The sequence below is a fragment of the Methylobacterium sp. Leaf361 genome, from assembly GCF_001424445.1.
GTDB lineage: Bacteria > Pseudomonadota > Alphaproteobacteria > Rhizobiales > Beijerinckiaceae > Methylobacterium.
In genome coordinates this window covers 276,250-388,323 of the sequence record NZ_LMPY01000045.1, presented here as the reverse complement: position 1 = coordinate 388,323, position 112,074 = coordinate 276,250, and the positions used below count along the sequence as shown (strand labels likewise).

102 protein-coding genes and 1 pseudogene (1 of these 103 only partly in view) are annotated in these 112,074 nt (G+C 71.7%); 54 read left to right on the top strand and 49 right to left on the bottom strand.

All coding sequences use genetic code 11. From position 1 onward, the window contains the following. A protein-coding gene (locus ASG32_RS25585) for a peptide chain release factor 3 (protein WP_056531911.1) crosses the window boundary here: on the bottom strand, positions 1–460 show its beginning. 1,154 nt of this gene lie to the left of the window's left edge; 460 of the gene's 1,614 nt are visible here — the first part of the coding sequence; the start codon lies at positions 458–460; the stop codon falls past the left edge of the window. 185 nt (positions 461–645) lie between these two features. Between ASG32_RS25585 and ASG32_RS25580 the strand changes: the two genes are divergently transcribed. Then, positions 646–2,175 (top strand): DUF1800 domain-containing protein, encoded by a 1,530-nt coding sequence (locus tag ASG32_RS25580; protein WP_056531908.1) that lies wholly within the window; start codon positions 646–648, stop codon positions 2,173–2,175. Continuing rightward, positions 2,172–3,359, top strand: a complete 1,188-nt coding sequence (locus ASG32_RS25575) for a DUF1501 domain-containing protein (RefSeq protein WP_056531906.1) — start codon at positions 2,172–2,174, stop codon at positions 3,357–3,359. The genes ASG32_RS25580 and ASG32_RS25575 overlap by 4 nt, the downstream gene beginning before the upstream one ends. A gap of 259 nt (positions 3,360–3,618) precedes the next feature. On the opposite strand, the gene ASG32_RS25570 is transcribed toward ASG32_RS25575, so the two are convergent. Further along, positions 3,619–4,665: a low specificity L-threonine aldolase gene (locus ASG32_RS25570; RefSeq protein ID WP_056531904.1), complete on the bottom strand. Its 1,047-nt coding sequence runs from the start codon at positions 4,663–4,665 to the stop codon at positions 3,619–3,621. A gap of 222 nt (positions 4,666–4,887) precedes the next feature. On the opposite strand from ASG32_RS25570, the gene rpsU reads away from it, so the two are divergent. Next, positions 4,888–5,223, top strand: coding sequence for a 30S ribosomal protein S21 (gene rpsU / locus ASG32_RS25565; RefSeq protein ID WP_012322424.1), 336 nt, complete (start codon positions 4,888–4,890; stop codon positions 5,221–5,223). Between the two features lie 284 nt (positions 5,224–5,507). Here the strand turns inward: rpsU and ASG32_RS25560 are convergent, their stop codons facing one another. Further along, positions 5,508–5,900: a response regulator gene (locus tag ASG32_RS25560; protein ID WP_026604893.1), complete on the bottom strand. Its 393-nt coding sequence runs from the start codon at positions 5,898–5,900 to the stop codon at positions 5,508–5,510. Positions 5,901–6,220: 320 nt separating this feature from the next. Between ASG32_RS25560 and ASG32_RS25555 the strand changes: the two genes are divergently transcribed. Next, the gene (locus ASG32_RS25555; RefSeq protein WP_056531902.1) at positions 6,221–7,006 is read left to right on the top strand and encodes a class II glutamine amidotransferase; all 786 of its coding nucleotides are present in this window, start codon (positions 6,221–6,223) and stop codon (positions 7,004–7,006) included. A 101-nt stretch (positions 7,007–7,107) separates the two neighbouring features. Then, positions 7,108–8,541, top strand: coding sequence for an NAD-dependent succinate-semialdehyde dehydrogenase (locus ASG32_RS25550; protein WP_056531900.1), 1,434 nt, complete (start codon positions 7,108–7,110; stop codon positions 8,539–8,541). A 39-nt stretch (positions 8,542–8,580) separates the two neighbouring features. Here the strand turns inward: ASG32_RS25550 and ASG32_RS25545 are convergent, their stop codons facing one another. Continuing rightward, the gene (locus ASG32_RS25545; protein WP_020092944.1) at positions 8,581–8,787 is read right to left on the bottom strand and encodes a SlyX family protein; all 207 of its coding nucleotides are present in this window, start codon (positions 8,785–8,787) and stop codon (positions 8,581–8,583) included. A 372-nt stretch (positions 8,788–9,159) separates the two neighbouring features. Between ASG32_RS25545 and ASG32_RS25540 the strand changes: the two genes are divergently transcribed. Next, complete coding sequence (locus ASG32_RS25540; RefSeq protein ID WP_056531898.1) at positions 9,160–10,635, top strand: PAS domain-containing methyl-accepting chemotaxis protein; 1,476 nt, start codon at positions 9,160–9,162, stop codon at positions 10,633–10,635. Positions 10,636–10,652: 17 nt separating this feature from the next. Here the strand turns inward: ASG32_RS25540 and ASG32_RS25535 are convergent, their stop codons facing one another. From ASG32_RS25535 to ASG32_RS25525, 3 genes are all read right to left on the bottom strand, one after another. Then, positions 10,653–11,807 (bottom strand): GGDEF domain-containing protein, encoded by a 1,155-nt coding sequence (locus ASG32_RS25535; RefSeq protein ID WP_056531896.1) that lies wholly within the window; start codon positions 11,805–11,807, stop codon positions 10,653–10,655. A 294-nt stretch (positions 11,808–12,101) separates the two neighbouring features. Then, positions 12,102–16,172 carry a Pls/PosA family non-ribosomal peptide synthetase gene (locus ASG32_RS25530; protein WP_056531894.1) on the bottom strand — a complete coding sequence of 1,357 codons (4,071 nt, stop codon included), beginning with the start codon at positions 16,170–16,172 and terminating at the stop codon, positions 12,102–12,104. 111 nt (positions 16,173–16,283) lie between these two features. Continuing rightward, on the bottom strand, positions 16,284–16,871 hold the full coding sequence (locus tag ASG32_RS25525) for a histidine phosphatase family protein (RefSeq protein ID WP_020092948.1): 588 nt from the start codon (positions 16,869–16,871) through the stop codon (positions 16,284–16,286). A 96-nt stretch (positions 16,872–16,967) separates the two neighbouring features. Here ASG32_RS25525 and ASG32_RS25520 point away from each other — a divergent pair, with 96 nt between their 5' ends. Beyond that, positions 16,968–17,960, top strand: a complete 993-nt coding sequence (locus ASG32_RS25520; RefSeq protein WP_056531892.1) for a polyphosphate kinase 2 family protein — start codon at positions 16,968–16,970, stop codon at positions 17,958–17,960. Between the two features lie 16 nt (positions 17,961–17,976). After that, the gene (locus ASG32_RS25515; protein ID WP_056531890.1) at positions 17,977–19,131 is read left to right on the top strand and encodes an AAA family ATPase; all 1,155 of its coding nucleotides are present in this window, start codon (positions 17,977–17,979) and stop codon (positions 19,129–19,131) included. Positions 19,132–19,186: 55 nt separating this feature from the next. On the opposite strand, the gene fabI is transcribed toward ASG32_RS25515, so the two are convergent. Next, on the bottom strand, positions 19,187–20,011 hold the full coding sequence (gene fabI, locus ASG32_RS25510; protein ID WP_020092951.1) for an enoyl-ACP reductase FabI: 825 nt from the start codon (positions 20,009–20,011) through the stop codon (positions 19,187–19,189). A gap of 127 nt (positions 20,012–20,138) precedes the next feature. Next, the gene (locus tag ASG32_RS25505; protein ID WP_056531888.1) at positions 20,139–21,059 is read right to left on the bottom strand and encodes a J domain-containing protein; all 921 of its coding nucleotides are present in this window, start codon (positions 21,057–21,059) and stop codon (positions 20,139–20,141) included. A gap of 231 nt (positions 21,060–21,290) precedes the next feature. Here ASG32_RS25505 and ASG32_RS25500 point away from each other — a divergent pair, with 231 nt between their 5' ends. The 4 genes from ASG32_RS25500 to ASG32_RS25485 are packed head-to-tail and all read left to right on the top strand — an operon-like array spanning position 21,291 to position 24,560. Further along, positions 21,291–21,674, top strand: coding sequence for a VOC family protein (locus ASG32_RS25500; protein ID WP_056531886.1), 384 nt, complete (start codon positions 21,291–21,293; stop codon positions 21,672–21,674). Next, complete coding sequence (locus ASG32_RS25495) at positions 21,674–22,738, top strand: iron ABC transporter substrate-binding protein (protein ID WP_056531884.1); 1,065 nt, start codon at positions 21,674–21,676, stop codon at positions 22,736–22,738. The genes ASG32_RS25500 and ASG32_RS25495 overlap by 1 nt, the downstream gene beginning before the upstream one ends. Next, positions 22,735–23,787 carry an iron ABC transporter permease gene (locus ASG32_RS25490; RefSeq protein WP_056531882.1) on the top strand — a complete coding sequence of 351 codons (1,053 nt, stop codon included), beginning with the start codon at positions 22,735–22,737 and terminating at the stop codon, positions 23,785–23,787. The genes ASG32_RS25495 and ASG32_RS25490 overlap by 4 nt, the downstream gene beginning before the upstream one ends. After that, positions 23,787–24,560: an ABC transporter ATP-binding protein gene (locus ASG32_RS25485; protein ID WP_056531880.1), complete on the top strand. Its 774-nt coding sequence runs from the start codon at positions 23,787–23,789 to the stop codon at positions 24,558–24,560. The genes ASG32_RS25490 and ASG32_RS25485 overlap by 1 nt, the downstream gene beginning before the upstream one ends. A gap of 28 nt (positions 24,561–24,588) precedes the next feature. On the opposite strand, the gene ASG32_RS25480 is transcribed toward ASG32_RS25485, so the two are convergent. Both ASG32_RS25480 and ASG32_RS25475 read right to left on the bottom strand, forming a co-directional pair. Further along, complete coding sequence (locus ASG32_RS25480) at positions 24,589–25,362, bottom strand: Crp/Fnr family transcriptional regulator (RefSeq protein ID WP_056531878.1); 774 nt, start codon at positions 25,360–25,362, stop codon at positions 24,589–24,591. Between the two features lie 134 nt (positions 25,363–25,496). Further along, complete coding sequence (locus tag ASG32_RS25475; RefSeq protein WP_020092958.1) at positions 25,497–26,381, bottom strand: GH25 family lysozyme; 885 nt, start codon at positions 26,379–26,381, stop codon at positions 25,497–25,499. Positions 26,382–26,583: 202 nt separating this feature from the next. Here ASG32_RS25475 and ASG32_RS25470 point away from each other — a divergent pair, with 202 nt between their 5' ends. Further along, positions 26,584–27,027, top strand: a complete 444-nt coding sequence (locus ASG32_RS25470) for a DUF488 domain-containing protein (RefSeq protein WP_020092959.1) — start codon at positions 26,584–26,586, stop codon at positions 27,025–27,027. A gap of 6 nt (positions 27,028–27,033) precedes the next feature. On the opposite strand, the gene ASG32_RS25465 is transcribed toward ASG32_RS25470, so the two are convergent. The 4 genes from ASG32_RS25465 to ASG32_RS25450 all read right to left on the bottom strand — a co-directional run bounded on the left by ASG32_RS25465 (position 27,034) and on the right by ASG32_RS25450 (position 32,132). Then, positions 27,034–27,420, bottom strand: a complete 387-nt coding sequence (locus tag ASG32_RS25465; RefSeq protein WP_056531876.1) for a hypothetical protein — start codon at positions 27,418–27,420, stop codon at positions 27,034–27,036. A gap of 47 nt (positions 27,421–27,467) precedes the next feature. Next, positions 27,468–27,704: a hypothetical protein gene (locus ASG32_RS25460; protein WP_082558045.1), complete on the bottom strand. Its 237-nt coding sequence runs from the start codon at positions 27,702–27,704 to the stop codon at positions 27,468–27,470. Positions 27,705–27,847: 143 nt separating this feature from the next. After that, a complete protein-coding gene (locus ASG32_RS25455; protein WP_056531874.1) occupies positions 27,848–28,765 on the bottom strand; it encodes a DNA-binding response regulator in 918 nt (305 codons plus the stop codon). After that, positions 28,758–32,132 carry an ATP-binding protein gene (locus ASG32_RS25450; protein ID WP_056531872.1) on the bottom strand — a complete coding sequence of 1,125 codons (3,375 nt, stop codon included), beginning with the start codon at positions 32,130–32,132 and terminating at the stop codon, positions 28,758–28,760. Before ASG32_RS25450 ends, ASG32_RS25455 begins: the two co-directional genes overlap by 8 nt. A 283-nt stretch (positions 32,133–32,415) precedes the next feature. On the opposite strand from ASG32_RS25450, the pseudogene ASG32_RS35375 reads away from it, so the two are divergent. The 10 genes and pseudogenes from ASG32_RS35375 to ASG32_RS25405 form a co-directional block, all read left to right on the top strand. Then, a pseudogene (locus tag ASG32_RS35375) lies at positions 32,416–32,890 on the top strand (transporter substrate-binding protein); the annotation flags it as partial. A 1-nt stretch (position 32,891) separates the two neighbouring features. After that, positions 32,892–33,659 (top strand): transporter substrate-binding protein (locus tag ASG32_RS35370; RefSeq protein ID WP_244492188.1); only part of this gene is annotated, 768 nt, incomplete at its 5' end. Between the two features lie 195 nt (positions 33,660–33,854). Beyond that, positions 33,855–34,781: an urea ABC transporter permease subunit UrtB gene (gene urtB / locus ASG32_RS25440; protein WP_012322399.1), complete on the top strand. Its 927-nt coding sequence runs from the start codon at positions 33,855–33,857 to the stop codon at positions 34,779–34,781. A 12-nt stretch (positions 34,782–34,793) separates the two neighbouring features. Continuing rightward, positions 34,794–35,966, top strand: coding sequence for an urea ABC transporter permease subunit UrtC (gene urtC / locus ASG32_RS25435; RefSeq protein ID WP_056531870.1), 1,173 nt, complete (start codon positions 34,794–34,796; stop codon positions 35,964–35,966). Positions 35,967–35,973: 7 nt separating this feature from the next. Beyond that, positions 35,974–36,759 carry an urea ABC transporter ATP-binding protein UrtD gene (urtD, locus tag ASG32_RS25430; RefSeq protein ID WP_056531868.1) on the top strand — a complete coding sequence of 262 codons (786 nt, stop codon included), beginning with the start codon at positions 35,974–35,976 and terminating at the stop codon, positions 36,757–36,759. A gap of 2 nt (positions 36,760–36,761) precedes the next feature. After that, positions 36,762–37,526: an urea ABC transporter ATP-binding subunit UrtE gene (urtE, locus tag ASG32_RS25425; protein WP_244492187.1), complete on the top strand. Its 765-nt coding sequence runs from the start codon at positions 36,762–36,764 to the stop codon at positions 37,524–37,526. A 156-nt stretch (positions 37,527–37,682) separates the two neighbouring features. Beyond that, on the top strand, positions 37,683–38,912 hold the full coding sequence (gene fmdA / locus ASG32_RS25420) for a formamidase (RefSeq protein WP_012322394.1): 1,230 nt from the start codon (positions 37,683–37,685) through the stop codon (positions 38,910–38,912). A gap of 118 nt (positions 38,913–39,030) precedes the next feature. Further along, entirely contained in the window at positions 39,031–39,348 is a 318-nt protein-coding gene (locus tag ASG32_RS25415) for a zinc ribbon domain-containing protein (protein ID WP_056531865.1), read from the top strand. Between the two features lie 47 nt (positions 39,349–39,395). After that, complete coding sequence (locus ASG32_RS25410; protein WP_020090552.1) at positions 39,396–40,451, top strand: aliphatic amidase; 1,056 nt, start codon at positions 39,396–39,398, stop codon at positions 40,449–40,451. A gap of 31 nt (positions 40,452–40,482) precedes the next feature. Then, entirely contained in the window at positions 40,483–41,052 is a 570-nt protein-coding gene (locus ASG32_RS25405; RefSeq protein ID WP_056531864.1) for a hypothetical protein, read from the top strand. A gap of 189 nt (positions 41,053–41,241) precedes the next feature. Here the strand turns inward: ASG32_RS25405 and ASG32_RS25400 are convergent, their stop codons facing one another. Both ASG32_RS25400 and ASG32_RS25395 read right to left on the bottom strand, forming a co-directional pair. Then, positions 41,242–43,212: a hypothetical protein gene (locus tag ASG32_RS25400; protein WP_056531862.1), complete on the bottom strand. Its 1,971-nt coding sequence runs from the start codon at positions 43,210–43,212 to the stop codon at positions 41,242–41,244. 134 nt (positions 43,213–43,346) lie between these two features. Next, positions 43,347–44,099, bottom strand: a complete 753-nt coding sequence (locus tag ASG32_RS25395) for an SDR family oxidoreductase (RefSeq protein ID WP_056531860.1) — start codon at positions 44,097–44,099, stop codon at positions 43,347–43,349. A 111-nt stretch (positions 44,100–44,210) separates the two neighbouring features. On the opposite strand from ASG32_RS25395, the gene ASG32_RS25390 reads away from it, so the two are divergent. Beyond that, positions 44,211–45,104, top strand: a complete 894-nt coding sequence (locus tag ASG32_RS25390; RefSeq protein WP_056531858.1) for a LysR substrate-binding domain-containing protein — start codon at positions 44,211–44,213, stop codon at positions 45,102–45,104. A gap of 10 nt (positions 45,105–45,114) precedes the next feature. On the opposite strand, the gene ASG32_RS25385 is transcribed toward ASG32_RS25390, so the two are convergent. Beyond that, positions 45,115–46,056, bottom strand: a complete 942-nt coding sequence (locus ASG32_RS25385) for a glyoxylate/hydroxypyruvate reductase A (protein WP_056531856.1) — start codon at positions 46,054–46,056, stop codon at positions 45,115–45,117. Positions 46,057–46,160: 104 nt separating this feature from the next. Continuing rightward, positions 46,161–46,448 (bottom strand): hypothetical protein, encoded by a 288-nt coding sequence (locus ASG32_RS25380; RefSeq protein WP_244492186.1) that lies wholly within the window; start codon positions 46,446–46,448, stop codon positions 46,161–46,163. Positions 46,449–46,608: 160 nt separating this feature from the next. Between ASG32_RS25380 and ASG32_RS25375 the strand changes: the two genes are divergently transcribed. Continuing rightward, complete coding sequence (locus ASG32_RS25375) at positions 46,609–48,081, top strand: MFS transporter (protein ID WP_056531854.1); 1,473 nt, start codon at positions 46,609–46,611, stop codon at positions 48,079–48,081. Positions 48,082–48,166: 85 nt separating this feature from the next. Here ASG32_RS25375 and ASG32_RS25370 read toward each other — a convergent pair whose 3' ends face one another. The 3 genes from ASG32_RS25370 to otsB form a co-directional block, all read right to left on the bottom strand. Beyond that, positions 48,167–49,168 carry a glucokinase gene (locus tag ASG32_RS25370; protein ID WP_056531852.1) on the bottom strand — a complete coding sequence of 334 codons (1,002 nt, stop codon included), beginning with the start codon at positions 49,166–49,168 and terminating at the stop codon, positions 48,167–48,169. Positions 49,169–49,285: 117 nt separating this feature from the next. Beyond that, positions 49,286–49,690 carry a DUF4260 domain-containing protein gene (locus tag ASG32_RS25365; protein WP_056531849.1) on the bottom strand — a complete coding sequence of 135 codons (405 nt, stop codon included), beginning with the start codon at positions 49,688–49,690 and terminating at the stop codon, positions 49,286–49,288. 28 nt (positions 49,691–49,718) lie between these two features. Beyond that, positions 49,719–50,462 carry a trehalose-phosphatase gene (gene otsB, locus ASG32_RS25360; RefSeq protein WP_056531846.1) on the bottom strand — a complete coding sequence of 248 codons (744 nt, stop codon included), beginning with the start codon at positions 50,460–50,462 and terminating at the stop codon, positions 49,719–49,721. Between the two features lie 122 nt (positions 50,463–50,584). Between otsB and ASG32_RS25355 the strand changes: the two genes are divergently transcribed. After that, the gene (locus tag ASG32_RS25355; RefSeq protein WP_056531844.1) at positions 50,585–51,085 is read left to right on the top strand and encodes a DUF427 domain-containing protein; all 501 of its coding nucleotides are present in this window, start codon (positions 50,585–50,587) and stop codon (positions 51,083–51,085) included. A gap of 52 nt (positions 51,086–51,137) precedes the next feature. After that, positions 51,138–52,361 (top strand): serine hydrolase domain-containing protein, encoded by a 1,224-nt coding sequence (locus ASG32_RS25350; protein WP_056531842.1) that lies wholly within the window; start codon positions 51,138–51,140, stop codon positions 52,359–52,361. A gap of 28 nt (positions 52,362–52,389) precedes the next feature. Here ASG32_RS25350 and ASG32_RS25345 read toward each other — a convergent pair whose 3' ends face one another. The 5 genes from ASG32_RS25345 to ASG32_RS25325 form a co-directional block, all read right to left on the bottom strand. Beyond that, positions 52,390–53,001, bottom strand: a complete 612-nt coding sequence (locus tag ASG32_RS25345) for a DUF2147 domain-containing protein (RefSeq protein ID WP_020090565.1) — start codon at positions 52,999–53,001, stop codon at positions 52,390–52,392. 237 nt (positions 53,002–53,238) lie between these two features. Continuing rightward, positions 53,239–53,769, bottom strand: a complete 531-nt coding sequence (locus ASG32_RS25340) for a GNAT family N-acetyltransferase (RefSeq protein ID WP_020090566.1) — start codon at positions 53,767–53,769, stop codon at positions 53,239–53,241. Positions 53,770–53,910: 141 nt separating this feature from the next. Beyond that, complete coding sequence (locus ASG32_RS25335; protein ID WP_020090567.1) at positions 53,911–54,120, bottom strand: hypothetical protein; 210 nt, start codon at positions 54,118–54,120, stop codon at positions 53,911–53,913. Between the two features lie 395 nt (positions 54,121–54,515). Beyond that, on the bottom strand, positions 54,516–54,716 hold the full coding sequence (locus ASG32_RS25330; RefSeq protein ID WP_012322375.1) for a hypothetical protein: 201 nt from the start codon (positions 54,714–54,716) through the stop codon (positions 54,516–54,518). A gap of 98 nt (positions 54,717–54,814) precedes the next feature. Beyond that, positions 54,815–55,918: a helix-turn-helix transcriptional regulator gene (locus ASG32_RS25325; RefSeq protein WP_056531840.1), complete on the bottom strand. Its 1,104-nt coding sequence runs from the start codon at positions 55,916–55,918 to the stop codon at positions 54,815–54,817. 458 nt (positions 55,919–56,376) lie between these two features. Between ASG32_RS25325 and ASG32_RS25320 the strand changes: the two genes are divergently transcribed. The 5 genes from ASG32_RS25320 to ASG32_RS25300 are packed head-to-tail and all read left to right on the top strand — an operon-like array spanning position 56,377 to position 62,237. Further along, the gene (locus tag ASG32_RS25320) at positions 56,377–57,531 is read left to right on the top strand and encodes a polysaccharide biosynthesis/export family protein (RefSeq protein WP_056531839.1); all 1,155 of its coding nucleotides are present in this window, start codon (positions 56,377–56,379) and stop codon (positions 57,529–57,531) included. Next, positions 57,528–59,060 (top strand): Wzz/FepE/Etk N-terminal domain-containing protein, encoded by a 1,533-nt coding sequence (locus ASG32_RS25315; RefSeq protein WP_056531837.1) that lies wholly within the window; start codon positions 57,528–57,530, stop codon positions 59,058–59,060. Before ASG32_RS25320 ends, ASG32_RS25315 begins: the two co-directional genes overlap by 4 nt. Further along, the gene (locus ASG32_RS25310; protein ID WP_020090571.1) at positions 59,057–59,698 is read left to right on the top strand and encodes a CpsD/CapB family tyrosine-protein kinase; all 642 of its coding nucleotides are present in this window, start codon (positions 59,057–59,059) and stop codon (positions 59,696–59,698) included. Before ASG32_RS25315 ends, ASG32_RS25310 begins: the two co-directional genes overlap by 4 nt. Further along, on the top strand, positions 59,695–61,299 hold the full coding sequence (locus tag ASG32_RS25305) for an O-antigen ligase family protein (RefSeq protein WP_056531835.1): 1,605 nt from the start codon (positions 59,695–59,697) through the stop codon (positions 61,297–61,299). The genes ASG32_RS25310 and ASG32_RS25305 overlap by 4 nt, the downstream gene beginning before the upstream one ends. Further along, positions 61,296–62,237, top strand: coding sequence for a glycosyltransferase family 2 protein (locus tag ASG32_RS25300; RefSeq protein ID WP_056531833.1), 942 nt, complete (start codon positions 61,296–61,298; stop codon positions 62,235–62,237). Before ASG32_RS25305 ends, ASG32_RS25300 begins: the two co-directional genes overlap by 4 nt. A 4-nt stretch (positions 62,238–62,241) precedes the next feature. On the opposite strand, the gene ASG32_RS25295 is transcribed toward ASG32_RS25300, so the two are convergent. Continuing rightward, entirely contained in the window at positions 62,242–62,979 is a 738-nt protein-coding gene (locus ASG32_RS25295; protein ID WP_056531831.1) for a class I SAM-dependent methyltransferase, read from the bottom strand. Between the two features lie 39 nt (positions 62,980–63,018). Between ASG32_RS25295 and ASG32_RS25290 the strand changes: the two genes are divergently transcribed. Beyond that, positions 63,019–64,194 (top strand): DUF1972 domain-containing protein, encoded by a 1,176-nt coding sequence (locus ASG32_RS25290; RefSeq protein ID WP_056531829.1) that lies wholly within the window; start codon positions 63,019–63,021, stop codon positions 64,192–64,194. A gap of 28 nt (positions 64,195–64,222) precedes the next feature. Here the strand turns inward: ASG32_RS25290 and ASG32_RS25285 are convergent, their stop codons facing one another. Continuing rightward, the gene (locus tag ASG32_RS25285; RefSeq protein WP_056531827.1) at positions 64,223–64,813 is read right to left on the bottom strand and encodes a hypothetical protein; all 591 of its coding nucleotides are present in this window, start codon (positions 64,811–64,813) and stop codon (positions 64,223–64,225) included. An 8-nt stretch (positions 64,814–64,821) separates the two neighbouring features. Then, complete coding sequence (locus ASG32_RS25280; RefSeq protein WP_244492182.1) at positions 64,822–65,343, bottom strand: serine acetyltransferase; 522 nt, start codon at positions 65,341–65,343, stop codon at positions 64,822–64,824. A gap of 209 nt (positions 65,344–65,552) precedes the next feature. On the opposite strand from ASG32_RS25280, the gene ASG32_RS25275 reads away from it, so the two are divergent. From ASG32_RS25275 to ASG32_RS25260, 4 genes are read left to right on the top strand one after another with little or no spacing between them, the layout of a single operon-like run. Next, positions 65,553–67,031 carry an oligosaccharide flippase family protein gene (locus ASG32_RS25275; RefSeq protein ID WP_056531823.1) on the top strand — a complete coding sequence of 493 codons (1,479 nt, stop codon included), beginning with the start codon at positions 65,553–65,555 and terminating at the stop codon, positions 67,029–67,031. Continuing rightward, positions 67,028–67,969, top strand: a complete 942-nt coding sequence (locus ASG32_RS25270) for a glycosyltransferase (protein WP_026604531.1) — start codon at positions 67,028–67,030, stop codon at positions 67,967–67,969. The genes ASG32_RS25275 and ASG32_RS25270 overlap by 4 nt, the downstream gene beginning before the upstream one ends. After that, positions 67,966–69,348: a right-handed parallel beta-helix repeat-containing protein gene (locus ASG32_RS25265; RefSeq protein ID WP_056531821.1), complete on the top strand. Its 1,383-nt coding sequence runs from the start codon at positions 67,966–67,968 to the stop codon at positions 69,346–69,348. Before ASG32_RS25270 ends, ASG32_RS25265 begins: the two co-directional genes overlap by 4 nt. Position 69,349: 1 nt before the next feature. Then, a complete protein-coding gene (locus ASG32_RS25260; RefSeq protein ID WP_020090581.1) occupies positions 69,350–70,477 on the top strand; it encodes a glycosyltransferase family 1 protein in 1,128 nt (375 codons plus the stop codon). 37 nt (positions 70,478–70,514) lie between these two features. Here ASG32_RS25260 and ASG32_RS25255 read toward each other — a convergent pair whose 3' ends face one another. After that, positions 70,515–71,828: an MFS transporter gene (locus ASG32_RS25255; RefSeq protein WP_056531819.1), complete on the bottom strand. Its 1,314-nt coding sequence runs from the start codon at positions 71,826–71,828 to the stop codon at positions 70,515–70,517. A 179-nt stretch (positions 71,829–72,007) separates the two neighbouring features. Here ASG32_RS25255 and ASG32_RS25250 point away from each other — a divergent pair, with 179 nt between their 5' ends. Then, positions 72,008–73,159: a hypothetical protein gene (locus ASG32_RS25250; RefSeq protein ID WP_056531817.1), complete on the top strand. Its 1,152-nt coding sequence runs from the start codon at positions 72,008–72,010 to the stop codon at positions 73,157–73,159. A gap of 42 nt (positions 73,160–73,201) precedes the next feature. Here ASG32_RS25250 and lptB read toward each other — a convergent pair whose 3' ends face one another. From lptB to ASG32_RS25205, 9 genes are all read right to left on the bottom strand, one after another. Beyond that, entirely contained in the window at positions 73,202–73,999 is a 798-nt protein-coding gene (gene lptB, locus ASG32_RS25245; protein WP_234082960.1) for an LPS export ABC transporter ATP-binding protein, read from the bottom strand. Between the two features lie 62 nt (positions 74,000–74,061). Continuing rightward, positions 74,062–74,733 (bottom strand): LptA/OstA family protein, encoded by a 672-nt coding sequence (locus ASG32_RS25240; RefSeq protein ID WP_056531813.1) that lies wholly within the window; start codon positions 74,731–74,733, stop codon positions 74,062–74,064. Next, positions 74,730–75,449: an LPS export ABC transporter periplasmic protein LptC gene (gene lptC, locus ASG32_RS25235; RefSeq protein ID WP_042671243.1), complete on the bottom strand. Its 720-nt coding sequence runs from the start codon at positions 75,447–75,449 to the stop codon at positions 74,730–74,732. Before lptC ends, ASG32_RS25240 begins: the two co-directional genes overlap by 4 nt. Positions 75,450–75,678: 229 nt before the next feature. Further along, positions 75,679–77,511: a molecular chaperone HtpG gene (gene htpG, locus ASG32_RS25230; RefSeq protein WP_056531811.1), complete on the bottom strand. Its 1,833-nt coding sequence runs from the start codon at positions 77,509–77,511 to the stop codon at positions 75,679–75,681. A 131-nt stretch (positions 77,512–77,642) separates the two neighbouring features. Then, positions 77,643–79,454 (bottom strand): KUP/HAK/KT family potassium transporter, encoded by a 1,812-nt coding sequence (locus ASG32_RS25225; protein WP_244492203.1) that lies wholly within the window; start codon positions 79,452–79,454, stop codon positions 77,643–77,645. A 279-nt stretch (positions 79,455–79,733) separates the two neighbouring features. Beyond that, positions 79,734–80,606: a carboxylating nicotinate-nucleotide diphosphorylase gene (gene nadC / locus ASG32_RS25220; protein WP_042671249.1), complete on the bottom strand. Its 873-nt coding sequence runs from the start codon at positions 80,604–80,606 to the stop codon at positions 79,734–79,736. Further along, entirely contained in the window at positions 80,603–82,117 is a 1,515-nt protein-coding gene (locus ASG32_RS25215) for an L-aspartate oxidase (RefSeq protein ID WP_056531806.1), read from the bottom strand. Before ASG32_RS25215 ends, nadC begins: the two co-directional genes overlap by 4 nt. Next, positions 82,114–83,130, bottom strand: a complete 1,017-nt coding sequence (gene nadA, locus ASG32_RS25210; RefSeq protein WP_056532082.1) for a quinolinate synthase NadA — start codon at positions 83,128–83,130, stop codon at positions 82,114–82,116. Before nadA ends, ASG32_RS25215 begins: the two co-directional genes overlap by 4 nt. A gap of 138 nt (positions 83,131–83,268) precedes the next feature. Continuing rightward, positions 83,269–84,093 (bottom strand): aldo/keto reductase, encoded by an 825-nt coding sequence (locus tag ASG32_RS25205; protein ID WP_056531804.1) that lies wholly within the window; start codon positions 84,091–84,093, stop codon positions 83,269–83,271. Between the two features lie 259 nt (positions 84,094–84,352). On the opposite strand from ASG32_RS25205, the gene paoA reads away from it, so the two are divergent. The 4 genes from paoA (at position 84,353) to ASG32_RS25185 (ending at position 89,888) form a co-directional block, all read left to right on the top strand. Continuing rightward, entirely contained in the window at positions 84,353–85,009 is a 657-nt protein-coding gene (gene paoA / locus ASG32_RS25200) for an aldehyde dehydrogenase iron-sulfur subunit PaoA (protein WP_056531802.1), read from the top strand. Between the two features lie 10 nt (positions 85,010–85,019). Continuing rightward, positions 85,020–85,994, top strand: coding sequence for a xanthine dehydrogenase family protein subunit M (locus tag ASG32_RS25195; RefSeq protein ID WP_056531800.1), 975 nt, complete (start codon positions 85,020–85,022; stop codon positions 85,992–85,994). Between the two features lie 21 nt (positions 85,995–86,015). Then, complete coding sequence (locus ASG32_RS25190) at positions 86,016–88,238, top strand: xanthine dehydrogenase family protein molybdopterin-binding subunit (RefSeq protein ID WP_056531798.1); 2,223 nt, start codon at positions 86,016–86,018, stop codon at positions 88,236–88,238. A 108-nt stretch (positions 88,239–88,346) separates the two neighbouring features. Next, positions 88,347–89,888 carry an AMP-binding protein gene (locus ASG32_RS25185; protein ID WP_056531796.1) on the top strand — a complete coding sequence of 514 codons (1,542 nt, stop codon included), beginning with the start codon at positions 88,347–88,349 and terminating at the stop codon, positions 89,886–89,888. A gap of 15 nt (positions 89,889–89,903) precedes the next feature. Here ASG32_RS25185 and mgtE read toward each other — a convergent pair whose 3' ends face one another. Continuing rightward, positions 89,904–91,274, bottom strand: coding sequence for a magnesium transporter (gene mgtE, locus ASG32_RS25180; RefSeq protein WP_020090596.1), 1,371 nt, complete (start codon positions 91,272–91,274; stop codon positions 89,904–89,906). Between the two features lie 435 nt (positions 91,275–91,709). On the opposite strand from mgtE, the gene pqqA (ASG32_RS25175) reads away from it, so the two are divergent. From pqqA (ASG32_RS25175) to ASG32_RS25165, 3 genes are all read left to right on the top strand, one after another. Further along, positions 91,710–91,799, top strand: a complete 90-nt coding sequence (pqqA, locus tag ASG32_RS25175; protein WP_007559223.1) for a pyrroloquinoline quinone precursor peptide PqqA — start codon at positions 91,710–91,712, stop codon at positions 91,797–91,799. Between the two features lie 80 nt (positions 91,800–91,879). Then, positions 91,880–91,969, top strand: a complete 90-nt coding sequence (gene pqqA / locus ASG32_RS25170) for a pyrroloquinoline quinone precursor peptide PqqA (protein WP_020090597.1) — start codon at positions 91,880–91,882, stop codon at positions 91,967–91,969. Positions 91,970–92,128: 159 nt separating this feature from the next. Next, positions 92,129–93,082, top strand: a complete 954-nt coding sequence (locus ASG32_RS25165; protein ID WP_020090598.1) for a class I SAM-dependent methyltransferase — start codon at positions 92,129–92,131, stop codon at positions 93,080–93,082. A 4-nt stretch (positions 93,083–93,086) separates the two neighbouring features. Here the strand turns inward: ASG32_RS25165 and ASG32_RS25160 are convergent, their stop codons facing one another. Next, positions 93,087–94,334, bottom strand: a complete 1,248-nt coding sequence (locus ASG32_RS25160; protein WP_020090599.1) for a nucleoside transporter C-terminal domain-containing protein — start codon at positions 94,332–94,334, stop codon at positions 93,087–93,089. Positions 94,335–94,391: 57 nt separating this feature from the next. Next, a complete protein-coding gene (locus tag ASG32_RS25155) occupies positions 94,392–95,081 on the bottom strand; it encodes a TetR/AcrR family transcriptional regulator (protein WP_234082083.1) in 690 nt (229 codons plus the stop codon). 74 nt (positions 95,082–95,155) lie between these two features. On the opposite strand from ASG32_RS25155, the gene ASG32_RS25150 reads away from it, so the two are divergent. The 3 genes from ASG32_RS25150 to ASG32_RS25140 are packed head-to-tail and all read left to right on the top strand — an operon-like array spanning position 95,156 to position 98,368. Next, complete coding sequence (locus ASG32_RS25150) at positions 95,156–96,001, top strand: SDR family oxidoreductase (protein WP_056531794.1); 846 nt, start codon at positions 95,156–95,158, stop codon at positions 95,999–96,001. Position 96,002: 1 nt separating this feature from the next. Beyond that, complete coding sequence (locus tag ASG32_RS25145) at positions 96,003–96,905, top strand: alpha/beta hydrolase (protein ID WP_056531793.1); 903 nt, start codon at positions 96,003–96,005, stop codon at positions 96,903–96,905. Then, positions 96,902–98,368, top strand: coding sequence for an NAD(P)/FAD-dependent oxidoreductase (locus ASG32_RS25140; RefSeq protein ID WP_056531791.1), 1,467 nt, complete (start codon positions 96,902–96,904; stop codon positions 98,366–98,368). The genes ASG32_RS25145 and ASG32_RS25140 overlap by 4 nt, the downstream gene beginning before the upstream one ends. A 68-nt stretch (positions 98,369–98,436) precedes the next feature. On the opposite strand, the gene ASG32_RS25135 is transcribed toward ASG32_RS25140, so the two are convergent. Continuing rightward, the gene (locus ASG32_RS25135; RefSeq protein WP_056531789.1) at positions 98,437–99,090 is read right to left on the bottom strand and encodes a protein-L-isoaspartate O-methyltransferase; all 654 of its coding nucleotides are present in this window, start codon (positions 99,088–99,090) and stop codon (positions 98,437–98,439) included. Positions 99,091–99,407: 317 nt separating this feature from the next. On the opposite strand from ASG32_RS25135, the gene ASG32_RS25130 reads away from it, so the two are divergent. Next, the gene (locus ASG32_RS25130; protein WP_199866159.1) at positions 99,408–100,682 is read left to right on the top strand and encodes a PQQ-dependent sugar dehydrogenase; all 1,275 of its coding nucleotides are present in this window, start codon (positions 99,408–99,410) and stop codon (positions 100,680–100,682) included. Continuing rightward, the gene (locus ASG32_RS25125) at positions 100,682–101,272 is read left to right on the top strand and encodes a c-type cytochrome (RefSeq protein WP_056531787.1); all 591 of its coding nucleotides are present in this window, start codon (positions 100,682–100,684) and stop codon (positions 101,270–101,272) included. The genes ASG32_RS25130 and ASG32_RS25125 overlap by 1 nt, the downstream gene beginning before the upstream one ends. A gap of 144 nt (positions 101,273–101,416) precedes the next feature. Here ASG32_RS25125 and ASG32_RS25120 read toward each other — a convergent pair whose 3' ends face one another. Next, positions 101,417–102,187 carry an MOSC N-terminal beta barrel domain-containing protein gene (locus ASG32_RS25120; protein ID WP_056531785.1) on the bottom strand — a complete coding sequence of 257 codons (771 nt, stop codon included), beginning with the start codon at positions 102,185–102,187 and terminating at the stop codon, positions 101,417–101,419. A 198-nt stretch (positions 102,188–102,385) separates the two neighbouring features. Between ASG32_RS25120 and clpB the strand changes: the two genes are divergently transcribed. From clpB to ASG32_RS25100, 4 genes are all read left to right on the top strand, one after another. Then, positions 102,386–105,010: an ATP-dependent chaperone ClpB gene (gene clpB, locus ASG32_RS25115; protein WP_056531783.1), complete on the top strand. Its 2,625-nt coding sequence runs from the start codon at positions 102,386–102,388 to the stop codon at positions 105,008–105,010. Positions 105,011–105,193: 183 nt separating this feature from the next. Then, complete coding sequence (locus ASG32_RS25110) at positions 105,194–105,643, top strand: hypothetical protein (RefSeq protein ID WP_056531781.1); 450 nt, start codon at positions 105,194–105,196, stop codon at positions 105,641–105,643. A 335-nt stretch (positions 105,644–105,978) separates the two neighbouring features. Then, entirely contained in the window at positions 105,979–106,440 is a 462-nt protein-coding gene (locus ASG32_RS25105; protein ID WP_056531779.1) for a hypothetical protein, read from the top strand. A gap of 258 nt (positions 106,441–106,698) precedes the next feature. Continuing rightward, a complete protein-coding gene (locus ASG32_RS25100; RefSeq protein ID WP_244492179.1) occupies positions 106,699–108,648 on the top strand; it encodes a DUF4139 domain-containing protein in 1,950 nt (649 codons plus the stop codon). Between the two features lie 94 nt (positions 108,649–108,742). Here ASG32_RS25100 and ASG32_RS25095 read toward each other — a convergent pair whose 3' ends face one another. The 4 genes from ASG32_RS25095 to ASG32_RS25080 all read right to left on the bottom strand — a co-directional run bounded on the left by ASG32_RS25095 (position 108,743) and on the right by ASG32_RS25080 (position 111,980). Then, on the bottom strand, positions 108,743–109,639 hold the full coding sequence (locus tag ASG32_RS25095; protein WP_056531775.1) for an inositol monophosphatase family protein: 897 nt from the start codon (positions 109,637–109,639) through the stop codon (positions 108,743–108,745). Next, a complete protein-coding gene (locus ASG32_RS25090) occupies positions 109,636–110,211 on the bottom strand; it encodes an NUDIX hydrolase (RefSeq protein ID WP_082558041.1) in 576 nt (191 codons plus the stop codon). Before ASG32_RS25090 ends, ASG32_RS25095 begins: the two co-directional genes overlap by 4 nt. A 7-nt stretch (positions 110,212–110,218) precedes the next feature. Continuing rightward, entirely contained in the window at positions 110,219–110,926 is a 708-nt protein-coding gene (locus ASG32_RS25085; RefSeq protein ID WP_056531773.1) for a glutathione binding-like protein, read from the bottom strand. A 115-nt stretch (positions 110,927–111,041) separates the two neighbouring features. Further along, a complete protein-coding gene (locus tag ASG32_RS25080) occupies positions 111,042–111,980 on the bottom strand; it encodes an SMP-30/gluconolactonase/LRE family protein (protein WP_056531771.1) in 939 nt (312 codons plus the stop codon). Between the last annotated feature and the right edge of the window lie 94 nt (positions 111,981–112,074).

Genomic DNA, 112,074 nt, shown 5'->3' with positions numbered 1-112,074 from the left:
GCGCCTCGCGGTCGAGCTTGTTGACGAACGTGACGATCGGGATGTCGCGCAGGCGGCAGACCTCGAACAGCTTGCGCGTGCGCGCCTCGATGCCCTTCGCGGCGTCGATCACCATAACGGCCGAATCGACCGCCGTCAGCGTCCGGTAGGTGTCCTCCGAGAAGTCCTCGTGGCCTGGCGTGTCGAGGAGGTTGAAGACGCAGTCGCCGTACTCGAAGGTCATCACCGAGGTGACCACCGAGATGCCGCGCTCCTTCTCGATGCCCATCCAGTCGGAGCGAGTCGAGACCCGGTTGCGCTTGGCCTTCACCTCGCCGGCGAGCTGGATCGCGCCCCCGAACAGCAGCAGCTTCTCGGTGAGCGTGGTCTTGCCCGCGTCCGGGTGCGAGATGATCGCGAAGGTGCGCCGCCGCGACACCGGATCGGCCGGCCTCGCCTCGGTCTTGGTCTGCATCAGCATGGAGCGAACGCTCTGGGTCGGCGGAACGTGGTGGTACGCGGCGCGGCACTCGCGCGGTCTCGGGATCGTGTAGCGGCAAGCCCCGATATTGGCAAAGACGGCGGCAGAATGGGGCCTCCTTTCAGGCACCGTACAGGGGCGCGACACCACGCTTCCCCGGTCGATCCACGCTTCGCGAGGCCCCGATGTCGCGCGCCGCAGCACGCTGCTGTCTGGTCACCGCTCTGCTGTTCGCCTCCGCGGGCCCCGGCCCCCGCGCGGCCGAGGCGCCGCAGCGCGCCGCAGCGGCCGACGCCGCCTTCCTCGATGCCCTGACCTGGGGCGCCACGCCCTCGGCCTTCGCGCAGCTCACCGCGGAGGGGCGGACGCGCTGGCTACACGATCAGCTTCACCCGCCCGCCGAAATGCGCCTGCCCCCCGACGCCCAGGCGCAGGTCGACGCGCTGACCCCGCCGGGCAGCCTGTTCGAGCGGGCCCAGGCCCTGGACGCGCAGGCCAAGGCGGCGAAGGAAATCGCCGATCCCGAGGCCAGGACGGTTGCGCAGCAGGCTTTCCAGGCGACGCTCAACACGGCCGCGCGGAACGCCGCCTCCGTCTGGGTACTGCGGGCGCTCTACAGCCCCGACCAGCTGCGCGAGCGCCTGACGTGGTTCTGGTTCAACCGGCTCAACGTCCACCAGGGAAAGTCGACGCTGCGCGCCGCCGTGGGCGACTACGTCGAGACGGCGATCCGCCCGCACGTGCTCGGGCGCTTCCGTGACCTGCTGATGGCGAGCCTGCGCCACCCGGCGATGCTGCGCTACCTCGACAACGACGCCAACGCCGCCGGTCGCCCGAACGAGAACTACGCCCGGGAGATCATGGAGCTGCACACGATGGGTGTCGGATCCGGCTACACGCAGGGCGACGTCGAGGCCCTGGCGCGGATCCTGAGCGGGGTCGGCATCGACCTGAAGCCCGAGAACCCGAAGCTCCGCCCCGAGCGCGCCGCCGACTTCCGCCGGGACGGCCTGTTCGAGTTCAACCCGAACCGGCACGATTACGGCGACAAGGTCTTCCTCGGCACGCGCATCCGGGGCCGCGGCTGGCCCGAGGTCGAGGAGGCGGTCGACCTGATCGCCCGCAACCCCGCCACCGCGACCAACGTCTCCCGGGCGCTGGCGACCTACTTCCTCGGGCAGGCACCCGACAACGCCCTCGTCGCCCGGCTCGCCGCCGTCTTCACGCGGACCGACGGCGACATCGCCGCGGTGATGGAGGCGCTGGTGCGCGAGCCGGCCTTTACGGCCGAGCGCGGCGGCGCCTTCAAGGACCCGGTGCGCTACGTCTTCTCGGCCCTGCGCATGGCCTACGACGGGCGCGTGATCCGCAACGCCGGCCCGGTGCTCGGCTGGCTGAACCGCCTCGGCGAGGGCCTGTTCAACCGCTCGACGCCGGACGGCTACCCCCTCGACGCGGCCGCCTGGAACGGGCCCGGGCAGCTCGCGACGCGGTTCGAGATCGCCCGGCAAATCGGGTCCGGCTCGGCCGGCCTGTTCAAGCCGGCGCTGCCCGATCAGGCCGAGGAGCCGGCCTTCCCGGTGCTCGCCAACGGGCTCTACTTCGCGGCTTTGTCCGGTACCCTGTCGGCGGCGACGCGCGCGGCCCTCGCCCAGGCGGTCTCGCCGCAGGACTGGAACACCCTCTACCTCGCCTCGCCGGAGTTCATGCGATGAACCGTCGCGACCTGATCCGCGCCTCGGCGGCGCTCGGCCTGTCCACGGTGGCCGGCCGCGTCTGGGCCGCCCCGAAGGCCGACGCGCGCCTCCTCGTGGTGTTCCTGCGCGGCGCCTACGACGCCGCCAACGTGGTGATCCCGACCGGCAGCGATTTCTATTACCGGTCGCGGCCAAACCTCGCGATCCCGAAGCCCGACGCGTCGGACCCGAAGGCGGCGCTGGCGCTCGACGTCGACTGGAGCCTGCACCCGGCTTTGCGCCACACGCTCCTGCCGCTCTACGCCAAGGGTCAGGCCGCTTTCGTGCCGTTCGCCGGCACCGACGACCTGACCCGGAGCCATTTCGAGACCCAGGACACGATCGAGATGGGCCAGACGGTCGGCGCGGCCCGCGACTACAATTCCGGCTTCATGGCCCGGCTCGCCGCGGAACTGACCCGGGTCCGGCCGATCGCCTTCACCGACCAGATGCCGCTCATCTTCCGGGGCGGCGAGACGGTGCCCAACATCGCCATCAACGGGGTCGGCAAGCCCGGCATCGACGACCGACAGGCCCGCCTCATCGCGGCGATGTACAGCGACACCAAGCTGGCCGCCGCCGTGACCGAGGGGTTCCGGGTGCGCGACGCGGTCTACCACACGATCTCCGATCATGCCGGGCAGGCCGACCGCGGGGCGGTCTCGCCCAAGGGCTTCGAGCTGTCGGCCCGGCGCATCGGCCGCCTGATGCGCGAGAACTTCAACCTCGGCTTTGTCGATGTCGGCGGCTGGGACACGCACGTGAACCAGGGCGCGGGCACCGGCTACCTCGCCGACCGACTCGGCGAGCTGGGGCGCGGACTCTCGGGCTTCGTCGAGGAGATCGGGCCGGGCTGGTCCGACACGGTGGTGGTGGTGCTGTCGGAGTTCGGGCGCACCTTCCGGGAGAACGGGAGCTGCGGCACCGATCACGGCCACGGCAGCGTCTACTGGATCCTCGGCGGCGGCGTCCGGGGCGGCCGGATCGCGGGACCGCAGGTGCGGGCCGACGAGGCGCACCTGTTCCAGAACCGGGACTATCCGGTGCTCACCGACTATCGCGGCCTGCTGGGCGGCCTGTTCTGTCGGCTCTACGGGCTCGACCAGGCGAGCCTGCGGCGGATCTTCCCCAGCGCGGACCCGGCGGATCTCGCGCTGCTGTAGGGAGCGGGCCGTCGCAGCGTCGCGCCGTCCCAGCACTCGCGAGCCTGGGCTCTCAGCCCCTCCGTCATCGCGAGCGCAGCGAAGCGACCCAGGGCCGCACGAGTTCGGCAGGCGTCGCGCGACACTGGATTGCTTCGCTGCGCTCGCAAGGACGACCAAGCGCATGTCGTGCCGACGTATCGATGCTCCTCAGCGGATCTCGACATCAGCGCGCGAAACACCTTCAACGGGTTGGCTCCGCGCCCCTCTGTCCGCGCGCTCAGGCCGCGGCGGCCGCCAGGGCGCGCAGGTCGCCGACCAGCTCGTCGACCCGCTCCGTCCGGGCATCCCAGGCGAACATGAAGCGCGCCCCGCCGCCGATGAAAGTGTAGAACCGCCAGCCCCGGGCGCGCAGGCCCTCCATCGTGGCCGCCGGCATCGTCAAGAAGACCGCGTTCGCCTCGACGGGAAACAGCGCTCGCACCCCCGGCAGCCCGCCGACCGCCTCGGCGAAGCGGCGGGCGCAGGCGTTGCCGTGGGCCGCGTTCCGCAGCCACGCGCCGCTCTCCAGCATGCCGACCCAGGGGGCCGCGAGGAAGCGCATCTTCGAGGCGAGCTGGCCGGCCTGCTTGCAGCGGTAGCCGAAATCCTCCGCGAGCTTGGCGTCGAAGAACACCACCGCCTCGCCGGCATGCATGCCGTTCTTGGTGCCGCCGAAGCACAGGACGTCGATGCCCGAGCGCCACGTCATGTCGGCGGGGCTGCACCCGAGGCTCGCGCAGGCATTGGCGAAGCGCGACCCGTCCATGTGCAGGGCGAGGCCCAGCTCGCGGCAGGTCGCCGACACGGCCCGCAGCTCGGCGAGGCTGTAGACCTGCCCGGTCTCGGTGGGCTGCGTGATCGTCACCACGCGCGGCCGCGGGAAGTGGATGTCGCTGCGGTTCTGCGCCAGCCCGCGGATCGCCTCCGGCGTCAGCTTGCCGCCCTCGGTCCGGACGGTCAGCAGCTTCGAGCCGTTCGAGAAGAATTCCGGCGCGCCGCACTCGTCGGTCTCGACATGGGCCGAGTCGGCGCAGATCACGCTGTGGTAGGACTGGCACAGCGCGGCCAGCGCCAGCGCGTTGGCGGCCGTGCCGTTGAAGGCGAAGAACACCTCGCACGGGGTCTCGAACAGGTTCCGGAAGGCGTCGGCCGCTCGGGCGGTCCAGGCGTCCTCGCCGTAGGCCGGGGCGTGGCCGCGATTGGCCGCCTCCATCGCAGCCCAGGCCTCCGGGCAGATGCCGGAATAGTTGTCGCTGGCGAATTGCTGCGAGTCGTCGTGTCTCATCCGCGCAACCTAGCACGGCGCAGGCGCGGATGGATCGCGCGGACAGGTTGGAACTGGTGCGCGCTTGGTGTAATAGCCCCGTCAAGGCGTGAGCTCCACGCCGATTCGGAAACCGACGTTCCCGTCCCTCCCGGGTTCAAACCGGGCGAGGGACGTTGCCGGTTTCCAGATCGGCGGCGGGCCGCGTGAACCCAGAACTTCAGGTCCAGAGGATCAAGTCCGTTGCAGGTACTCGTTCGCGACAACAACGTCGATCAAGCGCTCCGCGTCCTCAAGAAGAAGATGCAGCGCGAGGGCATCTTCCGCGAGATGAAGCAGCGCAAGGCTTATGAAAAGCCGTCCGTGCGCAAGGCTCGCGAGAAGGCCGAGGCCGTCCGCCGCGCCCGCAAGCAGGCCCGCAAGACCGCGATCCGCGAGGGCCTGATCGCCGCGCCGAAGCCGAAGCCCCGCTTCCCCGCCGGCGGCCGTCGTCCCGGCTTCCCGTCGCCGTCCGCCGCGCAGGGCCAGGGCGGCAACGCCGCCGGTCAGACCCCGGTCAGCCCGGCTCCCGCCGCCTGACCGACACCACGTCAGTCATGAGAGAGCCCGGCCTGCGCGCGCAGGCCGGGCTTTTTCTTTGCGTCGCGTCCGGATGAAGGCGCCCGGGCACGCGAGCCGCACGTGGCGCGGGTCCCCTCTCCACCCGCGTCGAACTTGCCCCGAGCCGGGCTTCTCGGGACGGATCTCGGGCAGGCCCGAGATCCGTCTGGAGAGGGGGAAGGTCGCGCCTGTAGCGACGAGCCGGGGCTCTGCGCTCGCGATGACGTGAAGAGCTTTGAGCGCTGGGCGCTCAGGCCGCCAGCTCAGGCCGCCTTGGCGGCCATGGTGGCGTGCTCGGCCTGGACCAGCACGTCGAGGGCCCGCCAGGGCTTCTGCATGTAGACTGCCTGATCGGGGAGCCGCGCGTCCCGGCTCGCGCCCGAGGTGACGACCACGCGCACGTCCGGCCACCGCCGCTTGACCGCCTGCGCCAGCGACACGCCGTCCATGGCGCCCGGCAGGCGCACGTCCGCGAAGAGCAGCGCCACGGTCACGTCGGACCGCTCCAGCACCGAGAGGGCCGCCTCGGCGCTCTCGCAGGCGATCACGCCGAGATCGGTCTCCTCGAGCACCGCCGTCGCGAGATCGCGCACAGCCGCATCGTCCTCCACGACGAGCGCCACGGGGGCGGAACTATCGGGCGTTGCGCGATCCATCAAAGTCTCCTGCTGCCGGTGCCTTGCCCCGCGTCGGGTGGCCGCCTGTACGGCGAGCTTCTGATTCCCCGATTCGGCCATGCTGATCCTTCATGAGGCGGCTCACAAGAGTCGCATCGCTCCGGAGGCGAATGCCTGCCCTGCGGACAGGCGGCACCATTTTCATGCGGAACGCACGAAAATAGCGCAGTTTCCGGGCGGTTAAGAAACTGTTCACCGGAGTGGACCGACTGTTAACGTCCTGCGGCGGAACGTCTCCACCCGCGCGGGGCGTTTCGCGGGATCGTACGCGGCTCAGAGCTGAAGGATCATCGTTCGACATGTGCCGTTTCCTCGCCTACAGCGGTGAGCCGGTCTTCCTCTCCGACCTCGTCTGCGCGCCGACCCACTCGCTGGTGCACCAGTCGCTGCACGCCGACGAGGGGAAGACCGAGACCAACGGCGACGGTTTCGGCATCGGCTGGTACGCCGAGCGGCCCGAGCCAGGTGTCTACCGCGACATCTCCCCGGCGTGGTCGGACGAGAACCTCGTGAACCTGTGCGGGCAGGTGCGGGCGCGGACGTTCTTCGCGCACGTGCGCGCCTCGACCGGGACGGCCACCGCCCGGGCCAACTGCCACCCCTTCGTGTTCGGCCGCCACCTGTTCATGCACAACGGCCAGATCGGCGGCTACCACCGGATCAAGCGGCGCCTCGAGGCGCTGATCCCGGATTCCTACTACGACCATCGCCGCGGCAGCACCGACTCGGAGGCGATCTTCCTCCTGGCGCTCGCCAACGGCCTCGAGGCGGACCCCGTCGGCGCGATGGCGCGGACGTTGAAGACTGTCCGCGAGTTGATGGAGTCGGCGAATGTCTGCGAGCCGCTGCGCTTCACCGCGCTGCTCACGGACGGCGAGACGCTGACCGCCTATCGCTGGGCCTGCGACGGCCGGCCGCCGAGCCTGTACTATCGCGAGGGACCGGGCGGCATCGTCGTCGTCTCGGAGCCCATCGACGGCTGCCGCGAGGGCTGGCGGGTGGTTCCGAAGGGCGCGACCCTGCGCGCCCGCCACGGGAGCGCGACGCTCGTCGAGGCGCCGGAGCCCGCGCGCGCCGCCGCCTGAATACAGACGGCCCCAGCCATGCCGCCGCGGGGATTGCCGGGGCGCGCCACATCGCCACATTCCGCCTGCGGCCGATGGTGCGGCCGAGCGGGAATCGACCGATGTATCCGGATACCGAGCTTCACATCGCCGGGCGCTGGCGCGCGGGTGCCGACCGGGACACCCTGGGGGTCCTGAACCCCGCCACGGGCGAGACGATCGGCCAGTGCGCGGTCGCCACCACGGCGGATCTCGACGAGGCCCTGGCGGCCGCCGCCCGCGCCTTCCCGGCCTGGCGCAAAGTCGCGCCCTTCGAGCGCGCCAAGGTGATGCGCAAGGCGGCCGACCTGCTGCGCGCCCGGGTCGACGAGATTGCCCGGATCATGACGCTGGAGCAGGGCAAGCCGCTCGCCGAGTCGCGGGTCGAGACCCTGGCGGCGGCCGACATCATCGACTGGTTCGCCGAGGAGGGTAAGCGCGCCTACGGCCGCGTCATCCCGGGCCGCGCCGACGGCGTGCTGCAGGCGGTGATCCGCGAGCCGGTCGGGCCGGTGGCCTGCTTCACGCCCTGGAATTTCCCGATCAATCAGGCGGTCCGCAAGATCTCGGCGGCGCTCTGCACCGGCTGCACGGTGATCCTGAAGGGCCCAGAGGACACGCCGGCGAGCTGCGCCGCCCTGGTCCGCGCCTTCCTGGATGCGGGTGTCCCGGGCGACGCGCTCTCGCTGGTCTACGGCGATCCCGAAGCCATCTCGGCCTACCTGATCCCGCACCCGGTCATCCGGAAGATCTCGTTCACCGGCTCGACCGTGGTCGGCAAGAAGCTCGCGGCGCTCGCGGGCGAGCACATGAAGCGCGCCACGATGGAACTCGGCGGCCACGCCCCCGCGATCGTGTTCGGCGACGCCGACGTGGAGAAGGCGGTGGCCGTCCTGGCCCCCTCGAAGTTCCGCAATGCCGGCCAGGTCTGCGTCTCGCCGACCCGCTTCCTCGTGCACGATTCGGTCTTCGACCGCTTTGTCGAGGGCTTCACGACCTTCGCCAAGTCGGTGAAGGTCGGCGACGGGCTCGATCCCGAGACCAAGATGGGACCGCTGGTCCACGGGCGGCGCCTCGACGCCGTCACGGCGCTGGCGGCGGACGCCGAGTCCAGCGGCGCGACGCTGCGGGCGGGCGGCAAGCGCCTCGGCAACCAGGGCAATTTCTTCGAGCCGACGGTCTTCACCGAGGTGCCGCTGACCGCCCGGATCATGAACGAGGAGCCCTTCGGCCCCCTGGCGATGATCAACCGGTTCTCCGACGACGAGGAGGCGCTCACCGAGGCCAACCGCCTGCCCTACGGGCTCGCGGCCTACGCCTACACCCGCTCCGCCGAGCGCGCGGCGCGGGTGTCGAACGCGGTCGAGAGCGGCATGATCTCGATCAACCACCACGGCCTCGCCCTGCCCGAGACGCCGTTCGGCGGCGTCAAGGATTCGGGCTACGGCAGCGAGGGCGGCCCGGAGGCCCTCGACGCCTACCTGGTCACCAAGTTCGTCACGCAGGCGAATTTCTGACGCACCGGCCGGCGCGCCGCGGCGCGCCGGCCCCTCCCCTCAGTAATGCGGCGGCGGCGGTTCCGGCCCGCGCGGCGCCGCGCGGGCGGCCGCCTCCTCCACCTGCTCCCGCAGCGCGTCGAGTTGCCGGACGAGCCGGTCGATCACCCGCCACTGCTCGGTCACGGTCCGGTTCAGATCCTCGATCGTCGCGTCCTGCTCGGTCAGGCGCATCTCCAGGCGGTCGATCCGTGTGGCCTCGTCCATGTCGGGTCTCCAGGCAGTGCCGTGTCGCGAGCTGTCCCCGCCCCGATCGTCTCGGACCGCCGGCGTTCTACGCTCCTCCTAACGCAGGCCGCGCGCCGAACAACCCGACGGACCGCCTCCAGCCATGACCAGTCGAGAACGTCCATCAGTCGATGTATAGGCTCGAAGACCGATAATGGCGCGAAAGTGATTTATAGCTCGGTTATCTTTGTCGTTTGTATAAATGCATTTTGCGACGATCAACTGCTCTACTACAATTTTCTCGCGCTCTCATTGAGCCCGTTTCATGACGAGAGCACGCCATTGACGGTTTTTTAAGCGCGTCTCCTCATGATCGTCCGCACTTTACAGATCAGGCGGGCACGGGCTCCGATGGTGATGTTTGGTTCACGCGACGACGCCCTCCTCGCGGCGATCGACCGGACGATGGCGCGGGTGGAATTCGACCTCGACGGCACCGTCACCGACGCGAACGCCGTATTCCTCGACCTCGTCGGCTACACGCTCGACGAAGTCCGGGGCCAGCATCACAGAATGTTCGTGCCTGAGGCCGACAGGTCCGGTCCGAACTACAGCGCCTTCTGGGACCGGCTGCGCGCCGGTCAGCACGAGGCGCGTGCCTTTCCGCGGGTGACGAAAGCCGGCCACACCGTGTGGATCCAGGGCTCCTACAACCCGATCCTCGACCGCCGCGGCAAGCCCACCAAGGTCGTCAAGCTCGCCACCGACATCACCGCGGAACGCGCCCGCAACGCGCTCCACGCCGGTCAGGTCGAAGCGCTCAACCGTTCGCAGGCGGTGATCTGCTTCGCCCTTGACGGGACGATCACGGACGCGAACAGCAACTTCCTGTCCACGATGGGCTACACGCTGGAGGAGATCCGCGGGCGGCATCACCGCATGTTCATGGCGCCGGCGGAGGCGGCCAGCCCGGACTACACGGCATTCTGGGCCGCGCTCGGCAACGGCCAGTACCAGGCCGGCGAGTTCCGGCGCGTCGGGAAGGACGGCCGCACCGTCTGGATCTTCGGCGCGTACAATCCGATCCTCGACGCCGACGGCAAGCCCTGCGCGGTGGTGAAGTTCGCCACCGACGTGACCCGGCAGGTCGAAGACCGCCAGCGCCGGGCCGAGGGGCAGCGCGCGATCGACGCCGACATCGCGGCGATCCGCGATTCGATGAGCCGGGTGGTCCGGCAGGCGGACGAGACCGCGGAGGCCTCGAGCCGCACAAGCCGCAACGTCGATGCGGTCGCTGCGGGTTCGGAGGAGTTCGCTGCCTCGATCGAGGAACTCAGCCGTCACGCGATGCAGGCGAAATCCTCCGTCGATCTGGTCGTTTCCCGCGCCGAGGAAGCGGGGGCGATCGTCGTGGGGCTGACCGGCGCCGCGGACCGGATCGGAGCGGCGGTCAGCCTGATCCGGTCCATCGCCGACCAGACGAACCTGCTGGCGCTGAACGCCACGATCGAGGCCGCCCGGGCCGGAGCGGCCGGCAAGGGCTTCGCGGTCGTCGCCGCCGAGGTGAAGGCGCTCGCCGAGCAGACCGCCAAGGCCACCGGTGAGATCGGAACCCAGATCGCCGCCGTGCAGGCCGAGACCTCCCGGGCCGTCTCGGCGATCGACGGGATCGGCGCCACGATCGAGCAACTCAGCGCGATCTCGCTCAGCGTCTCGTCGGCCGTGACCGAGCAGGCCGCGGTGACCCGCGACATGACCGAGAACATGCAGTCGGCGGCGCAGGGCGTCGCGGCGATCCACACCGCCATGGCGGAGATCGCCTCCTCGGCGAGCGTCGTCGACGCCTCGGTGCGCAAGGTCTCGGAGGCGGCGCGCGCCCTCGCGTGAGCCGGCCCGGCAGGGCCTCAGGCCGCGCGGGTGGCGACCGGATCGGCCACGGAGATCCGGTCCCGTCCGCCATTCTTGGCGGCGTAGAGCGCGGCGTCGGCCCGCTGCATCAGCAGGTCGAACGCGATGCCGGGGCGCGCCTGCGCGATACCGATACTGACGCTGACGCGCAGGGCCGGAAGCTCGGGAACCGCGAGTTGCGCGAAGGTCTGGCGCAGCTCCTCGGCCCGGGCCAGGGCCTCGGCGGGCGAGACGTCCGGCAGGAGGCACGCGAACTCCTCACCGCCGAGGCGGCCCAGCAGGGCCTCCCGCGGCAGCAGGGTCGACGCCATGGTGCAGAAGCCGACGAGGACCGCGTCGCCGACCCCGTGGCCGAAGCGGTCGTTGACGGCCTTGAACCGGTCGAGGTCGAACAGCAGCAGGGCGGCGTCGCCGTGCCGCGCCATCGCGTCCGCGGCGGCCCCGGCGAAGGCCCGGCGGTTGCGCACGCCCGTCAGCGCGTCGGTGGAGGCGGCGATGCGCTGCTCCCGCTCCGCCCGCTCCTTGACCAGCGCCATGAAGGTGAAGGCCGAGGCGATCGAGAACATCAGGGTGACGAAGCACAGGATCGCCACCCAGGGCGACGCGAGCGGGCTGAGACCCGGCTGCGGGGGCGCCACCAGCGTCGCGGGGATCCGCACGATGTAGAAGCTGCCGTGCAGTCCCAGGATGGTGGCGGCGGCGATCCGCGAGGCGAGCCGCTCGGCGCGACCGCGCCAGATCTCCGCGGCCGCGGCGCAGCAATAGAGCGCCGCGGTCCCCGAGGCGTAGATGATGCGGGCCTCGATCGACGCGTAGAAGGTCGGGATCAGGCACAGGACGCACCAGCCGAGGGCGCCGGCCATGGCGATGCCCACCCGCGGCTCCCGATGCTCGAAGGAGCGGACGCCGCTCCAGATGAGGCCGTAGGCGGCGAGCACCACGGCATTGGCCAAGCCCACCGAGATCAGGTCGGGGATCTGGTTGCGCAGCGCGAGGCCGGCCGATCCGGCCGCGCCCACGAGATGCGCCGCGCCCCAGTAGGCAAGCACCCGGGATTCGGGCGCCTGCCGCCACGAGGCCATGAAGAGCGTGCCGACCAGGAAGGTCGTCGCCGCGCTGACGACCAGCAGGGTGGCGGGATCGAGTTGCACGGACGCCTGTCTATCCTCGACCCGGACGTTAGCCGCCCCCGCGTCGCGCCGCACTACGGCCGAGCAACGATACGAGCCGGCGGAGTATATCGCTCTATCTTGCCGGAAGCCACTGTAAGCTAGATTAGAACGACCAACCGGGACGAGGGTGCTAGTACACCGGCATATTCGTCCCGGAGCCTGCCGGGTCTCTCGTGCTGAGTGCCGCAGAGGCGCCGACTCTGACCTCGGCGCGGGCCCGCCCCCGCACGGTCCCGGGACGCCGGGGCCGGCACGCGCGGTGCGACCCGCCCGTCAGGCGCGGTGGATTACCGGGACCGCGGGCGCGCCCTCCCACTCGGTGTTGGCGGGGATCGACTCGCCCTTCATGACGATGGTGAGCGGGCGCAGCCGGGCGAAATCGCCCACCTTGGTGTCGTAGAGCACGGTCGAGAACGCACCCACCGAGACACCGCGCCCGACGACGACGCGGCCGATCTTCATGATCCGGTCCTCGTAGAGGTGCGTCTGCAGTGCCGAGACGCGGTTGATGGTGGCGTAGTCGCCGATGGTGACGCAGTCGAACTCGGTGATGTCGGTGGTGAGCATGCAGACGCCCTTGCCGACCTTCACGCCGAACAGCCGGAGCACCCAGGGCAGGAAGGGCGTGCCCTGGAGGTGCTCGAGCAGCACCTTGCCGGCGAGCCCCCAGTAGGCCACCGCGATCGCCTCGGTGCGCATCGCCCACCACGACCACATCGGCTGCATGCCGGGCTTGTAGACGCCCATCAGCAGCCACTTCATCGCGATGACCGCCGAGGACTGGATCAGCGCGATGGCGACGCTCGCACCGACGAAGCTGTAAGCCAGACCCCACCAGTCCTGCTCCAGGATGGCCGGGTAGAAGTACCAGTCGATCGCCGTGATCGCGAGGGTGATGTAGAGCATCGGCGAGAACGAGGTCGCGAAGGCCTCGAAGACGCCGCGCCGGATCTTCGGCCACGCGCCGGGCTCGTAGGTCTGGGCGGTCGAGCCGAGATCGACCTTCTGGCGGGCCGGCAGCCGGATCGGCGGCGAGCCGAACCACGTCTCGCCGGGGCTCATCGCGGCGTTCTCGGGCGGCTTCGACTTGATGCCGATGAGCACGTCGTCGGGGATGACGGCGCCCGGCGGCACCACGGCATCGTTGCCGACGAAGACCCGGGCACCGGTGCGCACCGGCTCGAGGTGCATCCAGCCGCGCCGGATCTCCTCTTCGCCGTACACCACTTCGTCGGCGATGAAGTTCTTCGCGCCGACCTCGGCGAGGTCGTAGCGGCCCGCGAGGTTGGTCGAGATCTCGGCGCCGTGGCCCATATTGGCGCCCATCAGCCGGTACCAGGCCCGCATGTAGACGGTCGCGAACAGCGACGAGAGCGTCTCCAGGGTGACCTCGACGGCGAGCGCCAGCGACCATTTCCGCAGGTAGAACAGCGAGTGGACCGAGTAGGTGCCGGAGCGGGTCCGCGGCAGCACCACCCAGCGGATGCCGGCGATCAGCAGCACCGTGCCGGCGGTCATCAGCATGGCGGTCGGCCAGGTGAGGATCGGCAGGTACCAGTGGTAGTCGATGTCGGTGATGTCGGAGAGCGAGTCCGAGATCTGGTCGAAGATGAAGAAGGCCGGGAAGATCGGCAGCAGACCCACCGCGGGGATCGCGCCGAGCAGCACCACGTAGGCCGCCATGAACGCCGCGCGGCGCGCGAAGGAGGCCTCGGCGGGTTCGGGCAGCTCCGTGGGGTCGGCCATCCCGACCTTGCGGCCGGGCGAGCCGTCCCACCGCTCGGCCGCGCCCACCCGCGAGCCCGTGGGGATCGTGGTGAGGTCGGCGATCTCCGCCTGCGGCCCGATCACCGCGTCGTGGCTGATCACGCAGGAGGTGCCCACCGCCGCGTCCGCGCCGATCTCGACCCTGCCGATGACCAGCTCGTTGCCGACGATCTCCGCGTTGGCGATGACGAGGCGGCCGCCCAGGGACGCGCCGTCCCCGATGGTCAGGAGGTCGGCCGCGCCGATCTCGATGTCGGAGATGAGCGTGTCGCGTCCGACCTTCGCACCCATCAGCCGGAGGTAGACGGCGATCGCGGGCGAGCCCTGGAGCCACTTCACGTGGACGAGGGGCGCCAGCCGCTGCGCGAGCCACCAGCGATAATAGTAGGTGCCCCAGAGCGGGTACCGGCCCGGCCTGGTCCGGCCGAGGATCAGCCACTTGCCGGCGACCGCCGCGACCGCGGTCACGCCGTTGATCGCCACGTAGACGAGGAGCAGCACGCCGAGTTCGGCGAAGAAGCTCAGGCCTCCGCCGGTGAGCAGCAGGTAGGTCACGAACATGCCGAGCCACTGCGCGGTGGCCAGCGCGATCACGAAGGGCAGCGCGACGAGCTGCCCGAGGCCGCACAGCGCCCGGCGCAGCAGCGGCGGCGGCGCGAAGCTCAGGTCGCGGGTCGCGGCCCCGGCGCCCATGCCGCCCGTCCGGGCGATGAGCGCGTCGGCCATCGCCCGCACGGTGCGCAGGGCGTAGACGTCCGGCAGCGTGATCCCGGCCAGCGGCGGGTTCTCGCGCACCGCCGAGACGAAGCGCGCGGCGAGCAGCGAATGGCCGCCGAGATCGGCGAAGAAGTCGCCCTCGAGGACGATCGGCTGGTTGCCGAAGATCTGCTTGGCCGCGGCGACCAGGGCCGCCTCGGTCTCGTTGGCGGGCGTCTCCTGCTCGCCGTCGGCGGCGACCACCGTGAGCGGGGCGACCTTGAGCGCCTTGCGGTCGACCTTGCCGGACGTGAGCCGGGGCAAAGTCTCGGCCACCTCGAAATGGCCGGGCACCATGTAGGGCGGCATCTGCCCGGCGAGGGTCCGGCGGAGGGCGGCGGCGTCGATGGACCGGCCGCGCTCCGGGATCAGGAAGGCGACGAGGCGGTCGACGCCGTCGTCGTTCCGCAGCACGACGGCGGCTTGGTTGACGTCGGGCACCGCTCGGATCCGGGACTCGATCTCGCCGAGTTCCACGCGGAAGCCGCGGATCTTCACCTGGTCGTCGATCCGGCCGTGGAACACGATCCGGCCGGCGGCGTCGAGGGAGACCGCGTCGCCCGAGCGGTAGAGCACCGGGTCGGTCCCGTCCGACGCGAACGGGTTAGCGATGAACTTCTCCGCCGTCAGCTCGGGACGGGCGAGGTAGCCCCGCGCCACGCCGGGACCGCCGATCAGCAGCTCGCCCTGCTGGTCTCGGCCGAGCAGGGTCAGATCCTCGCCGGCGACGTAGACGGAGTAGTTCGGGATCGGGCCGCCGATGGTCACCGGCTCGCCGGGCCGCATCTCGGCCGCGGTGGCCACCACGGTGGCCTCCGTCGGGCCGTAGGTGTTGAACAGTTGGCGGCCGCCGGTCGCCCAGCGGGCGATCAGCGGCTCGGGCAGCGCCTCGCCGCCGAGCAGGACGAGGCGCACCCGCGGCAGGTCGCCGGAGATCATCGCCAGGAGCGTCGGGACGGTGTCGAGCACCGTGATCCCCTCGGCCTCCAAGATGCCGGGGAGCGATTCCAGGTCGCCCATCATGGCGGGGCTCGCCACGAACAGGGTCGCGCCCACGAGATACGGCACCCAGATCTCCTCCATCGAGAGATCGAAGGCCACCGAGGCGCCCTGGAAGACCACGTCGTCGGCGCGCATCCCGTAGAGGGCGTTCCCGGACCGCAGGAAGTGGCAGATGTTGGCGTGGCTGATGACGATGCCCTTGGGCACGCCGGTCGAGCCCGAGGTGTAGATCAGGTAGGCGGGGTGCTCGGGCGTCAGCCCGGCCGCGCGCGGATCGGGCAGCGGCGCGCCGGCGGGCGTCCCGGAGTCGAGATCGGCGGGCGTCAGGGCCGGGGCGGCGTCGGGCGCCGCCGCGGCGAGCGCCGGGGAGACCAGCAGCGCCTTCGCGCCCGCGTCGGCGAGGCACACGCCCACCCGGTCCGCCGGCGCCTCGGCGTCGAAGGGCAGCCAGGCCGCGCCCGCCATCGTGATGCCGATCTGCGCCACGAGGAGGTCCGGGCCACGGGCCATCCAGAGGCCGACGATGTCACCCGGCCCGATGCCGCGATGGGCGAGGCCGGCGGCGATCCGGCCGGCCCGGGCGGCGACCTCCGCGTAGGTCAGGTGCGGGTGGACGCCCCCGGCGCCGACGCCGGCGCCGTCGACCAGGCAGGGATGATCGGGCCGGGTCTCGGCCGCGTGCAGGAAGATCTCGGCCAGGACCTCGTCGCGGATGAGGTCGGGCCGGTGGTCGCCGCGCAGGATCGCCGCCGCGGCTCCGAGAGGCGCGGGCTCCCCGGCCGTCGGTCCGGGCCGGGTCTTCTCGGCGACGTCGCTCATCCGCTGCTCCGCTGGCCGCCCGCTCGGGCCGGCGCCTGTCCTGGCCGCCGCCCTATAGCCTGCCGATCATGCCGTTATCGAGGCGGCTTTGCACTGCGCCGGCGCACGGGATCAAGCCCAGCGCCAGCCACCGGGCTCGAGGATCAGGACCTCGCCCTGGCGGATGCCCAGGCGGGGCGCCGCGTAGACGTCGAGGTGGCCGAGGGCGACCAGCGCGGCCCGCGCGACGCCGCCATGGGCGACGATGACCGTGTCCCGCTCCAGCCCCGCGATCATCGGCCCGACGCGCTCGACGAGGCCGGCATAGCTCTCCGCGCCGAGGCCGGGCGGGCGGTAGTGCCAGCGGTCCCGGTCGCGGCCGGCGGCCCCGGCCGGGTCGCGGCGGCGGATCTCCGCCCAGGTGGAGCCTTCCCAGCTGCCGAAACCGATCTCCCGCAGGCGCGGGTCGACGCGGTACGCCTCGGGCGGCAGGCCGAGGGCTCCCCGCAGGATCTCCATGGTGCGCCGGGTGCGCTTGAGCGGGCTCGCGACGAAATCGGCCTCTGCCAGGGCCGGCCCCGCCGCGGCGGCGAGGCGCTCTGCCACGGCCGCGGCCTGTGCCTCCCCCTGGGCATTGAGGTCGGTGTCGCGCCCGCCCTGGAGGCGCCCCTCGGCGTTCCAGGCGGTCTGGCCGTGCCGGATGAAGTAGATCGTACCCAACCGTCTCAACCCCGTCCTGCACAGGCGTCCGGAACAGCCTGGACTACCGGCCGTTCTCGCCGGCGGTCGGCAATATCCGGAACTAGGTCCTGCCCCATGTCCAAGAAGCACGGCAAGCATCATCGCGGCCACAAACGCGGTGACGGCATGACAGGTGAGGCTGATCTGCATGGCGCCACCGTGGATCACCGCCCGTCGACGGCCCGCTGGGCCGGCAGCGTCGACAGCGTGGCCGAATCCGTCCCGGCGGCGCTCGGCCGGCACGGGCCCGTACCGATCCGCCCGGCGCCCGGCATCGTGGCGGTCGAACCGGCGGCGCCCTTCGATCTCGGCACGGTCGATCCCGACGACGTCGGCGGTCTCGACAAGGACTGGGCCAAGGACGCCCTCGCCCAGGAGCGGGCGCGCATCGTCGCCCTCCAGGAGCGCCTCTACGCGGAGCGCGCCCGGAGCCTCCTGCTGGTGTTCCAGGCGATCGACACGGGCGGCAAGGACGGCACGATCCGGTCGGTGCTCAAGGGGGTGAACCCCCAGGGCTGCGCGGTGGCCTCGTTCAAGGTGCCCTCGAGCGAGGAGCTCGATCACGACTTCCTGTGGCGCTACCACGCCCGGGTGCCGGGGCGCGGCATGATCGGTGTGTTCAACCGCAGCCACTACGAGGACGTGCTCGTCGTGCGGGTGAAAGGCCTCGTGCCGGACGCGGTCTGGCAGAGCCGCTACGGCCGGATAAACGATTTCGAGCGCCTGCTCACCGAGTCGGGCACGACGGTCGTGAAGTTCTTCCTGCACATCTCCAAGGCGGAGCAGAAGCGACGCCTGGAGGCCCGGATCGCCGACCCCGAGAAGCACTGGAAGTTCGACCCGGCCGACCTGGTCGAGCGGAAATCCTGGGACGCCTACCAGCAGGCCTTCGCGGACGCCCTCGGCCGCTGCTCGACGCCCGAGGCGCCCTGGCTGGTGGTGCCGGCCAACCACAAGTGGTTCCGCAACTACGTGATTGCCCGGACCGTAGCGGATACGCTGGAGGCCATGGACCCGCGATTCCCCGAGGCCGCCAAAGGCATCGCGGATCTGACGGTCCCCGACTGACGCGGGAGAATCCGGGATGCTGGTGGTTCGAGAGGTCGCGGTCTCGGGCTACCGCTCGCTGCGGCGGATCGGCTTCCCGGTCGACGCGCTGTCGGTCTTCGTCGGCGGCAACGGCACCGGCAAGACCAACCTCTACCGGGCCCTGGAGCTGCTGCAGGCCGCCGCCCGGGGCACCCTCACCCGCGACCTCGCCGCCGAGGGCGGCATGGACTCCGCCCTCTGGGCCGGCCGCCGGCGGCAGGGCGAGGCCGCACGGATCCGCCTGTCGGCCACCCTGCGCCACGACACGATCGGGCAGGAATTCGTCTACGCCGTCGAGATCGGGCTGGTGCAGCAGGTCGGCGGGACGACCTTCGGTGCCGCCTTCCGGAAGGAGCCGCAGGTCAAGGCCGAGCGCCTGACGGTCCGCACCCGCGGCCGCGCGGCCGTGATCCTCGATCGCGACGGACGGAGCGGCTTCGTCCGGGACGCGGAGGGCCGCAAGCGCACCCTCGACGGTGACCTGCTGCCGACCGAGACCGCCCTCGGCAGCCTCCTCGACGCCACCGGCCATCCCGAGATCGCCGTGGTCCGCCTCGCTCTGGCGGGGTGGCGCTTCCACCACGATTTCCGGACGGACGCCGAGTCGCCCCTGCGCCGGCCCTGCCTCGCGGTGACGACGCCGACCCTCGCGTCCGACGGCGCGGACCTCGCCGCCGTCTTCGCCACCCTGGCGCATATCCGGGAGGACACGACCGAGATCGACGAGGCCGTCGACGGCGCCTTCCCGGGCGCGGCGCTCGTGCTGCCGGAGCCGGGCCGTCACGCGCGCTTCGGCCTGCGCTTCCCCGACTTCCCGGGCCGGACCTTCGATCCGCCGGAACTGTCGGACGGCACCCTGCGCTACCTCGCCCTGGCCGGCGCGCTGCTCGGCTACCGGCTTCCGCCGTTCATCGCGCTGAACGAGCCCGAAACCAGCCTGCATCCCGATCTCATGGATCCGCTGGCGCGGCTGATCGCGCGGGCCGCGGAGCGCACGCAGGTCTGGCTCGTCACGCACTCGGAGCGGCTGGCGGCCGGCATCGCGGAGCACGGGAAGGTCCGGCCGCGCACCGTCATCAAGCGCGACGGCGAGACCTGGATCGACGGGCTCACGCTCTCGGGAGAGTTCGACGAGGCGGAGGACGCGTGAGCCACGCCGGGCCGCTCACGCCTCAGGTCCGGGCCGCCGCGACGACCGACCCGTCTCAGTCCTTGTCGAGGGTGAGATCCGGCGCCTCGGGATTCTTCATGCCGACGACGTGGTAGCCGGCATCCACGTGGAGGATCTCGCCGGTCATGCCGGCCGCCATGTCGGAGACGAGGTAGGACGCGGTCTCCCCGACCTCCCCGATCGTCACGGTCCGACGCAGGGGCGCGTTGTACTCGTTCCACTTCAGGATGTAGCGGAAATCGCCGATCCCGGAGGCCGCGAGGGTCTTGATCGGGCCGGCCGAGATGGCGTTGACCCGGATGTTCTTCGGGCCGAGATCGGCCGCGAGGTAGCGCACCGACGCCTCCAGGGCCGCCTTGGCGACGCCCATCACGTTGTAGTGGGGCATCCACTTCTCGGCGCCGTAATAGGTCAGCGTCACCAGCGAGCCGCCCGGGCGCATGATCTTCTCGGCGCGCTGGGCCACGGCGGTGAACGAGTAGCAGGAGACCAAAAGCGACTTGGTGAAATTGTCCTCGGAGGTCTCGATGTAGCGGCCGGTCAGTTCGTCCTTGTCGGAGAAGGCGACGCAGTGGACGACGAAGTCGATGCCGTCCGGGAAGACCCTGGCGGCCTCCGCGAAGACCGCGTCGATCGTGGCCGCCTCAGTGACGTCGCAGTGCCCGATCACGTGGGCGTCGAGTTCCTTGGCCAGGGGCTCGACACGCTTGCGCAGGGCGTCGCCCTGGTAGGTGAAGGCCAGTTCGGCCCCGTGGGCGCGGGCGCTGCGGGCGATGCCCCAGGCGATCGAGCGGTTGTTGGCGACCCCGAGGACGATCCCCCGCTTGCCCGCCAGAAGGCCCTGCCCGTGTTCCGCCATGATCGATCCCGAAGCCGCGCGACCCCTCTCGGGGCCGGGGGGCCTCCTTAGCGGAGGCGGCCCGGCGACGGAAGTCCGGGACGCCGCCGAGCACCTTCATGCGCGCCCCGGTGGCTACGCCGGCGCGTCAGGCCGCGTTGGCCGCCCGGCGGCCGCGGGCGAATTCGGTCAGTGCCGCGTCCTCGCCCTCCGGCAGGACGATCGCCGTCGTGGCGAACAGGTCGCCGCGGGTGCCGTCCTTCTTCGGAAGCCCCTTGCCGCGCAGGCGGAAGGTGCGGCCGGAACTCGTCATCGCCGGGATCTTCATCTCGACGGCGCCGGTGAGCGTCGGCACGCGGATCGTGCCGCCGAGCACGGCATCCTCCAGCGGAACGTCGACGCTGGTGCGCAGGTCGGCCCCCTCGACGGTGAAGCGCGGGTGCGGCCGGATCCGGATGGTGAGGAGGGCGTCGCCCGGCTCGGCCCGGAGGCCGCCACTCTGGCCGAGGCCGCGAAGCCGGATGGTCTGGCCGTCGACCACGCCGCGGGGAATCACGACGTCGACCTCACGGCCCGTGGGCAGGGCGAGGCGCAGCTTCTCCTCGCTGGCGACCTGCTCCAGCGTCACCAGCAGCTCCGCGGCGACATCCTCGCCCCTGGCCGCCTGGCGCTGGCCGCCCGGACCGGCCCCGCCGGCGCGGAAGGCCTCCCCGAAAATGTGCGAGAAGATATCCTCGCCCATCCCGCCACCGCCGCCGCGCTGCGCGCGCGCCATGTTCTCGAAATCGAAATTGCCCCCGCGCCCGCCGCCGAAGCCGCCGAACCCCTCGAAGCCGGTCGCGCGCGGCTTGCCCTCGGCGTCGATCTCGCCGCGGTCGAACTGCTTGCGCTTCTCGGAATCGCCCAGGATCTCGTAGGCCGAATTCGCCTCGGCGAACCGGTCCTTGGCCTTGGCGTCGTTCTTGTTGCGATCGGGGTGGAAGTCCTTGGCGAGCTTGCGATAGGCCTTCTTGATCTCGGCCTCGCTCGCCCCCTTGGCCACGCCCAGCACGTCGTAGGGATTGCGCATGGATCTCTTGGCTGTGCGGTTGGCTGTGCGATGTGGGTTCGCAACCGGGATGTGGGATGGATGTTGCATCCCTGCAACGGTTCTGGCGGCGAAAGTCTGCGGGTTCGGGCCGAACGTCAAGCGGCCGATCTCGCCGCGGCTCCGCGCCGGCCCTATCGTCGGACACGGCGCAAAACGGCGCCTCCGGGCCGAGGGCCGCGCCCGTCTGAATCAACTGAAACCGGAGAGCCGATGCACTACGCCTGCGACCACCTCCACCTGCGCAGCCGCGACGCTGTCGCGGCCGCATCCTTCTACGTCGAGACCTTCGGGGCCCGGGAGGTGAAGCGCGTCGGCGCGGACCCGGTGCAGCGCGTCGTGCTCGACCTCGGCGGCCTCGCCGTCTTCATCGAGCAGGCCCCGGACGAGATCGCGCCGGCGACCGCCACGCCCTGCCTCGGGATCGAGCATTTCGGGCTGCGCGTCGCCGACATCGAGGCCGCGATGGCCGATCTCACCGCCCGGGGCGTGCCCGTGCGGACTGGCGTCACGGAGCGCGGCCCCGGCCTGCGGATCGCCTTCGTAGAGGGCCCCGACGGGGCGCTGATCGAGATCCTGGAGCGGAAATCCGCCTGATGGCGCCGCGACCCGCGCGCCGCCGCGCCCTCACCGCGGCGCTGATCCTGCTGCTGGCGGCGTCCAGCGGGGCGGCGGCGCGCCCGTTCACGGACGCGGCCGGCCGCACGGTCGAACTCCCCGAACGGGTCGGGCGGGTGCTCGCCGCGGGACCGCCGGCCGCGGTGCTCCTCTACACGCTGGCGCCCGACCTCATGGCCGGCTGGGTGAGCGCCCCGCATCCCGAGGCGCTGCCCTTCCTCGCGCCCCGGACCCGGGCCCTCCCCGCCTACGGCCGCCTGACCGGGCGCGGCGGCACGGCGAACGTCGAGGCGGTGCTGGCCGCCAAACCGGACCTGATCGTGGATTCGGGCAGCCTCGGGCCGACCTACGCTTCGCTCGCCGACCGGGTCCAGGCGCAGACCGGGATCCCCTACATCCTGCTCGACGGCAGCTTCGCGAAGACCCCGGAGGCGTATCGGCAGCTCGGCGCGGCCCTGGGCCGTCAGTCCGACGCGGACGCCCTGGCGGCGGAGGCCCAGAGCCTCGCCGACACGGTGGACCGCGCCGTCGCGACGGTCCCGGAGGACAAGCGGCCGCGGGTCTACTACGCGCGCGGGCCGCGCGGGCTGGAGACGGGGTTCGCCGGCTCGATCAACACCGAGCTGGTCGAGGCCGCCGGCGGCCGCAACGTCGCGCAGGACGGGGGCGGCCGCCTCGGCAACGTCTCGCCCGAGCAGGTGCTCGCCTGGAACCCCGACGTGATCGTCACCCTCGACCCGGCCTTCGCGGCCGGGCTGCGCGCCGACCCGCTGTGGCGGGACGTCCGGGCCGTGCAGACCGGGCGGGTCTACGTGGCGCCGCTCCAGCCTTTCCCGTGGTTCGACGCCCCGCCGGGGGTCAACCGGCTGATCGGCCTGCGCTGGCTGGCGGCCCGACTTCATCCGGACCTGTTCCCGCAACCGATGCCCGAGGTGGTGCGCGCCTTCTACGGCCGCTTCTACCATGTCGACCTCGATGCCGGTCAGGCCGACGCCCTCCTCGCCCCGACGCCACCGGGCGCGTCCCCGGGCCCGGCGCGGTGAATCGCGTCCCGGCCGCCGCCGAGACGATCCGGGCGCGCAGCCGCCTCCGCCTGCCCGCGGCGCTGCTGGCCGGGCTCGCCCTGCTGACGCTGACCGCCGTGGCGCTGGCGGTCGGCAAGTACCCGGTCGCGCCCGCCGACCTCGCCGCGATCCTCGGCCACCGCCTGCTCGGGCTGCCCCTCCGGGTTCCGGCGACGGCGGAGACGGTCGTGATGCAGGTGCGCCTGCCCCGGGTGATCGCCGCGCTGGTCGTCGGCGCGGCCCTGTCGGCCGCGGGGGCGACCTACCAGGGCCTGTTCCGCAACCCGCTGGTCTCGCCCGACATCCTCGGCGTCTCAGCCGGCGCCGGGCTCGGCGCCGTGCTGGGGATCTATCTCGGCCTGCCGGTGGCACCGATCCAGGCCCTGGCCTTCCTGGGCGGGCTCGGCGCTGTCGCGGCGGTGTACGGCGTCGGCCTCGCCGTGCGGCGGCACGACCCGGTCCTGACGCTGGTCCTCGCCGGGGTCGCGGTCGGCGCGGTGCTCGGGGCGGGCATCTCGCTCCTCAAGGTGCTGGCCGATCCCTACAACCAGCTGCCGGCGATCACCTTCTGGCTCCTCGGCAGCCTGTCCTCGGTCACCCTCGGCGACGTCGCCGCCACCCTGCCGATGCTGCTTCTCGGCCTCGTGCCGCTGGTGCTGCTGCGCTGGCGCATGAACCTGATGAGCCTCGGCGACGCGGAGGCGCGGGCCCTCGGCGTGGAGACGCGGGTGCTGCGCCCCGTCCTGATCGCCGGCGCGACCCTGATCACGGCGGCGGCCGTGGCGATGACCGGGGTCATCGGCTGGATCGGGCTGATCGTGCCGCACGTCGCCCGGCTGCTGGTCGGGCCGGACTACCGCCGCCTGCTGCCCGCCTCGCTGGTCCTCGGGGCGGGCTACCTCGTGCTGGTCGACCTGATCGCCCGCAATCTGGGCACCGTCGAGGTACCCCTCGGCATCCTGACAGCCCTTGTCGGGGCGCCGTTCTTCCTCTGGCTGCTGGCGTCCGGGCGCCGGGGCTTCAGCTGATGCTGCTCCGGGTCCGGGACCTCGCCTTCGGCTACGGCAGCCGGATCGTCGGCCACGACGTGTCGTTCGACCTCGCCGCCGGCGAGGTGCTGTGCCTCGTCGGGCCGAACGGCGGCGGCAAGACCACGCTGTTCCAGACGCTGCTCGGCCTGCTGCCCGCCCGCGCCGGGCGGGTGATCCTCGACGGCACCGACCTGTCGCGCCTGTCGCGGAAAGCCGTCGCCCGCACCATCGCCGCCGTGCCGCAGGCGCACGCGGCGTACTTCCCGTTCACGGTGCGCGAGGTCGTCGTGATGGGCCGGGCGAGCCGGCTCGGCCCGTTCGCCGCCCCCGGGCCGTCGGACGTCGCGGCCGCCGAGCGGGCGCTGGCCGCGCTCGGGATCGGGCATCTCGCCGATCAGGTCTACACCGAGATCAGCGGCGGCGAGCGCCAGCTCGCGCTGATCGCGCGGGCGCTCAGCGGCGAGCCGCGGCTCCTCGTCATGGACGAGCCGACCGCGAGCCTCGATTTCGGCAACCAGGCCCGCGTCCTCGGGCAGGTCCGCCGCCTCGCCCAGGCCGGCATCGCCGTGCTGTTCTCGACGCACGATCCCGGGCACACCCTGCTCTGCGCCGACCGCCTCATCGCCCTGCACGCGGGCCGCCTCGTCGCCGACGGGCCCGCCGCCGCGACGGTCACGCCGGAATTGCTGCGGCTGATCTACGGGATCGACGTGGTGGTGGCGCCGGTGCCGGGCCTCGCGGCGCCGGTCTGCGTGCCGGTCGTTGCCTGACGTGGTCGACGGATCGCGGGCCGGTCCCTCACCCGGCGCGCGACAGCGTCTCGACCGGCTCGGTCCGGCTGGGCTCCTCGGCCCGGAAGACCGCGCCGAGCACCGCCTCGCACTGCATCCGCACGCGGGCGTGGCATTCGCAGGCGGCGTTCGAGACCGCCCGGCGGTCGAGGATCGTGATGCGCCCGCGGCCGACCCGGATGAGGCCCTGCTCCTGCAGCACCCGCAGGATCCGCGTGAGGTAGGTCCGCTGAACCCCCAGCATGGAGGCCAGGACCTCGTGCGTGATCGGGAGGGTGTCGCCGCCCGTCCGGTCCTGCAGCGACAGCAGCCAGCGCAGGCAGCGCTGCTCGATCGGGTGCAGGGCGTTGCAGGCCGCGATCTGGAACAGCTGAGCCAGGAAGCAGTCGGCGTAGCGCGCGAACAGGTCGCGGAGCGTCGATGACTCGAGCTCGGCCTGCCGGAGCCGCGCCGCGTCGAGGCGCAAAGCCGCCCCGCCGATCTGCGCCAGCCCGCTGACCGCGGGCGGCAGCCGCCCCTCGCCGATGATCCCGCCGATCGCGCCCTCGTGCCCGACGCTCGCGATCTCGGCCGTCCGGCCGTCCCGCGTGGCGACGATCAGCGCCACGACGGTCTGGTCGCGGGGGAAGATGACGTGGCTCGCCGCGGCGCCCGCCGCCAGCGCCGTATCCCCCTTGGCGAAGGTCACCGGCTCCAGGTGGGGGGCGATCAGGGCGCGATCCGAACCCGGCAGCGCGTCGAGGAGCAGGTTGCCGGTGGAGGCGGCAGAGTCGATCGGCATGGGGGACGGAGAGGTGCGGGAGGAGAGTCTCCCGTCAGGATCCTCTCGGGCTCGCCCGCCGGTGCGCGGGCCCGTCAGCCATACCCCGCGCTCTACGTCCTTGAACTAACCTAGGTTTCGCCGACGCCTTTCATCTACTTGTCCGTGCAGAGCCCCTGCTCGGAGAGCCGCTTGTGCTCGCGCGGGTCGCAGTCGGTCGTCAGGAACGAGGCCCATTCGGACGGGGTGCCGTAGAAGGCGTTGCGGTCGACGTCGCCGCGCACGCCCGGAACCCGGCCCGTGGACGTGAACTGCCACAGCATCCACTTGCGGTTGACGAAGCGCTGCTCCGGCTCGGCCGCGGTGGAGCGCAGCCAGTGCGGGTAATCGGGGAGCTCGCCCTCCAGGACGTCCTTGTGGAACGTGATGTCGGTGTAGATGATCGGGCGCTTGCCGGTGTAGCGCTCCATCTCCTCCAGCATCTCGGTGACCATCGCCAGGGCCTGGGCCTTGGGCAGCTTCTTCGGGCAGGTCTGCGAGTGGCCGTTCCACTCGACGTCGAGGACCGGCGGCAGGGCGGTGGGGTCGTTGGGGACGTTCTTCTTGAACCAGTCCATCTGCTCCCGGGCGGAGCGGCACCAGAACACGAAGTGGTAGGCCCCGCGCGGCACGCCGGCCCGGGCCGCGCCGTCCCAGTTGGTCCGGAAGCGCTCGTCGACGTGGTCGCCGCCCTCGGTGGCCTTGATGAAGGCGAACTGGGTGCCGGCGGCGCGGACCGAGGCCCAGTCGACGTTGCCCTGCCACTTCGAGATATCGATGCCCTGGATCGGGTGAAGCTTGGCCTTGGCCACGCCCGGATGGGGCTTGGCGTCGCCCTTCGTCGGATAGAAGTCGTTGTTCGACGCGCAGGCGGCGAGGCCGGCCAGGATCGCGGCGGCGGCGAAGCGCCCGGCGAGACGCCGGGCCGGCTTGAGGCGACTGATCAGGCCCCGAGCGAGATCTTCGATCGGTGACCGCGAAGGCGTGTAGATCCGCGACATCAGTGTTTAGCCCGCCACCGAAGATGCGCCACAGACAGGCGTATTCGATGGCCCTGGCGCGGTTAACGGAGCTTTGCGATCATTGCGGCGGAATTCCGGGACGCGTTGCATCCCCGCGACATACGGCGTCGATCCCCGGCTGGTTCACAGGGCTGCATACGGCTAAGTCGCGGTCCCGCAACGCGAGTCCGGACGGGGCACCGTGAGTAAGCAACTCTTTACCATAGGCTACGAAGGCCTCGACTCGGAGCGCCTCGTCGGCGTCCTGCGCTCGGCCGGGGTCGCGGTGCTGGCGGATGTCCGGGCGGTGGCGAACTCGCGCAAGCGCGGCTTCTCGAAGGGCGCGCTCGGCACCTCCCTGCGCGAGGCCGGGCTCGGCTACGCGCATCTGCGCAGCCTCGGCACCCCGAAATCCGGCCGGCAGGCGGCGCGGGCCGGGGACGCGGCGCTAATGCGCCGGATCTACTGCGAGGAAGTGCTGGACACCGCTGCCGGGATCGCGGCGCTCGACGAACTCGCCGCGCTCGCCGAGGCGTCGCCGATCTGCCTGCTCTGCTTCGAGCGCGATCCGGCCGGCTGCCACCGGCGCGTGCTGGCCGAGCGCCTCGCGCCGCGGGGCTTCGTGGTCAGCGATCTCTACGGCTGAAGCGTCTCAGCGCCCGGGCAGCGGTCGCGGCTGCGGCTGCGCGCGCATGCCCAGCGCGCCGGCGAGGCGCCGGACCGGGCCGAGGGCGGCCGTCAGTCCCCGCGGCGCGGCCCCGCGGGGCGCGCGTGGCCGGCGCCGGTCGGCGTCGGGCACCGGCTCGACCGGCAGGTACAGCGTGTCGAAGAAGGACATCTCGAGCAGCACGGCGCCGTCGTCGTCGGTGATCACCATCGCGGCCTCCATGAGGCGCGGGTCGCCGCCGTGCTGACGCATCAGCCCCTGCACGATCGTGCGCGCGGTCGACCGGGCGGCCTCGACATCCTCGACCCACTGGGCCGCCGAGGCCGGGAGCGAGGCGTTGCCGAGGCGGATGGTGAAGTGCGCGCGGACCATGGAGCGCTCCTGGGAGGGGACCGGCGGGGCGCCGCCGGCAACGGGTGTCAGGCGGCCTGGGCGTCGTCGACCGCTTCGGCGACGCTCGCGCTGTCGGCCTCGGATCTCTCGGCCGCGGATTTCGGATCGAAGGCGTCCGCGAGCAGGCCGAGGCGCCGCGCCATGTCCCGCACCTCGTTGAGGGCGATCGACTTCTGGCCTTCCTTCACCGCCCGCGTGATGTCGCTGACCTGGGTGGTGGCGATCCGCTTCAGTTCGTCGGCGAGCTGCTGGCTGGTCATCATCGCATCCGGACTCGGCTTGTCGGGCTGAGCCGGGACCGTGGGGCGGCGGGGCTTACCAAGGCGTTTCGCCGAGGATCGACGCCTGTGGACAAGCTTGGGGATCCGCGGCCGGCGCAACCCTGCCGACCGGCTTCCGCGCGGGCTCAATCCTGCAGGTGCCGCGCCGCGATGATCGAGGCGGCCGTGCGGTTCTCCACGCCGAGCTTCGCGTAGATGCTCTCGAGGTGCTTCGTCACGGTCCGGTGGCTGAGCCCGAGGATCTCGCCGATGTCGCGGCTCGACTTGCCCCGGGACAGCCAGAGGAGGACCTCCGCCTCGCGTCCGGTGACCGGCAGGCGCACCCGCAGCCGCTCGACCCCCGCCGACAGCGCGTCGCGCGACAGGCGGAGCAGGATCTCGTCCGGGGTGCGGCCGATGAAGCTCAGGGCGTAGGCGACGCCGTCGCGATCGGTCAGCGCGAGGGGCTGGGCGGCGCCGGCGAGGCAACCGCGCAGCCACTCGCGGGCGCCTGCGGGCAGCGCGGGGGCGCCGGAAGGTACCGCGCCGAGCCCGGCGAGCAGGCGTCCGGCCTGCGGGGTCGACCACAGGATCGTGCCGTCCTCGGCGACCGCGAACAGGGTCCGCCCGGCCGTGTCGAGGGCGGTCCGGGCGCTCTGCGCGGCGCGGGCGCTCGCGAGATGCACGCGGATCCGGGCCAGGATCTCGTCGGGGGCGATGGGCTTCGTGACGTAGTCGATCCCGCCGGCGGAGAGCCCCTTCACGATGTGCTCGGTCTCGCTCAGCCCGGTCATGAAGATCACCGGCACGCCGGCGAGCTGCGGCTTGGCCTTGAGCCGCCGGCAGGTCTCGAACCCGTCGAGGCCCGGCATCACCGCGTCGAGGAGGATCACGTCGGGGGTGATCTCGTCCACCAGGGTCAGGGCGAGGTCGCCGCCGACCGCGACCAGCACGGTGGCGCCGGACCGCTCGATCGCCTCGGTGAGGAAGCTCAGCGTGTCGGGCGAATCGTCGATCACCAGGACGATGTCCCGGTGCGGCTGGACCTTCGGCGCCTCAGTCATGGCGGGCGAGTTCCTGCAGGACCGCGAGGTAGCGGCGAAGGTCGTATCCCTCGACGAGCCCGCGCATCCGGGCGACGAAAGCGGGCGGCACGGTCGCGTCCTGCTCCATCTGGGTCAGCTTGGCCTCTATGGCGCGGATATGCCCGATCCGGCCGAGGCGCAGGAGCTCGCCGACATGCTCGGGCCCCGGCCCCGGGACGTCCGCCGCGGCCGCGGCCGCCCCGGACCGCCCCGGCGCGGCGCCCTCGGTCCATTCGAGGTGCAGGAGCTTGCCGATCCGCTCCATCACGTCGCGCAGGTCGAAGGGCTTGGCGAAGATCGCGTCGTGCGGGGCGTCGTCGCCCCGGGTCGGGCTGATCTCGTGGACGTTGGCGGACATCATGGCGATCGGGCCGGTATGCCCGGCCTGCCGCAGGGCCGCCGCCGCCGCCCAGCCGCTCATCCCGGGCATCGCGATGTCGAGGAGGATCAGGTCGATGCCGCCCTGCGCGACCGTCGCGAGGCACTCGGATCCGGAGCCGGCCTCCCGCACGGAGATGCCCTGCGGCTCCAGGATCGCCCGCATCAGCGCGCGGTGAGCGCTGTCGTCGTCGGCGACCAGAACGGTGCGGCGCGCGCCCGCGTAGGCCCGCTCCGGGGGTGCGGCCGGCGCGGCCGGGGCGATCGGCGCGGGCTGGGCCACGGAGGCCAGCATCAGGCGCAGCCGCGCCTGCGTGCCGCCGCCGGGGGCGGCGGTGACGGTGATCTCACCGCCCAGCAGCTGCGCCAGCAGGTTGGCGATGGTGAGCCCGAGCCCGGTCCCCGGCGTGCTGCGGGCGCCCGGGGTCGAGCCGCGCTCGAACGGCTCGAAGATCCGCGCGAGGTCCGCCTCCGGGATGCCCGGCCCGGTGTCGCGGATCGTGAACACCGCGATCTGGCTCCGGTAGCTGAGGTCCAGCGAGACGGTGCCGGCTTCCGTGAACTTGATGGCGTTCGACAGGAGATTGAGCAGCACCTGCCGCAGGCGCTTCTCGTCGGTGGCGACCACCGCCGGCAGGATCTCGGGCCTTGAGAACCGGAACTCCAGTCCGGCCTCCCGCGCCTGGAGGCGGACCATGTCGACCAGCTGGTCGAGGAAGTCGGTCAGCCGGACCTCGTCGCGGTGGATCTGGAGGCGCCCGGCCTCCATGCGCGAGATGTCGAGGAGGCCGTCGATCAGGCCCGACAGGTGCTGGGCGCTGCGCCGGATCACCCGCAGGCCGTTGACGCGGTGGGCCGGGATCGCGGGGTCGGATTCGAGCAGCTGGGCGTAGCCGAGCACCGTGGAGAGCGGCGTTCGCAGCTCGTGGCTGATCCCGACCACGTAGCGGCTCTTGGCCTGGTTGGCGGCCTCGGCCCGCTCCTTGGCCTCCTGCAACTTGGCGTCGGTGACCTTATGGGCGGCGATCTCGGCCTGGTAGAGCGCGGTCTGGCGCATCGTCTCGGCCTGGGCGACGCGCCGGCTCTCCTGGGCGAGCACGAACAGCCACGCCACGACGCCGAGGATCACCACCAGGGTGAAGAACACGCTGGTCAGCGCCGTGCGCAGGAACTCGCGATTCTCCGGGTGGGCGATCGTCGCGCCCGCGTGCACGATGCCGAGGATCAGGCCGATCACCGCGCAGAGCGTCAGCATCACCGCGAGGTAGCGGCCCAGTGGCGCGCCGATCCAGGCAGCGGTGCGGCCCGGCAGGATCCGCGCGACGGCGGCCTGCGCCTGCACCTCCAGGCGCCCGTGGGGCTTGCACAGGTCACCGCAGCGGGCGTCGAGCGAGCAGCAGAGGGAGCAGATCGGGGCGTCGTAGGCCGGGCAATGGGCCATGTCCTCGCCCTCGAAGGGCAATTCGCAGACCCGGCAGACCACCTCGGCCGCGCCCCAATCCCGCTTCGGGACCCGCGCCAGGTACCAGCGCCCCGCCGTCGCCCAGGCGATCGCCGGCGCGGCGCAGAACGCGATCGCCAGGGTCAGCAATGGCGCGAAGGGCTGCAGGGTCGCGCCGAGCCAGCCGACATAGGCCGCGCCCCCGGCCGCGAGGGATAGCGCCATGGCGCCGGTCCCCACGGGATTCACCGCGTAGAGATGGGCGCGCTTGAACTCGATGCCCGGGGGCGAGAGTCCGAGCGGCTTGTTGACCGCGAGGTCGGCGGCGAGCGCGCCGACCCAGGCCGAGACCACGGAGGCGTAGAGTGGCAGGGTGCTCTCGATGGTCTTGTCGATGCCGAGCTCCATCAGGAGCACCGCGATGGCGACGTTGAACACGAGCCAGACCACCCGTCCCGGATGGCTGTGGGTCAGGCGCGAGAAGAAGTTCGACCACGCGATCGAGCCGGCATAGGCGTTGGTCAGGTTGATCTTGAGCTGCGACACGAGGACGAACAGCCCGGTGAGCAGCAGCGCCGCCCGGCTCCCCTCCCCCGTCAGGTAGCCGAAGGCCACCGCGTACATGCGGGTCGGCTCGGCGGCGTGCTCGGCGGGGACGCCGTGCCCCAGCGCAAGGACCGCCAGCGCGGCGCCGAGCAGGATCTTCAGCATCCCGGGCAGGATCCAGCCAGCGCCGCCCGAGAGGACGGCGAGCCACCAGCGGCGGTCGCGCGGGCCCCGCGGCTCCGGCACGAAGCGCAGGAAGTCGACCTGCTCGCCGACCTGGGCGAGCAGCGCCAGCAGGACCCCGGTGGCGAGACCGAAGCGCGCGAGGTCGAAGCCGCCCCCGGCGCCGTCGAGGCCCGGGTAGCCGGCGAGCGCCCGCAGCGGCCCCGCGCCCTGCGCCGCCACGAAGATCAGCGGCAGCAGGCTCAACCCGATCCAGATCGGCTGCGTCCAGATCTGGAACCGGCTGATCAGCCGGATCCCGTAGACGACGAGGGGAATCACCGCCCCGGCGCAGAGCAGGTAGCCGACGCCGAGCGGCAGCCCGAAGCAGAGCTGCAGCGCCAGCGCCATGATCGCCGCCTCGATGGCGAAGAACAGGAAGGTGAAGCTCGCGTAGATCAGCGAGGTGACGGTCGAGCCGAGATAGCCGAAGCCGGCGCCCCGGGTGAGCAGGTCCATGTCGACGCCGTAGCGGGCGGCGTAGACCGTGATCGGCGCCGCCGTGGCGAAGATGATCAGGCCGACGACCAGCACGGCCGCCACCGTGTTGGGAAATCCCGCTGTGAGCGCCAGCGTCCCGCCGATCGCCTCCAGCGCGAGGAAAGAGATCGAGCCGAGGGCCGTCTGCGCCACCTCGAGGCTCGACCAGCGCCGCGCCTTCTTAGCGGTGAAGCGGAGGGCGTAATCCTCCAGCGTCTCGTCGGCGACGAAGCGGTTGTAGTCCCGGCGGATGGGGATGATGCGCTGCGGACCGCTCATCGGGCCCCGGCCGGGACGATCAGCCCGTCGTGCCCGGGCAGCGTCGCGCACGGGCGGCCGCGCGACGCGCGCGCGCGCGAAAGACCGGGCACCGGAGCGGTGCTCCCACTATTCGCGCTCTCAGCCACCCCGACCTCAAAGTATTCCGCCGCGATGGTGCGGCGCATGCAAGACCACGGCCATACGCAAAATCGCGTATAGGCCGCACTGCAACCCAGGACCTAGCCTGCGCTCGTCGATCCGGGCCGCCTCTCAAGGCCCGGACGCGAACAGGGTCAGGCACATGGCAGACGACACCGAGACCGGCGCCGATCACGGCTTGCGCTCCCCGCTGCGGCGCAGGCTGCTCATGGGATTGGCCGGCGCCCCGGCGCTGGCGCTGTTGCCGCGCACCGCCTGGGCGGCGCCGCCGACCGCGGCGGTCAACACCACGGGCCTCGCGGTTACCGACAGCGAGGTGACGGTCGGCATCCTGCACTCGGTAACCGGCACGATGGCGATCTCGGAGACGGGCGCGCAGGAAGCGGAGAAGCTGGCGATCCAGCAGATCAACGACGCCGGCGGCGTGCTCGGCCGCAAGATCAAGATCATCCAGGAGGACGGCGCCTCCGACTGGCCGACCTTCGCCGAGAAGGCCAAGAAGCTCCTCGTCAACGACCACTGCGCCGCCGTGWTSGGCTGCTTCACCTCGGCCTCGCGCAAGGCGGTGCTGCCGGTCTTCGAGCAGTACAACGGCCTGCTGTACTATCCGACCTTCTNGTCTTCTACACCGGCCAGGAGGCCACGCAGCAGATCCTCGCCGGCCTCGACTGGGTCCACAAGGAGAAGGGCGGCGACAGCTTCTACTTCATCGGCTCCGACTACATCTGGCCGCGCACCTCCAACAAGATCGCCCGCAAGCACGTGGAGAACGTGCTCAAGGGCAAGGTCGTCGGCGAGGAGTACTTCCCCCTCGGCCACACGCAGTTCAACTCGGTCATCAACAAGATCAAGCTCACCAAGCCCAAGGTGATCTTCGCCGACGTGGTCGGCGGCTCGAACGTGGCGTTTTACAAACAGCTCAAGGCGGCGGGCATCGACCTGTCGAAGCAGGTGCTGATGACGATCTCGGTCACCGAGGACGAGATCGACGGCATCGGCGGCGAGAACATCGCCGGGGCCTACGCCTGCATGAAGTACTTCGAGTCGATCCAGAACGAGAACAACAAGGCGTTTGTGGCCGCGTTCAAGAAGATGTGGGGCGAGAAGACGGTCATCGGCGACGTGACCCAGGCGGCCTATCTCGGCCCGTTCCTGTGGAAGATGGCCTGCGAGAAGGCCGGCTCGTTCGACGTCGACAAGGTCGTGGCGGCCTCGCCCGGGATCGAGTTCAAGGGCGCGCCGGAAGGCTACGTCAAGATCGACGAGAACCACCACCTCTGGTCGAAGACGCGGGTCGGCCGGGCCAAGCCCGACGGCCAGTTCGAGATCGTCTACACCAGCCCCGAGCTGATCAAGCCCGACCCGTTCCCGAAGGGCTATCAGTAGTCACCTCGTTCGGAGGGGCGAATTCGACCCTCCCCAGCGTCATCGCGAGCGCAGCGAAGCGACCCAGGGCAGCGGGACTTCCCGGCACGAAGCGCGTCCCTGGATTGCTTCGCTCCGCTCGCAAAGACGGCCCGGTTCGCCCGGAGGCCGTGACGAGTCGGCAGAAGACGCACTCCTTTTGCGGAAGACCAAGTCATGCTCGGCGACTACTCCCTCGGCGACCTCGGCGCGATCTTCGCCATGCAGGGCTTCGCCGGCCTGATCCTGTTCTCCGTCTACCTGCTGATGGCGCTGGGACTCGCGATCATCTTCGGCCAGATGGGCGTGATCAACATGGCCCACGGGGAGTTCATGATCCTCGGCGCCTACGTCACCTATCTCTGCTCGACCTTCTTCCAGACCTACCTCCCGGCGCTGTTCCCGATCTACTTCTTCATCGCGATGGGCTTGGCGTTCCTCGCCTCCGGGGCTCTGGGCATGCTGGTGGAATGGGGCCTGATCCGGTTCCTCTACAAGCGCCCGCTCGACACGCTGCTCGCCACCTGGGGCCTGTCGCTGATCCTCCAGCAGGCCTACCGGTCGATCTTCGGCGCACGCGAGGTCGGCGTCGAGCTGCCGTCCTGGCTGATCGGCTCGGTGCAGGTCACCGACACGATCGAGATCCCGATCAACGGCCTGTTCGTCATGGCCGTCACCATCCTGATCACCGTCAGCGTCGCGCTGCTGATCTTCCGCTCGCGCTTCGGCCAGCAGGTCCGCGCCGTGATGTCGAACCGCGCCATGGCGGGGGCGGTCGGCATCGATACCGAGAAGGTCGACCGCTACACGTTCGGCCTCGGCTGCGGCATCGCGGGCATCGCCGGCTCCGCCTTCACGATGATCGGCTCGACCGGGCCGACCTCCGGCCAGCTCTACATCGTCGACACCTTCCTGATCGTCGTGTTCGGCGGGGCCGCGAGCCTGCTCGGCACCATCGCGTCGGCCTTCTCGATCTCCCAGACGCAGTCGACCCTCGAGTTCTTCCTCTCCGGCTCGATGGCCAAGGTCATCACCCTGCTCGCGGTGGTCGGCATCCTGATGCTGAGGCCGCAGGGCCTCTTCACCCTCAAGGTCCGGCGCTGAGGATTTTCGACCATGACGAACCCGGTCCAGACCCTCACCAAATCCGTCACCGTCAACGACAACCCGTTCATGAAGCCGGTGGAGTGGCTGAGCCTGCTCCTCCTGGCCGGGGTGATCCTGGTCGTCCTGCCGCTGGTGCTCGACAGCTTCCGCCTCAACCTCGTCGGCAAGTACCTCACCTACGCCTTCGTCGCCCTCGGGCTGGTGATTTGCTGGGGCTACGCGGGTATCCTCTCCCTCGGCCAGGGCGTCTTTTTCGGATTGGGCGGCTACTGCATGGCGATGTACTTGAAGCTGGAAGCTTCGAGCATCGAGAATACGAAAATCCAGTCGACTCCCGGCATCCCGGACTTCATGGACTGGAACCAGATCACCGCCCTCCCCTGGTTCTGGCAGCCGTTCAAGAGCCTGCCGCTGACGCTGATCCTGACGGTCGCAGTCCCGGTCCTGTTCGCGATGCTGATCTCCTTCGCGATGTTCAAGCGCCGGGTCGGCGGCACCTACTTCGCCATCATCACCCAGGCGATCGCCGCGATCCTGACCATCCTGATCGTCGGCCAGCAGGGCTATACCGGCGGCATCAACGGCATCACCGACCTGCGCACCCTCCACGGCTGGGACATCCGCACCGACTCGGCGAAGTTCATCCTGTACTTCGTCAACGGCGGCCTGCTGATCGCCTGCATCCTGGCGGCGCAGTACGTGAAGAAGTCGAAGCTCGGCCGCATCCTCGTCGCCATGCGCGACAAGGAGGACCGGGTCCGGTTCTCCGGCTACTCGGTGGCGGGGTTCAAGGTCTTCGCCTTCTGCTTCGCCGCCGGGTTGGCGGCGATCGGCGGCGCGATGTTCACCCTGCAGGTTGGGTTCATGTCGCCCTCCTTCGTGGGCATCGTCCCCTCGATCGAGATGGTGATCTACGCCGCGGTCGGCGGGCGCCTGTCGCTGTTCGGCGCGGTCTGGGGCACGTTGCTCGTCAACTGGGCCAAGACCAGCTTCTCCGAGAGTTTTCCGGATCTCTGGCTGTTCGGCCTCGGCGCCCTGTTCATCGCGGTGGTGCTGGCCTTCCCGAACGGCCTCGCCGGCATCTGGCGCGAGCATATCGAGCCCCGCCTCACCCGCCGGGTGAAGGCGCTGCGCGCCCCGCCGCCCGCCATCGTCCCGCCCCACGGCACTCCGGCCGAGTGAGCAAGCCATGAACGCCGCGATCCTCTCCTCCCCCGTGGTCGGCGCCGAGGCCGCCCCGCCCGACTACCTCCTCGCCGTCGAGGCGCTCACGGTCTCGTTCGACGGGTTCAAGGCGGTGAACGACGTATCGTTCTACGTCGATCCGGACGAGATCCGGGTCATCATCGGCCCGAACGGCGCCGGCAAGACCACCGTTCTCGACCTGATCTGCGGCCGCACCCGGGCCAGCACCGGCTCGATCAAGTACAAGGGCCAGGAGCTGACCAAGCTCTCGGAGAGCGCGATCGTGCAGGCCGGCGTCGGCCGCAAGTTCCAGACGCCGTCGATCTACGACGACCTGACCGTGTTCGAGAACCTGGAGATCTCGTTCCCCCGCGGCCGCTCGGTCTTCGGTGCGCTGACGTTCAAGCGCGATGCGGAGGTCCGCGACCGCATCCACGCCATCGCCGAGACCATTTTCCTGAAGGATCAGCTCAGGGAGCGGGCCGAATTCCTGAGCCACGGCCAGAAGCAGTGGCTGGAGATCGGCATGCTGCTGATCCAGGACCCGGAGTTGCTGATGCTCGACGAGCCGGTGGCCGGGATGAGCGTCGGCGAGCGGATCAAGACCGCCGAGCTGCTCAACCAGATCATCAAGGGCCGCTCGGTGCTGGTGATCGAGCACGACATGAAGTTCGTCGAGGACATCGCCCACCGGGTGACCGTCCTGCACCAGGGCAAGGTGCTCTCCGAAGGCTCGATGGAACGGGTCAAGAACGACCCGAAGGTCATCGAAGTGTACCTGGGACATTGACGATGGCGTCGCTCCAGACTGCGCACATCCCCGGCGTCCAGGCGCCCCCACTGGCCGCGGCCCCGGCCGCGACGCCGGCCCTCGCCGTCGAGGACCTGCACGCCGCCTACGGCCAGAGCGAGGTCCTGCACGGGCTCACCTTCTCGGTGGCGCCCGGCGAGATCGTCGCCGTGATGGGCCGCAACGGCATGGGCAAGACCACGCTGATGAAGACCCTGATGGGCCTCGTGCCGGTCAGGGCCGGCTCGATCCAGGTCGAGGGCGCGGACGTCGCCGGGCTCAAGAGCCACGCCCGGGTCGCCAAGGGCCTCGCCTACGTGCCGCAGGGCCGCATGATCTTCTCGACCATGACGGTCCAGGAGAACATCGAGACCGGCCTGACGGTCACCGGCACCCGCAAGGTGCCGCAGGACCTCTACGACATGTTCCCGGTGCTCCTGGAGATGAAGGGACGGCGCGGCGGCAACCTCTCGGGCGGGCAGCAGCAGCAGCTCGCCATCGCCCGGGCCCTGGCGAGCCGCCCGAAGGTCCTGCTCCTCGACGAGCCGACCGAGGGCATCCAGCCCTCGATCATCCGCGAGATGGGCCGGACCCTGAAGGCGATCCGCGACGCGCGCGGCCTCTCCATCGTCGTGTCCGAGCAGGTCCTGAGCTTCGCCCTCGACGTCGCCGACCGGGTGATCGTGCTGGAGAACGGCGCCATTGTCCACGAGGCCCCGCGCGACGGCATCGACGAGGCCGCGGTGGCCCGGTTCCTCTCCGTCTAGCCGTCGACGGCCCCGCGCGATCCGTCATCGCGAGCGCAGCGAAGCGACCCAGGGCAACGCGAGGCCTCAGAACGGTGCGCCGCTGGATCGCTGCGCTCGCGAAGACGGCGGCGCCAAAGATTTGACCATCGTAATCGCAGCAGGGAGTCGAAAAGAATGCCCGAGACGCTGATCAAGGTCGATCTCACGCAATCGGCCTATGACAACGACATGGTGCACAACCGCTGGCACCCCGACATCCCGATGGTCGCCTACGTGAAGCCCGGCGCGGACTTCATCGTCGAGACCTACGACTGGACCGGCGGCTTCATCAAGAACAACGATTCCGCCGACGACGTGCGCGACATCGACCTGTCGATCGTGCACTTCCTCTCGGGACCCATCGGTGTCGAGGGCGCCGAGCCCGGCGACCTGCTGGTGGTCGACCTCCTCGACATCGGCGCCAAGCCCGAGAGCCAGTGGGGCTTCAACGGCTTCTTCTCGAAGAAGAACGGCGGCGGCTTCCTCACCGAGCACTTCCCGCAGGCCCAGAAGTCGATCTGGGACTTCGAGGGCATGTTCACGAAATCCCGCCACGTCCCGGGCGTGCGCTTCCCCGGCCTGATCCATCCCGGCCTGATCGGCTGCCTGCCCGATCCCAAGATGCTGGAGACCTGGAACACCCGCGAGAAGGCGCTCTACGACACCGATCCGGAGCGGGTGCCGGCGCTCGCCACCCTGCCCTTCGGCCCGACCGCCCATATGGGCCGCCTGAAGGGCGACGCGAAGGACGCGGCCGCCGCCACCGGCGCCCGCACGGTCCCGCCGCGCGAGCACGGCGGCAATTGCGACATCAAGGACCTGTCGCGCGGCTCGAAGATCTACTTCCCGGTCTACGTCCCCGGCGCCGGCCTCTCGATGGGCGACCTGCATTTCAGCCAGGGCGACGGCGAGATCACCTTCTGCGGCGCCATCGAGATGGCCGGCTGGGTGCATCTCAAGGTCGAGCTGATCAAGGACGGCATGGCCAAGTACGGGATCAAGAACCCGATCTTCAAGCCGTCGCCGATCACGCCGAAATACGACGATCATCTGATCTTCGAGGGCATCTCGGTCGACGAGAGCGGCGGCCAGCACTACCTCGACGTCCACATCGCCTACCGGCAGGCCTGCCTGAACGCGATCGAGTATCTCAAGAAGTTCGGCTACTCGGGTGCGCAGGCCTACTCGATCCTCGGCACGGCGCCGGTCCAGGGCCACATCTCGGGCGTCGTCGACATCCCGAACGCCTGCGCGACGCTCTGGATCCCGACCAAGATCTTCGAGTTCGACATCAACCCGGGCGCCGACGGACCGACCAAGTTCCTCGACGGCTCGATCCAGATGCCGCTCTCGCCGGATCTGTGATGGTTCGTTTCCCTGCCGGTCGCGGCTGACGCGACAGGCCTCCTCTCCCGTGCGGGAGAGGGGGCCCGCGATCCTTCGGCACCGTTCGTACCTCTCAAGTTCATTCCGGGAGCCTCCCATGCCCGTCTACGACTACGCCTGCGAGGCCTGCGGGCCCTTCACGGTGATGCGGCCGATGGCGGAGTTCCGCGAGCCGCATGCCTGCCCGGATTGCGGCGGCGCGAGCCAGCGCGCCTTCCTCACCGCGCCGCGCATCGCCGGCATGGATGCGGGCCTCAGGACCGCCCACGCCACCAACGAGCGCAGCCGCCACGCGCCCAGGAGCTCCGGCAGTCACGGGGCCGGGTGCGGCTGCTGCTCACCCAAGAAAGCGAGCGCCGCTCCGGCCGCCGCCAAGAGCTTCCCGAAGGCGCGGCCCTGGATGATCAGCCACTGAGCCGCCTTCAACCGGGGGGACGATCAAGGTCAGGAGGACATCACGCCATGATGCACGGAGACATCTCGTCCAGCCAGGACAGCGTCGGCGTCGCCGTCGTGAACTACAAGATGCCGCGCCTGCACACCCGCGCCGAGGTGCTGGAGAACGCCAAGGCGATCGGCAAGATGATCGTCGGCATGAAGACCGGCCTGCCAGGCCTCGACCTCGTGATCTTCCCCGAATACTCGACCCACGGCATCATGTACGACGCCGCCGAGATGTACGAGACCGCCTCGACGGTCCCGGGCGCGGAGACCGAGGTATTCGCCGCCGCCTGCCGGGAGGCCAAGGTCTGGGGCGTGTTCTCGCTCACCGGCGAGCGCCACGAGGAGCACCCGCACAAGGCGCCCTACAACACCCTGATCCTGATGAACGACCAGGGCGAGATCGTGCAGAAGTACCGCAAGATCATGCCCTGGACCCCGATCGAGGGCTGGTATCCGGGCGACCGCACCTACGTGTCGGACGGGCCGAAGGGGCTGAAGATCAGCCTGATCATCTGCGACGACGGCAACTATCCCGAGATCTGGCGCGACTGCGCCATGCGGGGCGCCGAGCTGATCATCCGCTGCCAGGGCTACATGTACCCGGCCAAGGAGCAGCAGGTCGTCATCTCGAAGGCGATGGCCTTCGCCAACAACACCTACGTGGCGGTGGCCAACGCGGCCGGCTTCGACGGCGTCTACACCTATTTCGGCCACTCCGCGATCATCGGCTTCGACGGCCGCACGCTCGGCGAGTGCGGCGAGGAGGAGATGGGCATCCAGTACGCCGCCCTGTCGAAGTTCCTGATCCGGGACTTCCGCGCCCACGGCCAGTCGGAGAACCACCTCTTCAAGCTGCTGCATCGCGGCTACACGGGCATGATCAACTCGAAGGAGAACCGGCACGGGATGTCGGAATGCCCCTACGATTTCTACCGGCGCTGGATCGAGGATCCCGACGGGACCCGCGACGCCGTCCGGGCCATTACCCGTCAGAGCGTCGGCACGGAGGAATGCCCGATCGAGGGCATCCCCTTCGTGGGCAAGGGCGCGGGCGCGCCCGACCCGGCGCGCTGACCAGCCGGCCGGTCGCGCGACCAGGAGGACCATGGACACGACTCCCCTCGGCCCCACCGCCTTCCGGGCCCCGGCCGTCCTGCTCTCCGGACCGGTCGACTACGACATGTACAAGGACTTCCGCCGCCAGCTCGACGCGGCGGGGGACCGCGACCTCGTCGTCGTCGAGCTGACGACGCTCGGCGGCGACCCGGAGGTCGCCCGGATGATGGGCGAGGACATCCGCTTCAACAGCGCGATGGATCCGAACCGGCGGTTCGTCTTCCTCGGCAAGGCCGCGATCTACTCGGCCGGCACGACCTTCATGAGCTTTTTCGCCCGGCCCAACCGCTATCTCACCTGCGGGACGCGGCTGATGATCCACGAGCGCAAGATGAACAAGCAGCTCCAGGTCGAAGGACCGCTCACCACCTGCATCGCCTCCGTGAAGGCGACGCTCAACGAGATCCTGTGCTCGATCGAGATCCAGAACGAGGGCTTCGCCAACCTGATCCAGGGCTCTGACGTCACCCTCGACGAGGTACTCGAGAAGGCGCCGGCCAACTGGTACCTCGAGGCCGAGGAGGCCAAGCGGCGCGGCCTGATCGAGGCGGTGATCTGAGCCGCGTCTTTGCGAACGCAGTGAAGCAACCCAGGGCAGCGCGACATCGGCGCGCGCGGCGCTGCTGGATCGCTTCGCCCCGCCCGCGAGGACGATGAGATTTCACAGCGCCGGGTAACAGGGCCCGAGGCTGACCAAGACCGGGGTGAGGGTCCGCGACATGGGAGATCCGGCTCGCGGGCGGCGCGGTCAGGGCGTCGCGGCCGGCTCCGTCAGGCGATCGACCGAGAGCAGGTACGCGATCAGCGCCGTCTGCTCTTCGCGCGAGACGCCCGAGCCGGCATCCGCCCAGTAGGCGTGCCCCTTGCCGGTCACGCGGGCGATCCGCGCCGTGTCCGAGGCCGCGTTGGCGGCGATCACCTTCGCCCGGAGATCCCGGTCGACCAGGGCGCGCAGGCTGTTGGCGGGATCGGGGGCGACACCCCGGTACAGCGTGCCCGGGACGCCGAGCTGCGATCCCGCGTCGGAACCGACAGCGACGCCGGAATCGTGCAGGTACGGCGCCGTCCAGGCGAGGCCCACGAGGTTCGGCACCTTGTAGCCGCCCTCCGTGCCCCCCTGCCCCCAAGCGAGCTGCACCTGGGCGAGGGCGTCGCCCGCGAGCGGCACCGGGACGATGACCGGGTCGGCCGGGGTCGGGAACGGCGTGTCGGCGGCGAACATCGCCGGCGCCGAAAGGCGCGCCTCCATCTTGGCGCCCGCCCGCGCCCGGGTCGGCTCGGTGCCGATCTCGGCCTCCGGGACGACCCGGTGATTGGTGAGCGCCGGGCCGGAATGGCAGCTGCCGCAGCCGGCCTTCTCGAACACCGCGCGGCCCGCGCGGACCCGGTCGGGATCCTGCCCGGCGGCCGGCGGGTGCAGCAGGTTCTGGAAGGCCGACATGGCGTTGTTGGCGTGGTTGACCGGCTCCCCGGGCACGGACGTGAACAGGCCGTTGTCGGTGACGTAGTTGGTCGCCGGATAGGTCGGCAGGACCGCGTAGCTGTTCAGCCCCGGCGAGGCCGGGGTCGGATCGACGCTGCGCAGCACCTCCGACGGGCTCCGGCCGCCGTCGGGCCTGTAGCGGAACGCCTCCGTGGCCGAGCCGCGCAGCACGATCCCGAGATACGTCTCGGGATCCATGCCGAACAGCCAGGACGCGGCGGCGGCGAGCTGGGTCGTGTCGGAATTGGCCGCGTGGACGTTGTTGTTGAGCGAGGACAGGCCCGCGAAGGGCCCGATCGCCTCGCGCCCGCTCCAGCTGTAGGGCTCGCCGTGGGCCGAGAAGCTCGACGGAATCGAGGTCGGGTTGGTGACCCGGTCGGCGGACGAGTCGAAGCTGCCCGGCGGCCAGCTCGCCACCTGCACCTTCGTGGCCGCCTCGACGGAAGCGGCGTCCGGGAGCGCCGGCCCGGTGCCGGTCGAGCCGGTCGAGCCGGTATGCTGCGGATCGGCGGGGGGCTTGGCATCGGCCTCCGGCACGCTGGCGTGCATGAAGTAGGCCGAGGAGTTCTTCGCGAGCGCCATCAGCAGCCCGGCATTGAGGTCGGTGTTGGGCGCGCCCTCCACGACCCGGCCGGTGCCGGGATCGACCGCCGCGTGGCACAGGGCGCAGGTGATCCCCATGCGCAGGTGGCCGCGGTCGTAGAAGGTCTTGATCCCGATGATGAAGGCGCCGCCCTTCGGCACGTCGAGCCCGGTCGGGACCAGCTCGCCCGCCCGGTAGACACGGTCGCCGACGCGCACGTCCCTGGCCATGGCAACTTTGAGATCGGTGGTGCCCTGGCCACCGAGCTTGGCCACCGCCAGGGCGACCTGCGTGGGAGTCAGGCCGCCGTCGAGCATGCCCATGACGTCGGTGAGGAAGACCTCGTTGCCGAACGTCTCCTGATAGAAGGCCTGCCGGCCGCGCTCGACCATCGCGGGATCGATCGCGACCGCACCGCTCTTCGGCGAGAGCGCCTCCCGTCCGGCCTCGGTGCCGCTGAGTCGGTCGGCCTCCGCGCGCGAGACGCGGCGCCCGAGGATGTCGAAGGCGGTCTCGATCGGGTAGCGGTCCGGGTTGAGCAGGTCCGCCCGGTCGGGCATCGGCGCGTAGCTGAAGCGGCCGACGCCCAGGGCGACGCCGGCCGCGACGGTCGCCAGCCCGGCGGTGATCAGGATGCGGCGCGGCCAGCCCATGGAAACCGTTTGTCCTTCCCGGCGCCCGCCCGCGAGGAAGCGGGACCGGAGGGCCGGGCCTTTAACCGCCGGCCATTGCCAGGGTTCACGGGGGCGGCCGGGACCGGGTGTCGCGTCCCGGCCGCCCCGGATCCTCAGATCTGGACCTGCCCGCCGTCGGCGAACAGCTCGACGCCGTTGACGAAGCTCGCCGCGTCCGAGGCGAGGAACAGCACCGCCTGGGCGATCTCCTCGGGCCGGCCGACGCGGCCGGCCGGGATCTGGCCCGCGAGATAGTCCTTGGTGGCCGCCGCCTGATCGCCGCCGCCGAAGAGCTCGTCGAGGCCGGCGGTCTCGGTCACGCCCGGGCTGATCGTGTTCACCCGGATGCGCCGGTCCTTCAGGTCGAGGATCCAGTTCCGGGCGAAGTTGCGCACGGCCGCCTTGGTGGCCGAGTAGACGCTGAAGGCCGGCGTGCCCGAACTGCCGGTGGTCGATCCGGTGAGCACGATCGCGGCCCCGTCCCGCAGGAGCGGCAGCGCCTTCTGGACGGTGAAGAGCACGCCCTTCACGTTGGTGTCGAAGATGCTCTGATAATGCGCCTCGGTGATCGCGCCGAGCGGCGCGAAGCTGCCGCCGCCGGCATTGGCGAAGACCACGTCGATCTGCGCGTGCTTCTGCTGGACCGCGTCGTACAGGCGGTCGATGTCGGCGAGGTTCGCCATGTCGCCGCGCACGCCCGTGATCCGGCCGCCGATCCGCTTCACCGCCGCGTCGAGCGCCTCCTGGCGGCGACCGGTGATGAACACCGAGGCCCCCTCGGCCACGAAGGCCTGGGCGGTCGCGAGGCCGATGCCGCTGGTGCCGCCGGTCACCACCACGACCTTGTCCTGAAACCTGCCGGTCATCGTCGTTCTCCGCTGTTCGGCGCCGTGCGCGCCGCTGGTCGGAGAGATGCCGCCGGAACGATGGTGCGGGTAGTCGCCGAATGTGGCACTCAGCGTTCCACAGGAGGAACGATGAGCCGCGCCGATCTCAACGACTACGTCTACTTCGCCGAGGTCGTCGCGCATGGCGGCTTCGCCGCGGCCGGCCGGGCGCTGCACCAGCCGAAATCGAAGCTGAGCCGCCGCATCGCGGCCCTGGAGGCGCGCCTGGGCGCCCGCCTGATCGAGCGGTCGAGCCGGCGCTTCCGCGTGACCGAGGTCGGCCAGGGGTTCTACGAGCGCTGCCGGGCGATGATGCTGGAGGCGGAGCGGGCCGAGGCGCTGGTCGCGGAGGCGCAGACCGAGCCGCACGGGCGGATCCGCATGAGCTGTCCCACGGGCCTCACCGACATCGTCGCGGCGCGCGTCCGCGGATTCCTCGTCCGATACCCGAAGGTGCGGCTGCAGCTGGTCGTGACCGACCGGCCCGTCGACCTGATCGAGGAGCGGATCGACGTGGCGCTGCGGGTCCGACGGGACCTGACGAGCGACGCGTCGCTGACCATGCGCACGCTCGGAACCTCGCGGTGGATCCTGGTCGCCGCGCCGCGGATCGCGCGCGGCCTCGGCCCCGACATCGCCGCGCTCGGCGCGGTCCCGACCCTCGGCACCCGCGACGATCCCGGCGAGGCGGAGTGGCGGCTGGAGCACCGGGACGGCACGATCTTCACCCTGCGCCACGAGCCGCGCCTGACCTGCGGCGACTTCGCCGCGCTGTGCGACGCGGCGGCCGACGGCCTCGGGGTCGCGTTCCTGCCCGACCACGCCTGCACCGATGCCGTCGCGGCCGGCCGGCTCGTGCCCGTCTACCCGGACTGGCAGGGTCAGCCCGGGATCGTGCACATCGTCTTCACGACCCGGCGCGGGCTGCCGCCGGCCGTGCGGGTGCTGATCGACCACCTCGCGGCGACATTCCCGAAGCTGTGAGGCGCGCGCCCTAGTATCCGCGCGCCGCGTCGACGCCGTCCGGCACCTGGCCGGTCCGCCGATAGGCCCTCAGGTTGGCCGCCACCGTGGCGGCCGCCGAATCCATGTCGGTCGGCCCCGAGACGTGCGGCAGCACCGTCACGCCGGGATGCGACCACAGCGGCGAGTCCGCCGGCAGGGGCTCGACCGCGAAGACGTCGAGCACGGCGTGGGCGAGGTGGCCCTTGTCCAGGGCGGCGATCAGGTCCTCGGTGACGACGATCGGTCCGCGGGCGAAGTTGATCAGCGCGGCGCCGGGCTTCAGGGCGGCGAGGCGCTCGGCGTTCACGAGGCCCCGCGTCTCCGGCGTCAGCGGCACGAGGCAGACGAGGATGTCGCACCGGCCGAGCATCGCCGGGAGGCCGTCGGCGCCGTGGAACGTCTCGAGGTCCGGCACCGCCTTGGGGCTGCGGCTCCAGCCGACGACGCGGAAGCCGGCTCCGGTGAGTCGCTCCGCCGCCGCGGTCCCGAGCGCCCCGAGGCCGAGCAGGCCGACCGTGGTGTCGGACGGCTTGCGGTAGGCGTGCGGGCGCCAGACCCGGTCCCTCTGCTGGCGGGCGTAGACCGGCATGTCGCGCTGGAGATAGTAGGTCCAGGCCAGGACGGCCTCGGCCATGGTGCGGGCCATCTCGCGGTCGACGAGGCGGACGATCGGCAGCGGCCGGTCGAAGGCGCCGACGAGCTTCTCCACCCCGGCCCAGAGGCTCTGCACCCAGACGAGCCCCGGCAGCGCCGCGACCTCGGCCGGATCGGGGTTGGCCACGACGGCGACCCGCGCGGCCGCCCGGGCCGCGTCGTCCATCGACCGGAACGGGATCAGGCGCTCCTCGGGCATGGCCGCCGAGAGGATCCGCAGGTACTCCGCCTCCTGATCCGGCCCCTTGCACCCGACCAGGGCGATCGCCTCCGCCATCTAAATCCTCCGCACCGTACCGCTCGGCCCGTCCACGCGCGGGCGAAGCAGGCGCTGTGCCTGACGGGATCCGGATCGTCGAGATGGGTCGGGCGCCGGCTCCGTCAGCGCGCCTCGATCAGCGCCGGGTAGACGAGGCGGACGTTGCGCCGATCCTCGGGGATCGCGGTCTCCGCCCGCTTGCGGATGCTGCCGGTCGTCGCCGCCACGACGGGCTCGGTCGGCCGCAGGCGCCAGCGCTCGGCCGCCTGGATCGCGACGCGGGGCTTGGGCCGTTCGAGGTGCCGGTCCGCGCCCTCGGTGGGGGCGGTCGCGAGCCCGCCGAGCGTCATCGCGGCCAGCAGGGCGTAGCGGGGCCAGGATCGGCGGGGACGGGCGGGACTGGAAGGCATGGGAGGGGCACCGCGTGGACCTCCCTGTTCTGCGCCGCGCACGTGAAGACGAAATCGAACCGAATCGATTTCCAACCCGTTCCCAACACCTGCCTACAGTCGCGGTAAATGCCCGCTGTCCAGGCACGGTTAAACAGGTGAATCGGGAGGACACGCGGACATGGCGAGCAAGGTCGAGGGGGGATCCGGGACGCCGGAGCGCGCGGAGATCGGCCGCGTGATCGACACCGACATCTCCGCGCGCCTGGACCGGCTGCCCTGGGGCCGCTTCCACGTCCTCGTGATCGTGGCGCTCGGCATCACCTGGGTGCTGGACGGCCTCGAGGTGACGCTCGCCGGCTCCCTGGTGGGCGCGCTGCGCCAGCCGCCGATGTCGTTCTCGGAGTTCGACGTCGGGCTCGCCGCCTCCTGCTACCTCGTGGGCGCCGTGACCGGCGCGATCGGCTTCGGCTGGCTCACCGACCGGATCGGCCGGAAGAAGCTGTTCTTCATCACGCTGGCCCTCTACCTCGTCGCCACGGCGGCCACCGGCCTGTCTTGGAACATCTGGAGCTTCTGCTTCTTCCGCTTTTTCACGGGCGCGGGGATCGGCGGCGAGTACACGGCGATCAACTCGACCATCCAGGAGCTGGTCCCGGCCCGGGTCCGCGGCTGGACCAACCTCGTCATCAACGGCTCGTTCTGGATCGGCGCGGCGCTCGGCTCGTTCATGTCGATCGTGCTCCTGAAGCCCGAGGTGATCGACCCGGCCTGGGGCTGGCGCGTCGCCTTCTTCACCGGCGGCGCCATCGGCCTCGTGATCCTGCTGCTGCGCACCTGGATCCCCGAGAGCCCGCGCTGGCTCGCGACCCACGGCTACGCGGCGGAGGCCGACCGCGTCGTCACCGGCATCGAGAAGCGCTTCACCGACGAGGGCGTGACCCTGCCGCCGGTGGACGAGAGCAAGCGCATGAAGGTCCGCACCCGCGACCACACCCCGCTCTCCGAGGTGTTCAAGGCGCTGTTCGTGACGAGCCGCAAGGAGACCATGGTCGGCCTCGCGCTGATGATCGCGCAGGCCTTCTTCTACAACGCGCTGTTCTTCACCTACGCGCTGGTGCTGGAGCGCTTCTATCAGGTGCCCGGCAACCATGTCGGCTGGTACCTGCTGCCCTTCGCGCTCGGCTCGTTCCTCGGCCCGCTGCTGCTCGGGCGGCTGTTCGACACGATCGGCCGGCGCAAGATGATCGCCTTCACGTACGGCATCTCGGCGCTGCTGCTCGCCGCGGTCGGACTGCTGTTCCGTCTCGAGATCCTCGGGCCGGTCGGCCAGACCGCGGCCTGGATGGTGGTGTTCTTCTTCGCCTCGGCGGCGGCGAGCTCGGCCTATCTCACGGTCTCCGAGACGTTCCCGCTGGAGATCCGGGCGCTCGCCATCGCGGCCTTCTACGCGGTCGGCACCGGCATCGGCGGCGTCTCGGGCCCGCTCCTGTTCGGCACGCTGGTCGAGACCGGCTCGCGCGACTGGGTGCTGTTCGGCTACGGCCTCGGCGCGGTGCTGATGCTCATCGCGGCGGTCGTCGGAGGCATCTGGGGCACCGCCGCGGAGGGCAAGTCCCTGGAGGAGGTCTCGAAGCCGCTGGCGGCGGCCTGAGGGCGGGCCCGGCGCGACAGCGGGACGCGCGCGGAGCGGAGCCGTCCGGCCTCGCTCCGCGCCCGGCCGACGCCGCCGCGGGCGCTCAGGCCCCCTTCCGCCACACCTGCCCGTGGTAGACGAACTTGGCGCCCTCGTTCGCCAGGGCCGCCAGGCCCCGGAAAGCGGGGTCGTGGACGGTGATCACGCTGGTCGGGATCTGGCGCATCATGGCGGCGAAGGGCGCCTTCTTCTCGAAGGCGTCGCGGAAGCCGCTCTCCTCCAGCACCTTGAGGATCCGGGGCGCGATCCCGCCGCCGATATAGACCCCGCTCGTCGCCAGGAAGGTCAGAGCGAGGTCGCCGCAGACGCGTCCGAGCACCCGGCCGAACAGCGCGAGCGTCTCCGCGGCGTGCGGATCGGTGGCGTTCAGACCGGCCTCGGTGACCGCGGCCGGCTCGATCTTCTCGTGCGGCTGCCCGGTCCGGACATGGGCGACGGCCGCGTGGAGCCGCGACAGGCCCGGTCCCGACAGCACCGTCTCCACGGTGATCCGGTCCTCGACCCGCTCCAGCGCGTGCCAGACCTTCTCCTCGAAGGCGTCGGCCGGGCCGATATCGGTGTGGCCGACCTCGGTGGAGACGATGGCGAGATGCGCCGCATAGGGGACCAGCGCGGCCGCGCCGAACCCGGTGCCGGGGCCCAGCACCACGCGGGCGCCGCCGGGCACGGGGGGACAGGGGCCGACCGGCGTGAGGTCGTGGGGCTCGATATCGGCGGCGCCGGCCGCCACCGGCACGTAGTCGTTGACCACCGTCGCCGAGGAGAGCCCGAAATCCTCGGCGATGCGCTGGCCCGCGATCTTCCAGTGCGCGTTCGTCAGCTGGATCTCCGGCCCGTCGACCCGGCCGGCGATCGCCAGGATCGCCGAGCGCGGTGCCGGGCCGCCGCCCTTGGCGAGCGACGCCTTGATGGCGCTGGACGGATCGGGATGGTCGGCGGTCGCCTCGTGCGCGAGGAGGCGGGGCTGGTCGCCGGACGTCTCGATCAGACCGAACCGCGCGTTCGTCCCGCCGATGTCGCCGACCAGAACCGGAAACTCGAACATCGCAACTTGCCCCTGCTCTCTGGCCCGCCGCGACGGGACTCCCGTCCAGCACGGCTCCGGCGATTCATCGGCCGCGCGACACCGCGCGGGCAAGTCCCAATCGGCGGCATCCGCCGCTCAGGATTGCGCGATCGTCTTGTCACGCGCCCGGCCGATCACGCCGAGATGGGTATCGCCGAAGCCGCTGCCGTATTTGAGACCGTAACCGAGGGCGCGGTCGAGGCCGATATGGGCCAGCCAGATGAGGACCGGCCCGACGGCCTCGGGGCGGCCCGAAGCGATCGCCAGGGACAGGCCGACGAGCGGCAGCGCGAGCGTGTGGGCCGCGTTGTAGAGCACCGCGCCGACCACGGGACCGGCCGCGTAGCCCAGCATGCTCAGATCGGGGACGAAGAGCAGCGCCGCGAAGAGCCACCACGACGGCCCGAGCCAACCATAGGCGAGCAGGGCGGCGACGAGGATGCAGCCCCCCTCCAGCCGCAGCAGCAGGCGCGGCCAACCCGTGACGGAACGCCCCGACATCGCGACCTCCCCTCGACAGCGCGGCGCGTCAGGCCGGCGGCAGCGCGTCCGGGTCGATCGCGCCACCGGCAGCCCAGTTGCTGAGCAGGGCACGGACGGCGGCGGGGTCGGGCAGGCGCCGCCGGGCGACGGTCTCGCCGTCACCGACGCGCACCGCGACGCCGCCGTCCTCGTTGATCGACGCGAAGGCGATCTCGTCGGTGCGGTCGTCGCCGAAGAAGACGGGGACCCGTCCGGCGTAGGGCGCCTGCGCCATGAAGGCGCGGATCGCGTGTGCCTTGGTGGCCTGCGCGGGGACGATCTCGCCGACCGCCTTGCCGAGCTGCAGGCGGTACTCGGCGCCGAGCGCCTCCGCCGCGCCCTTCACCAGCGTCTCGGCCCGCAGGGCATCGTCCGGGTTCGCGAGCCGCCAGTGGACCGCCACCGAGGCGCCCTTATCCTCGATCAGGACCTGCGCGAGCGCGGCGGTCTCGGCCTGCAGGCGCGCGACCTGCCGGCGCAGATCCGGATGGTCCTCCGCGCGGCCTCCCGTGAGCGCGCCGGCGACCCGGCGCTCGACGCCGTGGAGACCGGCCGCATCCAACCGGGACGGCGCCAGGAAGCCGTCGATCACCGTGACCGGCCGGCCGGTGACGATGGCGAGGGCGCCGTCGAGGCGCGCCCGGAGCCGCTCCAGATCCTCCACGAGGCCGGGCTCGACCTGCACGGCGTCCGGACGCGGCGCGATCTCGGCGAGCGTGCCGTCGAAGTCGAGGAAGAGGGCGATGTCCATCGCGGGCGATCCCGGGCTCGAGTGTCGGCGACGGGCTAGCACGGGCGCGCCGGACGACAAACGCCGGCAGCACTGCCCTATCAGAATCCGCACCGGCACAGCACGAGGTTCTCCATGCGCGGATCACCCTTTCGGCCCGTCCCCGATCCGGTCGGACCGGCGAGGAGAGCGTCTGGGACTATCCGCGGCCGCCCCGGCTCGAATCCGTCCCGGACCGGCTGCGGGTCGTGCTCGGCGGCCGCGTCATCGCCGAGACGGGCTCCGGGTTCCGGGTGCTCGAGACCTCGCACCCGCCGACCTACTACCTGCCGCCCGCCGACATCGCGGACGGGACGCTCGTGAACCGGCGGCGCGGCGGGATCTGCGAGTGGAAGGGACAGGCGGTCCTGTTCGACGTGCGCGGCGGCGACCGTCTCGTGCCCGGGGCGGCCTGGGCCTACCCGGATCCGACCCCGGATTTCCGCGCGATCGCCGGCTACGTCGCGTTCTACGCCGGCCCGATGGACGCCTGCTTCGTCGGGGCGGACCCGGTGACCCCGCAACCGGGAAACTTCTACGGTGGCTGGATCACGCCCGGCATCGTCGGCCCGTTCAAGGGCGGTCCCGGAACGATGGGCTGGTGATTTCGTCCCCCGCCCCTTCTACGTTCGCGGAAAGCCACCACGAGGAGACCGCATGAGCGCGCTGACCGAGACCGATCCGACCGGCGCCGGGTTCAGCCCGGAGGGGCTCGCCCGGATCGTGCCGTGGATGGACCGCCTCGTCGGCGACGGCCGGCTGGCCGGACTGTCGGTCACCGTGGCGCGGCGCGGGCGCATCGCCTTCGCGCGCGCCTGCGGGCAGGCCGACCTCGCCCGGGCAACGCCGTTCACCCTCGACACGGTCACCCGGATCTACTCGATGACCAAGCCGCTGACCTCGGTGGCGGTGATGCAGCTCTACGAGCAGGGCCTGTTCCAGCTCGACGATCCGATCTCCCGGGTCCTGCCCGAGTTCGCCGAGATGCGCGTCGCCGTGGGCGGCAACCGGGCGAAGCTCGAGACCGAACCGGCCCGCCGGGCGATCACCGTGCGGGACCTGCTGACCCACACGGCCGGGCTGACCTACGGCTTCATGGAGGCGACCCTGGTCGACGCGCAGTACCGCGAGCAGGGCGTCGACTTCCTGGCGCGCGAGGGCACCCTCGCCGAGATGACCGCGCGGGTCGCGAAGCTGCCGCTCCTCGCCCAACCGGGCAGCGCCTGGAACTACAGCGTCGCCACCGACGTGCTCGGCCAGTACGTGGCCGCGCTGACCGGCCGCCCGTTCGCCGACCATCTCCGCGACGTGGTGATCGGGCCTCTCGGCATGGTCGATACAGACTTCCACGTGCGGCCCGAGCTGATGCCGCGCTTCTGCGCCACCTACGCGTACGACCGCGCGCGGCAGCTGCGCCTGTTCGACGATTCCGTGGACACGGCCTTCGCGCGCCCGCCCGCCATCGCGTCGGGCGGCGGCGGCCTCGTCTCGACGGCCGCGGACTATCAGCGCTTCTGCCGGATGATCCTCAACCGGGGCACCCTCGACGGCGCGCGCCTGCTGGGCCGCAAGACGGTCGACTTGATGCTGGCGAACCACCTGCCGGGCGACCTCGCGGCGATGGGCACGCCGCGCTTCGCCGAGACCTCCTACACCGGCATCGGCTTCGGCCTGGGCTTCTCGGTGATGCTCGACCCCGCCCGGGCCCAGATCCTCGGCACGCCCGGCGAGGTCGCCTGGGGCGGCCTCGCCTCGACGGCGTTCTGGATCGACCCGGCCGAGGACCTGTCGGTGGTGCTCATGACGCAGCTCGTCCCGTCCTCGGCCCTGCCGATCCGGCGCGAGCTGCGCGTCCTGACCTACGCGGCCCTGGCCGAGTGAGGGCCGGCCACGCGCGGGTCCGCGCCGGTCACTCCTCCTTGGGCGCCTCGGCGGCCGGCTTCTGAGCCGGCTTCGCGCCGGCCTTGGCGGTCGGCTTCGGGGCGGCGGTGGCGTATTCGGGATCGCTGCGCGGACCGTTCGCACCGTTGGTCGGGCCGGGGAGCTGGCCCGGCGCGAGATCGGTCACCTTGGTCCAGGTCTGCGACTTGCACAGGAACGCGATCAGGCAGCCGCGCACCGTCAGCTCGCCGGCCGTCTCGGTCCAGATGGTGACGTCGTAGGACTTGCCGTCCTCGGAATTGTAGATCTTGCCCTCGTAATGGGCGTCGGCATTCGGCTTCAGGCCCAGGATCAGCTGGTGTCCGAGGGACGGCCGGGCCTGCTTCTTGGGATCTGGGTTCTTGAAGTCGATCCGCGGCTCGCCCTTGTCGTTCAGCGGGACCTTCAGCCAGACCACGTATCCGCACAGCCGGTCACCCGCGGTCCCGCACTTCTCGAGGCGCACGCGCGCGCGGCCGTCCTCGGTGAGATAGGTGCCGCTGGGATCGGTCGGCGTCTTGGCCTGGGCCGTGCCCGCCAGCGCCGAGAGCGCCAGGATCGCGAGCGGCGCAACCCGGCGACCGATCGATGTAAACCGCATACCCGAACTCCCATCCCTCGCGAGTCGTGATGGAACCTTGACCGCCCGTCCTCGCGTGTGCCGCTTCCCCGCAGGAAGGATCGCTCCCTCCGCGTCATCGCGCCCGCGCCGAGAACCGGACGGCGTGCGCGTCATGCCCGCCCTCTCCCGCGCGAAGTTGTCCGCATCATGACAACTCAGCCGGGGCTCTGGACGGGAATCGACCCGGCGATACTGGGATCGGTGCGCGTTGGACGGTCAGATCCGGGTCGGCGGAAGGCTGCGGCCGGGTCCGAGGCTGCGCTGCATGAGCGTCACGTCGAGCCAGCGCCCGTGCTTGTGGCCGACTCCCGCGAGCGTTCCGACGGGCGTGAAGCCGAGGCTCGCGTGCAGCGCGATCGAGGCGGGTGAGCCACTCTCGGCGATGATGGCGACCAGGGTCCGGCAGTCGATCTGCTCGCTCGCCGCGATCAGGGCGGCGAGCAGGCGCCGGCCGACTCCGCCGCCGCGGGCCGTCCGGGCGACGTAGATCGAGTCCTCGAGGGTCGAGCGATAGGCGGCGCGCTGGTGATAGGGGCCGGCATAGGCGTAGCCCGCGACCGCGCCGTCCCGTTCGGCCACGAGGTAGGGAAAGCCGCCCGCGCGCAGCACCTCGAAGCGGCGCGTCATCTCGGCCAGCGTCGGCGGCTCCGTCTCGAAGCTGGCCGTGCTGGAGGCGACGGCGTCGCCGTAGATCGCCGCGATGGCGGGAAGGTCGGCCTCCGTGGCCGGGCGTATCACGTCTGTCACGGCCGCAGGTTACGCGAGGCGGCGCGGCTCCGGCAATCTGCCCGCACGAGCCGGGCGCGGCTCGATCCCGCGGACGGTGGCGGAGCCTCGGCGGGACCGGCGCCTCGGCGCAGATCCCGCACGGCTCGAGGATGCGATGACTTACTCGGCGGCGGACATCTCGGCCGTGAAGTGGCCGCACCAGTCCTTCGAGGCCACGACCGGCCAGAGACCCTTCGACTCGGGGGCCGGCTGGCTGACCGGCGGATTGAAGCGGCAGAGGCCCTCGTCACCCTGCGCCTGGGCACCGTTGAGCTTGTGATCGTCGAAGAAGCGGCAGCTTTCGCAAGCGGCGTTCGCGGAACCGGCCATCGGGTCTCTCCATCGGGTATCTCGGAGGGAGGGGACCGCCTCGGCGGCGCGCCCTCCACAGTTCTTAATTAGAATAACTCGAAAGTAAGGTCAACGGCGGGCTTGCGCGGGGCTTGCGGGCGGAGGGCCGAGCGCGACGCGGTGCGAAAGGGAGGGAGCGAGGGCGACTGGAGACGTGGACGCGCGGGCGGTCCGGGTCGGCGGGCGCCGCGCCGACGGTCCCATCATCTGGGTGAGAAGGTCAGGTGCCGCGCGAACCGATCTCGCTGGCGCCATGGCCCAGAACGCAGCGAAGCCGGATTCCGCTGGGAATCCGGCTTCGGAGAAGCGGCGATGACTTGGTCATCACCCTTTGGCCGATCCGATCGCCGTCAAAGTAGACGGCGTCAGGACGCTCAGCCCTGCTTGGCCTTCTTGTTGGCGTTGTGGTGACCGATCGCGCAGCCCGCGGCCGCGCCCATCTTGCCGTGTCCGGCCATGTGCCCGGCGACGCCGCCGACCACGGCGCCCTTGAGGCAGCCCTTCGCCTGGGCGGGCGCGCCGGCCAGCAGGCCCGCGACGGCCAGGGCGGAAACAAGTGCGATACGATTCGTCATCGAGACATCTCCTGTCGTTCCTGCGGCAACCGGCGGCCGGCCCCACCCGTTCCGGCGCCGACGCGACAGGGCCGCGCGCCTCTCGGAACCGTGACCCCTCAGCGCGCGAGCCCGGCCACGAGCCGCACGAGATCCGACTGGCGCGTCGCTCCGGTCTTGGCGAAGATCGCCTTCAGCTGCGAGCGCGCGGTCGCCGCGGTGATCGCGAATCGCGAAGCGGCTTCGGCCAGCGAGATTCCGCTCGACAGCGCCTGGGCGAGGCGCGCCTCCGCCGGGGTCAGCCGATAGGCCGCCTGGAGGACCGCAGTCGCGGGCGCGGCCGGGGCCCCGGGCACGCTCCCGAGGAGCAGCGTGCTCGCCCCGGCGAACAGGCCGCGGCTCGGCCCGACCAGCGGCACGACGTGGATCACGAGCGGCGGCCCGTCCCGTCGCGCGGCGACGACCGCCGAGATCGGCGGGCGGCCGGAGGGCCGCGCCAGGGCTTCGAGCTGCCGCGCGGCGTCCGGATTCTCCGCGGTGAGGCGGCCGCCCGAGAGCTTCAGGTCGCGCCCGAGGAGGGCGCCGAACGCGTCGTTCCACCGGAGCGCCCGCCCGTCGGCGTCGAGGATCAGGGCGGCGCGGTCGATCAGCTCGAAGGCCTGCGTCAGCCCCGCGAGCCGGGCCCGCTCGACCATCGACGTCAGCAGGCCCGCGCGCTGCAGGAGCGGCGACAGGGTCGCGAGGCGCCGCTGCTCGTGCAGCTCGTACGGTCCCTGCTCCACGGTCCGCTGCAGGGAGAGGCACCACAGGCGTCCCTTCACGGAGAAGCCGATCCCGGCGAACCAGCGCAGGCCGCGGGAGGCCAGCAGGTCCTGGTAGAAGGGCAGGCGCGCGATCTCCTCCGGCGTGGTGAAGTCCTGATCGACCGCGATCCCGCGCGCCCGCATGAGCGGGATGCCGCGGAGGCGATGGTCGTCGCGGTGCCAGCCCTCGTCGAAGTAGCGGCGCGAGGCGTCGGCGAGGGAGGCGGTGCAGAGCGATTCGAGGCCGGTCCGGTCGGAGCGCAGAAGCAGGGCGCCCTCGCTGCCGGACGCCCGCACGACGCGCTCGGCCAAGTCAGGCCAGCGCGCGGGATCGATCACGGCCTCCTCGAGGTCCTCCCGGAAGCCCGACTCCAGGTCGTCGTGCAGGCGGGCGAAGAGATCCGGCCTCACGCCCGACATGTGACGCGCCTCCGCCGCGCCGGATACTGGCGCCCCGCGCCGGCTCGCCGAACTCTCGTCCTCGCTCGGTACGGCTCCATACCGTCGAACTATAGATCACGTTCTTAAATCCGGGCAAGCATCCCTCTAATTACAGGTTTAGATCGGCGGGAGCGTGCGCGGGACTTGTCGGGAGACGGCACCGCCGCGGCGGGATCCGCGCGTCGACCCGCCAGCGGCGGGAACGACGGCGCCCCGGCCGCGCACACGCGTTCGGCCTGCGCCGGAACCCGCCCCCCTCTCCGGGGCGGGCGGGGCTCAGCACTTTGCCACTGCTTGCCAGACACAACTTCTGATAGAGTTGCCGAGAGCCGGGTTCAAGCCTCGTTAACCAAGCTTGGCGATTGTATCGCGGTGCGCGGTTCGATCACGAGTTGTGATGGGACGAGCGCACTCGAGCAGGATGCGGCTGAAGGTCGATGGCGTTTAACCTGTCTGCGTTCCTCGGTGTCGCGCGACGGCGTCCCGGCCGGCCATCCGGTGCCGCGGCGGTCGCGCTCGCGCTCGTCGCCTGCGCGCCGCTGCTCGCCGGCTGCAGTTCCGGGCGCCCGCAGAGCGCGGCGCGCTCCGGCCTCGACGTGGCTCAGACCGGCTCGGTCACCGAGGGCCTCCCGGCCGCGCTGGTCGCGGCCGCCCAGGAGGAGGTCGGGCGGACCATGCGCCTCGGGCTGGCGAACTACCGGCTCAACGTCGGCGACAACCTGGAAGTCTCGTTCCTGATCGATTCCAGCGTCGTCCAGCCGACCTACCGCCTGAACCCGAACGACGAGTTCGACGTCGATTTCCGCACGCACCCGGAATACAACCGTACGGTGATCGTCCGGCCGGACGGCCGGATCTCACTGCCGGGCAAGAACGGCATCAAGGTCGCGGGCCTGTCGCCGGAGGCGGCCGCCGCGCTGATCAAGAGCACCTACGACGACGTGCTGATCGATCCGGTCGTCACCCTGATGCTGCGCCGGTTCCGCACCGTCACCGACGATTTCCGCGACCTCACCCAGCGGGCCGACATGGGCCGCGTGAAGGTCCTGGCGATCGAGCCGGACGGCAAGATCAACCTGCCGATGGTGCCCCCGGTGCAGGCGGCGGGCCGGACCGTCCACGAGGTCATGGGCAGCCTGAACGCCGCCTACAAGCACCAGCTGGCCTCGGTGACGACCAGCGTCCGGCTCGCGAGCCTCGTCCCGGCCAACACCATGGTGTTCGGCGAGGTCCGCGCGCCGGGTCCCGTCACCCTGCAGGGGCCGCGGACGCTGGCGCAGGTCCTGGGCTCGGCCGGCGGCGTCCTGCCGACCGCGGCCGGCGAGGCCGTGCGGATCATCCGCTTCGACGCCGAGGCGGCCGGCAGCGTGCGCATCGTCGACATCGGCCAGCCGGGCTTGGCGGACTCGATCGTGGTTCCGCCCAACGCCACCGTCTACGTGCCGCCCTCGCTGCTGGCCAAGACCGCCCGCGCGGTGGACCTCGTGGTGCGCCAGATCCTGCTCTTCAACGGCACCGGCTTCGGCGTGAACTACATCACCGGCCCGTCCGCCAGCACCTCCACCAGCGCCACCGTGAGGTCCGGCACGTGAGGCAGAGCGACCTGACCGCCGCCGACGCGGTCGAGGGCCCGGCCTTCGACCTCCGCGACGCCCTCGCGGCCCTGTTCCGGCACATCCGGCCGGCGCTGCTGATCCTCGCCGCGGCGATCCTCGGCGCCGGGATCTACCTCCTGCTGACGCCGGCCGAGTACACGGCCGACGCCAAGCTGATCATCCGTCTCGGCCGCGAGAAGGCCGGCGCCCCGCTCCAGGGCGGCGCGAACCAGAACTACATGTTCTCGGAGCGCGCGCAGAACGTGAACAACGAGATCGAGATCCTGCGCGATCCCAGCATCGTGCGCGACGAGTTCGCGACGCTGAAGGCGATCACCCCGACCGGCGACCTCGGGCCGCCCCCGGCGGACTGGACCGACTGGCTGATCTACCAGGGCCGTCAGGCCGTGCGGAGCGCGAAGGCGGTCAAGACCTGGATCGTCGATACGGTGCGGATCCCGTTCGAGGCGGTGGGCCTGCTGCGCCACCTGACCCCGGACGAGAAGCTCTACGAGGCGTACCTCGCGGCGTTCAAGGTCGTCTTCGTGAAGGAGACGGACGTGATCCTCACGGGCTTCACCTGGACGGACCCGCACTTCGCCGCCCAGGCGCTGAACCGGCTGCTCGACGCCTACAAGCGCCGCCACGTGGAGGTCTACGCCGACGAGACTCCCGCCTCGTTCTACCAGAGCAAGCTGGAGCGCGCCCGGGCCGACCTCGCCGCCATCGACGCGCAGCTCTCGACCTACCTCAAGGGCAACAACACCGCGAGCTTCGAGATCGAGCAGCAGAACGACCTCGGCACCCTCGCTGACCTCGCCAAGCAGAAATCGGCGGCGCAGATCGAGCGCGAGGTGGTCGAGACCCGGCTCAAGCGCACCCGCGAGGCCGGACCCGACCGCTGGCAGCCAACGCCGCCCGACGCGGACCCGACGGTCACGGCCTTCGACCAGCGCTGGGCGGACCTGCGGACGAAGCGCGCCGAGTTGGCGGTGCGGTTCCGGCCGACCGCCCCCGAGTTCGTGAGCCTCGATCGGGACCTCGCGGCCCTGGCCCGACAGAAGTATCAGGCGCTCCTCGCCGCCGACACGGCGAAGCTCGCCATCCTCGCCGAGAAGATCCAGAGCATCACGGGGATCGAGCAGACCCGCCGCCGGGCGGCCATCGGCCAGAGCGACGCCGCCCTGGCCTACGGCCGGCTGACCCAGCAGAAGGGCCTGCTCACCGACGAGATCACCGAGACCCAGAAGCGGATCGACGCTTTGAAGACCGGAACCGGTCTCGACGCGCAGGCCGTCACCTCCTCGGCCCTCGTGGCGCGCGCTGTGCCGCCGCGGCTGCCCTCCGGCCCGAACCGGCCGCTGATCCTCGGGCTCGCGGCCGGTCTCGGCCTGCTCGCCGCCCTGGCCTACGTCGCCCTCGCGGAGATCTTGGCCCAGACCTACCGCAGCGCGTCGGAGGTCGCCCGCTCGCTGCGGGTGCCGGTGCTGGCCGCGGTGCCGCTGCAGACGGGAGCCGCCGCATGATCGCCGCCGCCATCGCGCCGAAGATCGATCCGGCGATCCTGGAGCCGGCCCTCGTCCAGCTCACCCGGCACGAGGCGCGCGTGCGCCGGGTCGGCCTCACCGCGGTCCAGCCCGGCGAGGGCGTCAGCACCCTCGCGCGTGAACTCGCCGGCGCCTACGCCCGGCGGGGCCGCAGCGCCGTGCTGATCGAGGCGAACTGGTCCCGCCCGTCGCTGGCGGAGGCCTACGGCCTGACCGGCCAGCCGGGCTTCGCCGACATCGTCGCCGGCACGGTCGCCCCGAGCCGCGGCGTCCACCCGGTCGCCGACAACCTCAGCGTCGTGCCCGCGGGCAGCCCGTCGGCCATCCGCCAGGCGACCCTGGACGACGGCCGCGTGGAGGATTTCCTGGCGCTCGTCGACGACCGCTTCGAGCTCGCGATCGTGGATTGCGAGCCGATCACCGAGATCGGCGACGCCGCCGCGCTCTCCCCCTTCGTGGACGGCTTCATCGTGGTGATCGGCGCCGAGCGCACCCGTCGAGCCGTGGCGCAGCGCGCCCTGGCCGACCTCAAGGCCGCCGGCGGGGCGCCGCTCGGCGTCGTCCTGAACCGCACGCGGCGGCCGATCCCGCGATGGCTCTACCGGTGGCTCGGATGAGCGCGGCGCCCGTCTGCGCGCTGCGGGTCCTGCCGCTCGCCGGGATCGGCTTCGCGGCCGCGGCCGGGGCGATCGCCCTGAGCGCGGCGCCGCTCAAATTCGCCGTCGTCGGCCTCGCGGCGGCCTTCGGCGGGGTCGGCGCCCTGATCGTCGGGCGGCTCTATCGCCTCACGCCGCTCCTGCTCGTCGCCCTCGCGGTCGGGCTGACGGTCAAGCTCGACGTCAGCTTCCTCCAGCATTTCGAGGCCGTCGGGCAGTACCTGCCGAGCATCGGCGGCGGCGCCGGCCTGACGGTGAGCGTCGCCCTGCTGGTGGCCGTGGCGCTGATCGTCGCCAAGCTCACCGGACTCGGGGAGGACGCCCCGGGCCTGCGGCTCGACCGGCCCCTCGTGCTGACGCAGCTCGGCTTCCTGATGGCGGGGCTGCTCTCGCTCTCCAACGCCACCGACCCGGCCTATCTCTGGTTCGACACGTGGCGCTTCGCCGGCCTCCTCCTGGTCTCGGTCGCGGTCTCGAACCTGTCCGAGGGCGACATCCGGACCCTCGCGCTGGCGATCTGCGCCCTCTGCCTCGTCCAGACCGCGGTGGCGGGCCTGCAATACGTCTCGGGCTCGGAACTCGGCCTGTCGGTGCTGGGCGAGGAACAGATCGTCGAGGAGAACATCAACTTCTCGGCCCAGCGCCGCGCCGGCGGACTGAAGGTCCACCCGAACATCCTCGGCTACTATTACGAGTTCGTCTGGCCGCTCGCCCTGGCGCTGGCCCTGTCGCGCGGCCCGCTGCTCCTGCGCCTCGCGGGGGCGGCGGGCGCCGCCTCGGCCCTGGTCGGCGTGGTCCTGACCCTGTCGCGCGCGTCCTGGCTGACCTTCCCGATCTCGGCCGCCCTCCTGATCCTGCTGGTCTACCGCGACCGCCTGTTCTCCCGGACGAGCCTGATCGTCTTCGGCCTGCTGGCGGTCGTCGGCGCCGTCGCGGCGCTCTACGCCGGCCCGCTGATCTGGGAGCGGCTCACCGCCGACGACGGCGGCTCGGCCGCCCAGCGCGGCCCGCTGAACGCCGCGGCCCTCGCCCTGTTCGAGCAGTTCCCGATCTTCGGCGTCGGCCTGAACAACTTCGGCAACCAGTTCGCGGTCCTCGACAGGACCGGCCTGTCCCGGCTCGCCGGATTGTTCGACCGGTCGAACCACGTGGTGCACAACCTGCACATCCTGATCCTCACCGAGGTCGGGGTCGTCGGCTACGCGGCCTTCGCGCTGGTCTTCGGCATCGGCATCGCCCGGGGCTTCCGCGCCGCCCGCCGCGCGCCGGTGGGCGATCCGCTCGTGGCGATCGCGGCCGCCTGCGCGGTCGGCCTGATCGCGCACCTGCTGCACGGGCTGGTCGATCCGGGCTTCCGCCTGAACCTCGGCATCGCCGAGCTGCTCTACACCGGCCTCGGGCTGATCGCCGGGGTGCGGGCGGCGCAGCGGCGCAGGGCCGTCGCGGCGTCCCGGGCGGTCGCGTCGACGGGCCCGATCGGCGCGGCGCGCGCGCGACCGGAGCGGATCCCCGTGCCGTCCGGGCGTCGCCCCTCCCTCGCAGCGTACGGAGACCGTCCGTGAGCGCCGTCAGCCTCAGCGTCCTGATCGTCACCTACAATGCCGGCCGGGACATCGAGACCTGCCTGGACCTGCTGGCGGCGAGCCGGGTGAGACGCCCCTACGAGGTGATCCTGGTCGACAACGCCTCCACCGACGGGACGCCCGAGCGCGTCGCGCGGGCCTTTCCCTGGGTGCGGGTCATCGCCGAGCCGACCAATCACGGCTTCGCGGGCGGCAACGCGCGCGCGCTGGAGCACGCGCGCGGCACCGCGATCCTGCTCCTCAACCCCGACGCGTTCCTGCACGACCCGGACGCGCTCTCGGGCCTCCTGGACCATCTCGACGCGCATCCGGATGTCGGGGCGGTCGGCCCGCGCCTGACCTTCCCGGACGGGACGCATCAGGTCGGTGACGCCGGCTACGAGCCGCGCCCGCTCTCGATCCTGGTGCACGCCGCCGGCCTGTCGGGCCGCCTCGGGCTGCGCGGCCTCTACCTCGCGAGCCGCCAGGCCAGGGGGGCGCGGGCGCTCGACGTCGACTGGATCTGCGGGGCCTGCCTGCTCCTGCGCCGCTCGGCGATCGCCGCGATCGGCGGCCTGGAGAGCCCGATGTTCCTCTACGGCGAGGACGTGGACTGGGGCTGCCGCCTGCGCGATGCCGGCCTGCGCGTCGCCTACCGCCCGGACATCGCCGTCACCCACCTCCAGGGCGGCTCGGGAAGCGCCCGCTCGGCCCGCTGGCTCGACGGGCTGGCGGCCATCTACAGCCTGCGCAATGCCGGGCGGCTCCTGTCGTCGCCCGCCTTCTTCTCCGGCCCGCTCCGGCTCGGCTTCACCCTGCGGGCCGTGGCCTACGGTGTCGCGGCCCGGCTGCGCCGGCAGCCGGACCTCGCCCGCAAGGCCGAGGACATGCGCAGGTTCTCCGGGCACCTGCGCAGTCTTCGTCTCCGACCGCGATGAACCGTCACGGCCGTTTGCGGATGAACACCATGTGGTAGCCCTTGAAAGGACCCGGCGTGAGCCGGAACAGCAGCTCCCAGAACTTGCCCAGGACGATGTTCTCGCCATGATAGAACGGCTGCCCGTCGAAACTGTAGGTGAAGTGCTCGAACCGGTCAGTTGGGAAAAGCCGCTTCCGCGCCGCCTCCGTGTTCATCGTGTAGAGCGGCACGAACGAGTCGATCTCGACCCGCCGCGGCTCGACGAGGCGCAGCACCCGGGCGTGCAGCCGCTTCGGCACGAGCCGCGCCCCGATCCCGACATAGCCCCAGCGGTTCGGCGTCCAGGCGCAGAGCCAGCCGCCCGGCGCGAGCACCCGGCCGAGCTCCGCCGCGGTGACCTCGGGGTGCTCGATATGCTCGAGGACCGAGAAGGCCGAGATCAGGTCGAAGCTCCCGTCCGGAAATGGCAGCACCTCGTCGTGACCGATCAGCCGGACCTCGTCGGCCGACCGGTTGCCGAGGACCGCCTCGTCGACGTCGCAGGCGACGACCTGGGCGCAGCGCCCCCGGAAGTCGCCGAGGTGCCGCCGCAGTGGGACCGGGTCATCGCTCCACTTGCCGCGCCCCGCGCCGAACTCCATGACCCGCATATCGGAGCGGAGCAGCGCGTTGACGCGCACGATGTACTCCATCCGGTGGTCGTGCCGGGAATAGCCCCCGGCTCCCATCTCCCGGAACAGACGCTGTTCGACCGTGACCATGCCTCAGGCTCCTCTGAACGTGCTGCGCCGACGGCGCATATGAAATCCGGGGGATCGGGCGGGCGCCCGACGGTGGCGATCCTCGGCACCCGCGGGGTGCCGGCGGCGCACGGGGGGTTCGAGACGCTGGCGGAGCGCCTCGCGCTGGAGCTCGTGGCGCGCGGCTGGCGGGTCGAGGTCTATTGCCAAGTGCGCGAGCCGGCGCCGCCAATGGTCTGGCGCGGGATCCTGCTGATCCCGGTCGCGGTCCGGGGCGACGGCGCCGTCTCGACGATCGTGTTCGACCTGAAATGCACCCTGCGGGCGGCCTTCCGGCCGGCCCTGCCCCTCGTGCTCGGCTACAACACCGCGGTGTTCTCGCTGCTCTACCGGCTGACCGCCAAGCGCAGCGTGATGAACATGGACGGCATCGAGTGGAAGCGCGACCGCTGGTCGAAGCCCGCCAAGGCCTGGTTCTGGCTGAACGAGCGGCTCGGCAGCCTGTTCTCGACCCACCTCGTGGCGGACCACCCGGAGATCGCCCGGCACCTCGCCCGCAGGACCTCGGCCGCCCGGATCACCACCATCGCGTACGGCGCCGACCCGGTGCTGGAGGCCTCGACCGAGCCGCTGGCGACGTTCGGCCTGCGCCCGCGGGATTACGGCCTGCTGATCGCCCGGGTGGTGCCCGAGAACCTCGTGCTCCAGATCGTCCGGGCCTGGAGCGAGGTCCGGCCGGGCCTGCCGCTGCTCGTGCTGGGCAAGCTCGCGGAGTCCGACCCGTACCACCGCGCCGTCCGGGCGGCGGGCGGGCCGGACGTGATCTTCGCCGGCGCGATCTACGAGGCCGAGCGCGTGGCCGCGCTCCGCTTCCACGCCCGCTTCCACATCCACGGCCACACCGTAGGCGGGACCAACCCGTCGCTGGTCGAGGCGCTGGGGGCGGGCTCGCCGATCCTCGCCCACGACAACCCGTTCAACCGCTGGGTGGCAGGGCCGCAGGCGCTGTACTTCGGTGACGAGACCGAGCTGCGGCGGGGCATCCTCGGCCTGGTGCGGGCCGGGCCGCGCCGCCTCGAGGTCATGGGCGAGGCGTCCCGTCGCCGCCACGCCGAGGCGTTCACGTGGCGCGGCATCTTCGACGCCTACGAGCGCGTGCTGCGCCGCCAGCTGGCGCCCAGGCGCCAGGGCCGGGAGGCGCGGCCGGCCGTCCGCCGGGAGCACGGGCGCGCGTGAGGCGGGCACCGGCCCAGCGCCTCCGGATCTAGCGCCCACGGCCCGCCTCCGGGCCGCGCCCGCCGCTGCGGAGCTGCCGCTGGACCAGCATCGTCACGGTGCCGGCCGGGACGTCCCGGAGGCTGCAGACCCCGATCCCGATCGTCGCGCCCGCGCCGATGGCGACCGCCCCCTGCACGGCGGCGTGCGCGCCGACCACGGCGCCGTCTCCGAGATGGGGGCCGTCGGCGGGGAAAGGCTGGCTCGGGAAGACCCAGTCCCGCGGCCCGACCAGGGTGCCGGGCAGGAGCGTCAGGTCGGCGCCCCCGGTGCCGCAGAAGGCGACCCGCGCCGGGTGCGGCACGAACAGCCCGGGCCCGAGGCGCGAGCCCGGATGCAGGCAGGCGCCCGTGAGCCGCAGGGACAGGTCCGCCACCAGGGCGGCGCAGCGGCGCCAGCCCCGGCCGTGCAGCAGGTGCGCGGTCCGGTGGAGGATCGCCACCTGCATGGCCGGCAGCGTGAGGTGCATCGCGCGCCGCAGCCGCGAGGTCGGCTTGCCGCCCGTGGTCTGGCGCAGGACGCGGGCGAAGTCGGCCGCCAGGAGGCGCCGCAGGCCCGGCAGGGTGACGTGGTCGGTCATCGGGCCGCTCACGCCGCGACGCCCCGGCCGGGAAGCGGCCGCCAGGGCTGCGGCATGACCTCCTCGTCGGCCTGGACGGGCTTGAGGATGGTGGTCCGCGGGCCGATCCGGGCCCGGTCGCCGATCGGCACGGCGCCGAGCACGATGGCGCCGGCCTCCAGGACGACGTCGTCGCCCAGCACCGGCAGGCCGGGGCCGCCGCCGATGTCCTGGTCGGGCTCCTTCAGCAGGCCGCCGATGGAGGCCTGGATCCCGAAGGCGGCGTCGCGGCCCACGGCGCCGGCGATGACCGTCCCGTAGGGCTGCGGCAGGAACAGGCCGCCGGCGATGCGGCTGGAGGGCGGGATGTCGGCGCCCGTCCACCAGCCGTTCACCAGCCACAGCAGCCACGCCGCCATCCGCCAGCCGCGCTCGTGGGCGTAGCGGGACAGGCGGTAGAGCCAGACCGCGTGGTAGCCCCGGCGCAGGCGGGCCGGTCCGCCGCCGCGGCGGCGCCAGTGATCGCGGTCGGCGGACAGGGCAGCCCGCACTTCGGCCCACCGGAGACGCCCCGCCTCCGTGTCCACTCCGCGCGAGAGACGCAGATCCGGTCCAGCGGCGGTCTCGGACATACGCAGTCCTCCGGTTTTTCCCAACGCGACAACTCTGCAACCATAAATTGAGCTTGCGGTTGCAAGCCATACGCAGCCTGCCACGATGCAATCGTAGGTCGCAGTTTTCAGTCAGGCTTCACCGAGAGATGCTTCGCTTGGTAAACCGATTGTCGGGACGGAGGCGCGCCGGCGGGCTGCGCTACGGCGCGAACCTGCTCGGTCAGGCGGCGGGGCGCGGCGTCTACCTCGCGGCCGGCTTCGCGGCCTTCGTGATGGTCGGCCATTTCGCCGGCCCGGCGGCGCTGGGCCGCTACGGCCTCGCCCTGGCGATCCTCGCGGTCGCGCTGATCGCGGCGGATTTCGGCACCACGCTGACCTTCGGGGCGCGGCTCGGCGCGGTCGGGCCGGAGATGCGGGCGGCCGAATTCGGCCGGATGCTGTCGGCGCGCCTCGTCCTCGGTCTCGGAACCGGTGCCGTCCTCCTCTGCGTCCTGCCGATGCTGCCGGACGAGATCCGGCCCGCGCTGGCCCTGGCAGCCCTGCTGATGCCGCTCGCGGCCGCACGCTTCCTCGACGCCCTGTTCCAGGTCTGCGGGCGGCCGGCGTGGTCCGTCTGGCCGTCGCTCGCCAACGCGGCCCTGCTGATCGGCGGGACGGCACTCGCACTCTGGTTGCAGCTTCCGGAGGCGGCGCTCGGTCTCGTGACGGTCGCCGCCGGTATTGCGTACGGCGCCGTCGGCTTGGCGCTGGCGCTGCGCCTCGTGCCCGCGCGCCCCGCCTCACTGCCGCACGCCCTGGCGACGATCCGGGCCGCGGCGGGGGTGGGCGTCTCTAACGCCCTCGGCTCGCTCAACGGCCGGATTAGCCTGATGATGCTGGCCGCCTTCGTCGGCGCGGCCGAGCTCGGCCAGTTCACGGCCGGATTCCGGTTCTTCGAACTGGGGGCCGCGGTGGCGATCACCCTCTGCGCGCCGCTGGTGCCGGTCTTCGGGCGCGCGGTCGGCCCGACCGTCGAAGGACGGTCGCAGGCCGGCACGGCCGCCCTGCGCGCCCGGGTGCGCGGCGCCCTGGTGCCGATCCTGGCCGCGTCCTTCGCCGGAGCGGTGGCGGCCTGCGCCCTCGCGGACCCGCTCGTGCACCTCGCCTTCGGCCCGGATTTCGGCGGCGCCGTCCCGGTCCTGCGCATCGCCACCGGGATGAGCGTGCTGCTGATCGCCGCCACGATCCTGTTCGCGGGCCTCGTCCCACTGGGCCGGACCGGTTTCGCGGTGCGCGGGAGCGCGGCCGCCTGCGCCACCAACCTCATCGCCTGCACGCTGCTGATCCCCTGGGATCCGCTCCTCGGCGCGGGCCTCGCCGCGCTGCTCGCCGAGGCCGCGATGCTCGGCGTCCTGGCCCACGCCTTCTGGCGGGAGGCCGGACCGCCCCTCGCCCTGGCCGACGTGCCGATCCTCGCCGCACCGGCCCTCCTGACCGCCCTCGCCTGGGCCGCCGGTCCCGCCGCCCTGGCGCCCGCGGCGGTGCCCGCCGCCGCGGCCCTCTCGGCAGCCCTCGCGGGGTGGCTGTGCCTGCGCCGCGCCCCGACCGATCCCCTCGACCTCCCGCTCCCGGAAGCCTCCTCATGAGCGATCGACCCGTGCTCTCGGTCATCATCCCGACCTACAACCGCGCCGACACGCTGCGCCTGTGCCTGAGGGCCTTCGACCGGCAGGAGACGGACGCGCCCTTCGAGATCGTCGTCTGCGACGACGGCTCGACCGACCACACCGGGACGGTCGTCAGCCGCGCCGTCGCCACGGCCCGGATCCCCGTGGTGCACCTGCGCCAGGAGAATGCCGGGGCGAACGCCGCCCGCAACCGCGCCATCGCGGCGGCGCGGGGCGAGCGCCTCCTGATCGTCAACGACGACACGATCCCGGTCCCGAGCCTCGTCGAGGCGCACCGGCTCGCCCACGCCCGGCGGGGCGGTCGTGAGACAGCGATCCTCGGACGGATGACGATCGACCCCGCCCTGCCCTTCTCGCCCTTCTCGGCGCTCCACCACGACGCCTCCTACGACGCGCTGGCGGGCCGCGACGCGGTCGGCTGGGACGCGTTCCTGACCTGCAACGTCAGCGTCGACCGGCGCTTCCTGGAGGAGGCGGGCGGCTTCGACCCGAAGCTGTTCTGGCACGAGGACATCGAGCTCGGCGAGCGGCTGGCCCGGCGCGGCATGCGCCTGTTCTACGCGCCCGAGGCGCTGGGCTACCACCACCACCTCCTGGACGAGGCGGCCTACCTGCGGATCGCCGAGCGCGAGGGCGCGGCGCTGGTGCTGTGGTACCGCAAGCGCCCCGACCTCGTGGCGGATCTCGGCCGGCTCGGCCTCGTCGGGCCGCCGCCGCTGGGCGCGGCGGCGCGCCACCGGGTCGCCGACCTCGCCATGCCGCAGGCGCTCCTGCCCGGCTGGCAGATGGCGGCGCGCGCGCTGACGCGGATCAGCCCCGAGGCCGGCCGCAGCGTGTGGCGGCGGCTGTTCCAGCGGCGCAAGCGCCTCGCCATCGCCCGGGCGCTCGCGGCATGAGGTGGCCCCGCACGGTCCTCGGCGGCGCCCTGTCGGCCCTGCTCCTGCCGGTCCTGTCCGCCTGCGGGCCGGCCGACGCGCAGGTGCAGCAGAACATCCTGGTCGATCCCGCCGGCGGCGCGAAGCCCGGCTACACCACGGTGGCGCGGCTCGCCGACGTGCCCTTCGCCAGTCTCGGTCCCGGATCGAGCGTGCTGGTCCGGGGCGGCAGCTACGGCGACGTCGTGTTCGTCGGGTCCCGCGGGACCGCGGCGGCGCCCGTGACGGTGGCGGCAGAACCCGGCACGCAGCCGCGGCTGTCCAACTCCGTGGTGTTCGAGAACGCCGCCTACGTCACGGTCACGGGCCTGAGCGTCCAGGGCGCGGTCAATTCCGGCTTCATCATCCGCCGGGGATCGAGCCACGTCACGGTCGCGGGCTCGACCGTGTCCCGCTCCGGCCTGGGGATCTGGATCGGCGACGGTGCCGGGGCGGGTCACCGCATCACCGGCAACACCCTCGCCGACAACCAGACCCACGGCGTGGCCGTCGACGTGATCAACGCGCCCGCGGAGGATCCGAGCTACATCCTCGACAACACCGTGACCGGCAACGGCATCCACGGGATGGAGATCAACGGCTCCGGCTACGTCGTGGAGGGCAACCGCGTCTCGGGCAACGGCGTGGGGATGTCGGGCACCTCGGGCATCCACGTCTACGCCAAGGACGCCGCCCAGGACGCCGGGGACCGCAACATCATCCGGTACAACATCGTCACCGGCCAGAAGGAGACCACCGGCCAGGACGGCAACGGCATCCAGATCGACCAGTGGTGCGACGGCAACATCGTCGCGTTCAACGTCGCGGCCGACAACGACGGCGCCGGGATCAACCTGTTCGACGCCGGCTCCAACACGGTGGTCAACAACACGACCACCGGCAACATGCGCGATTCCGGCGGCAAGCACGTCTATCGCGGCGAGATCGTGCTGGCCTCCGACTACACCAAGCAGGTCGACCGCACGTCGAACAACCGGGTGCTCAACAACATCGCCTACGCGACCCGGCCGAACGTGGCCGCGATCGTGGTCGAGGCGACCACCACCGACAACAACAACGCGATCGGGCCGAACTTCCTCGGCAGCGCCGTCGGCGCCCCGCTCTACCGCTGGGGCACGCAGGCCACCGGCGACGGGGCGAGCCTGCCGCTCGACGGTCAGGGTCCCGACCTCACCGGCACGCCCGCCTTCCGCGATCCCGCGAACCCCATGGCCGGCGGGCTCGCCCTGACGGCGCCCCCGGCCCGCGCCGGCATCCCGCTCGGCGCCACCCGCGACATCGCCGGCCAAGCCTACGCCCCCGGCGAGGCCCCGACCTTCGGCGCCTACAGGAGCCCGTAACATGCTTCGCATCGGCATCGACGCGCACGTGCTCACCGGCAAGCCGCAGGGCAGCCGGACCTGGCTCGTGAACATCATCGGGCGCGCCGCCGCCCGCCACCCGGACGCCACCTACGTGGTGTATTCCGGCGACCCGGAGGCCTGCGCCCGCATCGTCTCAGGCGACAACATCGAGCACCAACGGCTGCCGCGCGTGCCCGCGACCGTGCGGCTGACCCTGGTCTGGCCGTGGCTGTTCCTGCGCGACCGTCTGGACACGCTGCTGACCACCTACATCGCCCCGCCGCTGGTGCCGGGCGACCGGCAGGTGGTGGTGGTCCACGACATCCTGTTCGAGACGCATCCCGAGTTCTTCCCCTGGTCGATGCGCTGGCGGAACAAGATCCTGACCCGGCTCTCGGCGCGGCGCGCCAAGCTGGTCCTGACCATCTCCGACTACAGCCGCGACTCCATCGCCAACGTCTACGGCATCGCGCGGGAGCGCATCGCCGAGGTGCGCTGCGGCTCCACGCCGCCGCAGGCGGTCACGGAGCGGACGCCGCTCGCCGACGGGCGCCCCTACCTGCTGATGGTCGGCCGGCTGGAGCCGCGGAAGAATCTCGGCCTCGTCCTCGACGCCTTCGCGCGGCTGCCGCAGGGCGCGGCCCGGCTGATCGTGGTCGGCAAGGGCGACGGCGAGCGGCCCGAGACCCTCGACCGCCTCGCCCGGACGCCGGACGCGGTGCACATCGCCGGCATCGACGACCGGGGCCTGTCCGACCTCTACGCCCGGGCCGCCGCCCTGGTCTTCCCGAGCCGCGGCGAGGGCTGGGGCATCCCGGTGCTCGACAGCCTCGCCCGGGGAACCCCCGTCATCGCCTCGAGCCTGACGGCCATCCCGGAAGCCGGCGGCAGCGCGGCGAGCTACTTCGACCCGGACGCGCCCGACCGGGTCGACCGTCTCGCGGAGCTGATGGGCGCGGCGGTCGAGGGGCGGCTGCCCTTCGACGCCTGCGCGGCGCGGGCCCACGCGGCGCGCCACGACTGGGACGGGCCGGCCGCCACCTTCGTCGACCTGATGCGCCGGAGCTTCACGGCCCGCACGCACCTGCGCGACCTGATCCTGGCCGCGCCGAACCTGCGGGGGTGACGCGAGAGGGTGACGCGAGAGGGCGCCGTCGGCCGGCCTAGCGCGCGGCCCCGAGCGCGCCGACGGCGGGGCTCTCCGGATCCGCGTCGGCGATGGGATCCTGGATCAGCGTCCAGTAGCCCAGGGCCGCCACCAGGGCGATCACGGCGCCGGTGATGAAGGCCATGGAGAAGTGGCCCGTGCCGCCGACGATGAAGCCCGTCACGGTCGGCGCCAGGGCGCCGCCGATGTAGCCGCCGAAATTCTGCATGGCGCCGAGCGACGCCGTGCAGCTGGCCGGCGCCGCCACGGAGGCCATCGCCCAGGCCGACGACGAGCTCATGTAGACCAGGAACAGCGAGGCCGAGATGCAGGCGATCGCGAGGGTGTCGCTCGGCGTCAGCGCCGCCACCACCGTGAACGCGGCGGTCGCCACCAGGGAGCCGACCATCGGGAGCTTGCGGCTGCGGATCGGGTCGACACCGCGGCGGACGAGGACATCGACGACGCGACCGCCCAGGATCCCGCCCAGCACGCCGAAGGCGAAGGGGATCGAGCCGACGAGGCCGGTCTTCTGCAGGGTGAAGTGCCGCTCGATCTCGAGGTAGCTCGGCAGCCACGCGGTGTAGAGCCACGTCATGTAGATGCAGCCGAAATAGCCGACGATCATCCCCCAGCTGGTGCGGAACCCGAAGAGCCGCCGCCACGCGCTCCACGTGACCGCGCGGCCGGCGTTCGGGGCATCGCCCTCCTCCAGGAAGGCGCGCTCCCCCGGCGTGAGGTTGGTCTCGCGCGGGTTGCGGAACACGAGGTAGACGATCGCCGCGAGGACGAGGCCGGCCGCGCCCATGATGACGAACATCGCCCGCCAGCCGAAGCTCACCATCAGGAAGGTCAGCAGCGGCAGGGCCAGGAAGGTCCCGAGCGAGGAGGCGCAGTTCCAGATTCCCGTGGCGGTGCCGCGCTGGCGGATGTTGAACCAGTCGCGGGAGACGCGGGCGCAGGTCGGGAAATGCGGCGCTTCGCCGATGCCGAGGACGATCCGGGCGCTCACGAACTGCCAGAACGACGTCACCGCGCCGCCGAGCATCTGGCCGAACGACCAGCAGGTCAGGCCGAGCGTCAGCGTCAGGCGCGGGCCGAGCCGGTCGGCGAGCGCCCCGGCCGGCAGCTGGGCGAAGGCGTAGGCCCAGAGGAAGGCCGAGAGCAGCAATCCCATGTCGGGGATCGAGAGGCCGAGATCCTCGCGGATCAGCGGGTTGGCCACCGCCAGGGTGGCCCGGTCGACGTAGTTGACGACGCCCGCCGTCACCAGCAGGGCGAGCGAGATCGTCTGGATGCGGCGCACGCGCGGCGTTGCGGCCAGGGCCATCGTGTCCTCCCGGAATGACGGGCCCCTTGGGGGTCTCCGCGGCCGGCCGGTCCTTCGCGACTCGTGGCGGCCTCGGAGCATTCTGCACCGAACGCCGCCGGACGGAAGGTCCGCCGCCCCTCGCCTCGCGGCGCCGGGCGTCGTAGACGGGCCGCTCCGTCACCCTTCGAGTCCGCCCGTTGCGCCTGATCCAGATCACCCACCACGACCTCGACGGCTACGGCGCCTCGACGGTCGCCGCCGCCTGCGCCCCGGTCGAGCGCGTCGTCCACGTGCCCCGCTACAGCGATGTCGGCCCGGTCTTCGAGGACGAGATCCGGCGCCTCGGCCGCGCGGCGGAGCGCGAGATCCTGCTGATGACCGATCTGGGCCTGGAGGAGCAGACCATCGCGGGCCTGAAGAAGTTCGCCGCGATGAACCGGCGCCGCGAGGACGGGCAGAAGCACCGCCTCGTGGTCCTCGACCACCACGCCTCGTCCCTCGACCAGCTGCGGCGCCTGGGCCTGGACGCGGTGCCCGACGCCGAGCGGCCGGCGCTGCACCGGATCGACCTGGGCGACCCCGAGATCGCCGTGCTGATCGAGGACGACATCTGCGCCACGCGGATGACCTTCGAGCACCGCGCCCTGTTCGCCGCGCACGAGCCCGCGACCGACCTGTCGAGCCTGCTCACCGCGGTCGACGCCCTCGACCTGTGGCGCAAGGAGAGCCCCGCCTTCCGGGGCGGCCTCGCCCTGGACGAGCTGTTCTGGGAGGTCGTGTCGAGCTACGTGCCGGTCGGGCATCCCTGGCACGACCGGTTCGTGTCCGAGATCCTGCTCGCGGCCGCCGCCGCCCTGCGGGACGGGGCGAGCCCGGCCGAGCTGGAGCGCCGCGCCTCGGCGATCCGCACCGGCGCGGTCGACACCCTGCTGCGCGACGCGCCGGACGACGACCCGGCGCTGACGACGCGCATGCGGCTCGCCCGGGCGCTCGCCCGCTCGGATTCCCTGTTCCGCCCGCTGAAGGACGGCACGCTCCTGTCCTTCGCCCTGGATTCCGGTACCTTCCAGCGGGTCTCCGACCTGATCATGGATGCGGGCCGGGCCAAGCGCGTGGTCAACGTCCAGCGGATGGGCACGCTGTCGTTCCGGTCCAACGACGGCACGGCCCTCGACGGCGCCCGCCTGTTCCGCGGCGGCGGCCACCGCGACGCGGCGGGCGGCCGGCTCCAGAGCGGCTCGGCCTTCTCGATGACGGACGCGATCGCCCAGGTGGAGCCGGTGCTGAACCCGGAGAAGCCGGCCGGCTCGGACAGCCCGTTCGCGGCGCTGAAGAACTGGAAAGGGTGAGCGAACGCCCGCCCTGCCCGTGCGGGCGCGGCGGCGGCCGGCCTAGAGCCGGAAATCCTCGCCCAGATAGAGCCGGCGCGCGTCCGGGTTCGCCACGATCTCCTCGGGCGTGCCCTCGGTGAGGATGCGGCCGGAATGGGCGATGTAGGCGCGGTCGATCAGACCCAGCGTCTCGCGGACGTTGTGGTCGGTGATCAGCACGCCGATGCCGCGCTGCTTCAGGTGCTTCACGAGGTCCTGGATGTCGCCGACCGCGATCGGGTCGATGCCCGCGAAGGGCTCGTCCAGCAGCATGAAGGTCGGCGACGAGGCGAGCGCCCGGGCGATCTCGCAGCGCCGCCGCTCGCCGCCCGAGAGCGCGATCGAGGGCGACTTGCGCAGGCGCGCGATGTCGAACTCCTCCAGCAGCGAGTCGAGCTTGCGCGCGCGCGCCTTGCGGTCCGGCTCGACCACTTCCAGCACCGCCCGGATGTTGTCCTCCACGGTGAGCCCGCGGAAGATCGAGGCTTCCTGCGGCAGGTAGCCGATCCCGAGCCGCGCCCGCTGGTACATGGGCAGGTGCGTGATCGGCAGGCCGTCCAGGGTGATGTGGCCGCGATCGGCCGCCACCAGCCCGGTGATCATGTAGAAGATCGTGGTCTTGCCGGCGCCGTTCGGCCCGAGCAGCCCGACGGCCTCGCCGGTGCGCACGGTGAGGCCGGCCTCGTGGACGACCGTGCGGGCGCCGTAGCTCTTGCGCAGGCCGCGCACGCTGAGGATGCCGAGACCGCCCTCCTCGGCCGCGGACCAGCCGTCGGCCTCGGCCGGCTGTTCGGCCTGCCGCGCGCGCCGGCCGAACAGCCGGCCGAGCCAACCCGGCCGAGCCGGCTCCTGCGGGCCCGCCTGGAACGCCACGGCGCCGCTCAATCGACCTGCGCCTTCGGCCTGGGCGGCGGCTGGCTGCAGCCCTTCGCCTTGCCGTCCTTGGCGTCGGACTTCTCGCCGGGCACGAACAGGGCCGAGACGCGGCCGCCCGCCACCGGGTCCATGTTCGCGCGTCCGGTGTTCATGTCGTAGACGAGCCGCTGCCCCCGGGTGACGTTCTGGCACTGACTCAGGACGACGTTGCCGGTCAGCACGATCCGCTTGGCGTCCTGGTCGAACACCGCGTGATCGCCCGTGGCGACCTGGTCCTTCTGCACCACCGTCACCGGCCCGGCGCAGTCGACCTTCTGGATCCCGTTCTCGGCGGGGTTCCGCGGCGCCGCGTCGGCGCCCTCGTCCCGCGCCTCAGGTTTGGCGTCACCCTTGGCGCCCTTGCCGGGCGCGTCCTTGCCGCGCTTGTAGGTCACCGTCATGGTCGAGCAGCGGATGGTGCTGTCGCCCTGCACGGCCACGACGTTGCCGGCGAAGACCGCCTTGTTCTCCCGGTCGAACACGTCGAGCCGGTCGGCGTCGATCTTGATCGGATCCTTGCCGCCGCCGCCGATATTGCCGAAGGGCGAATCCTTGCGCGCCGGCTTCTCGGCCAGCGCCGGGCCGGCGAGGACCAGCCCGGCCGCCAGGGCGGCGCAGAGGAGGCGGGCGGCGCTCATCGGGCACCGTCCGCGGCTTCGGCGTCCGAGGTCAGGATGCGGGCCTGGGGCTTCTCCCCCGGCGCGTCGCTGACGATGACCACGTGGACGTTGCCCACGAAGGAGATCCGCTTGCCGTTCTCGACGACGTCGAGGGTGTCGGCCTTCACGTTGGCCCGCGCGCTCGAGACGGTGACGGGCTCCTGCGAGCTGATGGAGCCGGTCTTGAACGCGACGGCGGCGGAGCGCAGGCGCGCCTCCTCGCCCTTGTCAGTCCAGATGCGGATGTCGTCCTTCAGGTCGAGCGCCTCGCGGGCGGTGTCGAACAGGCCCGACGTCGCCGAGAGGCGGGCGATGCCGCCCTGGTCGTCGGTGGCGATGTGGCCGCGCATCTGCTGCAGCTCGATCTGGCTCGGCTTGCGGACGTCCTGGAGGGCGGCGTCGGCCGTCACCTCGTAGCCGCGCGTGCCCTGGCGGAAGCCCGAGAGCCGCGGGTTCTCCATGCGGACCTTGGAGCCGGCCAGCGTCACCGGGCCGACCGAGACGCCCGGCAACTGCGCCGCGAAGGGATTGAACAGGTAGCCCAGCAGCAGCGCCACCGCGCCGCCGGCGACCACCGGAATCAGGCGACGCATGGTGCGCACGCGTCCGCTGTGGCGGTACGCCCGGGCGTGGGCCCGGGTCCGCGCCGCCGCGACCGCCTGTCCGTTGCCGGCTTCAGCCTCGACCGGGTTCATGCAGCGTCCGTGAGGCGCGCCCGAGGCGCGCGAGAGGGTTCGGCTCAGACGCCTGCGGCCCCCACCGCGCCCGCGCCTTCGGCCGGGCAATGATCCCGACCGGTGGCGAAGTTATGGCTCGACCATTTCCGAATGATCAACCGAACCCACAATCATCCCGAACGGATGTGTGTGGAGACACACGCCGCGCGCGGCGTCCCGGCAGCGCGCGGCGCGGGTCTCCGTAGTCCTACGCGCCCCGCGCGGCCGCGAGCGCCGCCGCCACCGTGCGGGCGAAGGCCGCCGGGTCGCGGGGGCTGTCGCCGTCCTGGATGCGGGCGAGGTCGAGGAGCGTGCCGGCGGCCTGCGGCACCTCCGATTCGGGCGCCGCGGCCAGCGCCCGAATCAGCGGGTGGCGCGGGTTGATCTCCAGGACCGGCTGCCCGGCACCGGCCCGCCCGGCCCGGCGCATGAGCCGCTGCATCTGCAGGTCGGGTCCGCCGGTGCCGGCCGAGAGGACCACGGCCGAATCGACGAGCCGGTCGGTGGTGCGCACGTCCGAGACCTCGGCGCCGAGGGCCGTCTTCACGGCGGCGACGAAGGCGTCGATGCCCTCAGGCGCCTCCGGCTGCTCGCCCTCCGGCGCGAACTTCGACAGGTCGAGGCCGCCCTTGGTGATCGAGCGGAGCGGCTTCTCGTCGAAGGTGCCGAGCTGATCGGGCCAGAAGGCGTCGACGTGGTCGGAGAGGAGCAGCACCTCGAGACCGCGGGCCCGGAAGCCCTCCAGCTGCGGCGACGACTTGAGCGCCTCGGCGTCGTCGGCGACGAGGTAGTAGATCGCCTCCTGGCCGTCCTTCATGCGGGACACGTAGTCGGGCAGCGAGGTCCAGCCCTCGACCGCCGAGGAGCGGAAGCGCAGGAGCGGCGCGATCTCGCCCCGGCGCTCGAAATCCTCGTAGATGCCCTCCTTGAGGACGGGGCCGAAATTCTCCCAGAAGGACTGGTAGCCCTCCGCGTCCTTGGCGCGGGTGGTGAGTTCGGAGACGACGCGCCCGGTGACCGCGCGGCGGATCCGGGCGAGCGCCGGGGTCGATTGCAGCATCTCGCGGGAGACGTTCAGCGGCAGGTCCTCGGTGTCGACGACGCCCTGGACGAAGCGCAGCCACGGCGGCAGCAGCTCGGCCTCGTCGGTGATGAACATCCGCCGGACATGCAGCCGGACCTCGCTCTGCCGCTCGTTCTCGAGGGCCTGGAACGGCTTCGAGCCGGGGATGAACAGAAGCGCGGAGAACTCGAGCTGCCCCTCGGCGCGCCAGTGGAGCGTCGCCCACGGCTTGTCGAAGTTCATGCCGATGGAGTGGTAGAATTCCTCGTACTGCTCCTCGGTGACCTCGGACTTCGCCTTGCGCCAGAGCGCGGTGCCCTGGTTGGCCGACTCGTCCTTGCCGTCGCGCACGACGGCGATCGGCACCGTGATGAAGTCGGCCCATTTCCGCACGAGATGATCGAGGCGGTAGGGCTCGAGGTACTCGTCGGCATCCGCCTTGAGGTGCAGCACGATGTCGGTGCCGGGCTCGGCCCGCGTCGCCGGCTCCAGCGTGTAGCTGCCCTGCCCCTCCGAGGCCCAGGTCCAGGCCTCGTCGCTGCCGGCGCGGCGCGACGTGACGGTGACGCGGTCGGCGACCATGAAGGCCGAGTAGAAGCCGACGCCGAACTGGCCGATCAGGCTCGGCCGGTCCTCGGCCTTGGCGGATTCGAGCGTCTGCGAGAAGGCCCGCGTGCCGGAGCGCGCGATGGTGCCGAGGTTGGTGGCGAGATCCTCCTTGGTCATGCCGATACCGGCGTCCGACACGGTCAGGGTCCGCGCCTCCTTGTCGGGCGCGATGCGGACCTTGGCGTCCGGCGGCAGCGCGCTCGCCGCCGAGGTCAGGGCCTCGAACCGCCGCCGGTCCATGGCGTCGGCCGCGTTGGCGACGAGTTCGCGCAGGAAGATCTCGCGGTCGGAGTAGAGCGCGTGCACGACGAGGTCGAGGAGGCGTCCCACCTCCGCCCCGAATTCGTGCCGCTCGATCGTCTCGCTCACGGGTGATGCCTCCGCTGTGGGGAAATTGCGGTGGCGATATGCTGGCGAACGGGGCCGTTTTCAATGCGAAAGACGGCCGGCCCCGGCCTCCGACGCGCGCCTCGGGCAGCGCCCCCGCGCGCCGCGGCCGGTCAGATCTCGATCTCGGTGCCCACCTCGACGATCTGCCGGGTCGGCAGGCCGAAATGGGCGCCGGTGCGCTCGGCGTTCCGCTTCATGAAGGCGAACAGGCCCTCCCGCCACGGCGCCATGCCGGGATGGGTCGGCGACGGGATCACCACCTCGTGGCCCACGAAATACGTCATGTCCTCCAGATATTCCGGCGGCAGCAGCCCGCTCGCCACCGCGCATTGCAGCCCCTCGGGGATCGAGGCGGTCTGCATGAAGCCGTAGCGCAGCACGACGCGCTCCATGCCGGGCGTGTACTTCGAGATCGCCTTGCGGATCCCCTGCGCCACCAGCGTGACCTGCGCCCGCTCGCTCGCCGGGATCACCGGCTCCTCCTCGTAGACGACGGTGATCAGCAGGATCCGCTCGTGCAGGCAGCGGCTGCGCTCCAGCAGGCGGCCGAGCGCCATCGGGATGCCCTCGGTGGCGGCGGTCAGGAAGGCCGCGGTGCCGGGCAGCGTCACCGGCGGGTGCGAGCCGAGGCTGGAGAGGAAGGAGGCCTCGGACATGCGCATGGTCTGGCGGACGGATTCGAGGACGTGGTTGCCCTTCATCCAGGTCAGCATCAGGAAGGCCACCACGCCGGCGAGCAGCAGCGGAAACCAGCCGCCCTCGAACAGCTTCACGCTGTTGGCGGAGAAGAACACGAGGTCGATGCCGAGGAAGAAGCCGTTGACCGCGAGGACCAGGATCGGGTTGTAGCCCCAGCGGAGCGCGATCAGCGCGGCGAGCAGCGTGGTGATGCCCATGAGCGCCGAGACCGCGATGCCGTAGGCGCCGGCCAGGGCGTCGGAGGAGCCGAACACCACCACGGCCGTCAGGGTCGCCACGGCGAGCAGCCAGTTCACCGCCGGCACGTAGATCTGGCCGCGCTCGTCCTCATCGGTGTGCACCACCCGCATCATCGGCATGAAGCCGAGCTGGATCGACTGCTGGGTGAGCGAGTAGACCCCCGAGATCACCGCCTGCGAGGCGATGACGGTCGCCATCGTGGCGAGCGCCACCAGCGGGTAATGCGCCCAGTCCGGCGCGAGCCGGTAGAACGGGTTCTCGATCGCGCTCGGGTCGGCGATGATCAGCGCGCCCTGGCCGCAATAGTGGATCAGCAGCGCCGGCAGCACGAGGCCGAACCACGCGATCCGGATCGCCGGGGCGCCGAAATGGCCGAGATCGGCGTACATCGCCTCGCCGCCGGTCACCGCCAGGAAGGCCGCGCCGAGCATCAGGAAGCTGACGTGCCAGCCGGCATGGATCAGGAAGTCCACCGCCCGGAACGGGTTGGCCGCCGCCAGGATCTCCGGCGCGTGCAGGATGCTCGGGACCGCGAGCAGGACCAGGACGACGAACCAGACGAGCATGACCGGCCCGAACACCCGCCCGATGGCGGCGACGCCCTTGTGCTGGACCAGGAACAGACCGACCAGGATGGCGAGGGTGATCGGCACGACGTACGGCCCGAGCGCCGGCGCGTCGATCTTCAGGCCCTCGATCGCCGACAGCACCGAGATCGCCGGCGTGATCGCGCCGTCGCCGTAGAGCAGCGCCGCGCCGACCAGCCCGACCACCCCCTCGCCGCGGTTGTCGGCGCGCAGGATCAGCACCGCGTATTTCAGCGACACGATCAGGATCAGCGACCACAGGATCAGCGACACCGCGCCGGTGGCCGCCGCCGGCACCGAGGCGCCGCCGCTGGTCGCGGCCTTCACGGCCTCCTTGAAGGCGTAGAGCGGGCTCGTGCCGATGTCGCCGTACACGACGCCCAGCGCGCCCAGCATCAGCGCGCCGCCGGGCCCTTGCCGGACCGCGCCGGGCTTGCGCGCCACCGGCGCCGCCGGACGATCGACCGCCGGGGCAGCCGCGGAAGGCAGGGCTTGGCTCACGGTCGGGTCCGGTCGATGGCGTCGCGGTTGGCCGAAATCTTAGCGCGTCGGTCGCGCGGCGATAGACTCGGCAGATCTCCCGAGCGACCGCGGCGAAGACTTGTCACCCGAACGTGATGACAGTCGAGCGACCGCTTCGGCCCCGCCGCGCCGGCGGCGCGCGGGGCCCGCCGATCAGGCGGCGTCGAGCCCCAGGTCGATGATCGCCGCCGAATGGGTGATCCAGCCGCAGGAGATCAGGTCGACCCCCGAGGCCGCGACGGCCCCGACCGTCTCGCGGGTGATCCGGCCCGACGCCTCGGACAGGGCGCGCCCGTCGATCATCGCCACGGCGCGGCGGAGCAGGTCGGGCCCCATATTGTCGAGGAGCACCGCGTCGATCCCGACCGACAGGGCCTCCTCCAGCTGCTCCAGGCTGTCGACCTCGCACTCGATCTTCACCAAGTGGCCGGCCCGGGACCGGGCGCGCTCGATCGCCGGGACGATGCCGCCGGCCACCGCCACGTGGTTGTCCTTGATCAGCACCGCGTCGTCGAGGCCGAAGCGGTGGTTCGAGCCGCCGCCGGCCCGGACCGCGTGCTTCTCCAGGGCGCGCAGGCCCGGCGTGGTCTTGCGGGTGCAGACGATCGACGCCTTCCCGTGCGGGCGCGCCGCTTCGACGAGGCCGTGGGTGGCGGTGGCCACGCCCGACATCCGGCAGAGCAGGTTCAGCGCCACGCGCTCGGCCGTCAGGATCGCCCGCGCCGGCCCCTCGAGGCGCAGCACCACGTCGCCCGGCGCCACGCGGGCGCCGTCGCCGCGCTCGACCGTCACGCTGACGGCCGGGTCCACCAGCGCGAAGGCGATGGCGGCGGCGTCGGTGCCCGAGATGACGCCGTCCTGCCGGGAGGCGATCACGCCGCGCATCCGCTCGCCCGGGGGGACGATGGCGTCGGTGGTGATGTCGCCGGCCCGGCCGAGATCCTCCAGCAGGGCGGCGCGCACCACGGGCTCCACGAGGAGCCGCGGCAGGGGGAGGATCTCATCGGAGAGAACCGACTGGGTCATGGCGTCAGCGCCTCCTCGGCGGACGGGGTCGCGGCGATCGGGTCGGCCAGCGCGGCCTCGGTGTGCGCGGCCGCGGCGAGATGGGGGAAGTCGCTGCGCCAGTGAGCGCCGCGGCTCTCCCGGCGGGCGAGCGCGCCGCGGGCGATGAGCAGCGCCACGAGGGCGGCGTCGCAGGTCTCAGCCCCCGCCTCGAGGACGGCGACGGCTTCCTCGAGGCCGGCGGCGTCGCGCACGACGCCGACCCTGCGCTCCATCAGCGCGCGGATCGCCGGCAGGTCGCCGGCGGCACGGACAGACACGGCCTCGGGCACGATCGCGGCGGGCGCCGGCGCGTCGAGCCCGTCGGCGATGAAGCGCGCGTAGGCGAGGCCCTCGAGCAGGGAGTTGCTGGCGAGCCGGTTGGCGCCGTGCAGCCCCGTGGAGGAGACCTCGCCGCAGGCGTAGAGGCCCGGCACCGAGGTGGCGCCGTACGCGTCCACCTTCACGCCGCCCATGTGGTAGTGCGCCGCCGGGCGGACCGGGATCGGCTGCACGGCGGGGTCGATGCCGGCGGCGGCGCAGAGCCCCGCCACGGTCGGGAAGCGCGTCGGCATCGCAGCGCCGAGCGCGCCGCGGGCGTCGAGATAGACTGTGCGGCCCCGCTGCAGCGCCTGGAAGATGCCGCGGGCGACCACGTCGCGGGGCGCGAGGTCGCCGCCCGCGATGCCGGCCATCACGGCGGCGCCGGTCTCGTCGATGAGGCAGGCGCCCTCGCCGCGCAGGGCCTCGGTGGCGAGCGGCATCGGGTCGGCGCCGGCAGCGATGGCGGTCGGGTGGAACTGCACGAACTCCATGTCGCGCATCACCGCGCCGGCCCGGGCGGCGAGCGCCAGCCCGCGGCCGACGGCGCCCGGCGGGTTGGTGGTCGCCGCGTAGAGGGCGCCGACACCGCCGGTGGCGAGCACCACCGCGCGGGCCGGGATGCGGAACAGCGCGCCGTCGCGCTCGGCGACGATGCCGGCCACCGCCCCGCGCGTGTCCCGGAGCAGGTCGCAGGCCCGCGCCGTGACGACCTCCACGGACGGCGCCGACAGCACGGCCCGGACGAGCCCTTCGAGGACGCGGGCGCCGGTGGCGTCGCCGCCGGAGCGGACGATGCGGCGGCGGCCGTGGGCCGCCTCGAGCCCGAGGGCCAGCGCGCCGTCGTCGGTGCGGTCGAACGGGACGCCGATCCGCACGAGCCAGTCGATCAGCGCGGGGCCCTCCTCGGCGACCCGGAGCGCCACGTCGGGCTCGGTGAGCCCGGCGCCGGCGGCCTCCGTGTCGGCGGCGTGGAGCGCCGCCGCGTCGTCGGCGCCGACCGCGGCCGCGATGCCGCCCTGGGCCCAGCCGGTGGCGGTGCCGAGGCCGAGGGCCGAGGCCGTGACCAGCGTCACCGGGCGGGGCGCGAGGCGCAGCGCGACGCTGAGGCCCGCGACGCCGCTGCCGACCACGACGACGCGGTCGGCGCTGTTCGGGGAGATCGCGTTCATCGTGTGCGCACCTCGAGCATGCGCTCGACCGAGGCCCGGGCGCGGTCGGCGAGCGCCGGGTCGACCGTAACCTCGTGGGTCATCGTCTCGAGCGACCGCCGGATGTTGCGCAGGCTCATCCGCTTCATGTGCGGGCACATGTTGCAGGGCTTGATGAACTCGATGTCCGGGTTCTGCGCCGCGATGTTGTCCGCCATGGAGCACTCGGTGACGAGCACCACCTGCTTCGGCCGCTTCTCGACGACGAAGTCCATCATCATCGCGGTGGAGCCCGAGAAGTCCGATTCGGCCACCACGTCCGGCGGGCATTCCGGATGCGCGATCACGGTCACCCCGGGATAGCTGTCGCGGACGTCGCGGATGTCGGCCGGGGTGAAGCGCTCGTGCACCTCGCAGTGGCCGGCCCAGGTCAGGATCTCGACCTCCGGGATCTCGGCCTGGACGTTCTGCGCGAGGAACTCGTCGGGGATCATGAGGACGCGGGGGGCGTTCAGCGACCTGACCACCGCGACGGCGTTGCCGGAGGTGCAGCACAGGTCGGACTCGGCTTTCACGGCCGCCGAGGTGTTCACGTAGGTCACGATCGGCACGCCCGGGTACTTGGCGCGCAGGCCGCGCACGTCTGCGGCGGTGATCGAATCGGCCAGCGAGCAGCCGGCGCCCATGTCGGGGATGAGCACGGTCTTGCTCGGGTTCAGGAGCTTGGCCGTCTCGGCCATGAAGTGGACGCCCGCCAGCACGATCACGTCGGCGTTCACGTTCACTGCCTCGCGGGCCAGCGCGAGGCTGTCGCCCACGATGTCGGCCACCGTGTGGAAGATCTCGGGCGCCTGGTAGTTGTGCGCCAGGATCACGGCGTTGCGCTCCCGCTTCAGGCGCAGGATCGCCTCGATGTCGGGTGCGAGCGCCGGCCACTCGATCGCGGGGACGTGCCGGCTGACGCGTGCGTACAGATCCGGAAGGGGCAGGCCCGGGATCGTCGTGCGGGAGACGGGTGCAACGGTCGCCGTCATGGCGTCCTCCATTATGCTCAGTTTGAGCATTGTGCCGTCTAACTTATGGGGGCCGGACGCGCCTGTCCAGATATGCTAGCTGTGAGCATAAATCTTTTGCAGTGCGATGTTACGCTGCGCCGCCGAAGGCTCGAGCGCTCAGCAGAAGGTCGCCGGGTCAGGTCCGATCCGGCCGTCGGCCCGGTCGAGGCCGGCGATCCGCGCCATCTCGTCCGCGCCGAGCTCAAAATCGAACAGCGCGATGTTCTCGGCGATGCGCCGCGGGGTGGCGGTCTTGGGGATCGCTACGCATCCGATCTGGATCTGCCAGCGGAGCACCACCTGGGCGGGCGTCTTCCCGTGCGCTTCCGCGATTGCGAGGATGACCGGGTCGTTCAGCTCCTTGCCCCGGCCCAGCGGGCTCCACGACTCGGTCACGATCCCGTGACGGGCGTCCTCCGCGCGCGGTTCTTTGCGCTGGAAATAGGGGTGCAGCTCGATTTGGTTGACGACCGGGGCCACGTCGGTCTCGCCGATCAGCGTGGCGAGATGCTCGGGCGAGAAGTTCGACACGCCGATGGACTTCGCGCGGCCCTCCTTCCGGAGCTCGATCAGCGTCTTCCAGGTCTCGACGAACAGGCGACGCTGCGGGCACGGCCAGTGGATCAGGTACAGGTCGACATAGGGGAGACCGAGTTGCCGCAGGCTCTCGTCGAAGGCGCGCCGCGCCTCGTCGCGGCCCTGGCGGTCGTTCCAGAGCTTCGTGGTGAGGAAGATCTCCTCGCGGGGGATCCCCGCGTCCCGGATGCCGCGCCCGACGCCCGCCTCGTTGCCGTACGCCGCGGCCGTGTCGATCAGACGATAGCCGGCGCGGAGGGCCTGTCCGACGAGATCCGGAGCCTGGGCGTCCGAGAGCTGCCAGCAGCCGTAGCCGATCTGCGGGATGTGTCGGCCATCGTTGAGCGGCAGGGTCGGGATAGCCATGAGGCGAGACTCCGGTGTCGTGGTCCGATCAACCCAAACGCTCGCAGCGGGACGCGTTCCAAGGTGTCCCCGTTCTCGCGAGCGCTGCGAAGCAGGACGGAGCGATCGGGTCACGACCTGGGTCCAGCGCCCGTAGCGGCGGAGCCGCGCTGAACGGGCGCAGTCTGGACAGGATCTAATCCAGCCGGCCGGACGTTGGCGCACCAGATTCCAAGCTGCGCGCGGCGTCCCACGCGCGGCGCACGGGCTGGATGGCAGCATGACAGACGCGACTCCGACGAAGCCGCTCGCGCTGACGCGGCGGGCCGTGGTGGAGGGCTGTGCGGTGGCCGGGGCACTCGGCGCCCTCGGGTTCCGGACCAGTCCCGCCATGTCCGCGGCGGCGCCGGGCGATCCGGCTCCGCAGACCATGCCGGTGCGGCTCACCATCAATGGCCAACCGCACGATCTCGTCCTCGACACCCGCACGACGCTCCTCGACGCCCTGCGCGAGCACCTCGCGCTCACCGGCACCAAGAAGGGCTGCGATCACGGCCAGTGCGGGGCCTGCACGGTCCTGGTCGACGGCCGGCGGATCAATTCCTGCCTGACGCTCGCGGCGATGCACGAGGGCGACCCGATCACCACGATCGAGGGCTTGGCGGACGGGGACAAGCTCCACCCGATGCAGGCGGCGTTCCTGGAGCATGACGGCTTCCAGTGCGGCTACTGTACGCCGGGCCAGATCTGCTCGTCGGTCGGCATGCTGAGCGAGGCCAAGGCCGGCTGGCCGAGCCACGTTACCGAGGACGTCGCGGCGACTCCGACACTCAGCGACGCCGAGATTCGCGAGCGGATGAGCGGCAACATCTGCCGCTGCAGCGCCTACCCGAACATCGTCGCGGCGATTCGCGACGCCGCCGCCACCAAACTCTGAGGAGGCGCAGATGAAGGCCTTTGCCTACGAGCGCCCCGCCACCGTGCAGGACGCCGCGAAGCTCGCGGCCGAGCGGCCGAACGCCAAGTTCATCGCTGGCGGCACCAACCTCCTTGACCTGATGAAGCTCCAGATCGAGACCCCGGCCACGTTGATCGACGTCAACCGGCTGCCGCTCGACACGGTCGAGGCCACGCAGGATGGCGGCCTGCGCATCGGCGCGCTCGTCCGCAACGCCGACCTCGCCGCCGACCCGCGGGTCCGGAAGGACTACGCCGTGCTGGCGAAGGCGCTGCTCGCCGGCGCCTCGGGCCAGTTGCGCAACAAGGCGACGACGGCCGGCAACCTGCTCCAGCGGACGCGGTGCTACTATTTCTACGACACGGCCATGCCCTGCAATAAGCGTGAGCCCGGCTCGGGCTGCTCGGCGATCGGCGGGTTCAATCGCATCATGGCAGTGGTCGGCGCGAGCGAGGCCTGCATTGCCACCAACCCGTCCGACATGAACGTCGCCATGCGGGCCCTCGACGCGACGGTGGAGACCGTCAACCCGGACGGGCAGGCGCGCAGCATCCCGATCGCCGACTTCCACCGGCTGCCCGGCGACACGCCGCAGGTCGAGACTGAGCTGCGCAAAGGCGAGATCATCACGGCCGTGACGCTGCCGAGGCCGGTGGCCGGCACCCACATCTACCGGAAGGTCCGCGACCGGGCGTCCTACGCCTTCGCGACCGTGTCGGTGGCCGCCGTGATCGCTGGCGCCGAAGGCGGCAAGCCTCAGGCCGCGCGGCTCGCCTTCGGCGGCCTGGCGCACAAGCCCTGGCGGGTGGCCGAGGCCGAGACGGCGCTGGTGCAGACCGGCTCAGCCGACGCTGCCGCCGACGCGGTGCTCAAGGGCGCCCGCGGCTACGGCAGCAACGACTTCAAGATCCCGCTGACGCGCCGGACCCTTCGGGCCGTCGTGGCGCAGGCGACCCGCGCGTAGATCCTGGCAAGGACCGTTCCCATGGAGATGAACCAGCCGATCGGCCGGACGCCCCTCGACGACCGGCCCGACGGGCTCGTCGGCAAGCCGCTGAACCGGGTCGAAGGCAAGCTCAAGGTCACGGGTCACGCGCCCTACGCGTACGAGACCCGGGCCCTCGAGAACCCCGCCTACGGCTTCATCGTGCCGGCGGCGATCGCTTCCGGCACGATCCGGTCGATCGACGCGGAGGCCGCCCGCAGGGCGCCCGGCGCGATCCTGGTGATGACCCACGAGAACGTGCCCGAGCAGGGCGAGAAGAAGGAGCAGGTCTGGCCACAGCTCCAGGGGACGGAGGTCCGGTTCTACGGGCAGCCGGTCGCCTTCGTGGTCGCCGAGACCTTCGAGCAGGCGCGCGCCGCCGCGATGCTGGTCAAGGTCCGGTACGACGCGGCCAAGCCCAAGGGGCTGCTCAAGGACAGCCTGGCGGCGGCCTACGAGCCGAAGCCGGTCAACTCGCCGCCGGATTCCAAGCTCGGCGACTTCGACGCCGCCTTCGCGGCCGCACCGGTCAAGCTCGACGTGGAGTATGTCACACCGAACCAGATCCACGCGCAGATGGAGCCGCACGCCACCATCGCGTCCTGGGAGGGCGACGGGGTCGTGCTCTACACGGCCAACCAGATGCCGAACCGGGGCCAGAAATCCCTCGGCTCGGTGCTCAAGCTCCCCCCCGAGAAGGTGCGCATCGTCAGCCCCTATATCGGCGGCGGATTCGGCGCGAAGCTGCAGGTCCAGCCGGAGGCGACGCTCGCGATCCTGGCCTCGAAGGTGATCCAGCGTCCCGTGAAGGTCGCGCTCACCCGGCAGCAGGAGTTCCACGTCGCGACCCACCGGACTGACACGATCCAGCGGATCCGCCTCGGCGCCGACCGCGACGGCCGTCTCTCCGCGATCAGCCACGAATCCTGGTCCGACACCGCCGAGGGCGACGGGTTCTTTGAGACCTCGGCCAACGTCACCCGGTCGCTCTACGCCGCGCAGAACCGCGTGACGCGCCACCGGCTGGTCAACCTCAACATGCCGATCGCCTCGGCGATGCGCGCCCCCGGGGAGGCCGTGGGCCAGCTCGCCTTCGAGTGCGCCATGGACGAGCTCGCCGAGCAGCTGAAGATCGACCCGATCGAGCTCCGGGTGCGCAACGAGCCGGCCGAGGATCCCGAGAAGAAAGTCCCGTTCTCGACCCGCAAGCTGGTGCCCTGCATGCGCGAGGGCGCGCGCCTGTTCGGCTGGGACAAGCGGCAGGCCGCGGGCTCCCGGCGTGAGGGCAACTGGCTCGTCGGCATGGGCATGTCGGCGGCCGCGCGCCTCAACCCGCTGATGCCGTCCGCCGCGAAGGTCCGCCTCGGGCCGGACGGCGTGCTGGTGGTGCGGATGGCGATGACCGATCCCGGCACCGGCACCTACACGATCCTCACCCAGATCGCCGGCGAGATGCTGGGGCTGCCGCCCGAGCGCGTACGGGTCGAGATGGGCGACACCGACTTCCCGTTCGCGGCCGGCTCGGGGGGATCCTTCGGCGCAGGCTCGGCGGGCTCGGCGCTCTACGTCGCCTGCGACAACCTCCGGCAGGCCCTGCTCAAGGCCGGCGACCTCAACCCCGACGGCGCCACCTTCCGCGACGGCGCGGTCACGTCCGGCAACCGCACCGAGTCGCTCACCGATATCGCCAAGTCCGGGCTGGAGGCCTCCGGCGAGATCAAGCCCGGGGAGATGAAGCAGAAATTCTCGCAGTACTCGTACGGGGCGCACTTCGCCGAGGTCGGCGTGGACGTCGATACCGGGGAGATCCGGCTGCGGCGGATGCTCGGCGTCTTCACCGGCGGCCGCATCCTCAACGCCAAGACCGCGCGCAGCCAAGCGATCGGCGGCATGACCTTCGGCGTCGGCGCGGCGCTGATGGAGGATGCCGTGGTCGATCCGCGCTACAGCTACTTCGTCAACCACGACATGGCCGAGTACCACGTGCCGGTGCACGCCGACCTCCCGGAGATCGACGCGGTGTTCCTGCCGGAGCTCGACGACAAGGCGAACCCGCTGAAGAGCAAGGGGCTCGGCGAGCTCGGCATCTGCGGCGCCGGCGCCTCGCTCGCCAACGCGATCTACAACGCCACCGGGATCCGGGTCCGCGACTACCCGATGACCCTCGACAAGATGCTCAAGGGCTTCGAGGAGCAGGAGGGCCAGGCGCAGCGGCGGACCTGAGGGCCAGACTGCCCGGAGGCCGCGCTCGCCGGCGGGGCGACGGCCCCAGTTGACGCAGGCGCGCCCAGGCGGGACACCCGGCGAAAAGCCGCCCGCGGGGAGCGCCCGGTGTCCGACAGCCAGCACGATGACCGCCGTCCGCCGGCCCGCTTCAACGCGGCGCGGTACTGCCTCGCCGAGAACGCGCGCCTGCGTCCCGACAAGACCGCCCTGGTGATGGTCGGCGACGGCACCGCGGACCGCCTCAGCTTCGGCGAAGTCGAGCGGGCGGTGCGCGGCATCGCGGCGGGTCTCCTCGGCCTCGGCCTGAGGCCCGGCGACCGGGTGATGATCCGGATGGGCAACGAGGCCGACTACGTCCTCGTCTACTTCGGCGCCCTGGCGGCCGGCCTCGTGGCGCTGCCGTCCTCGCCGCAGCTCACCGAGAGCGAGGCGGCGTTCCTCATGGACAATTCCGGGGCCGCCGCCGTGGTGATCGGAAGCGGCTGCACGGTCGCGCCCGAGGGCCTGGGCGGGCGCCTCCTGCTCGACGCCGCCGCGGTCTCTGCCCTGAAGGCTGGCCCGCCCCTGCCCGACTACGCCGACACCGCCGCCGACGACCCGGCGATGCTGATCTACACGTCCGGCACGACCAGCCGGCCGAAGGGCGTGCTGCACGCGCACCGCGCCGCCTACGGGCGCCGCCCGATGCTCGACCACTGGCTCGGGCTCACCGAATCCGACGTGATGCTCCACGCCGGCACCATGAACTGGACCTACACGCTCGGCGTCGGCCTGAGCGATCCCTGGTCGGTGGGCGCGACCGCGGTGCTCTACAACGGCCCGCGCGATCCCGGGGTCTGGCCGCGCCTGATCGCGGCGTACGGCGCGACCCTGTTCGCCGCCGTCCCGACGCTCTACCGCCAGATCCTCAAGTACGGCGACCTCGGCGCCCACGACCTGTCGAGCCTCCGCCACGGCTGCACGGCCGGCGAGCCCCTCGCGGTGGAGCTGCTGGAGGCTTGGCGGCAGGCCACCGGCAAGCCCCTCTACGAGGCGCTGGGGATGAGCGAGATCTCGACCTACATCTCCAGCGGCCCGACCATCCCGGTGCGCCCCGGCTCGCCCGGCAAGCCGCAGCCGGGCCGGCGGGTGGCGATCCTGCCCGTGGCGGGCGAGCCCGTGCCGCTCCCGGCCGGAGAGAGCGGGCTCCTCGCCGTCCACCGGACCGAGCCGGCGCTGATGCTCGGCTACTGGAACCGGCCGGAGGAAGAGGCGGAGGTCATGCGCGGCGACTGGTTCGTCGGCGGCGATCTCGCCCGCCTCGACGCCGACGGCTACCTCTGGTTCGAGGGCCGCAACAACGACCTGATGAAGGCGATGGGCTACCGGGTCTCGCCGAACGAGGTGGAGGCGGTGCTGTCGACCCACCCGTCCGTGGCGGAAGTGGGCGTCGCCGAGCTGCCGGTGCGGGCGGACGTCTCGGTCATCTGCGGCTTCGTGGTGCTGCAGGCGGGCGCCGAGCCCGACGCGGAGGCCCTGCTCGCGTGGTGCGCCGAGCGGCTCGCCGCCTACAAGCGCCCGCGGGAGATCCGCTTCCTCGACGCCCTGCCGCGTACGGCGAACGGCAAGGTCCAGAGGAAGCGGCTGGCCGAGGCGGTTACGGGATGATGCGCGGAGGCCTTCCTACAGCAGCGTCCCGCGCAGGATGAGCAGCGCCACCGAGAAGTAGATGACGAGGCCGGTGACATCGACCAGCGTCGCCACGAAGGGCGCCGAGGCGGTGGCCGGATCGAAGCCGATCCGCTGGAGCAGGAACGGCAGCATCGAGCCGGCGAGCGATCCGAAGGTCACGATCCCGACCAGCGCCGCGCCGACCGTGGCGGCGACCAGCGGCCAGTGCGCGCCGTAATCGTAGAGGCCGAGCTTCTGCCACGCGACGATCCGGATCACCGCGATCACGCCGAGGATCGCGCCGAGGAAGATCCCGGTCGGCAATTCGCGCAGCGCCACCCGCCACCAGTCGCGCAGGCGGATCTGGTGGAGCGCCAACGCCCGGATCAGCAGCGAGGTCGCCTGCGAGCCGGAATTGCCGCCGGAGCTCATGATGAGCGGGATGAACAGGGTCAGGACGATCGCCTTCTCCAGTTCGCCCTCGAAGCCCTGCATGGCCGAGGCGGTGAGCATCTCCGACAGGAACAGCGCGCACAGCCAGCCGGCCCGCTTCCGGATCATCGTAAAGAAGCCGATATCCATGTAGGGCTCGGGCAGCGCCTCCATGCCGCCGAAGCGCTGCACGTCCTGCGTCTGCTTCTCGATCATCGCGTCGATCATGTCGTCGACGGTGACGATGCCGATCACGTGGCCGACCGCGTCGACGACCGGCAGCGCCAGGAGGTCGTACTTGGAGATGAGCCGGGCCGCCTCCTCGCGGCTCGCCGTGGGCGAGACCGCGAGCGGCCGGCGTCCCGGCGCGACGCTGAGCACGTTGTCGCCCGGGTCCCCCGAGATCAGGCGCCGCAGGGGCACCGCCTTGGTGAGCGCGCGGGTGCGCGGGTCGAGCACGAAGATCGCGTAGATCGTCTCCCGGGTCTTCTCGACGTGGCGGATGTGCTCCAGCGTCTGGCCCACCGTCCAGGTCCCCGGCACGGTGACGAACTCGGTGGTCATCAGCGAGCCCACGGTCTCCTCGCCGTAGGCCGACAGGCGATCGACAGCGCCGCGGGTCTCCGCGTCGAGGCGGGCACGCAGGTCGGAGCGGCCCGGCTCCTCGATCTCGCGGAACACGTCCGTGACCCGGTCGGCCGACATGCCCGACAGGTAGCCCGCGACCCGGTCCCGCGGCAGCATCTCGATGATGTCGGCGGCGCAGTCGAGTTCCGGCTGGTCCAGCACCTCGATCGCCCGCTCCAGCGGCAGGCCGAGCAGGATGGCGGCGGCGACCTCGGGTGCCTCGTCGTTCAGGGCCTCGACGATGTCGGGCGCCCGCTCGTCCGACAGGCGGGCGGCCAGCACGGAGGGATCGACGCGCGTATCGAAGGGGGCGATCTCGTTCATGGCCTCGCCTCGTGGGTTACGAGGCGACGCGGCGCCGGTCATCCTGGGTCTGGGCCGTGGCCGGCCGCCGCGTCGGTCGCCCCGCGGCCGGGCCTCTCAGCGGCTCAGGCGGAACGACGGCACGGGGCCGGGCACGGCAGGCACGATCGGTCGGGCACGTCGCTTCGCGGGTCGCTGCTGGAATGGGAGCGCGACACCGTCGAGGACACCATCGCGCGGGTGCGTCGTGCGCCCGGGCGCGGGGCCCGTCAAGCCGAAACCGCGCCCATCCGCAGCCGATGCCGAACAGGGCTCCGGCGGGTGGCCGCGCGGCCACGGAACGACCCCGCGCCGCCCACGGCCAGGCTCCCTATGAGAAATATAAGTGTTGTGCTCGCTTGTATTGCGTCCAAGATATTGCCTATATGGATCGCAGCAACAGCGAGGAGAAACGCCATGGCTTGGTCTGCCCCGATCGTGTCCGAGATTTGCGTCGGCATGGAAGTCACCAGCTACGAGTCCGCCGAGATCGACACGTTCAACTAAGTCGCGCGCGGTCCGGAGCGCGGTTCGCTCCGGCCTTCGTGGCCTCTGTATCCATCGCATCAATTTACCTGGAGGAAATCATGGCTTGGTCCGCCCCCGTCGTCTCCGAGATCTGCGTCGGCATGGAAGTCACCAGCTACGAGTCCGCTGAGATCGACACCTTCCACTAAGACGTCGTTCTGACGTTTCCGGGCGCTGCTTCATCCGAAGCGGCGCCTTTTTCTTTGCGCGCTCGACACGAACCGCGCCTCGGCTTGACGGGCCGCACCAAACCTGTGCCGCTGCGGCGCCCCGGACCAGCCGGGCCTGCGGAGCGAGCGAGGACCAGTTTGGCGGACAGCGCGCACACGGCCGATCGGTCGATCCCCCCCTGCCCGATCACCGGTGCCCCCGCTCTGCGCTGCGTCGAGCGCCTGGACGCCGGCTTCCTGACGCTCCTCTGGCACTATTCCGGCCGCGTCGATGTGGGGCCGCTGCTCCGCCCCGCCGGCACGTTCCGGCTCTGGGAATCTCCTACGGGACTGATCTTCTTCGATCCGCCGGTGGCCGGCGACGCGGCCTTCTATCGGGCGTTTTACGGCCGGATCGCCGCGCACGATAAGCTCGCCGGCCCAGAGACGGAGCGCCTGGAATTCCGCCAGGCCGCCGCGCACGTCCCGTCCGGAGCCCGGGTGCTCGATGTCGGCTGCGGCCACGGCGGGTTCCGCGCCTACGTGCCGGACGCCACCTATACCGGGCTCGATCCGAACTTCTCCGCCGAGGACCCGACCGGCGCGATCCTCGACGAGACCGTGGAGGCGCACGCGGCGCGCGTCGGGCCGGTCTACGACGTCGCCTGCGCGTTCCAGGTGATCGAGCACGTGGCGGACCCGCTGGGTTTCGCCCGGGCGCTCGCGGCCTGCGTCAAGCCGGGCGGCGTGGTCCTGATCGGCACGCCGCTCTGGCCCTCGCCCAACACCACGGTCCCGAATTTCGTCATCAACGCGCCGCCCCACCACCTGACGTGGTGGACGCCCAGAGCCCTGGAGGCGCTGGCCGGGACGCTCGGCTGCACGCCCGAGGCCGTCCACGCCATCGGCATGGACCGGCACGATTCGCTGATCCACTGGATGGCCAAGGTCAGCCCCGTCCGCTGCCGCGACCGCTTCTTCCGGCGGACGTGGTCCTGGGCGGCGGCGCTCGCCTTCGCGTACGGCGTCGGCGCCGTCCTCGACCGCGTCCTGCCGGTGCCGAAGCGGACCCGCCCGAACGCGCTGCTGCTCGCGGCGCGCAAGGCGGCCTGACCCGTCACGCCACGAACAGCCCCGCGATCGCCGCGCTCGTGAGGTTCGACAGCGTCCCCGCGAGGATGGCCCGCAGGCCGTACCGGGCGACCTCCGAGCGCCGCTCCGGGACGAGGCTGGAGAAGCTCGCGAGCTGGATCGCGATCGACGCGAGATTCGCGAAGCCGCACAGGGCGAAGCAGACGATGGCCTGCGCCCGCGGCTCGAGGGTTCCGGCTTTCAGGACCGGCGACAGGTTGGCGTAGGCCAGGAACTCGTTGAAGGCGAGCTTCTGGCCGATCGCCCCGCCGACCAGGGTCGCCTGGTCCCAGGGCACGCCGAGCAGCCACGCCAGCGGGGCGAGCGCCCAGCCGAGCACGCCCTCGAACGAGGCGGACGGGTAGCCGATCCAGCCGCCGAGGGTGCCGAACAGGCCGTCCGCCAGCGCGATCAGCCCGACGAAGGCGATCAGCATGGCCCCCACCGAGACCGCCACCGCGAGCCCCTTCTGAGTGCCGTCGGCCGCCGCCTCGATGATGTTGGCCGCCCGTGTCTCGCCGAACTCCACCCGGGTGGTGGCGATCCGGGTCGGCTCCGTCGAGGGCATCAGGATCTTGGCGTAGACGAGGCCCCCCGGGATCGCCATCACGGAGGCCGCGAGCAGGTAGGTCATGGGCACGCCGAGCGCCGCGTAGCCGGCCAGGATCGAGCCCGCCGTCGACGCGGCGCCGCTCGACATGACGGCGAACAGCTCGGCGCCGGTCAGCAGGGCGAGGAACGGGCGCAGGGCGACGGCGATCTCGCTCTGGCCGATGGCGATCGTGATCACCGCCGAGAACGACTCGATCGGCGAGGTGCCGAGGATCCGCCGGAGCACGGCGCCGAGCCCGCGGGCGAGCACCTGCATCACGCCGAGGTGGTAGAGCACGCCGATCAGCGCGGAGACGTAGAGGATCTGCGGCAGGACCCGCAGCGCCAGGATGAAGCCTGAGCCGCCGAACAGCTCGAACATCTTCGGCTCGACGAGGCCGCCGAACAGGAAGGCCGTGCCGCGGTCGCCGTAGGACAGCACGGTCACGACCGCGTCGGCGGCGGCGCGCAGCGCGGCCTGCCCGGCGGGCAGGAACAGGACCAGCGCGCCGAGGCCGACCTGCAAAGCCAGTCCCGTGAGGACCACGCGGGGACTGATCGCCCGCCGGTTGGTCGAGAACAGGAACGCGACCGCGAGCAGCACGAGCAGGCTGAGGCCGGCATGGGTCAGGCGGTCGAGCATCGCGTCCTTCGGGTCCGAGCTTGGCCGGAGCGCATGGAAGGATCGGGCCAGTGGCCGTCAAGTAGGGCTCTCGGGCGCGAGATAGGGCGCGAAGAGGTCGCGGACCTGCGCGAAGCCCCAGTCCCGATCCGCTTCCGTCAGGGCGGTGCCGCCCTGGAGACGGTGGCTCATCCAGTGGCTCGACACGATCCAGGCGTTGTCGATGAGTCGCCCGAGCGCGTCCGGGGAAACGCGCAGCCGCCCCGCCCGCACGGCCGCCTCGAACACGGCGCGGGCCAGCGCCTGGGTCTCGGCCCGCAGCGCGTGCACCCGGGCGCGCAGGGCCGGCGCGATCTCCACCATGGCGATACCGTCGCGGTAGACGCAGCGGTAGCGCCACATCAGGTCGAACCACGCCCTCTGGTAGGCGAGCAGCGCCTCCGGCGCCGCGGGATCGGCGGGCATCCGGCCCGCCACCGCCACGGCCTCGGTCTCGAAGGCCGCGAACAGGGCTTCGACGAGGCCGCGCTTGCGCGGGAAATGGTACTGCAGATTGCCCTCGCGGATCCCCGCCGCGGCCGCGATCTCCGCCGTCGTGACGTGGCCGAGGCCGCGGGCATTGAACAGCGCGAGGCTCACGGCGAGGATCCGGGTGCGCGTGTCGGGCGACGCGGCCGCAGGACCGGGCTCAGGGCCGACCTCCCACTCGCGCTCGACCCTCCGACCCTCGCCCCGCGACATGATCCCGTCCCCGTCTAGGGTGTTCACCCTAGACAATCCGGCCGGCGGGGCCTATCCCCCGTCGACGATCCGATCCAGATCGGCGGCACGGGGGGCGCGGTTTGGCACAGCGGTTCCAACTCGCGGGCGCGGTGGCCCTGATCACCGGGGCGGCGAGCGGCATCGGCGCGGCGCTGGCCGAGGGCCTCGCCGCGAAGGGCTGCACCCTTCTCCTGGTGGACCGAGACGAGACCGGCCTCGCGGCCGTCGCCGCGAAGATCCGCGGCGTCACGGTGGAGACGCGCGTCCTCGACCTCACGGATGCCGAGGGGATCCGCGCGCTGCCCGCCTGGGTCGCGGAGCGGTCCGGGCATCTCGACCTCCTCATCAACAATGCCGGCGTCGCCCTCGGCGGCCGGTTCGACGAGACGCATCTCGACGATTTCGAGTGGCTTCTCGACATCAACCTGCGCGCCGTCGTGCGGATGTGCCACGCCTTCCTGCCGATGCTCCGCGCCCGGCCGGCGGCGCAGATCGTCAACCTATCGAGCCTGTTCGGTCTGATCGCGCCGCCGGGCCAAGTCGCCTACTGCACCAGCAAGTTCGGCGTGCGCGGCTTCTCGGAGGCGCTGCGGCACGAGTACGCCGGCACCGGCCTCGGGGTGACGGTGGTCCACCCGGGCGGCGTCGCCACCGCCATCTCCCGCAACGCCCGCGGCCGGCGGCCGCCGAGTGATCCGGAGGCTGCGAAGCGCGCGGCCGTAGAGGACGAGGAGGCGCGGGAGGCGTTCGGCAAGCTCCTGACCCTGGCGCCCGCCGACGCGGCCGCCGCCATCATCCGCGGCATCGAGGCCCGGGCGCCCCGGATCGTCATCGGCAAGGACGCGAAGAACGCCGCGCTGATCCAGCGGCTGATGCCGGTGGGCTACTGGAAGACGATCGTGCGCCTGTCCGGCGGGACGCTCTGAGATGGCGAGCCTGCGCGCGTATCTCGGGGCCTACATGGTCCGCAGCCGGGTCCGCGGCCCCCTGTCCCGGGCGCGGGACGCGGCCGCGTTCCGCCGGATCTTCGAGGCACCGACCTTCCCCGACCCCAAGGGCGTCACCTACGAGCCGGGCATCGTCGGTGGCGTGAAGGGCGAGTGGGTTCGGCCGAAAGCGGGCCCCGGCCGGCGGATGCTCTACATTCACGGCGGCGGCTTCATCGCCTGCTCGCCGCGGACGCACCGTCCCGTCACCGGCGCGCTGGCGAACCGGGGCTTCACGATCTTCGCGCCCGAGTACCGCCTCGCCCCCGAGCACCCGTTCCCCGCGGCGGTCGACGACGTGACCGCCGTCTGGGCGGCGTTCAGCGCCGAGGGGGCCGCCTGCGTGGCGGGCGAGTCGGCCGGCGGCAATCTCGCCCTCGTGCTGATGGGCGAGGCCCGCGCCCGCGGCCTGCCGATGCCCTGGGCGGCGGCCCTGTTCTCGCCGGCCACGGACTTCATGTCCGAGGACGGATCGCGGGTGACCAATGCGTGGCGCGACGCCATGTTCGACCCGCAGGCGCTCGCGGCGATCCGGCCGATGTATCTGGGCGCCGCCGATCCGGCCGATCCGCGGGTCTCACCGCTCTACGGCGACCCGACCGGCTTCCCGCCGCTGCTGTTCCATGTCGGCGCCCGCGAGGTCCTGCGTGACGATTCCGTGCGCATGGCGGAGCGGGCCCGCAGGGCCGGCGTCGAGACGGAGCTCAAGCTGTTCCCGGTCGTGTCCCACGCCTGGCAGTTCGCCGCCAGCATGCTGCCGGAGGCGCGGACCTCCCTCGACGAGGCCGCGGCCTTCCTGACGGCGCACGCGCCGCACACCCCGTCCGGGAGCACCCTGCGATGACCGAGCCCGCGGACGAGACCCTGGCCGTCCTGATCGTCGGCGCCGGATTCTCGGGGCTCGCGATGGCGATCCGCTGCCGGCAGGCGGGAATCGGCCCGCTGCGGGTGATCGAGAAGGCCGACGGCATCGGCGGCACGTGGCACGACAACACCTACCCGGGGGCGGCCTGCGACGTCCCCTCGCACCTCTACTCGCTGTCCTTCGCGCCGAAGGCCGACTGGAGCCGGATGTACGCGCCGCAGCCGGAGATCCTGGCCTATCTCCGGGACACCGCCGAGCGGAACGGCCTGACGCCCCTGATCCAGCTCGGGACGACCTTTACCGGGGCCGCCTGGGACGCGGCGCGCGCCCTGTGGCACGTGGAGACCGACCGGGGACCGATCACGGCGCGCGCGATCGTCGCGGGCATGGGCGGGCTCCACCATCCGGCCTACCCGGACATCCCCGGCCGCGACGCGTTCGCCGGCCCCGCCTTCCACACGGCGGCCTGGGACCACTCCGCGGTGCTGGCCGGCAAGCGGGTCGGGGTGATCGGCACCGGCGCCAGCGCGATCCAGGTGGTGCCGGAACTCGCCGCCGTCGCGTCGCACCTGACGCTGTTCCAGCGCACCCCGCCCTGGATCATGCCCAAGAACGACCACGCCATCACGGAGCGGGCCCGGGAGCGCTACCGGCGCCTGCCGCTCAGCCGGCGGCTCGAGCGGGCGCGGCTGTTCTGGCTGCACGAGGTGCGGGCGCTGCTCGGCTTCACCAAGGTCTCGAAGCTCACCGGCCAAGCCGAGTCCCTGGCGCGGCACCATCTCGCCAAGGCGGTCCCCGACAAGGCCCTGCGGGCGAAGCTGACGCCGAATTACCGCCTCGGCTGCAAGCGGGTGCTGATCTCCGACGAGTACTACCCCGCGCTCCAGCGTCCGAACGTCACCCTGGAGACGGACGGCATCGCCCGGATCACCGAGACCGGCGTGACCACCGAGGCCGGGCAGCATCACGACCTCGACGTGATCGTCTACGCCACGGGCTTCGACGTGGCCGCGACTTTCGCGCGGATGCACCTCGTCGGCCGCGACGGCCGGAGCCTGACCGAGGCCTGGTCCGGCGGCGTGGGCGCCTACCAGGGCATCACGGTCGCGGGATTCCCCAATTTCTTCATGCTGCTCGGGCCCAATACCGGGCTGGGCCACAACTCGGTCATCTCGATGATCGAGATCCAGGTGCAGCACGTCCTCGACTGCCTGAAGGCGCTGCGCCGCGGGAGGCAGACCATCGAGGTCCGGCCGGAGGCCCAGGCCCGGTTCGTGGACCGGATCCACAGCCGCATGGCCGACAGCATCTGGCAGGCCGGCGGTTGCCGCAGCTGGTACCTCGACGCGACCGGGCGCAACAACACCCTCTGGCCCGACTCGGTGATGGCCTATCGCCGGAGCGCCCGCCGGGCCCGGCTGGGCGATTACAGGCTCGGCTGATCGGGGCCTGCCGCGCCGTCACGGATCTGCCCGCGCCCACGGGGGCGGACGCGATCCGGCGCGCGCTGTCAGAACGCGAAGCCCGCCTCCGCCGCGAAGGCCTCGAGACCGGGCAGCGACGCGTCGAACAGCGGCCGAGCGCCGAACGCGTCGCCGGCGCGCACGAAGAGCGTGACCTTGGCGTTGCGGTGCGGACCGAACACGCAGACCAGGCGACCGTCGTCCTTGAGCTGGTTCAGCAGCGCCTGCGGGCGGACCTCGACCCGGCCGTTGATCAGGATGACGTCGAAGGGGCCCTGCTTGGGCGCACCGTCGGCGATCGGGCCTTCGATCACCTGGGCGGAGGCGCCGAGCCGGGTGCGCGCCGCCGCGGCGAGATCGGGCACCGATTCCAGCGCCGTCACCTGCGCGCCGAGTTCCGCCATGACGGCGGCGGCGTAGCCGTAGCCGGTGGCGACGTCGAGGGCGGCGACGCCCGGCCGGACCCGCAGGGCCTGGATCATCCGGGCTACGACCATCGGGGCCGGCATGCAGCGGGTCTCGCCGCCGGCCTCGCCCAGGTTCAGGGTCTGGTCGATATACGCGAAGGGCTCGCGGCCCTTCGGCACGAAGGCCTCGCGCGGCACGGTGTCGAACGCGTCGAGCACCGTGTTGTCGTTCACGTCGAAGGTCCGCAACTGGCAGTCGACCATCATCCGCCGCGCCTGCGCGTAATCGATCATCGATACGTGTCCTCGAACCGGATCGGAACGCCGCGTCGGCCGGGCTCCAGCAGACGGCCGGCAGCCCCGGCCAAGCCTAAGCTTCCCGGACGGGGGGCGTTTTCGGAGATCATTGCCCAAAACGCAAGGTGAGCCGACGCGACAGCCGAAGATGGCCCCGGAGGACGCGGCGGCGTGCCTGATCCCGGCCAACGTTACGGCGGCCGCGGAGTGTCGCCTCCCTGCCGCCCGGGCCGGTCGCACTCCCCGGCGGACCGTTGAATAAAGAGTGCAGAGCGAGCGGGCGGTCCGCGAGGCCGCCGCCACCGGGAGACATCATGACGCCGATCAGCCAGCCGATCCTGACCCGCAGCCTCGCAGCCGCCCTCGCCGGACTGGGTTTCGGCCTGATGGGATCCGGCCCGGTCGCTGCGCAGGAGACGCCCGCGACCGCCGCCCCGCCGCCCAGCGTCCAGGTCGATCGCGGCTCGGCCCTCTACGGCCGCCCCGAGAGCGGCGCCGCGGCCAAGCTCGCGCCGGTGGCGGGGCCGCCGCTGGCGACCGCGGCCGCCAAGCTGCCGCTCGACAAGCTGACGGTTCCGGAGGGCTTCAAGGTCGAGGTCTACGCCAGCGGTCTTGCCAACGCCCGCGAGATGACCCAGGCGCCGGACGGCACGCTGTACGTGGGCACCCGGACGGTGGGGAAGGTCTACGCGGTGCTGCCGAAGGCGGACGGCGACGGGAAGCGCGCGGTGAAGACCATCGCGACGGGCCTGCACCGGCCGAACGGCGTCGCGTACCATGACGACGCGCTCTACGTCGCCGAACTCTCGAAGATCTGGCGCTACGACGACATCGCCAACCATCTCGACGGCGCGGCGAAGCCGACTCTGGTCTACGACGACCTGCCGAAGGACGAGGCCCACGGCTGGAAGTTCATCGCCATCGGCCCGGACAACAAGCTCTACGTCCCGGTCGGCGCGCCGGGCAACATCGTGATGCCGCCGGACACGCACGCGCAGATCCGGCGCATGGACCTCGACGGCAAGAACGCCGAGGTGATCGCCCGCGGTGTGCGCAACACCGTCGGGTTCGACTGGAACCCGAAGACCAAGCAGCTCTGGTTCACCGATAACGGCCGCGACTGGGTTTCGGAGGATATCCCGAACGACGAGCTGAACGTGCTCACGGAGCCGGGCAAGCAGCATTTCGGCTATCCGTACTGCCACCAGGGCACGTTCACGGATCCGGAATACGGCTGGGGCCATACCTGCTCGGAATTCACCGCGCCGGCGGCGCTGCTCGGCGCGCACACGGCCTCCCTGGGCCTGCGCTTCTACACCGGCACGCAGTTCCCGGAGGCCTACCGCGACGCGATGTTCGTCGCCCGGCACGGGTCGTGGAACCGCACCACCAAGCTCGGCGGCGACGTGGTCGTGGCCAGGCCCGGAGCGGACGGCAAGACCGCCGCGGTGGAGCCGTTCCTGACCGGCTTCCTCCAGGACAACAAGTATGTCGGCCGGCCTGTCGACGTGCTGGTCGCCAAGGACGGATCGCTGCTCGTCTCCGACGACTACAACGGCGCGATCTACCGCGTCAGCTACGGCCGGTGATGCGCCGCCCCACCCGGGCAGCCCGCGGGCTGGTCCCCGCCCTCGGCGGGCTGCTGCTGGCGGGCGCGGCGCTCGCCGCCCCGGACGCGGCGATGCAGGAGCGCCTCGCCCCCTGCATCGGCTGCCACGGGGCCGGCACGTCGGCGACGGAGGGCGTGCCCTCGCTCGGCGGGCAGCTCCCGGACTACGTGGTCACGCAGCTCTTCCAGTTCCGGGAGAAACAGCGGGAGGCGCCGCCGATGAACGAGGTCGCTGCCGGATTCTCCGACGACGACCTGCGCGCCTACGCCGACGCAGTGGCGACGCTGCCGCCGCCCGCCCGGTCCGGGCCGCCGGCCGACGCGGCCCTGGCGGCGCGCGCGCAGGCGCTGGTGGCGAAGCACCAGTGCAATTCCTGCCACGGGCCGGATCTCGCGGGCCGGGACGCGATCCCGCGGATCCGCGCGCAGCGGGAGGAGTATCTCGCTAAGGCGCTCGCCGGCTACAAGTCGAACGCCCGGCCCGGCTACGACCCCGCCATGAACGAGGTCGCGCAGGGCCTGAGCGACGCGGACATCAAGGATCTCGCGGCCTACGTGTCGCGGCTCTGAGACGACATCCGTTGGACCGCGTCCACCCGTCATCACGAGCGCAGCGAAGTGACCCAGGGCGGCGCGCGGCGTGTCAGCGTGGCGCTGCCTGGCTCTCTTCGCTGCTCTCGCAACAACGGCAGCGCTGGGATCACCCGTCGCGCGTCACCCCACCACGCGCAGCGCGTCGCCCCGCGCCAGCGGCCCGCCGGCGATCACCTCCGCGTAGACGCCGAGGTCGCGGTGCCCGAGGCGCGCGTCGAGGGTCCAGGGGATGTCGCAGTCGCGCACGCCACTGACCGGGTCGACGTTGGTGGCGGCGGAGCGCACGGTCCGCTTGGTGATCTTGAGCCGCAACCCGCTCGGCGCCTCGACCACCTGCCCGACCATCTCCAGCTCGGCGAAGGGTTCGAGCCCCTCGACCAGCAGGTTGCCGCGGAAGCGCAGCGGGTCCACGGGCGCGCCGAGGTAATCCTCGACCGCGGCCACGCTCGCCCGGTTGATGAGCGACACGTAGCCGGTCGGGGAGTCGGTGAACCGGTACTGCGGCGGCGCGGCCAGCACCTTCGGCTCGCCCCGGAGGCTCTCAGGGACGTAGCGCCGCATCAGCTCCGCGAGCCCCTCGCGGCCGGACTCGGTGTCGAGCCGGAAGGCCTGCGGTTCGCCGTACCCCTCCACGGTCAGCGTCGCCGTGGCATCGTCGTAGCGGGTGCGCAGGCGGGCGAGCGCCTCGTCGCGCATGAGCATCAGGTACTTGGTCTTGGGCTGGTGGCGGGGCGCGACCGCGTTGAAGCCCGACGGACCGTTCTCGATGGCGTAGAGCCGGTCGCCCGGGAAGTGGCCGCTGGTCTCGAGCGCCGCTCGCTCGACGGGTTCGGGGCTCAGGCCCTTCACCGGGTAGCGATACAGGGCGCTGACATGAATCAATGCGGTCATGCGCGGAGCGTGGCCCTGAAATGATCCGGCGCGCAAGAGCTTCGCGGCCCCTTGTGGTGCTCAATTGCAACACCACATCGGGTCTACCGGCGGCCACCACGGCGCCGGGGCCCTCGCGCGGCGGATAGCCGGAGGGCGACGTTTCGGTGGCGCCGCGCCTCTCATCGGGCGGCGGATGCCGGTACGGGAGGGTTGTGCATGAACTTCGAGAAGTACACCGAGCGCGCCCGCGGCTTCGTGCAGGCGGCTCAGAACCTCGCGATGCGCGAGGGACATCCCCAGCTTCAGCCGGGCCACCTGCTCAAGGTGCTGCTCGACGATCCGGAGGGCCTCTGCGCCGGCCTGATCGACCGCGCGGGCGGCCAGTCGCGCGTGGCGCTGGCCCAGACCGAACAGTGGCTCGCCAAGCAGCCGAAGGTCTCCGGCAACGCGGCCGCCCCGCAGGCGACGCGCGAGCTGATGCGCCTGTTCGACACCGCCGAGAAGGCCGCCGAGAAGGCGGGCGACTCCTACGTGACGGTGGAGCGGCTGCTCCTCGCTCTGGCGGTGGAGAAGGATTCCGAGGCCGGCCGCGCGCTCCAGGCGGCGGGCGTCACCCCGGCCTCGCTCAACGCCGCGATCAACGCCCTGCGCAAGGGCCGCACCGCCGACAACGCCTCGGCCGAGAACGCCTATGACGCGCTGAAGAAGTACGCCCGCGACCTCACCGAGGCCGCTCGGGACGGCAAGCTCGACCCGGTGATCGGCCGCGACGAGGAGATCCGGCGGACCATCCAGGTCCTGTCCCGGCGCACCAAGAACAATCCCGTCCTGATCGGCGAGCCCGGCGTCGGCAAGACCGCGATCGTCGAGGGTCTGGCCCTGCGCATCGTCAACGGCGACGTGCCGGAGTCCCTGCGGGACAAGAGCCTCCTCGCCCTCGACATGGGCGCGCTGATCGCCGGCGCGAAGTACCGCGGCGAGTTCGAGGAGCGGCTGAAGGGCGTGCTCTCCGAGGTCACGGCGGCCGAGGGCGGCATCATCCTGTTCATCGACGAGATGCACACGCTGGTCGGCGCCGGGAAGGCGGACGGCGCCATGGACGCCTCGAATCTCCTGAAGCCCGCGCTCGCCCGCGGCGAGTTGCACTGCGTCGGCGCGACCACGCTCGACGAGTACCGCAAGCACGTCGAGAAGGACGCGGCGCTCGCCCGGCGCTTCCAGCCGGTCTTCGTGTCGGAGCCGACCGTGGAGGACACGGTCTCGATCCTGCGCGGCCTGAAGGAGAAGTACGAGCAGCACCACGGCGTGCGCATCCAGGATTCGGCCCTGGTCGCGGCCGCGACGCTGTCGAACCGCTACATCACTGATCGGTTCCTGCCCGACAAGGCGATCGACCTCGTGGACGAGGCCGGCTCGCGCCTGCGCATGCAGGTCGATTCGAAGCCCGAGGAGCTCGATAACATCGACCGCGAGATCGTCCGGCTGAAGATCGAGGGCGAGGCGCTGAAGAAGGAGACCGATTCCGCCTCCCGCGACCGGCTGGTTCGGCTGGAGAAGGAACTCGGCGACCTGGAGGAGCGCTCGGCGGCGATCACCGCCCGCTGGAAGGCCGAGAAGGACAAGCTCGGGACGGCGGCTGGCCTCAAGAAGAAGCTCGACGAGGCCCGCAACGACCTCGCCGCGGCGCAGCGCCAGGGCCAGTACCAGCGCGCGGGCGAGCTCGCCTACGGGGTCATCCCGGGCCTGGAGAAGCAGCTCGCCGAGATCGAGGCGAAGGCGGAGAACGGCCGCGACGCGATGATGGAGGAGGCCGTCACGCCCGCCCACGTCGCCGGGGTCGTCTCCCGCTGGACCGGCGTGCCGGTGGACAAGATGCTGGAGGGCGAGCGGGAGAAGCTCCTGGCCATGGAGGAGGCGCTGTCCAAGCGCGTCGTCGGCCAGCGCGAGGCGGTGGAGGCGGTCTCGACCGCGGTCCGGCGCGCCCGCGCCGGGCTTCAGGATCCGAACCGGCCGATCGGCTCGTTCATGTTCCTGGGCCCGACCGGCGTCGGCAAGACCGAGCTGACCAAGGCGCTCGCCGGCTTCCTGTTCGACGACGACACGGCGCTCGTGCGCATCGACATGTCCGAGTACATGGAGAAGCACGCGGTCGCCCGGCTGATCGGCGCGCCTCCGGGCTACGTCGGCTACGAGGAGGGCGGCGCCCTCACCGAGGCCGTGCGGCGCCGGCCTTACCAGGTCGTGCTGTTCGACGAGGTCGAGAAGGCGCACCCGGACGTGTTCAACGTCCTGCTGCAGGTTCTCGACGACGGGCGGCTCACCGACGGCCAGGGGCGGACGGTCGACTTCCGCAACACGCTGCTGATCATGACCTCGAATCTCGGGGCCGAGTATCTGGTGAACCAGCCCGCGGGCCAGGACACCGACGCGGTCCGCGAGGAGGTGATGGGCGTGGTGCGGGGGCACTTCCGGCCGGAATTCCTGAACCGGGTCGACGAGATCATCCTGTTCCACCGCCTCGCGCGGTCGGAGATGGGTGCGATCGTCGAGATCCAGCTCGGGCGCCTGCAGAAGCTCTTGGACGATCGCAAGATCACCCTGGAGGTCGACGAGGAGGCCAAGAACTGGCTCGCCGACAAGGGCTACGACCCGGCCTACGGGGCGCGGCCGCTGAAGCGGGTGATCCAGAAGAACGTCCAGGATCCGCTGGCCGAGCTGGTGCTCTCCGGCAAGGTCCACGACGGCGAGACGGTGCCGGTCCGCCTCGGGCCGATGGGCCTGATGATCGGCGACGTGACGGTCGGGGCCGAGCGCCGCCCGGTCAACGCGACGCTGAACTGATCGGCCGGACGGGCGAGGGGCGGCGCGCCGGCACTCATGTGCGCCGCCCGGTCCGTCGCGCCTCTCGGACACGGGCCCTCACGAGGCGGCCCCCGCGGGATGACGGCCGCGCGGCATCGACCGCCGATGCCGCGATGAGCTAGTGCGCTGGACAGGGCGGACGGGTGCCCGAATCCTGGCGCCATGCGCCCTGCCGTCGCCGCCCTTCTCGTCGCCGTGCCGCTCGCCGCAGCGGCGGACGATCTCCCGCCGCCGGTGGCCGCGGCCATCGCCGAGGTCGAGGCCGCCTGCGGATCCGCGCCGGCGAGGATCGATCCGTTCGTCATCGACCGGCAGGACGTGAACGGTGACGGGGTGCCGGACTTCATCCTCTACGTCGGCGGCCTCCCATGCGGCGACGAAGAAGTCTCCCAGTGCGGCCTCATGGGATGCCCGAAGATCGTCCTCGCATCCTCGAAGAACGGGTTCGTCGTGGTGCTGGACATCTACGCGCACGACCTCTGGTTTCGCGCGCTGAATGGCCGGCCGGCCGCTTCGGCGAACGACGAGGGATGGAATTGCGGCTCGGTCCGGAGGGGGCCGGGCCGCACGACCTTCCTGTGGGACGGGACGCGCTTCGCCTGCGCCGAGTAGAGGTTGTCTGGCTCTCCGGCGCCGCAGGCAGGCGGTCGCTCCCCGGGTCGACGCTCCGGGGAAGCGCCGGGAGAGCACAGGACCGGTCGCCCACCTTCGCTGGACGCGCGGATGTCCGATACGGCTTCGGCGCCCTCGCCGGTGACGTCGCCCTGTCGAGCGGCGCCCTCATTCCCGCTGTCGACCGTGCCCCCAGCGTCGCGGTCACCATCCGTCCGGACGGCGCGAACGCGCTGCGCGCCTGGGTCGGAGGAAGGCCCGCAGCGTAGCCTCCATCGGGGCCGCGATGAGCTAGTGCGCTGGACAGGGCGGACGGGCCTGAGGATCCTGGCCGCATGCGTCGCGCCCTCGCCGCCCTGGCTCTCGCCCTCCCGCCCGCCGTCCCGCTCACCGCCGCGGCGGACGATCTCCCGCCGCCGGTCGCGGCGGCGGCCGCGCGGGCCGAGGCGTCCTGCGGGTCCGAGCCGACCACGCTCGAGCCGGGCTTCATCACCCGCCAGGACGTGAACGGCGACGCTGTACCGGACTTCATCCTGGATTTCGCGGCCGTCCAATGCGGCGATGACGAGTCCGCCGCGTGCGGCACCGCGGGCTGCGAGATGCAGGTCTTCGCCTCGACGACGGACGGGTTCGTGGACGCCTTCGACGCCGTCGCCCACGACCTCCGATTCCGCACGGTGGGAGGCCGCCCGGCGGTCATCGTCGATATGACCGGGGCGGCGTGCGGACGATCCGGGCAGGATCCGTGCGGCGCGATCGCCGTCTGGAACGGCAGGACATTCGGCCGGACACGGTAGGGTGCATCCGCGGACCGCAGCCTTCCCCCATCGCGCCGCCGTTCCCGTCCCGCCGCAACGGCGCCGCGACCCGGCGCGCCCCGGCGCGGACAGCACGGGAGGGCCCCCGGCGATCGGTTCACGCCCGCGCGCGTCACGAAGCCTTTGCCGGACGGCGCGCGGTCGGCCAGGGTGGGACCGCGTGCGGCGGGCGCGCCCTGACTGGAGCCAGACGAATTGATCCGATCGCATCTGACCTTAGCCGGAGTCCTCGTGTCCATGATTGCAGCCGCACCGCCCCTGATGGCAGCGCCCGACGGCATCCGCGCGGTGACCTTGTCGAGCGGCGGCCTGGCCGAAGTGACCCTGGTCCATGCCGTCGACGGCGACGGGACGATCGGGCTTAGCGTCCGGCCCGAGCAGGTCGACGACATTCTCAAGAGCCTCGTCGTGCGCGATCCCGTCGGAACCGTCGGCGCCCTGCGCCTGGACGGGGTGGATCAGGCCGACGAGACCCTGCGGACGATGCCGTTCACCGCGGACGACCTGTCCGCGCCGACCCGCCTCGTGGGCAAGCTGCAGGGCGTCCCGATCCGGGTCCAGAGCGGCGGGCGCACGCTCGAAGGGCGGGTGCTCGGCGTCTCCGAGCGGAATGCCGGGACTGAGACCGGCGACGTCTCGATCCTGACCGTCCTGACCGCGACCGGCACGCTCGAATCCGTGCCGATCGAGGACGGCGCCTCCGTGACGATCCTCGACCCGGCCATGGCGGCCAAGATCGCCGAGGCGATCGCGGCGGCCGGGAAGACCAAGGTCGGCGACGCCCACCGGGTCGAGATCGCCGTCTCCGGGCAGGGCCAGCGCGAGGTCCGGTTGACCTACGTCGTCGCCGCGCCCGTCTGGAAGACGAGCTACCGCATCGTCGATGGCGGCGGCGGCCGCGCGAACCTGCAGGCCTGGGCCATCATCGAGAACGCCCTCGGCGCCGACTGGACGGGCGTCGACGTCACCCTCTCGTCCGGGTCGCCGGTGGCGCTCCTCCAGCGCCTGCACAAGCGCTACTGGCGCAAGAGACCGGAGGCGCCGGTGATGGTCGAGGATGTCGGTATGCCGGACCTCGACCCGGGCACGGTCGCGTCGAAGTCGGTCGCGCGCCTGCGCGCCCCGGCCCCCGCCGCCGCGCCCCTTCCGGCCCCGATGGCGCGGATGGACACCCGCGACAGCCGCATGGAGGCCGCGGAACCGAGCTACGACGCCGCGGCCGCCACCGCGGGCGCCGCCGCCAGCGAGGGGGATGTCGCGGCGAACTTCACGCTGCCGCATCCGGTCGATCTGCGCGCCGGCGGCACGCTGTCGGTGCCGTTCCTCGATACCGAGATCGAGGCCGAGCGGGTCGCCCTCTGGAAGCCAGGCCAGGGGGTTCACCCGATCGCGGCCCTCCGGATCCGCAACAGCGCCGGCGCGACCCTGCCGGCGGGCCTCATCACCCTCTACGACCGCAAGGCCGGCTACCTGGGGGACGCCCGCCTGCCCGCGACGCCCGTCGGCGAGCAGCGGCTCGCCAGCTTCGCCCTCGACCGCAAGGTCGCCGTCCAGGCGGAGACCGCGCCGAGCGACGCCCTGACCAAGATCACCGTGGTCGACGGCGTGGCGCGCGCGACGGTGATCGCCCGGGAGGTCACGACCTACACGATCAAGGGTGCGCCGGACGCCGCCCGCTCCGTGATCATCGAGCATCCCCGACGGGATGGCTGGACCCTCACCGCGTCCGCTCGCGACAGCGAGACCCCCACGGCCTATCGCCTCAAGGTCGCGGTTCCCGCCGGCGGGACGGCCGAGACCCGGGCCGTGCTCGAGCGCGTCCGGATCGACGCCTACGACCTCGTCGACGCCGACGAGGCGCTGCTCGTCCGGTGGGCCTCCCTGGCGACCGACCCGGAGCTCGGCGGCAAGCTCAAGACCCTCTCCCAGGCCCGCGCCGAGGTCGCCGCGGCGACCCGGACCGTCGAGGAGATCGGCGAGCGCGCGGCGAAGGTGCAGGCGGAGCAGGAGCGCATCCGCAGCAATCTCGGCGCCGTTCCGAAGGACAGCGAGCTGGCGCGCCGCTATCTCAGCCGCATGGGTGCCCAGGAGGACGAGCTGGCGAAGCTCGATGCCGCCCGGACCCAGGCCGAGGACGGGCTCAGGGCGTCGCAGGCGCGGATCCGGTCGCTGATCGCGGCGCTCTGAGAGCGGTCCCGGATCCCCGCGCGATCCGGGACCGCCCGATCGACGGCCATCCCGGCCCGGACGCGACCCGGACGCGGCCCGGCAGGGCCCTGTCCTAGGCGGGGCGGATGGCCGTCGCCAGATCGGCGGCCTGCGCGCGATCCCGGCACACCAGCCAGAGGTCGTCGTGGGCCGACAGCTCGGCGTCGAACAGGTCGACGAAGTCCGCCGGCGGATCCCCGAGATCGGGCCAGTGGAACAGGCGGAAGCCCAGCGCCTCGAACAGCGGGAGGATCGGGCCCAGGTCCCACAATCGGTTGTTGCTCAGGGTCGCGTCGAGGCGCCCGGTGGCCAGGAGCGCGGCGTCCGAGATCGCCCCGCCCTCGCTCCAGGGGAACCAGCCGCGGCCGTAATCCAGGGTGTAGCGCTGCGCCGTGACCGACAGCCAGCCGACATGGCCGGTCCGGCGCTCCGGGCGCTTGAGCGGGCGCAGCGCCGTCGTCGTGCGGCCGCCGCGGGTCGGGGCCCAGTAGGCGCGGCCCTCGCTCGCCGCCAGCAGGAGACCCTCCGTGGCTTCCGCCGGTACGCCCCCGGCCGGTGCGGAGCGGTCCTCGTTCCAGGCCGGCAGGCTCATGACGCAGGCCCGGGGCCAGCCACCGCGGCAGGCCGCCACCATCACGCCCCAGCCCGACAGGCCGCCCGCGAAGGGCCGGGTCCCGTCGATCGGGTCGCCCACGAAGGTCCAGGCGTCGCGGGCGAGCAGCGCCCGGGCCGCCGCCTGTCCGAGATCCTCGGCGGTCTCCTCCTCGATCAGGTCGGGGCCGAACCGCGCGTGCATCAACCGGCTGACGGCGAGGTCGGCCTCGGTCAGCGCCTGGCCGAGATCCGGACCCTTGTTGCTCATCGCGAGGCCTCCCGCCCGCATGGCGAGGGCCAGCGGGGCCGCCTCCTCGGCGAAGGCGAGCATCGCCGCGAGGACATCCGGCGCGGGTGCGGTGGGCGAGAGGGTCATGCGGCGAACAGTTCGGGGCTTCGGAGCATCAGGGCCTGGACGAGAACCAGGGTCTTGAGATCGGGCAGGCGGCCGGCCCGGGCCTGTTCCGCCAGCGCGGCCAGCGGCATCTCCACGGCCACCACCTGCTCGCCCTCCGCGTGCAGGCCCCCGCCGGGGCCGACCCGATCGGCCGCGGCGTAGGGCGCCAGGTAGAGCCAGAGGCGCTCCGAGGACACGCTCGGCATGCTGTAGGCGTGGGCGACCGGCTCCAGCCGGGTCAGTCGGACGCCCGCCTCCTCCATCGCCTCCCGGATCGCCGTCGCCTCGGGGGCGCCCCCGTCGAGGCCGCCCGCCGGGGCTTCGTCGAACTCGGCCGACTCACCCCAGAAGGCGGGCCCGACCCGCGCCTGACGGACGAGCAGCGCCACGCGCCGCTCGGGATCGTAGGGCAGCACGCAGGCCGCCTGCCCGTGGTCCTCCAGCGCCCGCCGCACGGTGCTGCCGTCCTGCAGCGTCAGCGTGGCGATGCCGAAGGTGTTCCAGCCGCGGTGGATCACCTGCAGCGGCAGGGCGGGCGGGATCTCGACCATGATCCGGTCAGCGCATGGTGCTGGCGGCGGTCTGGCCGAACATCACCTTCTTGGCATCCTCGCTCATGGTCTTGCCGAAATCGGGATTGACCTCCGGGGCGCGGGCATAGGCCGCCTTGGTGGCGGGCCGCTCGGCGATCGCCGTGAACCAGCGCTTGAGGTTCGGGTGCTCGTCGAGGTTCTGCCCCTGCTTCTCCCACGGCACGATCCAGGGATAGCAGGCCATGTCGGCGATGGAGTAGTCCGGCCCGGCGACGAAGGCGCGGTCGGCCAGCCGCCGGTCGAGGACGCCGTAGAGCCGGTTGGTCTCGTTGACGTAGCGCTTGATCGCGTAGTCGATCTTCTCGGGCGCATACTGCGAGAAGTGGTGGTTCTGGCCGAGCATCGGGCCGAGGCCGCCCATCTGCCAGAACAGCCATTGCAGCACCTCGGCCCGGCCGCGCGGGTCACCCGGGATGAAGCGCCCGGTCTTCTCGGCGAGGTAGAGCAGGATCGCCCCCGACTCGAACAGCGTGACCGGCGCGCCGCCGCCCGCCGGCTCGTCGTCGACGATCGCCGGCATCCTATTGTTGGGCGCGATCTTGAGGAAATCCGGGTTGAACTGCTCACCCTTGCCAATATTGACGGGATGAATGCGGTAAGGAACGCCCGCTTCTTCGAGAAACATCGTGATCTTATGGCCGTTCGGCGTCGGCCAGTAATGGAGTTCGATCATCGGCTGGTGTCCCGCTATGCCCCCGGCGGACGGGAAGTGGGTCGGCGCGCCGCTCCGGTCAAGCATGGTGCCGGCGACGACGCCGGCGGCGCACGCAGGGCTGGGCATCCGGGCCTCACCCGCCGGCGCAGCCCTGGACGTCGACGTGGACGGCGTAGAGCGACTGGCTCGCCGCCATGAACAGGCGGTTGCGGTGCCGGCCGCCGAAGCAGAGGTTGGCGCAGCGCTCCGGCAGCCGGATGCGGCCGATCGGCCGGCCGTCGGGGTTGAACACCATGACGCCGTCCAGGGCGTCGTCGCCCATGCCCCACCCGCACCAGAGATTGCCGTCGACGTCGCAGCGCAGCCCGTCCGGCGTGCCCGGCCCGGCATCGATCAGGACCCGCCGGTCGCGGAGCGTGCGGCCGGCGACCACGTCGTAGGCGACGATCCGCCGGGTCGGCTGCCCGCGCGATTCCACGAGGTAGAGCACGCGGCCGTCGGGGGAAAAGCACAGGCCGTTGGGACCGGCGAGGTCGGTGGCCACGGCCTCCAGCGCACCGGTGACCGGGTCGAGCCGGTAGACGTTCTGCGGCAGTTCGGGCTCGGCGCGCACGCCTTCGTAGAACCCGCCGATCCCGAAGGGTGGATCGGTGAACCAGACCGCGCCGTCGGCCGCGGTCACCACGTCGTTGGGCGAGTTGAGCCGGCGGCCCTCGAACGCGTCCGCCAGGACGGTGATCGCGCCGTCATGCTCGGTCCGGGTGACCCGACGGCCGCCGTGCTCGCAGGTGACGAGCCGCCCCTGCCGGTCGCGGGTGTTGCCGTTGGCGAAGCCCGACGGCCGCCGGTAGAGGCCGACCGCCCCGCTCTCCTCGTCCCAGCGCAGGATGCGGTCATTGGGGATGTCGCTCCAGAGCAGGTAGCGTCCGTCGCCGAACCAGACCGGCCCCTCGCACCAGCGGAAGCCGGTCGCGAGGCGCTCGACCGCCGCGTTGAACACCCGGTAGCGGGCGAAGGCGGCGTCGAGAATCTCGACCGCCGGGTCCGGGTAGCGCGGGCTCGGTGTCCACACGGGCAGGTCCCTGTCACTCGCGGCGATCGTCACCGTTCCGGCGCGGGCCGGCAAGGCCCGCCGCGCGGACGCGGGCGCAGCACCGCGGCGACGC

What these genes read in the sequence shown, in the direction of transcription:
- ASG32_RS25195 (WP_056531800.1), top strand. Translation starts at nt 85,020, where the DNA reads ATGAAGGCCTTTGCCTACGAGCGCCCCGCCACCGTGCAGGACGCCGCG.
- ASG32_RS25265 (WP_056531821.1), top strand. Translation starts at nt 67,966, where the DNA reads ATGAGGTGGCCCCGCACGGTCCTCGGCGGCGCCCTGTCGGCCCTGCTC.
- ASG32_RS25410 (WP_020090552.1), top strand. Translation starts at nt 39,396, where the DNA reads ATGATGCACGGAGACATCTCGTCCAGCCAGGACAGCGTCGGCGTCGCC.
- ASG32_RS25205 (WP_056531804.1), bottom strand. Translation starts at nt 84,093, where the DNA reads ATGGCTATCCCGACCCTGCCGCTCAACGATGGCCGACACATCCCGCAG.
- ASG32_RS25385 (WP_056531856.1), bottom strand. Translation starts at nt 46,056, where the DNA reads ATGGCGGAGGCGATCGCCCTGGTCGGGTGCAAGGGGCCGGATCAGGAG.
- ASG32_RS25145 (WP_056531793.1), top strand. Translation starts at nt 96,003, where the DNA reads ATGGCGAGCCTGCGCGCGTATCTCGGGGCCTACATGGTCCGCAGCCGG.
- ASG32_RS25515 (WP_056531890.1), top strand. Translation starts at nt 17,977, where the DNA reads ATGCTGGTGGTTCGAGAGGTCGCGGTCTCGGGCTACCGCTCGCTGCGG.
- ASG32_RS25125 (WP_056531787.1), top strand. Translation starts at nt 100,682, where the DNA reads ATGCGCCGCCCCACCCGGGCAGCCCGCGGGCTGGTCCCCGCCCTCGGC.
- fabI (WP_020092951.1), bottom strand. Translation starts at nt 20,011, where the DNA reads ATGGCGGAACACGGGCAGGGCCTTCTGGCGGGCAAGCGGGGGATCGTC.
- ASG32_RS25505 (WP_056531888.1), bottom strand. Translation starts at nt 21,059, where the DNA reads ATGCGCAATCCCTACGACGTGCTGGGCGTGGCCAAGGGGGCGAGCGAG.
- ASG32_RS25550 (WP_056531900.1), top strand. Translation starts at nt 7,108, where the DNA reads ATGTATCCGGATACCGAGCTTCACATCGCCGGGCGCTGGCGCGCGGGT.
- ASG32_RS25545 (WP_020092944.1), bottom strand. Translation starts at nt 8,787, where the DNA reads ATGGACGAGGCCACACGGATCGACCGCCTGGAGATGCGCCTGACCGAG.
- ASG32_RS25270 (WP_026604531.1), top strand. Translation starts at nt 67,028, where the DNA reads ATGAGCGATCGACCCGTGCTCTCGGTCATCATCCCGACCTACAACCGC.
- ASG32_RS25365 (WP_056531849.1), bottom strand. Translation starts at nt 49,690, where the DNA reads ATGTCGGGGCGTTCCGTCACGGGTTGGCCGCGCCTGCTGCTGCGGCTG.
- ASG32_RS25240 (WP_056531813.1), bottom strand. Translation starts at nt 74,733, where the DNA reads ATGAGCGCCGCCCGCCTCCTCTGCGCCGCCCTGGCGGCCGGGCTGGTC.
- clpB (WP_056531783.1), top strand. Translation starts at nt 102,386, where the DNA reads ATGAACTTCGAGAAGTACACCGAGCGCGCCCGCGGCTTCGTGCAGGCG.
- ASG32_RS25495 (WP_056531884.1), top strand. Translation starts at nt 21,674, where the DNA reads ATGGCGCCGCGACCCGCGCGCCGCCGCGCCCTCACCGCGGCGCTGATC.
- lptC (WP_042671243.1), bottom strand. Translation starts at nt 75,449, where the DNA reads ATGAACCCGGTCGAGGCTGAAGCCGGCAACGGACAGGCGGTCGCGGCG.
- ASG32_RS25255 (WP_056531819.1), bottom strand. Translation starts at nt 71,828, where the DNA reads ATGGCCCTGGCCGCAACGCCGCGCGTGCGCCGCATCCAGACGATCTCG.
- ASG32_RS25295 (WP_056531831.1), bottom strand. Translation starts at nt 62,979, where the DNA reads ATGGTCACGGTCGAACAGCGTCTGTTCCGGGAGATGGGAGCCGGGGGC.
- mgtE (WP_020090596.1), bottom strand. Translation starts at nt 91,274, where the DNA reads ATGAACGAGATCGCCCCCTTCGATACGCGCGTCGATCCCTCCGTGCTG.
- nadC (WP_042671249.1), bottom strand. Translation starts at nt 80,606, where the DNA reads ATGACCCAGTCGGTTCTCTCCGATGAGATCCTCCCCCTGCCGCGGCTC.
- urtD (WP_056531868.1), top strand. Translation starts at nt 35,974, where the DNA reads ATGAACGCCGCGATCCTCTCCTCCCCCGTGGTCGGCGCCGAGGCCGCC.
- urtB (WP_012322399.1), top strand. Translation starts at nt 33,855, where the DNA reads ATGCTCGGCGACTACTCCCTCGGCGACCTCGGCGCGATCTTCGCCATG.
- ASG32_RS25345 (WP_020090565.1), bottom strand. Translation starts at nt 53,001, where the DNA reads ATGCGGTTTACATCGATCGGTCGCCGGGTTGCGCCGCTCGCGATCCTG.
- ASG32_RS25310 (WP_020090571.1), top strand. Translation starts at nt 59,057, where the DNA reads ATGATCGCCGCCGCCATCGCGCCGAAGATCGATCCGGCGATCCTGGAG.
- otsB (WP_056531846.1), bottom strand. Translation starts at nt 50,462, where the DNA reads ATGGACATCGCCCTCTTCCTCGACTTCGACGGCACGCTCGCCGAGATC.
- ASG32_RS25330 (WP_012322375.1), bottom strand. Translation starts at nt 54,716, where the DNA reads ATGACGAATCGTATCGCACTTGTTTCCGCCCTGGCCGTCGCGGGCCTG.
- ASG32_RS25100 (WP_244492179.1), top strand. Translation starts at nt 106,699, where the DNA reads ATGATTGCAGCCGCACCGCCCCTGATGGCAGCGCCCGACGGCATCCGC.
- ASG32_RS25225 (WP_244492203.1), bottom strand. Translation starts at nt 79,454, where the DNA reads ATGCTGGGCGCGCTGGGCGTCGTGTACGGCGACATCGGCACGAGCCCG.
- ASG32_RS25415 (WP_056531865.1), top strand. Translation starts at nt 39,031, where the DNA reads ATGCCCGTCTACGACTACGCCTGCGAGGCCTGCGGGCCCTTCACGGTG.
- ASG32_RS25090 (WP_082558041.1), bottom strand. Translation starts at nt 110,211, where the DNA reads ATGGTCGAGATCCCGCCCGCCCTGCCGCTGCAGGTGATCCACCGCGGC.
- ASG32_RS25275 (WP_056531823.1), top strand. Translation starts at nt 65,553, where the DNA reads ATGCTTCGCTTGGTAAACCGATTGTCGGGACGGAGGCGCGCCGGCGGG.
- ASG32_RS25580 (WP_056531908.1), top strand. Translation starts at nt 646, where the DNA reads ATGTCGCGCGCCGCAGCACGCTGCTGTCTGGTCACCGCTCTGCTGTTC.
- ASG32_RS25285 (WP_056531827.1), bottom strand. Translation starts at nt 64,813, where the DNA reads ATGACCGACCACGTCACCCTGCCGGGCCTGCGGCGCCTCCTGGCGGCC.
- ASG32_RS25290 (WP_056531829.1), top strand. Translation starts at nt 63,019, where the DNA reads ATGAAATCCGGGGGATCGGGCGGGCGCCCGACGGTGGCGATCCTCGGC.
- ASG32_RS25390 (WP_056531858.1), top strand. Translation starts at nt 44,211, where the DNA reads ATGAGCCGCGCCGATCTCAACGACTACGTCTACTTCGCCGAGGTCGTC.
- ASG32_RS25110 (WP_056531781.1), top strand. Translation starts at nt 105,194, where the DNA reads ATGCGCCCTGCCGTCGCCGCCCTTCTCGTCGCCGTGCCGCTCGCCGCA.
- ASG32_RS25475 (WP_020092958.1), bottom strand. Translation starts at nt 26,381, where the DNA reads ATGTCGCGGATCTACACGCCTTCGCGGTCACCGATCGAAGATCTCGCT.
- ASG32_RS25555 (WP_056531902.1), top strand. Translation starts at nt 6,221, where the DNA reads ATGTGCCGTTTCCTCGCCTACAGCGGTGAGCCGGTCTTCCTCTCCGAC.
- ASG32_RS25375 (WP_056531854.1), top strand. Translation starts at nt 46,609, where the DNA reads ATGGCGAGCAAGGTCGAGGGGGGATCCGGGACGCCGGAGCGCGCGGAG.
- ASG32_RS25160 (WP_020090599.1), bottom strand. Translation starts at nt 94,334, where the DNA reads ATGCTCGACCGCCTGACCCATGCCGGCCTCAGCCTGCTCGTGCTGCTC.
- paoA (WP_056531802.1), top strand. Translation starts at nt 84,353, where the DNA reads ATGACAGACGCGACTCCGACGAAGCCGCTCGCGCTGACGCGGCGGGCC.
- ASG32_RS25540 (WP_056531898.1), top strand. Translation starts at nt 9,160, where the DNA reads ATGGTGATGTTTGGTTCACGCGACGACGCCCTCCTCGCGGCGATCGAC.
- ASG32_RS25450 (WP_056531872.1), bottom strand. Translation starts at nt 32,132, where the DNA reads ATGAGCGGTCCGCAGCGCATCATCCCCATCCGCCGGGACTACAACCGC.
- ASG32_RS25460 (WP_082558045.1), bottom strand. Translation starts at nt 27,704, where the DNA reads ATGATGACCAGCCAGCAGCTCGCCGACGAACTGAAGCGGATCGCCACC.
- ASG32_RS25465 (WP_056531876.1), bottom strand. Translation starts at nt 27,420, where the DNA reads ATGGTCCGCGCGCACTTCACCATCCGCCTCGGCAACGCCTCGCTCCCG.
- ASG32_RS25560 (WP_026604893.1), bottom strand. Translation starts at nt 5,900, where the DNA reads ATGGATCGCGCAACGCCCGATAGTTCCGCCCCCGTGGCGCTCGTCGTG.
- ASG32_RS25480 (WP_056531878.1), bottom strand. Translation starts at nt 25,362, where the DNA reads ATGCCGATCGACTCTGCCGCCTCCACCGGCAACCTGCTCCTCGACGCG.
- ASG32_RS25520 (WP_056531892.1), top strand. Translation starts at nt 16,968, where the DNA reads ATGTCCAAGAAGCACGGCAAGCATCATCGCGGCCACAAACGCGGTGAC.
- urtC (WP_056531870.1), top strand. Translation starts at nt 34,794, where the DNA reads ATGACGAACCCGGTCCAGACCCTCACCAAATCCGTCACCGTCAACGAC.
- ASG32_RS25190 (WP_056531798.1), top strand. Translation starts at nt 86,016, where the DNA reads ATGGAGATGAACCAGCCGATCGGCCGGACGCCCCTCGACGACCGGCCC.
- ASG32_RS25370 (WP_056531852.1), bottom strand. Translation starts at nt 49,168, where the DNA reads ATGTTCGAGTTTCCGGTTCTGGTCGGCGACATCGGCGGGACGAACGCG.
- pqqA (WP_020090597.1), top strand. Translation starts at nt 91,880, where the DNA reads ATGGCTTGGTCCGCCCCCGTCGTCTCCGAGATCTGCGTCGGCATGGAA.
- ASG32_RS25500 (WP_056531886.1), top strand. Translation starts at nt 21,291, where the DNA reads ATGCACTACGCCTGCGACCACCTCCACCTGCGCAGCCGCGACGCTGTC.
- ASG32_RS25305 (WP_056531835.1), top strand. Translation starts at nt 59,695, where the DNA reads ATGAGCGCGGCGCCCGTCTGCGCGCTGCGGGTCCTGCCGCTCGCCGGG.
- ASG32_RS25455 (WP_056531874.1), bottom strand. Translation starts at nt 28,765, where the DNA reads ATGACTGAGGCGCCGAAGGTCCAGCCGCACCGGGACATCGTCCTGGTG.
- ASG32_RS25400 (WP_056531862.1), bottom strand. Translation starts at nt 43,212, where the DNA reads ATGGGCTGGCCGCGCCGCATCCTGATCACCGCCGGGCTGGCGACCGTC.
- ASG32_RS25395 (WP_056531860.1), bottom strand. Translation starts at nt 44,099, where the DNA reads ATGACCGGCAGGTTTCAGGACAAGGTCGTGGTGGTGACCGGCGGCACC.
- ASG32_RS25570 (WP_056531904.1), bottom strand. Translation starts at nt 4,665, where the DNA reads ATGAGACACGACGACTCGCAGCAATTCGCCAGCGACAACTATTCCGGC.
- ASG32_RS25215 (WP_056531806.1), bottom strand. Translation starts at nt 82,117, where the DNA reads ATGAACGCGATCTCCCCGAACAGCGCCGACCGCGTCGTCGTGGTCGGC.
- ASG32_RS25485 (WP_056531880.1), top strand. Translation starts at nt 23,787, where the DNA reads ATGCTGCTCCGGGTCCGGGACCTCGCCTTCGGCTACGGCAGCCGGATC.
- urtE (WP_244492187.1), top strand. Translation starts at nt 36,762, where the DNA reads ATGGCGTCGCTCCAGACTGCGCACATCCCCGGCGTCCAGGCGCCCCCA.
- pqqA (WP_007559223.1), top strand. Translation starts at nt 91,710, where the DNA reads ATGGCTTGGTCTGCCCCGATCGTGTCCGAGATTTGCGTCGGCATGGAA.
- ASG32_RS25095 (WP_056531775.1), bottom strand. Translation starts at nt 109,639, where the DNA reads ATGACCCTCTCGCCCACCGCACCCGCGCCGGATGTCCTCGCGGCGATG.
- ASG32_RS25140 (WP_056531791.1), top strand. Translation starts at nt 96,902, where the DNA reads ATGACCGAGCCCGCGGACGAGACCCTGGCCGTCCTGATCGTCGGCGCC.
- ASG32_RS25105 (WP_056531779.1), top strand. Translation starts at nt 105,979, where the DNA reads ATGCGTCGCGCCCTCGCCGCCCTGGCTCTCGCCCTCCCGCCCGCCGTC.
- ASG32_RS25120 (WP_056531785.1), bottom strand. Translation starts at nt 102,187, where the DNA reads ATGACCGCATTGATTCATGTCAGCGCCCTGTATCGCTACCCGGTGAAG.
- ASG32_RS25320 (WP_056531839.1), top strand. Translation starts at nt 56,377, where the DNA reads ATGGCGTTTAACCTGTCTGCGTTCCTCGGTGTCGCGCGACGGCGTCCC.
- nadA (WP_056532082.1), bottom strand. Translation starts at nt 83,130, where the DNA reads ATGACGGCGACCGTTGCACCCGTCTCCCGCACGACGATCCCGGGCCTG.
- ASG32_RS25325 (WP_056531840.1), bottom strand. Translation starts at nt 55,918, where the DNA reads ATGTCGGGCGTGAGGCCGGATCTCTTCGCCCGCCTGCACGACGACCTG.
- ASG32_RS25350 (WP_056531842.1), top strand. Translation starts at nt 51,138, where the DNA reads ATGAGCGCGCTGACCGAGACCGATCCGACCGGCGCCGGGTTCAGCCCG.
- ASG32_RS25085 (WP_056531773.1), bottom strand. Translation starts at nt 110,926, where the DNA reads ATGATCGAACTCCATTACTGGCCGACGCCGAACGGCCATAAGATCACG.
- ASG32_RS25260 (WP_020090581.1), top strand. Translation starts at nt 69,350, where the DNA reads ATGCTTCGCATCGGCATCGACGCGCACGTGCTCACCGGCAAGCCGCAG.
- ASG32_RS25380 (WP_244492186.1), bottom strand. Translation starts at nt 46,448, where the DNA reads ATGCCTTCCAGTCCCGCCCGTCCCCGCCGATCCTGGCCCCGCTACGCC.
- fmdA (WP_012322394.1), top strand. Translation starts at nt 37,683, where the DNA reads ATGCCCGAGACGCTGATCAAGGTCGATCTCACGCAATCGGCCTATGAC.
- ASG32_RS25135 (WP_056531789.1), bottom strand. Translation starts at nt 99,090, where the DNA reads ATGATCGATTACGCGCAGGCGCGGCGGATGATGGTCGACTGCCAGTTG.
- ASG32_RS25405 (WP_056531864.1), top strand. Translation starts at nt 40,483, where the DNA reads ATGGACACGACTCCCCTCGGCCCCACCGCCTTCCGGGCCCCGGCCGTC.
- ASG32_RS25575 (WP_056531906.1), top strand. Translation starts at nt 2,172, where the DNA reads ATGAACCGTCGCGACCTGATCCGCGCCTCGGCGGCGCTCGGCCTGTCC.
- ASG32_RS25130 (WP_199866159.1), top strand. Translation starts at nt 99,408, where the DNA reads ATGACGCCGATCAGCCAGCCGATCCTGACCCGCAGCCTCGCAGCCGCC.
- ASG32_RS25530 (WP_056531894.1), bottom strand. Translation starts at nt 16,172, where the DNA reads ATGAGCGACGTCGCCGAGAAGACCCGGCCCGGACCGACGGCCGGGGAG.
- ASG32_RS25335 (WP_020090567.1), bottom strand. Translation starts at nt 54,120, where the DNA reads ATGGCCGGTTCCGCGAACGCCGCTTGCGAAAGCTGCCGCTTCTTCGAC.